The organism is Rhizobium sp. BK275, assembly GCF_014193555.1.
Taxonomy (GTDB): domain Bacteria; phylum Pseudomonadota; class Alphaproteobacteria; order Rhizobiales; family Rhizobiaceae; genus Rhizobium.
Window position 1 is genome coordinate 1 of the sequence record NZ_JACHZL010000008.1, and the last position, 114,928, is coordinate 114,928.

At 60.0% G+C, this 114,928-nt stretch carries 107 protein-coding genes, 1 tRNA gene, 1 other RNA gene and 1 riboswitch (1 of these 110 cut by a window edge); of the genes, 60 read left to right on the forward strand and 49 right to left on the reverse strand.

The genetic code is table 11. The features are described from left to right. Positions 1–416: 416 nt before the first annotated feature. From FHT82_RS23520 to FHT82_RS23600, 17 genes are all read left to right on the forward strand, one after another. Positions 417–755: a hypothetical protein gene (locus FHT82_RS23520; protein ID WP_183735112.1), complete on the forward strand. Its 339-nt coding sequence runs from the start codon at positions 417–419 to the stop codon at positions 753–755. 135 nt (positions 756–890) lie between these two features. Next, positions 891–1,097, forward strand: a complete 207-nt coding sequence (locus FHT82_RS23525; protein WP_183735113.1) for a hypothetical protein — start codon at positions 891–893, stop codon at positions 1,095–1,097. A gap of 165 nt (positions 1,098–1,262) precedes the next feature. Next, positions 1,263–2,069, forward strand: a complete 807-nt coding sequence (locus FHT82_RS23530) for a pseudouridine synthase (RefSeq protein ID WP_183735114.1) — start codon at positions 1,263–1,265, stop codon at positions 2,067–2,069. A gap of 11 nt (positions 2,070–2,080) precedes the next feature. After that, the gene (locus FHT82_RS23535; protein ID WP_183735458.1) at positions 2,081–2,764 is read left to right on the forward strand and encodes a phosphoribosyltransferase; all 684 of its coding nucleotides are present in this window, start codon (positions 2,081–2,083) and stop codon (positions 2,762–2,764) included. A gap of 108 nt (positions 2,765–2,872) precedes the next feature. Next, positions 2,873–4,615, forward strand: coding sequence for an SLC13 family permease (locus FHT82_RS23540; RefSeq protein ID WP_183735115.1), 1,743 nt, complete (start codon positions 2,873–2,875; stop codon positions 4,613–4,615). A gap of 78 nt (positions 4,616–4,693) precedes the next feature. Next, positions 4,694–5,638 carry a phosphoribosylaminoimidazolesuccinocarboxamide synthase gene (locus FHT82_RS23545; RefSeq protein ID WP_183735116.1) on the forward strand — a complete coding sequence of 315 codons (945 nt, stop codon included), beginning with the start codon at positions 4,694–4,696 and terminating at the stop codon, positions 5,636–5,638. Positions 5,639–5,832: 194 nt separating this feature from the next. Further along, the gene (locus tag FHT82_RS23550) at positions 5,833–6,435 is read left to right on the forward strand and encodes a TetR family transcriptional regulator (protein ID WP_183735117.1); all 603 of its coding nucleotides are present in this window, start codon (positions 5,833–5,835) and stop codon (positions 6,433–6,435) included. Between the two features lie 151 nt (positions 6,436–6,586). Next, positions 6,587–7,804 (forward strand): efflux RND transporter periplasmic adaptor subunit, encoded by a 1,218-nt coding sequence (locus tag FHT82_RS23555; protein WP_183735118.1) that lies wholly within the window; start codon positions 6,587–6,589, stop codon positions 7,802–7,804. A gap of 50 nt (positions 7,805–7,854) precedes the next feature. Next, on the forward strand, positions 7,855–10,950 hold the full coding sequence (locus tag FHT82_RS23560) for an efflux RND transporter permease subunit (protein ID WP_183735119.1): 3,096 nt from the start codon (positions 7,855–7,857) through the stop codon (positions 10,948–10,950). 166 nt (positions 10,951–11,116) lie between these two features. Next, positions 11,117–12,544 carry an efflux transporter outer membrane subunit gene (locus tag FHT82_RS23565; RefSeq protein ID WP_183735120.1) on the forward strand — a complete coding sequence of 476 codons (1,428 nt, stop codon included), beginning with the start codon at positions 11,117–11,119 and terminating at the stop codon, positions 12,542–12,544. A gap of 167 nt (positions 12,545–12,711) precedes the next feature. Continuing rightward, the gene (locus tag FHT82_RS23570) at positions 12,712–13,755 is read left to right on the forward strand and encodes a LacI family DNA-binding transcriptional regulator (RefSeq protein ID WP_183735121.1); all 1,044 of its coding nucleotides are present in this window, start codon (positions 12,712–12,714) and stop codon (positions 13,753–13,755) included. Position 13,756: 1 nt separating this feature from the next. Continuing rightward, positions 13,757–14,779, forward strand: a complete 1,023-nt coding sequence (locus FHT82_RS23575) for an ABC transporter substrate-binding protein (protein WP_183735122.1) — start codon at positions 13,757–13,759, stop codon at positions 14,777–14,779. A 65-nt stretch (positions 14,780–14,844) separates the two neighbouring features. Next, positions 14,845–15,672 carry an ABC transporter permease gene (locus tag FHT82_RS23580; protein WP_183735123.1) on the forward strand — a complete coding sequence of 276 codons (828 nt, stop codon included), beginning with the start codon at positions 14,845–14,847 and terminating at the stop codon, positions 15,670–15,672. Further along, entirely contained in the window at positions 15,669–16,448 is a 780-nt protein-coding gene (locus FHT82_RS23585) for an ABC transporter permease (RefSeq protein ID WP_183735124.1), read from the forward strand. Before FHT82_RS23580 ends, FHT82_RS23585 begins: the two co-directional genes overlap by 4 nt. Continuing rightward, complete coding sequence (locus FHT82_RS23590) at positions 16,441–17,466, forward strand: ABC transporter ATP-binding protein (protein WP_183735125.1); 1,026 nt, start codon at positions 16,441–16,443, stop codon at positions 17,464–17,466. Before FHT82_RS23585 ends, FHT82_RS23590 begins: the two co-directional genes overlap by 8 nt. Before the next feature lie 4 nt (positions 17,467–17,470). After that, complete coding sequence (locus FHT82_RS23595) at positions 17,471–18,391, forward strand: nucleoside hydrolase (RefSeq protein ID WP_183735126.1); 921 nt, start codon at positions 17,471–17,473, stop codon at positions 18,389–18,391. After that, the gene (locus tag FHT82_RS23600; protein WP_183735127.1) at positions 18,388–20,175 is read left to right on the forward strand and encodes an adenine deaminase; all 1,788 of its coding nucleotides are present in this window, start codon (positions 18,388–18,390) and stop codon (positions 20,173–20,175) included. The genes FHT82_RS23595 and FHT82_RS23600 overlap by 4 nt, the downstream gene beginning before the upstream one ends. Positions 20,176–20,181: 6 nt before the next feature. On the opposite strand, the gene FHT82_RS23605 is transcribed toward FHT82_RS23600, so the two are convergent. The 6 genes from FHT82_RS23605 to FHT82_RS23630 form a co-directional block, all read right to left on the reverse strand. Continuing rightward, positions 20,182–21,357 carry a M20 aminoacylase family protein gene (locus FHT82_RS23605; RefSeq protein WP_183735128.1) on the reverse strand — a complete coding sequence of 392 codons (1,176 nt, stop codon included), beginning with the start codon at positions 21,355–21,357 and terminating at the stop codon, positions 20,182–20,184. Between the two features lie 93 nt (positions 21,358–21,450). Next, on the reverse strand, positions 21,451–22,956 hold the full coding sequence (locus FHT82_RS23610) for a tripartite tricarboxylate transporter permease (RefSeq protein ID WP_183735129.1): 1,506 nt from the start codon (positions 22,954–22,956) through the stop codon (positions 21,451–21,453). Positions 22,957–22,965: 9 nt separating this feature from the next. Further along, positions 22,966–23,427, reverse strand: coding sequence for a tripartite tricarboxylate transporter TctB family protein (locus FHT82_RS23615; protein WP_183735130.1), 462 nt, complete (start codon positions 23,425–23,427; stop codon positions 22,966–22,968). Between the two features lie 97 nt (positions 23,428–23,524). Next, positions 23,525–24,508 (reverse strand): tripartite tricarboxylate transporter substrate-binding protein, encoded by a 984-nt coding sequence (locus FHT82_RS23620; protein WP_183735131.1) that lies wholly within the window; start codon positions 24,506–24,508, stop codon positions 23,525–23,527. A 353-nt stretch (positions 24,509–24,861) separates the two neighbouring features. Further along, complete coding sequence (locus FHT82_RS23625; RefSeq protein ID WP_183735132.1) at positions 24,862–26,217, reverse strand: sigma-54 dependent transcriptional regulator; 1,356 nt, start codon at positions 26,215–26,217, stop codon at positions 24,862–24,864. After that, complete coding sequence (locus FHT82_RS23630; protein ID WP_246698221.1) at positions 26,214–27,947, reverse strand: sensor histidine kinase; 1,734 nt, start codon at positions 27,945–27,947, stop codon at positions 26,214–26,216. Before FHT82_RS23630 ends, FHT82_RS23625 begins: the two co-directional genes overlap by 4 nt. A gap of 251 nt (positions 27,948–28,198) precedes the next feature. Between FHT82_RS23630 and FHT82_RS23635 the strand changes: the two genes are divergently transcribed. Beyond that, positions 28,199–28,861: a sulfite oxidase-like oxidoreductase gene (locus tag FHT82_RS23635; protein ID WP_183735133.1), complete on the forward strand. Its 663-nt coding sequence runs from the start codon at positions 28,199–28,201 to the stop codon at positions 28,859–28,861. On the opposite strand, the gene FHT82_RS23640 is transcribed toward FHT82_RS23635, so the two are convergent. The 3 genes from FHT82_RS23640 to FHT82_RS23650 all read right to left on the reverse strand — a co-directional run bounded on the left by FHT82_RS23640 (position 28,846) and on the right by FHT82_RS23650 (position 30,496). After that, entirely contained in the window at positions 28,846–29,451 is a 606-nt protein-coding gene (locus FHT82_RS23640) for a hypothetical protein (protein WP_183735134.1), read from the reverse strand. The two genes, FHT82_RS23635 and FHT82_RS23640, sit on opposite strands and share 16 nt — an antisense overlap. An 87-nt stretch (positions 29,452–29,538) precedes the next feature. Then, positions 29,539–30,273 carry a CbtA family protein gene (locus FHT82_RS23645; protein WP_183735135.1) on the reverse strand — a complete coding sequence of 245 codons (735 nt, stop codon included), beginning with the start codon at positions 30,271–30,273 and terminating at the stop codon, positions 29,539–29,541. Between the two features lie 13 nt (positions 30,274–30,286). Continuing rightward, positions 30,287–30,496: a CbtB-domain containing protein gene (locus FHT82_RS23650; protein WP_183735136.1), complete on the reverse strand. Its 210-nt coding sequence runs from the start codon at positions 30,494–30,496 to the stop codon at positions 30,287–30,289. A gap of 50 nt (positions 30,497–30,546) precedes the next feature. Next, positions 30,547–30,621: riboswitch (cobalamin riboswitch) on the reverse strand. Positions 30,622–30,726: 105 nt separating this feature from the next. On the opposite strand from FHT82_RS23650, the gene FHT82_RS23655 reads away from it, so the two are divergent. Next, positions 30,727–31,272 (forward strand): histidine phosphatase family protein, encoded by a 546-nt coding sequence (locus FHT82_RS23655; RefSeq protein ID WP_183735137.1) that lies wholly within the window; start codon positions 30,727–30,729, stop codon positions 31,270–31,272. Positions 31,273–31,609: 337 nt separating this feature from the next. Here FHT82_RS23655 and FHT82_RS23660 read toward each other — a convergent pair whose 3' ends face one another. After that, positions 31,610–31,963, reverse strand: a complete 354-nt coding sequence (locus FHT82_RS23660; protein WP_183735138.1) for a hypothetical protein — start codon at positions 31,961–31,963, stop codon at positions 31,610–31,612. A gap of 414 nt (positions 31,964–32,377) precedes the next feature. Here FHT82_RS23660 and FHT82_RS23665 point away from each other — a divergent pair, with 414 nt between their 5' ends. The 3 genes from FHT82_RS23665 (at position 32,378) to FHT82_RS23675 (ending at position 37,754) form a co-directional block, all read left to right on the forward strand. Continuing rightward, positions 32,378–33,949, forward strand: a complete 1,572-nt coding sequence (locus FHT82_RS23665) for a bifunctional diguanylate cyclase/phosphodiesterase (protein ID WP_183735139.1) — start codon at positions 32,378–32,380, stop codon at positions 33,947–33,949. Between the two features lie 169 nt (positions 33,950–34,118). Further along, a complete protein-coding gene (locus tag FHT82_RS23670) occupies positions 34,119–35,294 on the forward strand; it encodes an acetate/propionate family kinase (protein WP_183735140.1) in 1,176 nt (391 codons plus the stop codon). A 72-nt stretch (positions 35,295–35,366) separates the two neighbouring features. Next, entirely contained in the window at positions 35,367–37,754 is a 2,388-nt protein-coding gene (locus FHT82_RS23675) for a phosphoketolase family protein (RefSeq protein WP_183735141.1), read from the forward strand. Between the two features lie 77 nt (positions 37,755–37,831). Here FHT82_RS23675 and FHT82_RS23680 read toward each other — a convergent pair whose 3' ends face one another. Then, positions 37,832–38,224, reverse strand: coding sequence for a hypothetical protein (locus FHT82_RS23680; RefSeq protein WP_246698219.1), 393 nt, complete (start codon positions 38,222–38,224; stop codon positions 37,832–37,834). 339 nt (positions 38,225–38,563) lie between these two features. Between FHT82_RS23680 and FHT82_RS23685 the strand changes: the two genes are divergently transcribed. Next, complete coding sequence (locus tag FHT82_RS23685; RefSeq protein ID WP_183735477.1) at positions 38,564–38,752, forward strand: hypothetical protein; 189 nt, start codon at positions 38,564–38,566, stop codon at positions 38,750–38,752. A gap of 7 nt (positions 38,753–38,759) precedes the next feature. Here the strand turns inward: FHT82_RS23685 and FHT82_RS23690 are convergent, their stop codons facing one another. Continuing rightward, positions 38,760–39,197: a universal stress protein gene (locus tag FHT82_RS23690; RefSeq protein ID WP_183735142.1), complete on the reverse strand. Its 438-nt coding sequence runs from the start codon at positions 39,195–39,197 to the stop codon at positions 38,760–38,762. A gap of 120 nt (positions 39,198–39,317) precedes the next feature. After that, a complete protein-coding gene (locus FHT82_RS23695) occupies positions 39,318–39,569 on the reverse strand; it encodes a hypothetical protein (protein ID WP_183735143.1) in 252 nt (83 codons plus the stop codon). 205 nt (positions 39,570–39,774) lie between these two features. On the opposite strand from FHT82_RS23695, the gene FHT82_RS23700 reads away from it, so the two are divergent. Beyond that, positions 39,775–40,038 carry a DUF982 domain-containing protein gene (locus FHT82_RS23700; RefSeq protein WP_183735144.1) on the forward strand — a complete coding sequence of 88 codons (264 nt, stop codon included), beginning with the start codon at positions 39,775–39,777 and terminating at the stop codon, positions 40,036–40,038. A 968-nt stretch (positions 40,039–41,006) separates the two neighbouring features. On the opposite strand, the gene FHT82_RS23705 is transcribed toward FHT82_RS23700, so the two are convergent. Then, positions 41,007–42,074, reverse strand: a complete 1,068-nt coding sequence (locus FHT82_RS23705; protein WP_183735145.1) for a flagellin — start codon at positions 42,072–42,074, stop codon at positions 41,007–41,009. 231 nt (positions 42,075–42,305) lie between these two features. Between FHT82_RS23705 and FHT82_RS23710 the strand changes: the two genes are divergently transcribed. Next, entirely contained in the window at positions 42,306–42,530 is a 225-nt protein-coding gene (locus FHT82_RS23710; protein ID WP_183735146.1) for a hypothetical protein, read from the forward strand. 220 nt (positions 42,531–42,750) lie between these two features. Here FHT82_RS23710 and FHT82_RS23715 read toward each other — a convergent pair. Both FHT82_RS23715 and mnmA read right to left on the reverse strand, forming a co-directional pair. Further along, positions 42,751–42,827 (reverse strand) — tRNA-Met (locus FHT82_RS23715). A gap of 133 nt (positions 42,828–42,960) precedes the next feature. Then, on the reverse strand, positions 42,961–44,160 hold the full coding sequence (gene mnmA, locus FHT82_RS23720) for a tRNA 2-thiouridine(34) synthase MnmA (RefSeq protein ID WP_183735147.1): 1,200 nt from the start codon (positions 44,158–44,160) through the stop codon (positions 42,961–42,963). Positions 44,161–44,428: 268 nt separating this feature from the next. Between mnmA and FHT82_RS23725 the strand changes: the two genes are divergently transcribed. After that, on the forward strand, positions 44,429–45,385 hold the full coding sequence (locus FHT82_RS23725) for a DMT family transporter (protein WP_183735148.1): 957 nt from the start codon (positions 44,429–44,431) through the stop codon (positions 45,383–45,385). A 327-nt stretch (positions 45,386–45,712) separates the two neighbouring features. On the opposite strand, the gene FHT82_RS23730 is transcribed toward FHT82_RS23725, so the two are convergent. Continuing rightward, positions 45,713–46,837, reverse strand: a complete 1,125-nt coding sequence (locus tag FHT82_RS23730; RefSeq protein ID WP_183735149.1) for a TDT family transporter — start codon at positions 46,835–46,837, stop codon at positions 45,713–45,715. 107 nt (positions 46,838–46,944) lie between these two features. Between FHT82_RS23730 and FHT82_RS23735 the strand changes: the two genes are divergently transcribed. Both FHT82_RS23735 and FHT82_RS23740 read left to right on the forward strand, forming a co-directional pair. Then, a complete protein-coding gene (locus FHT82_RS23735) occupies positions 46,945–47,823 on the forward strand; it encodes a LysR family transcriptional regulator (protein WP_183735150.1) in 879 nt (292 codons plus the stop codon). 305 nt (positions 47,824–48,128) lie between these two features. Beyond that, on the forward strand, positions 48,129–49,127 hold the full coding sequence (locus FHT82_RS23740; RefSeq protein WP_183735151.1) for a 2-hydroxyacid dehydrogenase: 999 nt from the start codon (positions 48,129–48,131) through the stop codon (positions 49,125–49,127). Between the two features lie 135 nt (positions 49,128–49,262). On the opposite strand, the gene FHT82_RS23745 is transcribed toward FHT82_RS23740, so the two are convergent. Next, on the reverse strand, positions 49,263–51,344 hold the full coding sequence (locus FHT82_RS23745; RefSeq protein ID WP_183735152.1) for a bifunctional diguanylate cyclase/phosphodiesterase: 2,082 nt from the start codon (positions 51,342–51,344) through the stop codon (positions 49,263–49,265). 274 nt (positions 51,345–51,618) lie between these two features. On the opposite strand from FHT82_RS23745, the gene FHT82_RS23750 reads away from it, so the two are divergent. Further along, complete coding sequence (locus tag FHT82_RS23750) at positions 51,619–51,837, forward strand: hypothetical protein (protein ID WP_183735153.1); 219 nt, start codon at positions 51,619–51,621, stop codon at positions 51,835–51,837. Between the two features lie 92 nt (positions 51,838–51,929). Here the strand turns inward: FHT82_RS23750 and serA are convergent, their stop codons facing one another. The 3 genes from serA to FHT82_RS23765 form a co-directional block, all read right to left on the reverse strand. After that, positions 51,930–53,525 (reverse strand): phosphoglycerate dehydrogenase, encoded by a 1,596-nt coding sequence (serA, locus tag FHT82_RS23755; protein WP_183735154.1) that lies wholly within the window; start codon positions 53,523–53,525, stop codon positions 51,930–51,932. An 82-nt stretch (positions 53,526–53,607) separates the two neighbouring features. Then, entirely contained in the window at positions 53,608–54,786 is a 1,179-nt protein-coding gene (locus tag FHT82_RS23760) for a phosphoserine transaminase (protein WP_183735155.1), read from the reverse strand. 139 nt (positions 54,787–54,925) lie between these two features. Then, positions 54,926–55,546: an NAD(P)H-dependent oxidoreductase gene (locus FHT82_RS23765; RefSeq protein WP_183735156.1), complete on the reverse strand. Its 621-nt coding sequence runs from the start codon at positions 55,544–55,546 to the stop codon at positions 54,926–54,928. A gap of 93 nt (positions 55,547–55,639) precedes the next feature. Here FHT82_RS23765 and FHT82_RS23770 point away from each other — a divergent pair, with 93 nt between their 5' ends. Further along, a complete protein-coding gene (locus FHT82_RS23770) occupies positions 55,640–56,260 on the forward strand; it encodes a TetR/AcrR family transcriptional regulator (protein WP_183735157.1) in 621 nt (206 codons plus the stop codon). A 53-nt stretch (positions 56,261–56,313) separates the two neighbouring features. Here FHT82_RS23770 and FHT82_RS23775 read toward each other — a convergent pair whose 3' ends face one another. The 11 genes from FHT82_RS23775 to ybgC all read right to left on the reverse strand — a co-directional run bounded on the left by FHT82_RS23775 (position 56,314) and on the right by ybgC (position 69,459). Continuing rightward, positions 56,314–57,159: an outer membrane protein gene (locus tag FHT82_RS23775; RefSeq protein WP_183735158.1), complete on the reverse strand. Its 846-nt coding sequence runs from the start codon at positions 57,157–57,159 to the stop codon at positions 56,314–56,316. A gap of 366 nt (positions 57,160–57,525) precedes the next feature. Continuing rightward, positions 57,526–58,878 (reverse strand): phosphoglucosamine mutase, encoded by a 1,353-nt coding sequence (gene glmM / locus FHT82_RS23780; RefSeq protein WP_183735159.1) that lies wholly within the window; start codon positions 58,876–58,878, stop codon positions 57,526–57,528. Positions 58,879–59,120: 242 nt separating this feature from the next. After that, positions 59,121–61,052 carry an ATP-dependent zinc metalloprotease FtsH gene (ftsH, locus tag FHT82_RS23785; RefSeq protein WP_183735160.1) on the reverse strand — a complete coding sequence of 644 codons (1,932 nt, stop codon included), beginning with the start codon at positions 61,050–61,052 and terminating at the stop codon, positions 59,121–59,123. Between the two features lie 97 nt (positions 61,053–61,149). After that, entirely contained in the window at positions 61,150–62,616 is a 1,467-nt protein-coding gene (gene tilS / locus FHT82_RS23790; RefSeq protein WP_183735161.1) for a tRNA lysidine(34) synthetase TilS, read from the reverse strand. An 11-nt stretch (positions 62,617–62,627) separates the two neighbouring features. Then, positions 62,628–63,653: a tol-pal system protein YbgF gene (ybgF, locus tag FHT82_RS23795; RefSeq protein WP_183735162.1), complete on the reverse strand. Its 1,026-nt coding sequence runs from the start codon at positions 63,651–63,653 to the stop codon at positions 62,628–62,630. 161 nt (positions 63,654–63,814) lie between these two features. Further along, positions 63,815–64,345, reverse strand: a complete 531-nt coding sequence (gene pal, locus FHT82_RS23800; RefSeq protein WP_183735163.1) for a peptidoglycan-associated lipoprotein Pal — start codon at positions 64,343–64,345, stop codon at positions 63,815–63,817. Positions 64,346–64,503: 158 nt separating this feature from the next. Further along, complete coding sequence (gene tolB / locus FHT82_RS23805; RefSeq protein ID WP_027692926.1) at positions 64,504–65,814, reverse strand: Tol-Pal system beta propeller repeat protein TolB; 1,311 nt, start codon at positions 65,812–65,814, stop codon at positions 64,504–64,506. A 457-nt stretch (positions 65,815–66,271) separates the two neighbouring features. Continuing rightward, a complete protein-coding gene (locus FHT82_RS23810) occupies positions 66,272–67,411 on the reverse strand; it encodes a hypothetical protein (RefSeq protein ID WP_183735164.1) in 1,140 nt (379 codons plus the stop codon). A gap of 8 nt (positions 67,412–67,419) precedes the next feature. Further along, a complete protein-coding gene (gene tolR, locus FHT82_RS23815; protein ID WP_183735165.1) occupies positions 67,420–67,872 on the reverse strand; it encodes a protein TolR in 453 nt (150 codons plus the stop codon). Positions 67,873–67,886: 14 nt separating this feature from the next. Beyond that, entirely contained in the window at positions 67,887–68,606 is a 720-nt protein-coding gene (gene tolQ, locus FHT82_RS23820; RefSeq protein ID WP_029868707.1) for a protein TolQ, read from the reverse strand. Positions 68,607–69,009: 403 nt separating this feature from the next. After that, positions 69,010–69,459, reverse strand: coding sequence for a tol-pal system-associated acyl-CoA thioesterase (gene ybgC / locus FHT82_RS23825; RefSeq protein ID WP_183735166.1), 450 nt, complete (start codon positions 69,457–69,459; stop codon positions 69,010–69,012). Positions 69,460–69,577: 118 nt separating this feature from the next. On the opposite strand from ybgC, the gene FHT82_RS23830 reads away from it, so the two are divergent. From FHT82_RS23830 to FHT82_RS23845, 4 genes are all read left to right on the forward strand, one after another. Beyond that, positions 69,578–70,798: an NAD-dependent epimerase/dehydratase family protein gene (locus FHT82_RS23830; RefSeq protein WP_183735167.1), complete on the forward strand. Its 1,221-nt coding sequence runs from the start codon at positions 69,578–69,580 to the stop codon at positions 70,796–70,798. A gap of 67 nt (positions 70,799–70,865) precedes the next feature. Beyond that, positions 70,866–71,690 carry a glycosyltransferase gene (locus tag FHT82_RS23835; RefSeq protein ID WP_183735168.1) on the forward strand — a complete coding sequence of 275 codons (825 nt, stop codon included), beginning with the start codon at positions 70,866–70,868 and terminating at the stop codon, positions 71,688–71,690. Continuing rightward, positions 71,687–72,601: an NAD(P)-dependent oxidoreductase gene (locus FHT82_RS23840; protein WP_183735169.1), complete on the forward strand. Its 915-nt coding sequence runs from the start codon at positions 71,687–71,689 to the stop codon at positions 72,599–72,601. Before FHT82_RS23835 ends, FHT82_RS23840 begins: the two co-directional genes overlap by 4 nt. A 39-nt stretch (positions 72,602–72,640) precedes the next feature. Then, entirely contained in the window at positions 72,641–73,432 is a 792-nt protein-coding gene (locus FHT82_RS23845) for a hypothetical protein (protein WP_183735170.1), read from the forward strand. Here FHT82_RS23845 and FHT82_RS23850 read toward each other — a convergent pair. Then, positions 73,429–74,496, reverse strand: a complete 1,068-nt coding sequence (locus FHT82_RS23850) for an FUSC family protein (RefSeq protein ID WP_183735171.1) — start codon at positions 74,494–74,496, stop codon at positions 73,429–73,431. The genes FHT82_RS23845 and FHT82_RS23850 overlap by 4 nt on opposite strands. 58 nt (positions 74,497–74,554) lie before the next feature. Here FHT82_RS23850 and FHT82_RS23855 point away from each other — a divergent pair, with 58 nt between their 5' ends. From FHT82_RS23855 to FHT82_RS23870, 4 genes are all read left to right on the forward strand, one after another. After that, complete coding sequence (locus FHT82_RS23855; protein WP_183735172.1) at positions 74,555–75,016, forward strand: MarR family transcriptional regulator; 462 nt, start codon at positions 74,555–74,557, stop codon at positions 75,014–75,016. A gap of 67 nt (positions 75,017–75,083) precedes the next feature. After that, a complete protein-coding gene (locus FHT82_RS23860; RefSeq protein ID WP_183735173.1) occupies positions 75,084–75,671 on the forward strand; it encodes a 5-formyltetrahydrofolate cyclo-ligase in 588 nt (195 codons plus the stop codon). A 3-nt stretch (positions 75,672–75,674) separates the two neighbouring features. Further along, positions 75,675–76,499 (forward strand): YmdB family metallophosphoesterase, encoded by an 825-nt coding sequence (locus FHT82_RS23865; RefSeq protein WP_183735174.1) that lies wholly within the window; start codon positions 75,675–75,677, stop codon positions 76,497–76,499. Between the two features lie 85 nt (positions 76,500–76,584). Next, positions 76,585–77,430, forward strand: a complete 846-nt coding sequence (locus FHT82_RS23870; RefSeq protein ID WP_183735175.1) for an MBL fold metallo-hydrolase — start codon at positions 76,585–76,587, stop codon at positions 77,428–77,430. A gap of 28 nt (positions 77,431–77,458) precedes the next feature. Here the strand turns inward: FHT82_RS23870 and FHT82_RS23875 are convergent, their stop codons facing one another. After that, positions 77,459–77,962 (reverse strand): pyridoxamine 5'-phosphate oxidase family protein, encoded by a 504-nt coding sequence (locus FHT82_RS23875; protein ID WP_183735176.1) that lies wholly within the window; start codon positions 77,960–77,962, stop codon positions 77,459–77,461. 174 nt (positions 77,963–78,136) lie between these two features. On the opposite strand from FHT82_RS23875, the gene FHT82_RS23880 reads away from it, so the two are divergent. Beyond that, positions 78,137–78,883 (forward strand): YebC/PmpR family DNA-binding transcriptional regulator, encoded by a 747-nt coding sequence (locus FHT82_RS23880; RefSeq protein WP_183735177.1) that lies wholly within the window; start codon positions 78,137–78,139, stop codon positions 78,881–78,883. A 73-nt stretch (positions 78,884–78,956) separates the two neighbouring features. Here the strand turns inward: FHT82_RS23880 and FHT82_RS23885 are convergent, their stop codons facing one another. The 3 genes from FHT82_RS23885 to FHT82_RS23895 form a co-directional block, all read right to left on the reverse strand. After that, positions 78,957–79,958, reverse strand: coding sequence for an LLM class flavin-dependent oxidoreductase (locus FHT82_RS23885; protein WP_183735178.1), 1,002 nt, complete (start codon positions 79,956–79,958; stop codon positions 78,957–78,959). A gap of 100 nt (positions 79,959–80,058) precedes the next feature. Next, the gene (locus FHT82_RS23890; protein ID WP_183735179.1) at positions 80,059–80,553 is read right to left on the reverse strand and encodes an N-acetyltransferase; all 495 of its coding nucleotides are present in this window, start codon (positions 80,551–80,553) and stop codon (positions 80,059–80,061) included. A gap of 7 nt (positions 80,554–80,560) precedes the next feature. Then, positions 80,561–82,876 (reverse strand): methyl-accepting chemotaxis protein, encoded by a 2,316-nt coding sequence (locus tag FHT82_RS23895; RefSeq protein ID WP_183735180.1) that lies wholly within the window; start codon positions 82,874–82,876, stop codon positions 80,561–80,563. Between the two features lie 248 nt (positions 82,877–83,124). On the opposite strand from FHT82_RS23895, the gene ruvC reads away from it, so the two are divergent. From ruvC to FHT82_RS23925, 6 genes are all read left to right on the forward strand, one after another. Continuing rightward, the gene (ruvC, locus tag FHT82_RS23900) at positions 83,125–83,652 is read left to right on the forward strand and encodes a crossover junction endodeoxyribonuclease RuvC (RefSeq protein WP_183735181.1); all 528 of its coding nucleotides are present in this window, start codon (positions 83,125–83,127) and stop codon (positions 83,650–83,652) included. Between the two features lie 12 nt (positions 83,653–83,664). Continuing rightward, positions 83,665–84,279: a Holliday junction branch migration protein RuvA gene (gene ruvA / locus FHT82_RS23905; RefSeq protein ID WP_037103812.1), complete on the forward strand. Its 615-nt coding sequence runs from the start codon at positions 83,665–83,667 to the stop codon at positions 84,277–84,279. 70 nt (positions 84,280–84,349) lie between these two features. After that, entirely contained in the window at positions 84,350–85,387 is a 1,038-nt protein-coding gene (gene ruvB, locus FHT82_RS23910) for a Holliday junction branch migration DNA helicase RuvB (RefSeq protein ID WP_183735182.1), read from the forward strand. Further along, on the forward strand, positions 85,388–86,290 hold the full coding sequence (locus FHT82_RS23915) for a metallophosphoesterase (RefSeq protein ID WP_183735183.1): 903 nt from the start codon (positions 85,388–85,390) through the stop codon (positions 86,288–86,290). 4 nt (positions 86,291–86,294) lie between these two features. Next, the gene (locus FHT82_RS23920) at positions 86,295–86,807 is read left to right on the forward strand and encodes an NUDIX hydrolase (RefSeq protein WP_183735184.1); all 513 of its coding nucleotides are present in this window, start codon (positions 86,295–86,297) and stop codon (positions 86,805–86,807) included. A 115-nt stretch (positions 86,808–86,922) separates the two neighbouring features. Next, positions 86,923–87,486, forward strand: a complete 564-nt coding sequence (locus FHT82_RS23925; RefSeq protein WP_183735185.1) for a DinB family protein — start codon at positions 86,923–86,925, stop codon at positions 87,484–87,486. Here the strand turns inward: FHT82_RS23925 and FHT82_RS23930 are convergent. The 6 genes from FHT82_RS23930 to FHT82_RS23955 form a co-directional block, all read right to left on the reverse strand. Further along, positions 87,483–88,865: a virulence factor family protein gene (locus FHT82_RS23930; protein WP_183735186.1), complete on the reverse strand. Its 1,383-nt coding sequence runs from the start codon at positions 88,863–88,865 to the stop codon at positions 87,483–87,485. The two genes, FHT82_RS23925 and FHT82_RS23930, sit on opposite strands and share 4 nt — an antisense overlap. Beyond that, positions 88,862–91,468, reverse strand: a complete 2,607-nt coding sequence (gene mprF / locus FHT82_RS23935) for a bifunctional lysylphosphatidylglycerol flippase/synthetase MprF (protein ID WP_183735187.1) — start codon at positions 91,466–91,468, stop codon at positions 88,862–88,864. The genes FHT82_RS23930 and mprF overlap by 4 nt, the downstream gene beginning before the upstream one ends. Before the next feature lie 215 nt (positions 91,469–91,683). Then, positions 91,684–93,756 (reverse strand): mechanosensitive ion channel family protein, encoded by a 2,073-nt coding sequence (locus FHT82_RS23940; protein WP_183735188.1) that lies wholly within the window; start codon positions 93,754–93,756, stop codon positions 91,684–91,686. 146 nt (positions 93,757–93,902) lie between these two features. Continuing rightward, on the reverse strand, positions 93,903–94,928 hold the full coding sequence (gene gnd / locus FHT82_RS23945) for a phosphogluconate dehydrogenase (NAD(+)-dependent, decarboxylating) (RefSeq protein ID WP_183735189.1): 1,026 nt from the start codon (positions 94,926–94,928) through the stop codon (positions 93,903–93,905). Between the two features lie 251 nt (positions 94,929–95,179). Then, positions 95,180–95,533, reverse strand: coding sequence for a hypothetical protein (locus FHT82_RS23950; protein ID WP_183735190.1), 354 nt, complete (start codon positions 95,531–95,533; stop codon positions 95,180–95,182). A 10-nt stretch (positions 95,534–95,543) separates the two neighbouring features. Further along, entirely contained in the window at positions 95,544–96,026 is a 483-nt protein-coding gene (locus FHT82_RS23955; RefSeq protein ID WP_183735191.1) for an SRPBCC domain-containing protein, read from the reverse strand. A 56-nt stretch (positions 96,027–96,082) separates the two neighbouring features. Between FHT82_RS23955 and FHT82_RS23960 the strand changes: the two genes are divergently transcribed. The 3 genes from FHT82_RS23960 (at position 96,083) to FHT82_RS23970 (ending at position 98,086) form a co-directional block, all read left to right on the forward strand. After that, positions 96,083–96,415, forward strand: coding sequence for a metalloregulator ArsR/SmtB family transcription factor (locus tag FHT82_RS23960; RefSeq protein WP_183735192.1), 333 nt, complete (start codon positions 96,083–96,085; stop codon positions 96,413–96,415). Positions 96,416–96,467: 52 nt separating this feature from the next. Then, complete coding sequence (locus FHT82_RS23965; protein WP_183735193.1) at positions 96,468–97,001, forward strand: helix-turn-helix transcriptional regulator; 534 nt, start codon at positions 96,468–96,470, stop codon at positions 96,999–97,001. Between the two features lie 95 nt (positions 97,002–97,096). Further along, positions 97,097–98,086, forward strand: a complete 990-nt coding sequence (locus FHT82_RS23970) for an NAD(P)-dependent oxidoreductase (RefSeq protein WP_183735194.1) — start codon at positions 97,097–97,099, stop codon at positions 98,084–98,086. Positions 98,087–98,320: 234 nt separating this feature from the next. Here the strand turns inward: FHT82_RS23970 and FHT82_RS23975 are convergent, their stop codons facing one another. After that, the gene (locus FHT82_RS23975; RefSeq protein WP_183735195.1) at positions 98,321–99,514 is read right to left on the reverse strand and encodes an MFS transporter; all 1,194 of its coding nucleotides are present in this window, start codon (positions 99,512–99,514) and stop codon (positions 98,321–98,323) included. A 123-nt stretch (positions 99,515–99,637) separates the two neighbouring features. Between FHT82_RS23975 and FHT82_RS23980 the strand changes: the two genes are divergently transcribed. Beyond that, entirely contained in the window at positions 99,638–100,534 is an 897-nt protein-coding gene (locus FHT82_RS23980) for a LysR family transcriptional regulator (RefSeq protein ID WP_183735196.1), read from the forward strand. A gap of 224 nt (positions 100,535–100,758) precedes the next feature. Here FHT82_RS23980 and ssrS read toward each other — a convergent pair. From ssrS to FHT82_RS23995, 3 genes are all read right to left on the reverse strand, one after another. Continuing rightward, a non-coding RNA gene (gene ssrS / locus FHT82_RS23985) (6S RNA) lies at positions 100,759–100,918 on the reverse strand. Positions 100,919–100,977: 59 nt separating this feature from the next. Then, positions 100,978–101,355: a cell division protein ZapA gene (locus FHT82_RS23990; RefSeq protein WP_183735197.1), complete on the reverse strand. Its 378-nt coding sequence runs from the start codon at positions 101,353–101,355 to the stop codon at positions 100,978–100,980. Positions 101,356–101,370: 15 nt separating this feature from the next. Beyond that, positions 101,371–101,646, reverse strand: coding sequence for a DUF4164 domain-containing protein (locus tag FHT82_RS23995; protein WP_007826550.1), 276 nt, complete (start codon positions 101,644–101,646; stop codon positions 101,371–101,373). 332 nt (positions 101,647–101,978) lie between these two features. Between FHT82_RS23995 and tkt the strand changes: the two genes are divergently transcribed. The 7 genes from tkt to FHT82_RS24030 all read left to right on the forward strand — a co-directional run bounded on the left by tkt (position 101,979) and on the right by FHT82_RS24030 (position 111,370). Further along, the gene (gene tkt / locus FHT82_RS24000; RefSeq protein ID WP_183735198.1) at positions 101,979–103,952 is read left to right on the forward strand and encodes a transketolase; all 1,974 of its coding nucleotides are present in this window, start codon (positions 101,979–101,981) and stop codon (positions 103,950–103,952) included. A 66-nt stretch (positions 103,953–104,018) separates the two neighbouring features. Then, on the forward strand, positions 104,019–105,029 hold the full coding sequence (gene gap, locus FHT82_RS24005) for a type I glyceraldehyde-3-phosphate dehydrogenase (RefSeq protein WP_183735199.1): 1,011 nt from the start codon (positions 104,019–104,021) through the stop codon (positions 105,027–105,029). A gap of 106 nt (positions 105,030–105,135) precedes the next feature. Further along, positions 105,136–105,636 (forward strand): GNAT family N-acetyltransferase, encoded by a 501-nt coding sequence (locus tag FHT82_RS24010; protein ID WP_183735461.1) that lies wholly within the window; start codon positions 105,136–105,138, stop codon positions 105,634–105,636. Between the two features lie 277 nt (positions 105,637–105,913). Beyond that, on the forward strand, positions 105,914–107,764 hold the full coding sequence (locus FHT82_RS24015) for a potassium/proton antiporter (RefSeq protein WP_183735200.1): 1,851 nt from the start codon (positions 105,914–105,916) through the stop codon (positions 107,762–107,764). A gap of 81 nt (positions 107,765–107,845) precedes the next feature. Continuing rightward, entirely contained in the window at positions 107,846–109,042 is a 1,197-nt protein-coding gene (locus FHT82_RS24020; protein WP_183735201.1) for a phosphoglycerate kinase, read from the forward strand. Positions 109,043–109,263: 221 nt separating this feature from the next. Further along, positions 109,264–110,289 carry a class I fructose-bisphosphate aldolase gene (locus tag FHT82_RS24025; RefSeq protein WP_183735202.1) on the forward strand — a complete coding sequence of 342 codons (1,026 nt, stop codon included), beginning with the start codon at positions 109,264–109,266 and terminating at the stop codon, positions 110,287–110,289. Positions 110,290–110,449: 160 nt separating this feature from the next. Further along, positions 110,450–111,370 carry a PhzF family phenazine biosynthesis protein gene (locus FHT82_RS24030; protein WP_183735203.1) on the forward strand — a complete coding sequence of 307 codons (921 nt, stop codon included), beginning with the start codon at positions 110,450–110,452 and terminating at the stop codon, positions 111,368–111,370. A gap of 9 nt (positions 111,371–111,379) precedes the next feature. Here the strand turns inward: FHT82_RS24030 and FHT82_RS24035 are convergent, their stop codons facing one another. Continuing rightward, the gene (locus tag FHT82_RS24035) at positions 111,380–111,544 is read right to left on the reverse strand and encodes a hypothetical protein (RefSeq protein WP_183735204.1); all 165 of its coding nucleotides are present in this window, start codon (positions 111,542–111,544) and stop codon (positions 111,380–111,382) included. Positions 111,545–111,719: 175 nt separating this feature from the next. Between FHT82_RS24035 and FHT82_RS24040 the strand changes: the two genes are divergently transcribed. The 3 genes from FHT82_RS24040 to FHT82_RS24050 all read left to right on the forward strand — a co-directional run bounded on the left by FHT82_RS24040 (position 111,720) and on the right by FHT82_RS24050 (position 114,204). Beyond that, positions 111,720–113,000, forward strand: coding sequence for an MFS transporter (locus tag FHT82_RS24040; protein WP_183735205.1), 1,281 nt, complete (start codon positions 111,720–111,722; stop codon positions 112,998–113,000). Positions 113,001–113,123: 123 nt separating this feature from the next. Beyond that, a complete protein-coding gene (locus tag FHT82_RS24045; RefSeq protein ID WP_183735206.1) occupies positions 113,124–113,315 on the forward strand; it encodes a DUF1192 domain-containing protein in 192 nt (63 codons plus the stop codon). Between the two features lie 373 nt (positions 113,316–113,688). Continuing rightward, positions 113,689–114,204 (forward strand): DUF1465 family protein, encoded by a 516-nt coding sequence (locus FHT82_RS24050; protein WP_112545041.1) that lies wholly within the window; start codon positions 113,689–113,691, stop codon positions 114,202–114,204. A 169-nt stretch (positions 114,205–114,373) separates the two neighbouring features. Here the strand turns inward: FHT82_RS24050 and rpmE are convergent, their stop codons facing one another. After that, positions 114,374–114,595, reverse strand: coding sequence for a 50S ribosomal protein L31 (rpmE, locus tag FHT82_RS24055; protein WP_007826526.1), 222 nt, complete (start codon positions 114,593–114,595; stop codon positions 114,374–114,376). A 193-nt stretch (positions 114,596–114,788) separates the two neighbouring features. On the opposite strand from rpmE, the gene FHT82_RS24060 reads away from it, so the two are divergent. Beyond that, positions 114,789–114,928, forward strand: the beginning of a protein-coding gene (locus tag FHT82_RS24060) for an ABC transporter transmembrane domain-containing protein (RefSeq protein ID WP_183735207.1). It continues 1,663 nt past the right edge of the window; only the first 140 of its 1,803 coding nucleotides appear in the window; its start codon is at positions 114,789–114,791; its stop codon lies beyond the right edge, outside the window.

Below are 114,928 nucleotides of genomic sequence, written 5' to 3' on the forward strand. Positions count from 1 at the left end.
TTGATTTCTTCAGAACGAGGAACTTCGTCGCCAGCAGCGCCGCCGCCCTCGTCAGTGACTGGGCTTATAATCCCACCCCACCAAAACAGTCAACACATCCAATCCAACTTTTTTGACATTTTTGTAACAGGTTGATTCGACAAAGGATTTTCCAGTAAAAAGTTATCCACAGGCCGCCCTTTGGGACAAAATTCCCGAACAATCTTTTACCAGGCGATAAAAAATCATCAGGAACCCCTTCAAAAAACGAGGAAAGGTCGCGAAAAACAGTGCCTTGGCCAATTTTATGGTTAACGCAGAATAAACGCCGGCCCCATCACCACCGTCAAACAACCGTCATATCGGATTGTCGCGAAAGACTCGGAACCTAACGCGGTTTTTCGTGTTTCCCTCCCCATTGAAGGAAGGAGACAGACATGGCCGCCAATACCGATGATCTCAGAACATCCGTCAGCAAGGACATTGCCGCCCTCCAGCAGGAGGTGTCCCGCCTGCAGAAGATGATTTCCGCGCAAGGCGCCGAGGCCTATTACGAAGTGCGTGACCGCGCGGGCAAGGCTTACGACGACGCTCTTCCTCGCGCAAAAAACGCTGTTGCTCAGATCCGGGCGGAAGGTGCAGCGGTTGCCGGCACCGCTCGCGAGCACCCTGCAGCAACCACGACAGCACTTCTTGTCGCCGGAGCGATCGGCTTCCTCGCTGGCTATATGTTGTCAGGTACGTCGCAACCTGAGCCCCGTCACTGGTGGCGTTAAGCTCCCCGACCTCCCGCTCCAACATTTTTGCGCATCCAGCAGATCCGATTTTTGCAGGATGCGTAAATACTTATGTCTTAGAAAAACCAACTTTTAATGCGAGCGATAGGAACATAAAAATCAAGGGAGGACATCATGGACGACAAGAGAGAGAAGCTGATCGTCGAAGTGAGTGTCGATGGCGGCAACGGGCGTCACGCAGTCGGCATCATGAACATGCGCCAGGCCCTTGATCTGCCCGAAATGCCGAGCCTGGCCTATACACATCCGGACCCAGCGAAGGCTGCCGCCGGCGTCGTTATGAACCGGCAGGAACTCGCCGGCTTTATGGCTTGTTCTTGAGGCCACACAATATCGTCTCCTTCCCACTGCGCTTTGCCTGAAGCGTTGACTGTTTTTATCGGCATCCGAAAATCCCCTCCTCCCCAAAATTCAGCGCGCCATTGCTGGCATCAGCGCGCCGTTCATGCAAAGAACGGCTTTCGCAATCGCATCAGGATTGGCGCAGTGAAAGGGCGGCACCCCCCGCAGAAAACACGCGAACGCAACAGACCCGAGGCTGAGCCGACCGGCAAGCGGGTTACACTTCCACGTGCCCTTTCCAAGCTCGGCTATTGCTCCCGCACGCAGGCAGAGCGCCTGATTGCCGAAAGCCGTGTGGCCATCGGTGATCGTATCGTCACCGATCCATCGACATGGGTCGATCTTTCGACCACCATCATAAAGGTCGACGGCAGAAAAATCGCCGCCGAGGCGAGGATCTATCTGATGCTCAACAAGCCGCGCGGTCTCGTGACCACTCGTCACGATCCCGAGGGGCGGCCGACAGTCTATGATTGCCTGACCGATTTCGATGTTCCGCACCTCTCGCCCGTCGGTCGCCTTGATAAGGCAAGCGAAGGGCTTCTGCTCTTTACCAACGACACGGAGTTCGCGCAGGCACTGCTCGATCCGATCACTCATGTCCCCAAGTCCTACCACGTGCAAATCGACCGGATTGCCGACGACAACATGCTATCGGCCATGACATCAGGCCTTCGGCACGACGGTGAATTGCTGCGCGCCACATCTGCGCGAAAGCTGCGTGAGGGTGACCGCAACTCCTGGATCGAAGTGGAGTTGCAGGAAGGCCGCAACCGGCAAATCCGCCGGATGCTGGAAGCACTCGATATCGCCTGCCTGCGGCTCGTACGCGTGGCGATCGGCGGGCTGGAGCTCGGCGACCTGCCAAGGGGATCGGTCAGGGCGCTCAACGAGGCCGAACTGAAGGATCTTCGCCGGAAGGTCGGTGCCGGCAAGAAAATACGGGATTGAGAATGAACGAAATGATGCCGCATGATTTCTGGCAGCAAATCCATCCACCCGGCAGTTTCGAAACAGGTGGCGACGTCACATCCTTCTTCGTAGCGGAGCTGGAAGATGGCAGGCAATTGCGGCTGCCGATCCGCGTGCTCGCTGACGGCGAGCATGCATTGGCCTCGCTGATCATCAATCAGGCGAGCTTCGCGGTGCTGGATGCGCTCGCCGAAACCCTCGCAGCAAAGATAGAACCCTTCGGCATCGACGTGATCGCCGGCCTGCCGACACTCGGTCTGACACTTGCGGCGGCAGTGGCCCAGAAACTCGGCCATCACCGTTATGTGCCGCTCGGTACCTCCCGCAAGTTCTGGTATCGCGAAGAACTGTCGGTCGCCCTCTCATCGATCACCACACCGGAGCAAGAGAAGCGCCTGTATGTCGATCCGCGCATGCTGCCTCTTCTGGAAGGCCGCCGTGTCGCGCTGATCGACGACGTTATATCGAGCGGAACCTCTGTTGCCGCCGGGCTCGGTCTGCTGGCAGGCTGCGGCATAGAACCCGTCGTCGTCGGTGCGGCCATGCTGCAATCAGACCGTTGGCGCGCGAAACTCGACACCGCGGGACCTCAATGGCAGGCACGCACGAAAGGCGTTTTCGCAACGCCTATTCTCGAGCGGACAGCCGAAGGAAAATGGTGCAGACCGGCCTGACCAACGGCAGGACCGCGCATGAGCACCATTCATTCTTTCATCTGAACGGACTATACAGCATCGGACGAAAAGCTACATTCCGCGTGTGATCGAACACAGGAACCGCCGATGACGCCTGAGCAAGCAGCCCTCCTGATCCTGCTGGTGGCGATGCTCTTCCTGTTCTCCCTCGATCGCTTGCGCATCGAAGTTGTCGCGATCGGCGGATTGCTTGCGGGCTATGTGCTCGGTCTTTACCCCGCCGACGGCATCTTTGCCGGCTTCGCAAGCCCCGTCGTCATTACCGTCGTGGAAATCCTGCTGGTCGTCCAGGTCCTGGCGCGCACCAAACTCTTTGACAGTCTCGCCGAACGCTTCGTCGCATCGGGTCTTTCGCATTTCCGGGTCATAGCTGGTGTCTCCGCCCTCAGCGGTTTCATCTCGATCTTCATGAACAATATCGGCGCCTTCGCGATTACCCTGCCGCTGGCGCTGCGGCTGAGCGCCGTCATGGGCATTCCGCGTCGGCAGCTCGTGATGCCGGTCTCCTTCGCCGCTCTTCTCGGCGGTCTCGTTTCGCTGATCGGCACGCCTGCCAATCTTCTCGTCAGTGATGCGCTTGAAAAAGCCACGGGCAAAGGTTTCCGCTTCTTCGATTTCGCCTATGTCGGCCTGCCAGTCGCCATTCTAGGCATTCTCCTGATCACCCTGATCGCGCAGCGATTGTTTTCCGAGCCGGACGAACCCACGACAGCGCCCTCTCCTCCTGCCCGTCGCATCGTCGTCGAGCGCAGCATTCCCGAACATTCGCCACTCGTCGGCGCAACACTTGCTCAATGTCCGGAACGTTTCGGCATTCAGCCGCATGCCCTCATCCGCGACAGGGCCTTCGTCTTCGGCCCGCTCGAACACTCAGTCATCCAGCCGGGAGATGTTCTCCTGGCCCAAGGTGCGGATTCGATCTTCGCGAATCTGGCCACCTGCCAGGCGCTGGTGCCGGAAGCCCATCCGCATGGGTTGCAGCAGGATTTCGCCAGCATCGAAGCCGTCGTCATGCCGGAAAGCACCGTCGTCGGCTCGCGTATCGCATCGCTGGAGGTCTTCCGCAATCGCGGGATCACCGTCTCGGCACTGTCGATGCGCTCTCCCCGTATTGAAGGACGTTTCGCCGATCTGCAGCTTTCGATCGGCGATATCCTGGTGCTGGAAGGCCCGAAAGCGGCAATCGCGGAGGCGCTCGAGGAGTGCGAATGCCTGCCGCTTGCCTCCGCAGCGCCCTCCCCGACATCGTCGGCCTCGTGGCGACCCTTCGCGATCTTTGCCTGCGGCGTCGTTGCCTCCGCCTTCGGTCTTCGCCCCGATATCGCCCTCGCCTTCGTGGTGCTGGCGCTCGCTCTGCTCGGTTATCTCAACATTCGTCATGCGATGGCGGATCTCAACTGGCCGATCATCATCATGCTCGCGGCGATGATCCCGATCGGTCAGGCGGTGGTGACAACGGGCACGGCCGAGATCATTGCGGCATGGCTGAGCCTTGCCTTCCCGATCGGCCATCCCTTGTGGGGCATCGCGCTGGTTCTGTTCCTCGCCATGGCGCTGACGCCCTTCGTCAACAATGCGACGGTTGCGATCGTTCTGGCTCCGATAGCGCTGGAGTTCGCTCGCGTCGGCCAGCATGCGCCGCAGGCCTATCTAATTGCGGTGGCGGCTGGCGCGTCGCAGGATTTCCTGACACCCTTTGGCCATCACAACAATACGCTGTCGATGAGCATCGGCAGCTATCGCTTCGGTGATTTCCTGCGCGCCGGCTGGCCGCTGACGCTCGCCGGCTATATAGTCACACTCATTCTCATTGCCCTCTTCTGGCTTTGAATGAGCCTTTGCTTGACTTCCCCGGCAATGAAACTAGAGCAGAGACAATCTAAGCCGATAGAAGGACAGCCAAGCGCCGTGCGTATTCTCTCCGAAGCCCATTTCCCGGAACTGCCGAACTACTACCGTGGCAAGGTGCGCGAGAATTACGATCTTCCGGATGGGCGGCGCATCATCATCAGCACTGATCGGCTGAGCGCTTTCGATCGTATCCTGACCTGCATTCCCTACAAGGGACAGGTGCTGACGCAGACAGCCCGCTACTGGTTCGAGGCGACGAAGGACATCTGCCCCAATCACGTCCTCGATTATCCCGATCCGAACGTCGTCATTGGCAAACGGCTCGATATTCTTCCGGTCGAGATCGTCGTGCGCGGCTATCTCGCCGGCACGACCGGCACGTCGATTCTCACACTCTATAAGAAGGGCGAGCGCGAAATGTACGGCATGCGCCTGCCCGACGGCATGCGCGACAACCAGATCCTCCCCGAACCGGTCATCACGCCGACCAGCAAAGAATTTGACGGCGGTCACGACGAGCCGCTGACGCCGGCTGAAATCGTCAGCCGCGGGCTATTGACTGGAGAACAGTGGGAAACGCTTTCCAAGTATGCGCTGGCGCTTTTCGCTCGCGGCCAGGAAATAGCGGCAAAACGCGGCCTGATTCTCGTCGACACCAAATATGAATTCGGCACGGACGAGGACGGCAACATCATTCTCGCCGACGAGATCCATACGCCCGACAGCAGCCGCTACTGGGTCGCAGAAACCTATCCCGCTGCTTTCGCAGCGGGCAATCGCCCGGAAAGCTTCGACAAGGACTTCGTGCGCGCCTGGGTAGTCGAACGCTGCGATCCCTACAAGGATGCAATTCCGGAAATTCCGGTCGCGTTGATCGAGCAGACCTCGGCCGTCTATATCAAAGCCTATGAGTGGATCACCGGTGAACGCTTCGTACCCGACGACCGCGGCGAAACGCCCGCCGCGCGTGTTCGCACAAATCTCGCGCCCTATTTCCCCTGAACCGCGTGACTACAGCGCCGCGCGTCTTTTCAGACACGCAAAGGACGCTGTAGCACTTTGAATTACTGCATAATTCCCTAAATCGATCCCGATTTAGGGAATTATGCAGTAGGCTGCGAGTTGGCTTGCAGCCTTTCGGCCAAACGCGCTAGCATTGAAAAAAGGGGTGTCGGGCCAAGCCCGGCGGGGGACAAATGGCACGCAGGCCCAGACGCAAGGCCGAAGAGACCCGGGAGGATATCCTCTCGATGGCGGAGACGCTGTTTCGCCAGCGCGGCTTTGTGGCGGTTTCCATCGCCGATATCGCCGCCTCGCTGCACATGTCGCCGGCCAACGTCTTCAAGCATTTCCATTCGAAGGCGGTCCTCGTCGATGCGATTGCCGAGCGCCATCTCGGCAATGCTACGGAGCGCTTCGCCGCCGTCGACACAAGCCTGCCGCCGAAGGAGCAGTTGCTGAGCTTCGTTCTGCGCCTGCTCGACAGCCATCTGCAGGACATCCAGCAGAACCCCTACATCTTCGAAATGGTGATCTCTACTATCGATGCCAAGCTCGACGCGGGCCATCGCTATCGCGAGCGGATAGAGCAGAAACTGGGCGAGATCATCCGTGAAGGTGTAGCCGAAGGCAATTACCATTGCGACAATACGGACGCGGCAGCCCGCACCGTTGCAGACGTTCTCGCCTGTGTTCTGCATCCCATTCTCATTGCCAAGGACGACAAAAACACGCTTGTCCATCGTGCGGAAAAAATCGTGTGTTTCGTGGATGCCGCACTGCAAAATAACCCTTGCTAAGTGACGATTGCTGAATTACGTCACTTCATAAAGCTTTTCTTAATATCGGATAACGGCACCTGTTTCCGGGTCAATCATCACTCCTATATAGAGCGGCGCCTCCTAGGGCCGGCGATTGAACCGCTACTGCCAACCGCACAGGAAATTCAGCATGATCAGGCGCGCCCTCATCGTCTCCTCGGCCCTCCTGCTCGTTATGGGCCTCGCCGCCTGCAACGACAGCGGCAGCAAGCCCGCCGGCAATGCGGGCGCAGGCGGTGCCGCCCAGCAGGCCGCCCCGGTCGGTGTGGTCACGCTGAAGAAGGACACCTATCCGATCACCACGATCCTGCCCGGCCGCGCCGAAGCCTTCCAGGTGGCCGATATCCGCCCGCAGGTGAACGGTATCATCCGCGAGATCGCCTTTAAGGAAGGCGGTGAGGTCAAGAAGGGCGACCTGCTCTATCAGATCGACGATGCGGCCTATCGCGCCGCTGTCGAACAGGCCCAGGCGGCCATCTCCAAGGCTCAGGCAAGCGTGCCGAGCGCCCAGAGCAATTTCGACCGCTACCAGCGGCTTGTCGGCAGCGGCGCGACGCAGATCGAGTTTGAGACCGCCCGCACGGCGCTGGCCCAGGCAAATGCCGAAGTCGAAGCGGCTAAGGCTGCGCTGACATCAGCGCAGATCGACCTTGACCATACGAAGATCACCGCGCCCTTCGACGGCATTATCGATCAGACCGCCTATAATGTCGGCAACCTCGTTGCCGCCAACCAGTCGACCGCGCTGACCACCATCCGCCAGCTTGATCCGATCTATATTTCGCTGACGGAATCGAGCACCAACCTTTTGAAGCTGCGCGATGCGATCGCTGCCGGGGAGGTCAAGGGCGAGGACAACAATGTCGTGTTTCGCCTGATCCTCGAGGACGGCCGTGAATATAATCAGAAGGGCAAGCTCGACATGTCGAAGCAGGTCGTCAGCGAAACGACCGGCACCTTCATCATCCGCGTCGTCTTCCCGAATCCGGACCGCGTCGTGCTGCCGGGCATGTATGTGCGCGCCACGGTCGAGCTCGGTACCGAGACCGGATATTCCCTGCCGCAGCTTTCGACGACGCGCGATGCCAACGGCCGCCTGACCGCACAGTTCATCTCCGCCGAGGGCAAGGTCGAGACCCGCGTCTTCCAGAACGCTACGCCCTCCAACAATTCCTGGCTCGTAACCGACGGCGTGAAGGACGGCGATCAGCTGATCGTCAGCGGCCTCCAGTCGATTGTATCAGGCATGCCGGTGAAGCCGGTTCCAATGAAGATCAACGACAACGGCGTGGTTGTCCCTGCCGATCAGCCCGTGGCCGGAAGCGAACAAAAGCCCGCAGCAAAGTGATGCGCAGGCGCTTTCGTATCGTCACCGTCCCAGCCGTACAGGAATAACCGATGGCCAAGTTTTTCATCCGACGACCGATCTTCGCCTGGGTCATTGCGATCACCATCATGCTCGCCGGTCTGCTCGGCATCTTCACACTGTCGATATCCCAATATCCCGACATTGCGCCGACCACGGTCCGCATCAACGCCAGCTATCGCGGTGCCAGCGCCGAGACGGTCGAAAAATCAGTGACCACCCTCATCGAAGACGGCATGACCGGTCTCGATGACCTGACCTACATGACCTCGACCTCATCGACGGGCTCGGCCAGCATCTCGCTGACTTTCGGAACGAGCATCAATCCTGACATCGCGCAGGTGCAGGTGCAGAACAAGCTGCAGCTCGTCCAGTCGCAGCTGCCGGGCGACGTCATCGATGCCGGCATCAGCGTCACGCGCTCCACCTCGAGCATTCTTCTCGTCGGCTCGCTGGTCTCGACGGACGGCAAGCGCACTTCCGTCGACCTCGGCAATATCATGTCGACCTCGATCGAGGACCAGATCCAGCGTCTGGAAGGCGTGGGCAGCATCAATGTGTTCGGCTCCGGCTACGCCATGCGCGTCTGGCTGGATCCGTTCAAGCTGCAGAAATACCAGCTCACCCCCGGCGATGTGACCTCGGCCATCCAGGCACAGAACACCCAGGTTTCCGTTGGCTCGCTCGGCGCCCAGCCGGCCGTCCCGGGCCAGCAGATCAACGTCACTATCACTGCGCAAAGCCAGCTCACCACGGTTGCTGATTTCGAACACATCATCCTGAAGGTCGAAAAAGACGGTTCGACCGTCCGCCTCAGCGATGTCGCCCGCGTCGAGATCGGCCAAGAAAGCTATGGCGGCAGCTCTCGCTACAACGGCCTGCCATCGTCTGGTTTCGCCATCAACCTCGCAATCGGCGCGAACGCCATCGATACCGCCGCCCGTGTCCGCACCGCGCTCGAAACGATCGGCCGCGGCTTGCCGGAAGGCGTCGAGATCACCTATCCCTACGACACGACCCCCTTCGTCGAACTGTCGATCGAAAAGGTCGTGCATACGCTGATCGAGGCGATCGTGCTCGTCTTCGTGGTTCTGCTCATATTCCTGCAGAACCTGCGTGCGACATTGATCCCGACCATCGCCGTTCCCGTCGTACTTCTGGGCACGTTCGGCATCCTCGCGGTAACAGGCTACTCAATCAATACGCTGACCATGTTCGCCATGGTGCTGGCGATCGGCCTTCTCGTCGACGATGCCATCGTCGTCGTCGAAAACGTCGAACGCATCATGTCGGAGGAAAAGCTCTCGCCGCTGGAGGCGACCGAGAAGTCGATGGGCGAAATCACCGGCGCCATCGTCGGCATCGCTCTCGTGCTGACCGCCGTCTTCATCCCCATGGCCTTCTTCGGCGGCTCGACCGGCATCATCTATCGCCAGTTCTCCATCACGATCGTGTCGGCCATGCTGCTGTCTGCCCTCGTCGCCATCGTGCTGACGCCTGCGCTCTGCGCCACGATGTTGAAGCCGGTCAACGAGCACAAGAAACATCGCATCGGCGACTGGTTCAACCGGAACTTCACCCGCTCGACCAACGGCTACGTCCGCACCATCGGCTACCTCTTGAAGCGGCCGGTCCGTGTCATGCTGGTTTTCCTGCTGGTCGGCGTCGGCTGCGCGTATCTCTTCACCCGCCTGCCGAGCTCGTTCCTGCCTCAGGAAGACCAAGGCGTGCTCCTGACCATCGTCACCACGCCGCCTGGGTCCACCACGCAGCAGACGCAGGCCGTCGTTGAAAAGGTCGAAAAATACTACCGTGAAAACGAGAAGGATGCGGTGGAATCCGTCTTCGGCGCGCTCGGTTTCGGCTTCAACGGTTCGGGTCAGAACAGTGCCATCGTCTTCACCAAACTCAAGGACTTCTCGCTGCGCACTGATCCCAACCTCAGCGCGCAGTCGGTGGTCAGCCGGGCTCTCAAGAACTTCTTTGCGATCCGCGAGGCGCAGGTCTTTGCGCTGCTGCCGCCCGCGATCCAGGGTCTCGGCGTATCGAGCGGCTTCTCCATGTATCTGGTGGATACCGGCGGCCACGGCAATCAAGCCCTGACGGCCGCTTCCAAGCGGTTGATCCAGATGGCTGGCGCCACCGGCAAGGTCGTGGCACTTCGTTCGAACAACAAGGAAGTCGAGCCGCAAATGAAGATCCTGATTGATCAGGAGAAGATCGGCGCCATGGGTGTCGATCTTGCCTCGGTCAATTCCATGCTGTCGATCATCTTCACCGGCCGCGACGTCAACGATTTTACGCTGAATGGCGAGATCAAGCCGGTCTACGTGCAGGGCGACGGCCCCTTCCGCATGCAGCCGACCGATCTGAACCACTGGTATGCCCGCAACAACGCCGGCGAGATGGTGCCTTTCTCCGCCTTCACCACCACCCAATGGGTCGAGGGCGCGCCGTCTCTTGCCCGCTTCAACGCCGTCAGCGCCATTCCGCTGGATGGTGGCGCGGCACCAGGCGTCTCCTCAGGTGAAGCGATGAACGAGATGGAAGCCCTGACTGAACAGCTCGGCGGCGGCTATACGGTTGCCTGGCAGGGTATCTCCTATCAGGAACGCCTCTCGGGCTCGCAGGCGCCGATGCTCTACGCGATTTCGGTTCTCGTCGTCTTCCTCTGCCTGGCCGCGCTCTACGAAAGCTGGTCGATCCCGTTCTCGGTCATTATGGCAGTGCCGGTCGGCGTGCTCGGAGCGCTTATCGCGGCAACGCTCTTCGGGCAGGCGAACGACGTCTATTTCAAGGTGGGCTTGCTCACGACCATCGGCCTTGCGGCGAAGAACGCGATCCTGATCGTGGAATTCGCCAAAGACCGAATGGAAACAGGACTAGGCCTCTTCGAGGCGACGCTGGAGGCAGCAAGGCTGCGCCTGCGTCCCATCATCATGACCTCTCTGGCATTTATCCTCGGCGTCGTGCCGCTGGCGATCGCAACGGGCGCGGGTTCCGCTGCCCAGAACGCGATCGGCATCGGCGTCCTCGGGGGCATGCTTTCTGCGACGATGCTGGGCATTTTCTTCGTGCCGTCCTTCTTCGTCGTCATCCGCCGCATCTCTGCCACACGGAAAAAATGAGGCGGGAGTGTGATATAAATGCACTGTGAGAAACCTTTCCACATTGCTACATTGCGCGCGGGCTGCTTCGGCATGTGTTTGCGTAAGGAACGAAGCGCGTCGGGCCGATAGTGAAGCATGACGCTTCGGACAAGAATTGACTTGCTCGAGTTACAGGATGAAATGCATGGTATCTCTTCGTTATGCCACACCGGCGCTATTATTATTGTTGTCGGGCTGTGTAGTAGGCCCAGATCACGTACCTCCTGAAATGTCGCTTCCTGGAAAATTCAGCGAAGGCAGCCCAAAGAGCATCGGCGATGTCGCCACCGCCGCATGGTGGACGGCCTACAACGATAAGAAGCTCAACAGCCTTGTTCAGACCGGCCTCGATCAGAACCTCACGATTCAGCAGGCGATCGAACGCATCAATTCCGCCTCTGCCAACGTCACGATTGCCGGCGCCGGCGCCCTGCCTGCCCTCGATGTCGGCGCCTCCCAGACCGCCAGCGGCCAGACGGGCGAATTGCGCACCCAGTTCGATACCCGACACACCAGCGCCGGCCAGCTTTCGCTCTCCTGGCTGCTCGATCTGTTCGGCCTCTACAGGCGCAGCAAGGAAGCCGCCCTCGCTTCGCTTGACTCGGCTTACGCGGGTGCCGATGTTGCTAGGCTGTCCTACATCCAGGACATTGTCTCGACTTATATCGATCTGCGCTTCTTCCAGCAGCGTCTGGCACTTTCGAAAGCCAACCTGAAGTCTCGTCAGGAAACCTACGACCTCACCAAGTTCCAGCTGGATGCAGGTGCCGCCTCCCGCCTAGACGTTGTGCAGGCAGAAGGTCTCGTTCAATCGACGCTCGCAGAAATCCCTGGCCTTGAAACCAACATCCGCGTTTCGGCCCATCATATCGCCACCCTTGTCGGCCAGCCGGCCGGTTCGATGGTCGATGAACTGCTCCGTGGCTCCGGTCAGCCGACCTTCCGCGGCGGCATCAATTCGGGCATTCCTGCCGACTTGATCCGCAACCGTCCGGATATTCGCCAGGCAGAGCGTAACCTTGCGGCCGCCACCGCTCAGATCGGTGTCGCAGAGGCTCAGCTCTATCCGTCGATCTCGCTGTCCGGTTCGATCTCGCCGAGCTACATCAACCAGCGCGGCCTTCATGGCGCTCTCGGTGCATGGTCCTTCGGCCCAACCCTGAACCTGCCGATCCTCGACGGCGGCAGTCTGCGCGCCAATGTCAACGTTTCGAAGTCTGATGCAGCCGCATCCTATCTCGCTTGGAAGCAGACCGTCCTGACGGCTGTCGAGCAGGTCGAGAACGCCCTGTCCGCCGTCCGCCGTGACGCCGAGACGGTCAATGCGCTGCGCGCACAGGTCCGCACGACACAAGAAACCCTCGAACTTTCGACAGCGTCTTACAAGGACGGCGCCTCCTCGCTGCTCGACGTCCTCGACGCCCAGCGTCAGGTCTCCCTTGCTCAGGCAAGCCTTGCTGCTGCCGTTCAGCAGATGGCGAAGGATTATGCCGCGCTCAACATCGCAACTGGCGGCGGCTTTGCCCCCGGCGGCAAGACGACTGCACCTGTCAAGGTCGCCAAGGGCACGTGAAATCGTCGCCCATTGCTTGTTCAGGCCCCGCGGTTTTCCGCGGGGCTTTTTGTTTGCGCGAAAGCCGCCGGGACAGATATTCGCCCACTGAGTAAATTTGGATTCGACAAGCCCTAAGCGCTACGCTATGCAATTGCTTAAACGATTAAGCGCAGCACCTCGAAATCATGGCTTCACAACGCCCGGGTCCCAATCTCAGCAGGATAGCGACGTCACTCGGCGTCTCCGTTGCTACGGTCTCGAATGCGCTCTCCGGCAAGGGCCGAGTTTCCAATGCTCTGATCGAGAGAATTCGGACGCATGCTGCCGAACTCGGCTATGTGCCGAGCCAAGCCGGACGGGCGCTGCGCACGGGCCGCAGCGGCGTGCTAGGCCTCGTCCTGCCTGATATCGCCAATCCGCTCTTCCCGAAGATTGCGCAGGCCATCGAATTTGCCGCCTCCGCCGCCGGTTATGGGGTACTGATCGCAGACTCCCGCGGCGACATCACGGCGCAGACCGAGGCAATCAACCGGCTGGTGGAACGTGGTGTCGACGGCATGGTGGTCGTGCCTCGCCGTGCCACCCGCATTTCCGCCGCAAGCTGCCCGGTCGCGGTCATCGATACTGCCTCCACGCCCGGCAATACGGTCGCCGCCGACCATTGGCAGGGCGGCAGGGAGATCGCTGCCCATCTCGCCGGCCTCGGCCACAAGCAGATCCTGATCATCGGCAACAATCAGGAATCCAATGTCCAGAACGACCGAGCCGGCGGCATCAGGGCCGGCCTGCAGCCCGGCATGCGTTCCGAAATGCTGTGGATCGAACGCCTGGAGAACGAAACGGGCGCCGGCTGCCGGTTGGGCCTTGCGGAAAAGACGCGTCAGGGCTTCACCGCCTTTGCGGCCCTTTCCGACCTGCAGGCCCTGCGGGCGCTGACCGAACTACAGCAGGAGGGCATCAGCGTTCCGACCGATGTCAGTGTCACCGGCTTCGATGATCTCATCTGGTCGCCTGTCGTCACGCCGTCGCTGACGACGGTGAGGATGGACATGGACACCATCGCCGAAATCGCCATCTCCGCGCTGGTCGACAGAATAAACGAAAGCGGCACTCGGGAGGGCGTGCTGGTCACGGCGGAGACCGAACGCGTGCCCATGCAACTCGTCATCCGCCAGTCATCCGGGCTCGCGAACCCGGCACCAAAAACCTCAGAGATGGAGAACCTGTAGAATGAAGAAAGCCCTCATTGCATCGGTGGCGCTGGCCGCGCTTTTCCCCCTTGGCGTCGCGGCACAGGAACGGACGCTGACCATTTCCGTCTATGCCTTTGCGCAGGACGATTACAAGACGATCGTCTACGACCCCTTCGAAGCCAAGTGCGGCTGCAAGCTCGTTGTCGAAACCGGCAACAGCGTCGAGCGCCTCGCCAAGATGGAAGCCAACAAAGCCAATCCGGTGGTCGATCTTGCCGCCGTCTCCATGGCTGACGGCCTTGCCGCCACCCGCGCCGGCCTGATCGACAAGGTCGATACCTCCAAGCTCGAAAATTTTTCCAAGCTCTATGATATCGCCAAGGATCCGAACGCCGACGGCATGAGCGTCGGTTACACTTTCTACGCCACCTCGATAGCCTACCGTTCCGACAAGATGAAGATCGAGTCCTGGGCCGATCTCTTGAAGCCGGAATATGTCGGCCATGTTGCCTTCCCGAACGTCACGACCAATCAAGGCCCGCCGGCGCTCTATATGCTGGGCCTCGCGCTCGGCAAGGACGCGGCCGACCTCAAGGCACCGATCGAAGCGCTTGGCGAAAAGAAGGGCGAGATCGTCACCTTCTACGAAAAGTCTTCCCAGCTCGTGCAGCTCATGCAGCAGGAAGAAATCTGGGCCGCTCCGATCGGCCGCTTCTCCTGGGCAGGCTTCACCAAACTCAATGTTCCCGTCGCCTGGGCAACGCCGAAGGAGGGCCAGACCGGCGGCATGAACGTGCTGGTCATGACCAAGGGATCGAAGAACCAGGATCTCGCGCTGCAGTTCATGGATTTCTGGCTGTCGACCGAAGTCCAGACCAAGCTCGCCGAAAAACTGATCGACAGCCCGGCGAACAAGGAAGTGAAGGTCTCCGACGAGGTCGCCAACAACATCACCTATGGCGAAGATACCGCCAAGAGCCTGAAGCTCATCCCCGCCGCAGCCGCTCTCGACAATCGCAATGGCTGGCTGAAGCAATGGAACGAAAAGGTCGGCCAGTAAGCCGCTGCCGATAACGGTCCCGGCGCCGGCCGGGACCGACCCTTCCTCCGCTCGAAAGGCGTTTCATGTTCCAGAACCGCGCTGAAGCACTGGCACTTGCCCTGCCGGCAGCGATCTTCGCAGCCGTAGTCTTTCTGCTGCCTGTCGCGATCCTGCTCTCCGAAGGTTTTCGCAGCGGCGGCGCGTGGACGCTTACTGCCTATACCGATTTCTTCTCCGAAACGCTGAACCGCACCGTCTTCTTCCGCACCTTCCGGCTTGGCCTCGAGGTGACGGCGGTTTCAGCCATCATCGGCTACGCCGCCGCCTTTGCGATCGTCAATCTGCCGCCGAACGGCAAGGGCCGCATGATCGGCCTCGTCACCCTGCCGCTGATGATTTCGCCGGTTGCGCGTACCTACGCCTGGATCGTCATCCTTGGCCGCACCGGCATCGTCAATGAAGCCATCACAGGTCTCGGCTTGAGCGCGGAACCTTTGCGCCTGCTCTTTACCGAGACCGCCGTCTTCATCGGCCTGCTGCAGCTCTTCCTGCCACTGATGATACTGTCACTCATCAGCGCGCTCGAGAATATGCCGAAGGATGCCATTCCTGCCGCACGCGTCCTCGGCGCCAACTGGTTTCAGGTCTTCTGGAAGGTCATCCTGCCACTGACGAAGGAAGGTCTCGTCGTCGGCGGCACGTTGGTCTTCACCGGCTCGCTGACCGCCTATATCACGCCCGCCATCCTTGGCGGTTCCAAGGTGCTGATGCTGGAAACGCTGTTGTACCAGCAGGTGTCTGTCGCCAACAATTTCGTTTCGGCGAGCGTCATCGCCTTCATCCTGATCGTCATGAGCTTCGCCGCCAATATCTTGCTGAAACGGCTCGCAACCGCGAGGAACCGCCGATGAGCATCCGCCTCCTCTCACCGGTTGTGCTGTTCCTATTGCTGGTCTTCCTGATCGGCCCCTTTCTGATCATCATTGCCGCCTCGCTTTCGGCCGGAGATACGCTGGCCTTCCCGCCGCAGGGCCTGTCGCTGCGCTGGGTCGCCAAGGTCTTCACCATCGACAGCTTCCGCGACAGCTTCGCCATGTCGATGTTTCTTGCCGTCTTCGGCACACTGGCGGCGCTTGTCCTCGGCGTTCCCGCCGCCTATGCGCTGTCGCGCTATAGGCTTCCGGGTTCCGAAACGGTGAGAACCATCGTCTCGCTGCCGATCATCGTGCCCGGCATCATCGTCGGTCTGGCGCTGCTGCGTTACCTGGTGGTTCCCTTCGGCTTCAACATCACGCTGGCGCTCTTCTTTGCCCATACCGCGCTGGTACTGCCCTATGCCGTGCGTGTGGTGTCCGCGAGCCTCGGGAACCTGCGCTCCGATATCGAGGAAGCAGCGGTCTTGCTCGGTTCCTCGCGGTTCGGCGCCTTCTTCCGGGTCGTCATGCCGAATATCCGCGGCGGCATTCTCGCCGCCTTCATCCTCGGCTTCGTCACCAGCTTCAATCAGGTGCCGGTGTCGCTCTTCCTCTCCGGTCCAGGCGTGCGCACGCTGCCGATCGACATGCTGGGTTACATGGAAACCACCTACGATCCGTCCATTGCCGCGCTCTCGGCGCTGCTCGCCTTCCTTTCGATCGGCATCGTCTTCCTCGCTGAACGCTTCCTGGGATTCTCTCGCTATGTCTGACGCATACCTTCAACTCGACAAGCTGACGCTCGCCTATGGCGATACGGTTGCGGTGAAGGACCTTGACCTATCGATTGCCAAAGGCGAACTGGTGGCACTCCTCGGCCCCTCCGGCTGCGGCAAGACAACGACCATGCGCGCGATTGCCGGCCTGCTGAATCCGGTCTCCGGCCGCATCAATCTCGATGGTGCGGATATCACCCATGTGTCCGCCAACAAGCGCGCCGTCGGCCTTGTCTTCCAGTCCTATGCGCTTTTCCCGCATCTGAGCGTCTATGAGAACGTCGCCTTCGGTCTCCGCCTGAAGAGGCTGCGCGGCCAGGATCTCGACAACAAGGTCAATGCCGGCATCAAATCCGTCGGCCTCGCGAAATTCGCAGGCCGCAAGCCCGGCGAGCTCTCCGGCGGCCAGCAGCAACGTGTAGCACTGGCCCGCTCCATGGTCATGGAACCAAAGGTGCTGCTGCTCGACGAGCCACTCTCCAATCTCGACGCCCGACTGCGTCTGGAAATGCGTGCCGAGTTGCAACGCGTCCAGAAGGAAACGGGCGTGACGATGATCTTCGTCACCCACGACCAGGCGGAAGCCCTTGCCCTTGCCGATCGCATCATCGTCATGCTGAACGGCGGTATCGAGCAGATCGGCACACCTGAGGACATCTATAACAAGCCGGTTTCCTCCTTCGTCGCTGATTTCGTCGGCTTCGAGAATGTCTTTGCGCTGAGGGACAGAAAGCTTGCGATGCCGAACGGCCTAGTCGCGCTTTCCGCACCTGCCCCTGAAGATGCGGCGGGCCTGGCATGGCGACCCCGCGCGGTTGTCCTTGGTTCCGGCCCGTTCCAGGGTAGCGTGCGTGGCACGTCTTTTGCCGGCAACAGCCGCGAATACTTGCTGGACAGCGCGCTTGGCCCGATCAAGGCGGAAGTCGACGCTGCCCTGCCGCAGCACGAACTCGGCAGCACGATCGCCTTCGACCTGCCGGTTGCAGCCGCCGCAAGCCTCAAGCGTTTCGGGTGAGATCATGGGTGTTTGGATCGACACGGACATGGGTTTCGACGACATCGCCGCCATCATGGTGGTGATGAACGCCGAGCACGACATCGATGGCGTCTCGTTGGTCTTCGGCAATGCGCCGCTGCCGCAGGTACGCACCAATGCAGCGGGTGCTGCAAAGGCCTTCGGCTGGAAATTTCCGATTCATACCGGCCGGGATATGCCCGTGCTCGGCAAACTTGAGACCGCGCAGGCGATCCTCGGCGAAAGCGGTATTCCAACGACGGGAAAACACCTGCCGCCGACCCCGATCCTGCCAGACAGCGATGCCTTCCTTGCCCTCTGCCGCTGGCTGGAGCTGGAAGGCCCGCATCGCATCCTGGCGCTTGGTCCGCTGACGAATATCGCCGCGCTGGCGCTCGCCCGGCCCGATCTGGCAACCCGCATCACCGAACTCGTCTGGATGGGCGGCGGCGTCACCTCGGGCAACCACACGGCCTCTGCAGAATTCAATGCGCTCGCCGATCCGGAAGCGCTGGCGATCGTCATCGCCCACAAGCTGCCGCTACGCATGGTCGATCTCGATCTCTGCCGCAAGGTGCTTGCCAAGGCTGAGGATGCCGATCCAGTGCGCGCTGCCGGCGGCGCAAATGCCGAACTGATCGCCGACATGTTCGCTGGCTATATCAGGATCGGCACCAGCCGCGGTCGCCCCGCCATGGCGATCTACGACCCTTCGGCTGCCGTCGCCTTCGTCGCTCCGCAGGTGGTGAGCTTCCGCCCTGCCCGCATCGATGTGGAATTACAGGGACAGCACACGCGTGGGCGTACGATCGTTGAAACCCGTGCCACCCATGCAACGTTCAATGCACAGTTCGCTGCCGACATCGACGCCGATATGGCGCGTGTCATCATTCTCGCCGCCCTGGTCAACGAGGCCCGCAAATGACCGCCAACTTGCGCCAGGAACCCGCCGATCTCAACGAACCGGCCTTCCGCGCCCGCGCCGTCGCTGCGGCCCGCGGCGACAGCCCCTTCGATATGCTCGTTACCGGCGGCCGTATCCTCGATGCCGTGACCGGCCTGACCCGCGAGGCCGATATCGGCCTCGTCGGTGCTTTGATTGCGAGCGTGCACGCGCCAGCAAGCCGCACCGATGCCGCTGATGTAATCGACGCGACCGGTAGCATCATCTCTCCCGGCCTTATCGATACGCATATGCATATCGAAAGCTCGATGGTCACGCCGGCCGAATATGCTGAAGCCGTGTTGCCGCGCGGCGTCACGACGATCGTCTGGGACCCGCACGAGTTCGGCAATGTCCATGGCCTTGACGGCGTGCGCTGGGCGATCGAAGCTTCGCGCAATCTGCCGCTGCGCATGATCCTGCTTGCTCCCTCCTGCGTTCCCTCTGCCCCTGGGCTTGAACTGGCTGGCGCGGATTTCGATGCCAACCTCATCACCGAGCTGCTGCGCTCTCCGGTGATCGGCGGTGTCGCTGAGGTCATGAACATGCGAGGCGTCATCGACAGCGACCCGCGCATGACAGCAATCGTCAATGCCGGCCTAACCTCCGGCAAGCTCGTCTGCGGCCATGCCCGCGGGCTGGAGGGTGACGACCTCAATGCCTTCATGGCCGCTGGTGTCACCTCCGATCACGAACTTACCTCGGGCGCTGACCTCCTGCAGAAGCTCGCAGCCGGGATGACGATCGAGCTGCGTGGCTCTCATGATCATCTGCTGAAGGAATTCGTCGATGCGCTTGATGGCATCGGCCACCTTCCGCCGACCGTCACGCTGTGCACTGACGACGTCTTCCCCGATGAGCTCTACCAGAATGGCGGCCTTGACGATGTGGTGCGCCGCCTCGTGCGTTACGGCATGCGCCCGGAATGGGTGCTGCGTGCGGCAACCTTCAACGCCGCCCAGCGGCTGAAGCGCTCCGATCTTGGCCTGATCGCTCCTGGCCGCCGCGCCGATCTCGTGCTGTTCGAGGATATGAGCGAATTCAAAGCCCGCGCCGTCATCGCCAATGGCCGCCTGGTTGCCGAAGATGGCGCAGTGAAGGATCCGATCCAGCCACTCGATGCCGGTCCGCTGATGCAGTCGGTCAAGCTCGCACCGTTTGCCGACGATGATTTCCGCATTCCCGCGAAAGGAAGCAAGGTACGCCTCGCAACGATCGACCGCCCGCGCTTTACCCAGTGGGGCGAAGCCGAGGCAGATATTCGCGACGGTTTCGTCGTGCCGCCGACCGGCAGCGCCATGCTCGCGGTCGCACATCGCCACGGACTGGCAGATGGCAAGCCGCGTGTCGGCTTCCTGACCGGTTGGGGTGAATGGCACGGCGCCTTCTGCACGACCGTCTCGCATGACAGCCACAACCTCACCGTCTTCGGTGGAAATGCGCGAGACATGGCGTTTGCAGCAAACGCCGTCATCGAAGTCGGCGGCGGCATGGCCGTGGTAAAGGACGGCCGCGTCGAAGTCCTCTTGCCCCTGCCGCTCTCCGGCCTCGTAACCGATGCCTCCCTGCAGGAAACCGCCAACGGCTTCGCTGCCATCCGCAAGGCCATGGAGAAGGTCGTCGACTGGAAGCCGCCCTATTTGGTCTTCAAGGCCTGCTTCGGCGCGACGCTTGCCTGCAATATCGGCCCGCACCAGACCGACCGCGGCATTGCCGACGTCATCACGGGCAAGGTGCTGGAAAGCCCGATATTGGAGATCTTCTGAGGCAGCCTACGCCTCAGCCTTGAGTTCCCGCTCCACCAGCGACACCCAATAAGCCGCACCATATCCGAGCGCCTCGTCATTGAAGTCGTAGGCAGTGTTGTGATGCAGCGCTCCATCGACAGCCGGACCGTTGCCGAGCCAGACATAACAGCCTGGAGCATTCTGCCCGAAGAACGCGAAATCGTCGCCGGCGGTGGATGGCGGAAAGCTCGTACGCACCTTCTCGCCAAAGACCGCCTGCGCAGCACCGAGCGCCCGTGCAGTCGCATCCGCATCATTGACGACGGGCGGAATACGGCGTTCGAATTCATAGTCTACCGAAATACCGAACATCGCGGCCGTACCCTGCGCCAGGCGGCCAATTTCCGTTTCGAGCTGGTCCCGCACTTCGGGCGAATAGGCGCGCGCCGTTCCGCCGATCTCGACGATATCAGGAATGACGTTCAATGCCTTGGGATTACCGGCCTGTACCGAACAGGCGCTGACGACAGCCGGCTGAAGCGGATCGACGACACGGCCGACGATCGTCTGAAGAGACGACAGGAAAGTGCCGGCAGCCGTGATCGGATCGCGGCCGAGATGCGGCTTTGCGCCATGCGTGCCAGTGCCTCGGAAGGTGATCCGCCAGCTATCGGATGAGGCAAGCTGCGGCCCCCCGACGACAGCGATCTCATCAACGGCAAGCCCGGGCATATTGTGCAGCCCATAAACGGCATCGCAGGGAAACTGCTTGAACAGCCCCTCCTCCACCATACGCCTCGCCCCGCCGCGGCCCTCCTCGGCCGGCTGAAAGATGAAATGAACCGTGCCGGAAAACCCGCGCGTTTCGGCGAGATAGCGCGCCGCGCCGAGCAGCATCGTCGTATGCCCGTCATGACCACAAGCATGCATCTTGCCCGGCACTGTCGATTTATAAGGCCGCTCCGCTGTCTCCGGCATGGCGAGAGCGTCCATGTCTGCCCTCAGCCCGATCGTGCGCGTGCCATTGCCGATCTGCAGCGTGCCGACGACACCGGTACTGCCGAGGCCGCGATGCACCTTGATACCGGCCTCCTTCAGAAGCTTGGCGACGACATCGCTGGTGCGCTCCTCTTCGAAGCCGAGTTCGGGGTGGGCATGGAGGTCTCGGCGGAGGGAGGTCAGAAAGGGCAGATCGTTGCTGATCCGGGCGGGAATGCTCATGAGCCTGGATATCCTGTAAAACGAAAACGGGCGCCCGACGGCGCCCGCATCAGATCACTCTTTTTTCAACAAACGGGCCGTCAGCGCAAGCCCTCACGCCTCTTCGACGAAGACCTCTTCACGCTTGCGCTTGACGCTCGGCAGGAAGACGATGATCAGCACCGCCACGGCGATCGCCAGCAGAATGGCACTGATCGGCCGTGTGACGAAGGTCATCGCATCGCCGCGTGACAGGATCATGGCCCGTCGCAGGTTTTCCTCCAGCAGCGGCCCGAGTACGAAGCCGAGCAAGAGCGGCGCCGGCTCGCAGCGAAGCTTGGCGAGCACATAGCCGATGAGACCGAAGAAGGCTACGGCATAGAGGTCGTAAACGTTGGAATTGACGCTGTAGACCCCGATCGAGCAGAAGGCCATGATGACGGGGAATAGCACGTAATAGGGGACTGTCAGGAGTTTCACCCACAAGCCGATCAGCGGCAAGTTCAGGATGACGAGCATCAGGTTGCCGATCCACATGGAGGCAATGATGCCCCAGAAAAGTGCCGGCTGCTCCGTCGCCACGTTCGGTCCTGGCACGATGCCCTGAATGATCATTGCGCCGACCATCAGCGCCATGACCGGATTTGCCGGAATCCCGAGCGTCAGGAGTGGAATGAACGACGTCTGCGCACCGGCATTATTGGCCGATTCCGGCCCTGCAACGCCGGCGACCGCGCCGTGGCCGAACTCCTGCGGCCTCTTGGAGACACGCTTTTCCACCGTATAGGAGGCGAACGAGGCGAGGATCGCCCCGCCGCCCGGCAGGATGCCGAGCGCCGAGCCGATGACTGTGCCGCGAATGACCGGCGCGATCATCTCCTTGAACTCTTCCTTCGACGGCAGGAGCCCGGAGACTTTCGCCATCAGCACCGTACGGGTCTTCTCACCTTCCAGATTGCGCAGGATTTCCGCAATACCGAAGACGCCGACGGCAAGCGCCACGAAATTCAGGCCGTCGGCATATTCGCGTATGCCGAGCGTGAAACGCGGCGTACCGGTATAGATATCCGTGCCCACGAGGCCGAGCAGCAGTCCAAGCGCCACCATTGCCAGCGCCTTGACGACCGAGCCATGGGCCAGCGCGATCGAGGATACGAGACCGACGATCATCAGCGAGAAATATTCGGCCGAACCGAATTGCAGTGCAATCGCCGTCAGTGGCGGAGCAAAGACAGCCACGAGGAAGGTCGATACCGAGCCAGCGAAGAAGGAGCCGAGCGCGGCAATTGCAAGCGCCGCACCCGCCCTGCCCTTGCGCGCCATCTGATAGCCGTCGATGGCTGTCACTGCCGAGGAAGATTCACCGGGCATGTTGATGAGGATTGCCGTCGTCGAGCCGCCATATTGTGCGCCGTAATAGATGCCGGCGAGCATGATGAGCGAGGAGACCGGCTCGAGCTGGAAGGTGATCGGCAGCAGCATGGCGATCGTTGCCGTGGCGCCAATACCGGGCAGCACGCCGATCAGCGTGCCGAGCAGCACGCCGATCAGGCAGAAGAACAGGTTTTCCGGGCTTGCCGCGGTGTAGAAACCGAGAGCGAGATTGCTGAAGAGTTCCATACCCGCCTCCTAGAACCGGACCCAGGGGCCAAAACGTTCGAACGGCAGCCCGAGCGCATAGCTGAAGACCCCAACCGAAAAGACCGCCAGCAGCAGCGAAAGAACCAGCGCGAACAGCACGTTCATGCGACTGGATGCAAAGCAGGCGATGAAGGCCGTCAGGAAAATTGCCGGCGCAAAACCGAGCCCGCGAACTGTTAGTCCGAAAAAGACCGGCGCCGGCAGGATGAAGAGCATGCCGCGCCAGGCGAACGGCTCGATCGGCTCCCCCTGAACCCGCACCGCCTGCACGAGAATGATCAGGCCGAGCAGCACGAGGATGCCGGACAGGACGAGCGGGAAGTAGCCAGGTCCCATGCGCAGCGCTGTACCGATTTCGAGGTTCAGCGACTGATAGGCAAAGAAGGCACCGGTTGCGGCGAGCAAGGCGCCGCAGATGACATTGGTGGTGTCGAAACTGAGAGATTTCATGATGTCTCCTGGTGTTGGAGATGGAGCGTCGCGACGGACATCGAATTACGCAGACACCCTCCTCCCGATCGGGAGGAGGGTGTAGATGCGGTCGGGTTCAGTCCGCGTATTCGCCGGCAGCTTCGATGACGGGCTTCCAGCGGGCGATCTCGCTCTCAAGCTTCGCCTTGAGCGCTGCCGGCGTCGCATCGGCCTCTGAAGACGGAGCGGTGCCGAGCTCGGCAAAGCGGGCGGCGACGTTCTGGTCCTTCAGCGCGACCTGCAGCGCCTTCGACAAGCGCTCATTGATTTCGGCCGGCGTGCCCTTCGGCGTGTAAATGCCGTGCCAGATGCCAACCTCGAAGCCCGGCAGGCCGGCTTCGACGGCGGTCGGAATGTCCTTGAGCACATCGAGGCGGGCCGGCGATGTCACTGCATAGGCCTTGATCGTACCGCCCTTGATCTGCTTCGTCGTATTGGTCGTCTGGTCGCACATGATATCGACCTGGCCGCCGAGAAGGTCAGTCATGGCCGGGCCGGTTCCCTTGTAGGGAACGGTCGTGAGCGGTGTCTGGATGGCGCTCATGAACATCATGCCGCAAAGGTGGGATGCCGCACCGATACCGGCATTGGCGACGGTGACCTTGTCCTTGTTCGCCTTCACATAGTCGATCAGGCCCTTCAGATCGGCCGGTTCGAAATCCTTGCGGGCAACGATCGTCATCGGAACATCGGTGACGAGACCGACATAGTCGAAGGCGTTCAGCGTGTCATAGGCGAGCTTGCGGTAAAGCGTAGCGCTGGTCGCCATGCCGATATGGTGCAGCAGGATCGTGTAGCCGTCCGGATCGGCATCGGCGACTCGCCCAGCACCGAGCGTGCCGCCAGCCCCACCGACGTTTTCAACGACGATCTGTTGGCCGAGATCCTTCGACATGGATTCGGCAACGAGGCGCGCAACAGTATCGGTCGGTCCACCGGCGGAGAAAGGCACGACCATGGTGATGCTGCGTTCGGGATAGGTCTGCGCCGAAGCGGCGTGAGCGAGAAGCGAAACGGCAGCGGCGGCGGTCACGCCAAGCATGGCCTTCAGGATTTTCATCGTTTTCCTCCCTGATGAAAATGACTAGTCCCGCCGGCACATCCTCCGCACCGGCTCGGATGGCTCATTTGCACGCCTGCGACTGGCTGCCGCAATCGCGGCGCGAAGAAAGGAACGACGATTTTGCGACAGTGCGCCGCAGCATGGGTTGATTTGGAAACAATTGGTTAAAGCGATGGGTGGAAATCCACCCATCGTTGTCCTGACCGGTTGGGCGGCAGAACGACCTCGCCGGTTTCCAGCAGCGATTTGAGGTTGGAAAGAATTTGCGGTCACCGCCGGAGACGGCACCGATGAACTTGGAGCCCTAACACCCTGAAACAGGTGACCGCATTCAAAAAATCGGAATTGGATCAGAGCTCGCGGCGCGTCTCGCCGGTCATCTCATTGGCCAGCAGCTTCTTGTCGAGACCGTATTTCTGCATCTTCTCATAAAGCGTTTTGCGCGAAATGCCGAGCGATTCATAGACCGGCTTCAGGCTGCCGCCATGGGCGACAAGCGCAGTTGCAATCACGCCGCGCTCGAATTCGGCGACACGTTCGGCAAGCCCCGCAGCCTCGGCCTGCCTGCAGCCCCCGTCGAGGCCAAGTACGAAACGGTCAGCGGCATTGCGCAATTCACGGACATTGCCTGGCCACTCGCGCTGCCCGATGTCGGAAATCACATCCGGCGGCACGGCCATCTCATCCTTGCCGTAGCGTGCTGCCGCCTCCCTGACGAGTTGCATGAAAAGCAGTGGGATGTCTGCCCGGCGTTGCGAAAGCGACGGCACGTGAAGGGTCGCGACATTCAGGCGATAGAGAAGATCGGCGCGGAACCGTCCATCAGCGACCTCCGCTTCCAGATCGACCTTGCTTGTCGCGATGAATCGCACATCGAGCGGCACGATCTCGTTCGAACCGAGCCGCGAAATCACCCTCTCCTGCAGCACCCGCAGGAACTTCGCCTGCAGATCGACCGGCATGGAGCCGATCTCATCGAGAAGGATGGTGCCGCCGCGTCCATGTTCGAACTTGCCGTAACGAGGCCGCACCGCGCCCGGGAAGGCGCCGGCCTCGTGGCCGAAAAGCTCGCTTTCGATTAGGTTTGCCGGCAGTGCCGCACAATTGATGGCGATGAACGGTCGGCTCGCCCTTGCACTGATATCGTGCAGCGCACGCGCCACCACTTCCTTGCCGGCTCCTGTGTCACCGACAATAAGCGTGTCGGCATCGCTCGCCCCGATCGCACGGATGCGGTATCGCAGATCGACCATGATCTGGGTGCGTCCAGGCAGCCGCGCCTCGATATCATCGCGCTTGCCGGCAACTGCCTTCAGCAGCCGGTTTTCAAGCACGAGGCCGCGCCGCTCCATGGCGCGGCGGATGACGCCGGCAAGCATCTGCGGCGTAAACGGCTTCTCGATGAAGTCATAGGCACCCTCGCGCATCGCCTTGACGGCAAGCTGCACATCGCCATGGCCGGTGACGAGAATGACAGGCACTTCAGTATCGAGCTCCCGAATCTTCTGCATCAGCGTCATGCCGTCCATGCCGGGCATGCGAATATCGGTGACGACGACACCCGGAAAACTGTAGCCGATCAGCTCCAGCACATGATCCGCGTTCGAAAACGTCTCGACGCTGAAACCCGATAGTTCCAGCGCCTGCGCCGTCGAACGGCGCAGTTCCTCCTCGTCGTCGACGAGCAATATCTTCTGTTCGTTCATTCCGCCGCCTCCGGCACCATGCCTGCCGCCGCCGAAAGCTCGATCCGGAATACTGCCCCACCCTCCGGATGGTTGGAGACGGTCAGGCTGCCACCGAAATCCTTGATGATGTTGTAGGAGATGGAAAGCCCGAGCCCGAGCCCCTTGCCGACGCCTTTGGTGGTGAAGAAGGGATCGAAAATACGCTCCGTAATCGCCGGCGGCACGCCCGGCCCATGATCGCGTACGGTCAGGATCACCCTGCCCGCCTCTTCGGATGCCGAAACCTCGATACGCCGATCCTCCAACCCCTCGACCGCATCCGCCGCATTCGAGATCACATTGACCAGCACCTGCTGCAGACGCACCGAGCCGGCTTTGACCACCGGCGGCCGCGCCCCAAGATGCAGCCGGAGATCGGCATCAGCGGCCTTCAGCCGCCAGGCGATGATCTCCAACGTGTCGCGGATCGCCTCGTCGAGCGGTACCGGACCGAGCTTCTCATTGGGCTTGCGCGCAAAATTGCGCAGGTGCCGGCTGATCGAGGCCATGCGGTCGATCAGCCCGCCGATGCGCTGGATATTATCCTGCGCTTCGGCAGTGCGACCGCGCTCCAGCAGAACGGCGGCACTGTCCGTGTAAGTCTTGGCGGCGGCGAGCGGCTGGTTGAACTCATGCGAGAGCGCCGCCGACATCTGCCCAAGCCCGGCAAGCTTGCCCGCCTGGATGAGATCGGCCTGTGTCTGGCGCAGCTGCTGCTCTGTCAGACGCCGCTCGGCGATCTCCTCCTCGATGCGGCTGTTGACGCGAGCAAGGTCGGCCGTGCGCTCATCGACCCGCCGCTCCAACTCGTTCTGCGCCTCGGCCTGCAATTGCAGGCGCTCCGCAAGCCGCACGCGCCGCTGCCGCAGAATGGCGAATGTCAGCGCGGCAATGCATAGAACAAGAAAGACCACAACCAGCGCCGTGCGGGCCTGCGTCCGGATGGAACTCGTGTCCATCAGCACGTTCACCGTCCAGTCTTCGGCCGGCATGTAATGCGAAAGGACGAGATATTCGCTCTGCCTGCGATCGCCGGCGAGCGTCATCAGGTCATGATCCTCGAAGCGATGGCGGATGACCGGCAGCTCGACGAGCTTGGCATTGGCATAACGCCGCGATGCCTCGGTACGCGCCACGCGATCTGCACTCAGGGGCAGAATCGCCCCGTAAAGCCAGTCCGGACTGTCAGACATGAAGATGATGCCCTCGGGATCGGAGACGAAGATACGGTACTCACCGCCGCTCCAGGAGGATTCGATCACATCGATATCCACCTTGAAGACGATGACGCCGCGGATTTCCCCTTCGACCCAGATCGGCGAAGAGAAATAATAGCCGCGCTTCAGCGAGGTCGTGCCGAGTGCGTAGAAGCGTGCATGATGCCCGCCGATCGCCTCCTGGAAATACGGTCGGTAGCTGAAGTTTTCACCGATGAAACTGCCGGGGTTGTCAAAATTGCTGGCGGCGATCGTCTCACCATCCGGCCGCACGACATAGATGTCGGAGGATTTCAGGAGCCCGTTGATTTCCTTTAGGTAGAGATTGGCATTGTCGCGCAGCGACCGATCATCCGGCCGGGTGACGAGATCCTTGATATCGTCGTGATCGGCGATCAGCGCCGGCAAGGCCTCGTAGCGGCTGAGATGGCCGCTAAGTGCGGAAACCGCAAGCCTGAGCGCCGTACCCGCCTGCGCTGAGGCTTCACCCATATAGGCGCGCGTAGCGACCGCGCTCCCGTAATAGAAGAAAGCGAAAACAAGCAAGGGTGCAGCGCAGAGCGCCACAATGACACGATAGCGCGAAGACAGAGTCTCGCTCCTCCCTTTCCGCCTCCGCTCCTCGTGGAGGCACAACCCGACGCCTCCGAGTGTAATGAGCACGGTTAGGATTTCCAAGAGGCGCCGAAACTTGACACATGTCAGGCGCGGATGTCTGATTGCTGCACCGCAAGGAGACCCTCATGAGCGACGACCAGATCCCCGATGACAGCAAGCTCACGACGTCCAAGCGCCGCTGGGCGGCCGAGGGAAAATTTCTGACCGGTCGCATCAGCCGCCCGGAAACCGAGCGCCTGCCACCCGGCCAGCATCTGGTCAAAAACTGGCCGGTCCTCGACCTCGGCCAGCAACCGATCATTGCCATCGATAGCTGGCGCCTGGAGGTTGGTGGCCTCGTCGAGACACCGCTGGACCTGAATTGGGCGGCCTTTCAGGCACTGGAGCAGAGCGCGATGGTCAGTGACATCCACTGCGTCACCACTTGGTCGCGTTACGATAATAAATGGAAGGGTGTTTCGACCCGCGACCTGCTCGATCTCGCCATGCCGAAAGCGGAAGCCGGTTACGTCATGCTGACCAGCTATGATGGCTATACGACCAATCTGCCGCTTTCCGATTTCGCTGCCGAAGACGCCATTCTCGCCACCGCATGGGAGGGCTTGCCGCTGACCCGCGATCACGGCGGACCGATGCGCCTCGTCGTGCCGCACCTTTATTTCTGGAAAAGCGCCAAATGGCTGCGCCGCATCGATCTGCTGCCGGCCGACAAGGCCGGCTTCTGGGAAAAGAACGGCTACCATATGTATGGCGATCCGTGGCGCGAGCAGCGCTATTCGGAAGACTGAAGCCGAAGAGACCGCCTGACAGCAAAGGACCCTAAGGCGAGGATCGCTGCCAATCCGCTCAGCGAAGCCATGCTCGCCGGATGCAGCGGGATTTCACTCCAGCGCGGACCTACCACATCGGCGGTATTGAAACCTTCTCCACTGAAGCGGCAGGTTACCAGTGAAAGGCCGCGCCTGACCATGTCGGCATCGACGTCCGATGCAATCTCCCCTGCCGCAGCCGCCTCCTGCGGCATGTCGCGCAATGACATGAGCACCGCCTTTGTCGCGGCGAGATAGGCATGCGCGCATTCGTTGAACGGGCTTTCTTCATCTGTCACGCTGCCCGGTACCCCACCCCAGAGACAGTAGGAATACTGGATTTCGGCATAGTTCAGCACGCGCCGAAAAGGCTCGCTGGTATCCATTGCCCTTGAGGCGAGAGCCATAATGCGCGTGTGATAATCGGAAATGACCGCCATCTCGCCGTGAGAGATCTCAGGTACCGGCAGGCCGGCATGGCTGCCCTCGCCGCTGCGACTGTGCGCAGATGCAATGCCCGCGGTCAGCAGGGCAAGGCCGAAACAGATGGAATGCAACGCGATTTTCATAAGACGCCCCAACGTCTCGATACGGCTAACCGCGAGCCGACAGGCCCATGAGAAAAGAGGGAGCTGTCGAAACCCCTGCCTGCCATCCTATCGATAAGCCGAACGAAACCCGGTCCTCACCCCGAGGCGCCTCTCCGCCAGCGCGCCGAAGCCAAGGCCGAGCACCGACCAGAGGATCATGTGCATAGCGATCGTCGTCGTGCGAAAGCGCCACAGTAACATGGCCGAGAAATTCTCCGGCACTTCGTTGACCGGCGGCAGCAGATATTCCACGAGGCCTATGAAGACGATGAAGAGAACGCCGGCAATGATCGCCGCATTCCAGGCGCCGTAGTTCGACGTCAGCCGTCGCGCGAGAGCAATTGCTGCAACCATCGAGGCCACGGAAACGACGATCATCAGGAAGAACAGCTCGGTGCGAACGCTGATCGTATCCGAGTTGCCGACAGCCGGCGGGTTGGCTGGATATTTGATTGCCGGAACAATGTCGATAGCGACGAAAGCAGCGGCCGCGATGACGGCAGAAGTGCCGCGTGCCGAAAGGCTGCTGAAGCGGCCCTGCACGAAAGCGAAGACAAGCGCGAATAGCCCGCCAACGGCGACACTATAAGCTATGACACCGGTAAAGAGGCCAGGGCCTGCCTGTGTGGCACGGCTGACGATTTCTGGTTCGGCTGCCGCGCCGGCTGCCTGCGATGTAGCCTCTTCAAAGGCAATGGCCGCATCGACGAGCGGCTCCCCGAAAAAGCGCGCGAAGGCAAAAACCAAGATACCAGCAATCAGGCCCGCGACCATACCGCGGAGCAGAAGATTTCCAACCATGTGAGGACCTCCCTTAGTGGCAGGGGAAGCCGAGAAGATGGCGGGCGTCGTGCACGAATTCGTGCACATACATGCCGTTGAAGAGCGCCATTGCGCCCTCTTCAGTACCGACGAAATAGATGGCGATGAGCATCAGCAGGCCGCCGAAGATTGCCCAAGGCAGGATCTGGCCTACGGGGATCGGCGCGGGTGACGCGATGGGCGCGAAAGTGGTGTCAGACATATATTCCTCCTGGAATGACGCGTTCAGTCGAAAATCGTGTGTGCAGTAGGGTCTGACTTCCAACGCGAAGAATTTCGACACGCTGGTCACAGTGGCGCGACCGCGCCGGACTTTCACCGGCTTCCAAACCCGCAACGTCACGGTTATATCTTTTCGTCAAAGAGACTGTCAACGAAACTTCATATGCGGGCGGCGGCCATCCCGCCCTATCTCCGGAGGGCGCGCGTAATATGACCACCCGGCTCACATGGATAAACCACGGCGCCACGGCGGCAAATCGCACCGCCTCCTTTCCGGTCGATGAGCCACTGGAGGAAAAGACCCTGGGCGAGGCCGCGATGCCGACACCAGGAAGGGCAGACAGGGTTTTTACGAGCCCGGCGTTATGCGCCCGGCAGACGGCCGAGATGCTGGGTTTCGAAGCGACCGTTGCGCCGTCTCTGCGAGATTGCGACTACGGCCGCTGGGCCGGCAGGCCGCTCATGAGCCTTCACTCCGAAGAGCCCGAAAACCTTGCTCTCTGGATGTCGGATCCCGAAGCTGCTCCCCACGAGGGCGAGAGCCTGCAACAGCTTGGCAGGCGCGTCACCAGCTGGATGAATGAGGAAATGCCGCTCGGCGGCCGTGTCATCGCGGTTACCCATGCAGCCGTCATCCGCGCTGCGATCCTGAATGTGCTGAAGGCACCGCCGGCCGCCTTCTGGACGATCGATATCCAGCCGCTCGGCATGGCGCGCATGACGCACGACGGCCGCCGTTGGTCGCTGCGTTTCTGAACATTCCTCGTAAATTAGTCCAGCCTTACACAAGCAAACGCGGTCATACATATTGGACCCGGAATTCCGGGCTCTACGTCCTTCCCCGAGGAGACGAAAAATGACCTATGACTGGAGTGGGGAGCGTACGCGGCGTCTGCGCATCGTGCGTGTCACAACTGTTGTCGCCGTTCTCGTCGGCGTAATGATCAGCCTACCATTGCTGATCAACGTCGCCTGAAAGTCAGAGTACGTCAAAGGCGGGCGCGCTGCGGCCGCTCGCCTTTCTCTTTGCCGATCTTATTGCTGGACCTGAGTGACCGAGATGAACGGGCTGAGCCGGCGAGGGGCCGGCGGATCAGTGTTTGCTGCCCTTTGGTATTGCGGTGTGGGTGATCGAGACCGGATCGCTGGCGGGAAAAGTGCCTTCCAGTCCCTCGTCCAGTTGCTCTTCCATCTCCTCCTCGTCACCCCGCGAACGAGCGTTTCCTAACCCGGCTGGTCGCTCGTTATCGCCCTCGCGGATTGGCGCGGTGGCGAAGCGCCTCATAACCTCTCTCGCCTTTTCCACCGCATTCAGCCGGTTCAATTGCTGGCCGCGATCACTCTTGATCTGCACGGAGACGACTTCGCCACCGTCGCCCACGAATTCAACCGTAAAACCGCCTTTGCTGCCATAGGCGGGGATGACCTGGGTGCCGACAAGTTGCATGGGATCGTCCTCTCTCGTGAACAGTCCCGGAAAACGGCTTGAGCAGCGCATTGGTTCCGCTCAGGACGGCCGGGTGCAATCAACTTTCAGCTCCAGTTCGGCCGGCACGTGCTTTGCCCCTTCCACGGCCGCGAAAAGGTCGGGAAAATCGAACGGCAGATCGCCGGGAGCCGTGACATCCGGGTGCATCCGTTAGAAGGCATAAAGCGGCTAGCGGACAAAGGTTTGAAATTGCTGGAAAAATTCGATGTCTCTTGCGCCATGTCGAAGGCTGTACGGCACGAAAGGCGCGCTCGTTTTCGATGAGAGTGCGACCGAATGCGTAGCATGTTCTCCAACAATTCGCCTCCAGGTTTCAATAAACATTTCAGACTTTCATGATATTTCCGCCGCGGGATGGAGATGGAGAAGCTGATGCCAGAATTCTTCAGGACCAGGGCGGGAAGGCAATGTCTGACGATCATGGCGCTCGGTGCAGCGCTATGGATTTCAGGCGCCCTGCTGGATGTCGATAGCTGGCTCGTCAGCTTCATGAGCAACTTCGAGGACTACGGCGCCGACAAGTTTGTGCTCGCCCTCGGCATCGCCGGCGCGATGAGTTTCATCTATTCCGTGTTGCGCATTGCCGATCTTCGCAAGGAGATGCTGCTTCGCGATGCCGCCCAGGCCCGCGCCGACTGGATTGCCACCCACGACCATCTGACCAAGCTTCCGAACCGCTACGCCTTCGAACGCAAGATCCTGCCCAAGATTACCGACAAGGAAGGCAATATTCCCGACGAGGCAAGGAACAACGTCACGATCTTCTCCGTCGATCTCGATGGTTTCAAGAAAGTCAACGATCTCGTTGGCCACAAAGGCGGCGATGTCCTGCTGGTCGAAGTGGCCAAGCGCATCTGCGCGCTGGGTAATGCCGATTGCGTCTACCGCTTCGGTGGCGATGAATTCATCATCATCGCCCTCGGCATGACCGCGGCGCGGGAGGAATGGTTTGCCAAAGTGCTCATCCAGGCGGTCACACGCCCCATCCTGATCGACGGTTTTGCCGTCGAGGTCGGCGCCAGTGTAGGCTACGACCGCTGGAGCGAAGGCGCAGAGCCGCTGGAGGACGCTGCCCACCGCGCCGACCTTGCCATGTATGAGGCAAAATCGCGCGGCCCCAATCATCAACTGGTCTTCGAACCGTCCATGCAGGACAAAGTAGCGGAACGCGCATCGCTGGAGACCAAGCTGCGTGGCGCCATTCAGAACAAGGCGATCAAGACCCACTACCAGCCGCTGATCGATCTCAGAAGCGGCAGCGTCTGCGGCTTCGAGGCACTGGCACGATGGACCGACGAAGACGGCATGAATATTCCGCCTCCGGTCTTCATCGGCATCGCCGAAGAAACCGGCATGATCACCGAACTGTTCGAAAACCTCCTCACCCAAGCCTGCAGCGATGCGCTTGCCTGGCCTGATCACGTCAGGCTTTCGTTCAACGTGTCGCCTGTGCAGATGGAGGACAAACTGCTTGCCTCGCGCATCCTCAAGGTGCTCGCGGCAAGTCGCCTGCCTGCCAGACGGCTGGAGGTGGAAATCACCGAAAACGCGCTGATCCAGGATCCGGCGATCGCCGCCCATATTCTCGATGAACTGCATGAGGCGGGCGTACAGATCGCGCTCGATGATTTCGGCACGGGCTATTCGAGCCTTGCGCAGCTTGCCCGTTACCGTTTCGACAAGATCAAGATCGACAAGAGCTTCATCGCCACCTGCCGGGAAGACGAGAAGCAGGAAAAAATCGTCCGCGCCATGCTTGCTCTCGGAAAAAGTCTCAACATCAAGACGACGGCGGAAGGTGTCGAGGAACATGCCCAGCTAACCTATCTGCTGCAGCTTGGCTGCGACATCGGCCAGGGCTATCTCTTCGGCAAGGCGATGCCCGCCGCAGAAGCGGGCATCCTCATCGAAAGTCAAAATGCCAGCTTGGCCTCGACGGCCTGAGGAGAACGATTCCAGCAAGAGTGCGAAACGGTTCGTCACCCCTCGCCTGACGCCTTCCGGGGACTGAATCGACAACCAAAAATTGCTCGCCAGGACAGAAGAGGCTTCCCACCCGACGCGATAACGCTAAGTTCGTTCATCGTCACGATTGCCGGGAGCATCAAGCAACATGCCGTCGACCGATCTTCTCCTGACCTTCAATGCCGGTTCCTCAACGGTGAAGATCGGCATCTTTTCCATTGAGGATGGCAAGGTGCGGCGCATCGGCAAGGGCGTGATCGATTTCCGCGCCGAACCCTTCGCCTTCAGTCTGCAGGAAGGTCCGCAAACCTTCGACATGCCGCTGAAGGCCGAACTCACCGATGACCTGCATGCCGTCATCGACGAGACGTTCGAGCTGCTGTCGGAGCATTTCGAGGTCGGCACCGTGCGCGCTGCCGGCCACCGCGTCGTTCACGGCGGCGACCGCTTCACCGCAGCGACGCCGCTCGATGATGCCGCGATCGAAGCGATTGACGCGCTTACGCCGCTGGCACCCCTTCATCAACCGCAGGCGCTTCGCTTCATCCGCGCGCTGAAGCACCTGAAACCGCATCTTGCCCAAACGGCCTCGTTCGATACCGCCTTTCATGCCACGCAGATCGACCTCGTCCGCCGCTTCGCCATCCCGCGCGCGCTTCACGACGAAGGTATCAAGCGCTACGGATTTCACGGCCTCTCCTACAAATTCATCGCTGGCGAGGTCAGCCGCAGGCTATCGAATAAAGCGAAGATCGTCGCCGCCCATCTCGGCAGCGGCGCAAGCCTCTGCGCTCTGGAAAACGGTGTCAGCCGTGACTGCAGCATGGGTTTTTCTACGCTGGATGGCATACCCATGGCCACCCGGCCCGGCTGGCTCGATCCCGGCGTGATCCTGCATCTGCTGCAGCAAAAGAAGCAGTCCGTCGATCAGCTGGAAGACATGCTCTACTATCGCTCCGGCCTGCTTGGCGTCTCCGGCATCAACGCAGATACTCGCGACCTTCTTGAGGACGCAAGCCCGGAAGCGCGCGAGGCGCTGGACCTCTTCACGCTGCGCATCGCTGGCGAGATCGGCCGCATGTCGGTGACACTCGGCGGGCTCGACGCCATCGTCTTTACCGCCGGAATCGGCGAGCACCAGCCGCAGATCCGCTCGGCAGTCATCCGGCATCTCGGCTGGCTCGGCCTTACGGTCGACGAAAAGGCAAATGCAGCCAATGGCTTCACGATCACGACACCCTCGAGCCGCATAACGGCGCATGTCATTGCCACGGACGAGGAACAGATCATCGCGCAGGAGGCGCTCTCTATTCTTCGCTCCTGATGATCCAGATCAAGTGCGTGCCGACGCTGGCCGCTAGAATTGACGTTGAACAAGTTTAAACGGGAGAAATCCATGGAAAAGCATGTCTCGACTCCATCAGTTCTTTCAGACGCAGAACTCGCGCTCATCGACCGCTACTGGCGCGCCGCCAACTATCTCTCAGTCGGCCAAATTTATCTTCTTTCCAATCCTCTCCTGCGCCAGCCCCTGAAGCCCGAACATATCAAGCCCCGCCTGCTCGGCCACTGGGGCACGACACCTGGCCTCAACTTCATCTACGCGCATCTGAACCGTGTCATCCGCGCCCGCGATCTCGATATCATCTATATGTGCGGTCCCGGTCATGGTGGGCCGGGCATGGTCGCCAATACCTATCTGGAAGGCATCTATAGCGAGATCTATCCCGATATAACCGAGACGGAAGAGGGCATGCGCAAGCTTTTCCGCCAGTTCTCCTTCCCCGGTGGGATTCCGAGCCACGCGGCGCCGGAAACGCTCGGCTCCATCCATGAGGGCGGAGAGCTCGGCTATGCGCTCGTTCATGCCTATGGCGCGGCCTTCGACAATCCCGATCTGATCGTCGCCTGCGTCATCGGCGACGGCGAAGCCGAAACCGGCCCGCTGGCGGCAAGCTGGCATTCCAACAAGTTTCTGAACCCCGCCCACGACGGCGCCGTTCTGCCGATCCTGCATTTGAACGGCTATAAGATCGCCAACCCGACAGTTCTCGGTCGTGCCGGTGACGAGGATCTAATGCATCTCTTCGAAGGCTACGGCTACGAGCCTTTCTTCGTCGAAGGCCACGAACCGGCCAAAATGCATCAGCAGATGGCCGCGACCTTCGAGAAAGTCTTCGACCATATCCGCGCCATCCAGAAGGAAGCTCGCGACGGCAAGGCGCCGCAGGCCTGCCCGCGCTGGCCGATGATCGTGCTGCGCAGCCCCAAGGGTTGGACTGGCCCGAAGGAAGTGGACGGCAAGAAGGTCGAAGGCTTCTGGCGCGCCCATCAAGTGCCGGTCTCCAATTGCCGGGAGAATGACGGACACCGGAAAATTCTCGAAGACTGGATGCGCAGTTACGATCCTGAAGACCTCTTCGATGCCTCCGGCACGCTGAAGCCGGAACTGCGGGCACTTGCCCCGTCGGGCGAGCGCCGCATGGGCGCCAATCCACATGCCAATGGCGGCATTCTGCGCAAGGAATTGATCGCACCCGATATCCGCGCCTATGAGGTGAAGGTGGAAAAGCGCGGCGATGCTATGGTGCAATCCACCGAAATCCTCGGCCACTACCTGCGTGATACGCTGACGCTCAACAAGGCCAATGCGAACTTCCGCATTTTCGGCCCCGACGAAACGGAATCAAACCGCCTTGGCAGCGTCTTCGAGGTCACCGACCGCGTCTGGATGGAGGAGATCGAACCTTATGATGTCGGCCTCTCCCGCAATGGCCGCGTCATGGAGGTTCTGAGCGAGCATCTTTGCCAGGGATGGCTGGAAGGCTACCTGCTGACGGGCCGGCACGGTCTCTTTTCCTGCTACGAGGCCTTCATCCACATCATCGACTCGATGTTCAACCAGCATGCCAAATGGTTGAAGGTCACCCGGGAGCTGGAATGGAGGAAGCCGATCTCCTCGCTGAACTATCTGCTGACCTCGCATGTCTGGCGGCAGGACCACAACGGCTTCTCGCATCAGGACCCCGGCTTCGTCGATCTCGTCGCCAACAAGAAGGCCGATATCGTCCGCATCTACCTGCCGCCGGATGCCAACACCCTGCTCTGGGTCGGCGATCATTGCCTTAGGACTTATGACCGCATCAACGTCATCGTTGCCGGCAAACAGCCCGAACCGCAATGGCTGACCATGGATGAGGCGGTGAAGCATTGCGAAACCGGTATCGGCATCTGGGACTGGGCGAGCCATGAGGACGATACGGTGGCGCCCGATGTCGTCATGGCCTGTGCCGGCGACGTGCCGACCATGGAGACGCTCGCCGCCGTCGATCTTCTGCACCAGCATGTCCCGGAACTGAAGATCCGCACGGTGAATGTCGTCGACCTGCTTGCCCTGCAATCGAAGGACCAGCATCCGCACGGCCTAACGGACGAGGTCTTCGACGCGATCTTCACGTCGGACAGGCCTGTGATCTTCGCTTATCACGGCTATCCTTACCTCATCCACCGGCTGACCTATAAACGCACCAACCACCGCAATATCCATGTGCGCGGCTTCATAGAGGAGGGCACGACGACCACGCCCTTCGACATGACCGTGCTCAACGAGCTCGACCGCTTCCACCTCGCGATCGAGGCGATCGAGCGCGTTTCGGGCCTGAAGGGAAAAGTGCCGGAAGTGCTGGAAAGCCTGAGAGCCAAGCTCGTCGAGCATCATGCCTATGTCCGCGAATATGGTGAGGATATGCCCGACGTTCGCAACTGGAAATGGCCCGCGGCCTGAGAGGAAGTTAACCTACATGAAAAGGGCCGCACGGAAACCGCGCAGCCCTTCCCCAGCCGTGATGCAGGGTCACAATATTATTGTGCGTTCTGCGTGCCGCTCGGCGTGGTCACGCCCGTCGGACCACCACCGCTACCCTCAGGTGTCGGATCGCGGTCGGTGGCTTCCGGCGGCTTGATGGAGCCGGTTGCCGGATTATTGTCGAACGTGCCCTGGCCCGAGGGCTGTGCGTTGATCGGGTCCTGGGCCGTGGACGCGGTCGAAGCCGGTTCGTTGGTCGTGCCTGGCCAGATGGCAAAACTCGCCGCAGCGATCAGAATGACCAGAATTCCAGCTGCCAGCACACCCCAGAGCGAAACACTGCGCCGCTCATCGGCAAGCGTTTTTTCCTCTTCATAGGATGCCTGCCCGAGCGGCATGCCTGTATTCTCATCCACAATTCGGTTCTTGTCGTCACCATATTGGGTCATCGCTTGATCCTCCAATCTGTGCGAGAGAAACCAAATTGGCGGGAAGATGTTCCATCGAGCCCGCTCTACGCAGTCCATCCCTCCCGGCATCACATACCGGCCAAGGTCAACGCCTTTATCCAATTCTGCCTCGAACTCATCAGCGACTAAAGAAATTCCAGCAAAAGTTCTGCGTCCGGAATCACGTGAAAACAAAGAGATGGAGCGTTCCGTATTTCGGGGAAAATGGAAATGCTCATCGGTCTTCGAAAGTTGGTGACAACCTTTCAGCCCATGTTCCGAACCCACTGAAACGTAGGCTATGAAATTCCACAACTGGAAACACCGCCGAGGAAAGCCATGAAGGGTTTCGCCACCAGCCTCACTGCCTCCCGCCTGGAGGAAACGCTGGCCTTCTACATGACACCGGAGGCAGGCAGCCGCAACGAAGCCGACGACAACAGCGAGAAAAGCGGAGCGGTGTCCACCAAGACGGCAGATCACATCGCCGAGCGCACGACACCCCTCGCGGCGCTGACGGAAAACTGAGCCTTTTTTACTTTACGACCAGGACTGGAATACCCGCCTCGGAAAGAACCTCGGACGTCTGGCTACCGAGCATGAGCCGCGAGATTCCGCGGCGGCCGTGCGAAGAAATAACGATCAGGCCGCAACCCTGCTCCGCCGCCGTTTCGAGAATGGCCGTGGCCGGCGAAAGGTGCACCTTGCTGACGAAGTCGGCGACCACACCGACGCTCTTCGCCTTTTCCCCAATGATCTGCTTCAGATCCTCGATCTCTTTCCGACGACCCTCGTTGTAGCTGTCCATCGCTTCCGCCTGCACGATCCCCTGGAGCGCAAAACCGGTCAGCGGCACGATGACGCTCACGATTGTCACGGGAAGGTTGAGCGCCTTGGCAAGCGCAAGACCATGATCGACACCCCGAGCGGCGAGTTCCGAACCGTCGGTGGGCAGCAATATGCGATTGTACATAGGAGATCCGTTCTGCTGGCTGAAGTCAGATGAAGGGGAATTCAACCGCAATCGTAATCCCGCGCCTTGACGCAGGTCAACGCCGAGCCCCCGTTCAAGAGGACTCCAGGACATATCTTATCAATTCCAGAGGAAATCCTTGCTCGTGATCCGCGAAGCAAGCTTCAGCGTGCCGTCGGGCTGAACGACATAACGTTCGAATTCCCGATAACCGAACTCTCCGAGAAACGTGTGCTTGATGACAGTGCCGGGTTTATAAGGCGAATGGATAACCTTGCCGCCATAGGTCAAGCTGCCCGGGATCGGCTGGTCCTGCGTCGTCGTGCTGCAGCCGGGAGCCAGAAGAAGCATTGCGACAACGGCGTATTTCATTGCAGATCCCCGGTACAGTGCACCTGTCGGTCGAAATTATAGCGTCTGCGCCGCTACGGCGCACTTATTGTTTTGCTTTCGAGGACAAGTGGTAGCGGAGGTCCGTTGTGGTCATGACGGCGCCTGCCTCAAAATAAACCGTCGCTTGCACTGGTACGTCTCTTGCATCGTTAACAATACGCCATCCCATCAGGAGTATTGTGTAATGGAATGGGACACCTCGATCGAATTTGATCCGGTGATTCTTCTCTTTAAGGATCCCGACAGGATCTTTTCCGTCAGGACGGCCATGGGAGCCGCCAACGCGCTCATAAACGAGTTCCCCTGCAATGACGGAGAGGCGTTTCTTGCTGCGATTGAAATCTGTCTGGACGTCGTGAAGGGCAACGCTGGACCGGAGCAACTCAGAGCGGCGATAATTCGTGCCGCAAACGAGGCTGGCGTTACGGCTATCGATGTGCTGAACTGACTGTTCAGCACGACAGCGCTCGCTACCTTTGGGTGCGGGCCTCCGCCTCCCACCATATCTGCGTTGTGTGTTGCTTCCAACAATGTTTCGTACTCTAGCGTCTAGGCTCCGGCATCCCTCGTATTCCGGTGCCGGAGGTCGCTTTGAGGAAGGCTCTGATTGCCGGATCTGCTTCTCGTCGCGCTCACTGAGCCCTTATAAAAAACGGTGCGGTATCGGACTTTGGTCCGATTGTAGACCGCGGTCTGTCCGCTAGTTTCCACTCTGCTGTTCGTCCAGAGTCAGTACGAAGAGGGTGTCTCTCCCTGACCGGAGGCCACCCTTTTCAATTTCTTCTTGAGATTCCGCCAAATGCCCTTGGCAGCTTCTTCGCCCTCAGGCAGCGCCCCACTCATTTGATGATGGTGGCGATAGGGTCCATGCTCTCAATTTCGTCTTTTCTGATTACGGGAGACGAGGGACGATCCAATTGTCAATGTAGCGGTTGAGAGGATGAATACCTCTTGGCTAACCGCCCAATAGAGAGACGCCTGATGTTTGAGACCAGTAACCGGAATAACTGGGATTTTAGGGGTTAAGGGCTTTTGCGAAGGCGGGCGGTAAAAGCCGCGATGTAAGTCTTGACACGCCGCTGCGAGAATTCGAGCCGATCCGATGGCAAAATAGCGCACCTTCAAAAATAATCACAAACGGGCTTTGAAAAGCCTTTTAAAGCCGCTCAACCCGCCTTCAAATGATTGATTTCATTGGAGCCTGGATTTGAAGTGCTGGTTTCTGGCGGACCCCCAAGCACTACTGAAACGGACCCGAAATCCATATTGACGTTTGCCCTGCAGGGAAAACCTCGGACAGACCTCGTCTTTCGCCCGAAATCCGGGCCTTTCAGCGGCTCGACCTCTTCGACGAGGTTTGCCCGGCTGCCAATACCACCGCCCCATCAATCATCTGACATCATCGTTTGACAGGTACTACCCTCGGAAGAGCGTGAGAATATTTTTGGGCGCGTTGTTCGCGATCGATAGCGATTGAACGGCAAGTTGCTGCTGCGTCTGCAGCGCCGTCAGCTTTGAAGATTCCTCTTCCATATCTGCATCCACCAGCCGACCAATGCCCGTCGTCGTATCTTCCATCAGCCCTTTGGTGAACTCTTCCTGCATCTCGAGGCGTTTCTGCATCGAGCCGACCGAAGCGGCACCCGCTTGAACGGCCTGCATTCGCACTTCGAAATACTGGATCAGACTGTCGTATTCCTGCTGCCGTTCGAATACGCCCACATGAGCCATGTAGCTTTCCCCATCATGCAGAAAATAGTCGCTCTGCATTTCCTGCACTGTGCCGCTGATGCTGTCGTAATAGGTCAGCGAATTGTTGGCGTAGCCAAAGGGAAGCAGTTCATCCAGCAGCCCGAATTCTTCGTGGCCCACGGTCGTCCAGAAACCGTCGAGCTTGCGGTTGTAATTGACCATGACCGTGTCGCTCTTCGGCAGGCTCGCCGTCTGTACTTTGCCGCCGCTATAGCCGATGACGAATTCCGTTGTGCTTCCGGGCAGAGGATCGGTCGTGTCGTTTCTGAGAAGGTTCACGCCATTGTAGGATGAGGAGTTGATGATCGAGTTGACCTGGCGAAAGTGCTGGACAATTTCCGCGTCGACCTTGGCAACTGAAGATCCTTCGTAAAGAGGATCGGTTCCAGGTGAGTACCAGAATGTGGTGTTGCTCGTTGCCGGTGTCGGAAGGCTTTTGGCGGTGACCAGCAGCGCTTTGATCGAAGACATTTCTTCAATAATCTGGCTCATCCCAGTGTAGGTCGTGTCCAGGATGGCTTGTCCGAGGCCGATACTATCGTGCACGGCAGACGTCGCCTTGTTGTCCGATCTCATCGTGGTAGCGATCGACCAATAAGCGGCATTATCGGCCGCCTTGTCGACGCGATAGCCAGAAGACACGCGCTGCTGCGTATCCTGAAGGCTACTGTTAACGTTGCGGAGTGTCTGAAGTGCAGCAATGGCAGAGTTGTTCGTGAAGATGGACGACATTCGGAGTCTGCAAATATCTATAGTAGCAAGGAAGGCGCGCATTATGCATCTTTGAGATGTTCATTATCGGACGGGGTTGGTTAACAGTAGGTTACCACCGAGCAAGATATGTTGTGATTTCAATGAGATTGCAGCATGCGGTCAGATACGTTCCAACCTCTGAGGGGCAGGCAAAGGCCCAATCCCTCGTGCTGACCGGGCCTCTCCATTGCCGCCTCGTCAGGGTTGAGCGTGGCGGGCGATCAGGGATTCGCATTCCTCCAGCCGTCAACGCAGCAAGGCCAAAAAGAAGCCCGCCGAAGCGCGCCAATTCAAAAACTGGCCAAATGGGACTTCGAGTGGGCGGATAGCTGGTCGGAGCCAAAATTCAGCAAATACCGTTGGAAAGACCAGGAGCACGGAATAGTCACGATCATCGGCGACAAGCTGAAACTTCAAAACCGGTTTGGAGCTTAGAAGCACGTCACCTACACCTGCGATGTAGACCCCGTTTCTGAAGCGTCTTAGCGGTCGAGGTCTATTGATCCCCTACGGATCTTCAAACCGCCTTTAAACGCTCTTTAAAGGCGGTTTCACGAAATCGAAAAATTCCGATTTCTCGTGTCAAAATTCCGAAAAATCGCGTCCGGCTACAACGGATTGTTACCTATGTCTCCGGGTCGGACAATGAATTGACTGGTAGCGGAGGAGGGATTTGAACCCCCGACACAAGGATTATGATTCCTCTGCTCTGACCTACTGAGCTACTCCGCCACTGGTCAAACGATACCGTTCGCGAAGCGCTTCCGGTTCGTGGGATGTGCGGCTTATAAGGTGCGCTTCCGCTTTGTGTCAAGCACATGATGGAGAAAAACGGTGGCTTTCCGCAGCCCTGTTCTTAGCCGTTTCAGGCCATGGCATGATGGGAAAGCAGAGCCTTCAGAGAGGCTTCCGCAGCCGGCTCGCGCTCGGAACGCTCGATGAAGCCGCCGCCGAAGACGCGGGCGTCGTCGCCGGGCGCCGAATAAAGCGCACAGGCCTGTCCGGGCGCAATGCCAGCCTCGCCAACCGTCAGGTCGACATAGATGCCGCTCGCATCGATATGCAGCACGGCAGGCGCCGGCGCGCGGGTGGAGCGCACCTTGGCATAGCAGGCAAAGCCTTCGCCTGAGGCTGCGACCTGAAGCGTCTCGTCACCCAGCCAGTTGACGTCGCGCAGGTAGACGCGATGCGTTTCCAACGCTTCCTTGGGGCCGACGATGACGCGGCGCGAACGGGCATCGAGATAAACAACATAGAGCGGCTCGCCGGTGGCGACGCCGATGCCCCGGCGCTGGCCGATCGTATAATGCAGGATACCCTCGTGCTGGCCGAGGATACGGCCGTCCAGATGCACGATATCGCCTGCCAAGGCCGAATTCGGCTTCAGCTTGGTGATGATATCGGAATATTTGCCCTGCGGCACGAAACAGATGTCTTGGCTGTCGGCCTTCTTGGCGACGACGAGACCCATCTCTTCGGCCAGCCTGCGGGTTTCCGACTTCGGCAATCCACCCAGCGGAAAGCGCAGATAGTCGATCTGCTCCTGGGTCGTGGCGAAGAGGAAATAGCTCTGGTCACGATCGGCATCGGCCGGGCGATAGAGCGCGCGGCGGCCGGGATTGCAGGAAGAAGGGTTCCGGCGTGAGCGGATATAGTGGCCGGTTGCCAGCGCATCGGCACCAAGCTCCTTAGCAGTCGCCAGAAGATCGGCGAACTTGACCGTCTGGTTGCAGGCAACGCAAGGGATCGGCGTTTCGCCGGCGACATAGCTTTCCGCGAAGGGATTGATGACGGTCTCGCGAAAACGCTTCTCGTAATCGAGCACATAATGCGGAATGCCAAGCGTTTCGCAAACGCGGCGCGCATCGTCGATATCCTGACCTGCGCAGCAGGAACCGGCGCGGTGGACCGCTGCGCCATGATCGTAAAGCTGCAGCGTGATGCCCAACACATCATAGCCCTGGCGTTTGAGAAGCCCGGCCACGACGGAACTGTCAACGCCGCCGGACATGGCGACGACGACACGGGTGTCTTCCGGCTTCTTGTCAAAATCCAGTGTGTTCACGGGTGCTGCCAAATTCTATGCTGTTTCGATCCGCCTTTTCTCACGTCGGAATGTGGCGGATTTCCTGTATGTCCGGCGGGATCGGCCGCCAGCTTGCATGGGCGACGGATATAGAAACTATTGCGTCTCCGCGCAAGGGCCGGCTTTTCGGGGCCTTGCCGCCGGCGTCATGCGCGGGTCACGCATTGCAGCTATTCGCAATCGACCTTTGATCGGCCGCATTTCATCCCATAGATGAAATGACCCACCTTTTTGTAGATTCGGATAAATGACAGCCGCCTCCACCGCGCTTCGTGGCGTCCTTGTCGCATTTGCGGCCTATGCCGTCTTTGCCTTCAGCGATGCATCCATCAAGGCCCTGCACGGCACGGTTCCCTCCTTCCAGGTCGCCTTCACGGGTGCGATCCTCAGCCTTGCTGCGCTGCCTTTCATCAAAGGACGAGGAGATTCATGGCTCGACATTTTCAGGACGACGAACCGGCCGCTCTGGATGGTGCGCTTTGCGGCTGGCGCGACCGGTGCAATCGCCTCCATCATCACTTTCACCAAGCTGCCGATGGCGGAGGCTTTCTGCCTGCTGTTTCTGCTGCCGTCCTTCGTCACCATCCTCTCGGTCATCTTTTTGAAGGAAGATGTGCGCTGGCAGCGCTGGGCCGCCGTCATCGTCGGCTTCCTGGGTGTGCTCGTGGTTCTGAGGCCGGGTTTCCGCGAACTGTCCGTCGGCCATCTGGCGGCGACCATCGGCGCGATCGCCGCCGCCGTTGCCATCGTCATCCTTCGCAAACTCGGCCCGGCCGAAAAGCGCCTCTCGCTTTATGGCGCCTCGCTGCTCGGCACCCTTGTTGTCAGCGGCCTGCTCATGCTCTCGCAGGTGGTCGTGCCAAGCCCGCAGCAATGGCTGTTCCTTGCGAGCTACGGCCTGCTCGGCGCAGCCGGTAACGTGATGCTGATGACTGCCGCGCGGCTCGCCCCTGCAACGCTGGTCGCGACACCGCAATACAGCCAGATGATCTGGGCGATCGCCTTCGGTTATCTCTTCTTCAACGACAGCGTCGATCTGCCGATGGCTTTCGGCATCGTGCTCATCATCTGCTCGGGCCTGCTGACGCTGATCCGCGAACGCAAGCGCCAGGTCCCCTTGCCTGCAGCCGTTGCCTCCGGCGACGCGCAGTCGCCGATCGCAACGACGCCAGTGGAAGGCGACGAAGAAGCCCCGACGCGATAGGCCTATTTCACTGCCTCGCGCCTGATGCGCAGACCCAGTTGGGGCGCAGCGCAGCATGGGAACGGAAAAGGCATCAAAAAAGACGCAGCCGAAGCTGCGCCTTCAAGAAAGAGGTGGATATTACCGGCTCAGGTGCCGATCAATTTGTTGCAGGCAAGTGCGATGCCCGGGTTGGCGATGATGGCCGCCATGAGCGCCAGACCGATCATCGACAGTGTGTAGCGTTTCATGTGCATCCTCCTTTTCCAGCCCCGCAGAGAGTATGCAATGCTGACTGGCATTCTCAAAATAACGAATGATTGAGAAAGTTGTGTAGGCAATAGACCATCAGCCCTCCAGGCTGGGATCCACAAAGAGCGAACCATCATAGGCGCCGCAGCACGTGCGGAAGGCGACGACGATCCAGATTGCGGCAAGGGCTGCGACCAGAACTTCCCCGAAACCCGCAAGTGCCGGTAGCGGGAAAATGCTGGAAAGTCGCAGCGTCGCGACGGCATAGACACCGATCGGGAAAGTATACCCCCACCAGCCGAGATTGAAGGGCAAGCCCTGCCGCAGGTGGTTGATGGTGATCGCGACCGCCAAACCGAGCCACCAGAGGCCATAGCCCCATAACAGGACGGCACCCAGCAGAGCCGCACCCGAAATTGCCGGAGCCAATGCACCGAGCCCGCCCGCAGCGAGAGCTTGCTCACCATTGACGGAAAACAGTGCAAGACCAAGCGCACCGGTACCAACAGGGCCAAGCGCCAGGAAGCTCGTTGCCGCCATGCCGGCCGGCGGCAGCTTGTGCAGGGCCATACGCAGGAAGAGGATGATGAGAATGCCGAGAGCGAGTGGCACCGAGCAGGACCACAGCACGAAACTTGCAAAGAGCACAGAAAGCTGCGTGCCTTCGGCAAGGTGCGGCACCAATAATCCGCCGCTGGCGGCTGTGACCTCCGATGCGACGATCGGCAGAAGCCAGATGGCGCTCATATGCTCGATGGCGTGCTGCTGTCGCGTGAACATGACCAGCGGAATGGCAAGACCTGCCAGAACCGCCAGCCCCGCATCCGCCCACCACAGTTCCGATGCGATAGCAACGGCAGTGTCACCGACGAGAGCTGGCCCGAAGATCAGGAAGCCGTTGACGATGGTCGCAAGTCCCATCGGTATACAGCCAAAGAACATCGAGACCACCGGATGGTCGAAGGCCCTCAGTGCAGCGCCGGGATGCAGCAGCCACTTTCCCGCATATATGCAGCTCAGAACCGCAAACAGCCCAATATTCGCCAGCCACAACGCCTCACCCGCAGCATGGAGTGCCGGTGAACCAGGAAACTGGCCAAGACAGACGGCAAGGATACCGGTTCCCATCGTCGTCGCAAACCAGTTCGGCGTGAAGTGGCGCAGGACTCGCGCCCGATGACGAACAGCCGGGGCGGAGGGAGATAGATGAAGGACGGCCATGACGAATTCCTTTCGTTGACCGCTTTCCTATCGCCGTAAAATAATCGATTCCAACGATTTATTTTTATATATTTATTCGATAAAATCGAATAAATTCTGGAGGCGGCATGACACTGGAACAGCTTAGAATATTCATGGAAGTGGCAGCGCGTCAGCACATCACGAAGGCCGCCAATCATCTGAACATGACCCAATCGGCCGTCAGCGCCGCAATTGCTGCCCTGGAGACACGCCACGGCGTCACCCTGTTCGACCGCGTCGGCCGCTCGATCGCGCTGAATCGGACCGGGCAATTGTTCCTCAGGGAAGCACAGGCCGTTCTCGCCAGTGCAAAGGCGGCGGAAGCGGCCCTCATGGACCTTTCCGGGCTCATGCATGGCGAGCTCACCATCATGGCCAGCCAGACGATCGGCGGCTATTGGTTGTCGCCGCGGCTTGCCGAATTCCGGCGGGATTATCCGGGGATCGAACTGGCAATCCGCATCGGCAACACGGCTGAAGTGTCTGATGCCGTCGCCAATGGCGAGGTGGAAGTGGGCCTTATCGAGTGGCCGAGCGACAGGCGCGGCGTTTCGGCAAGACAGGTCGCCTTGGACGAGATGATCGTCGTCGTCGCCCCCGATCACCCCTGGGCGGACGGCAAACCGCATAGCCCGGCCGATTTTCCTCAGACGCAATGGGTCCTGCGCGAACAGGGGTCCGGCACCCGCCTCGCCTTCGAAAGCCTTCTGCAACAGGCTGGCCTTGATATCGATGCTCTTGATGTGGCGATGGTGCTGCCGGAAAACGAACCGCTCGTCGGCATCGTCGAAGCTGGCATCGGCGCCACACTGACGTCGCGCAGCGTCGTTGCCATGAAGCTGCGCAACGGTCTTCTCACCGAGGTGAATATGTCGCCTCTGCCCCGCCCCTTCTTCCTGCTGCGTCACGAAGAACGCTATCGCAGCAAGGCGGCCGATGCTTTCGATATGATGATCTCAAACTGATGCCCTTTCTGACCGCAAGCGCCGCCCACGCCGATAGAGACTACGCGATGCTACGGGCTTCATCATGTAATAGATGCTAGCGTCTAACCTGGAATACTTTTGCCTGGGCGATAGTTGGAGGGCCTCCATTTTACTTGGCGTCCCCTTATTTTCCTCCTTCTCACAAGCTGTAGAAATCCGATGGCCTCGGTATCCACTTGCTTGACAACGAAGACGCTGGTTGGGCCTACGCGCAAGCATTCTGGCAGTCCCACGCTTTTTCATTGAAGGCGGGCGCAGTCTCAAGCACGACGATAGGATTACCCATGAAAATAGCCGTTTTCAGCGCTCATACCTACGATAAGAACTTCCTGGACGAAGCAAATCGGCGTGAACCGGCGCCCTTCGACCTGATTTACCAGGAAGCCAGTCTGTCCTTGCAGACGGTAGCCTTTGCGCAGGGCTGTGATGCCATATGCGTCTTCGTCAACGATGTCGTGAATGCACCCGTCCTTGAGGCTTTACACAGGCTCGGTGTGAAGGGCGTTTTTCTCCGTTGCGCAGGTTTCAACAATGTCGATATCGATGCCGCCCAAAAGCTTGGTCTCCTCGTCGCGCGTGTGCCCGCCTACGCTCCGGAGGCCGTCGCGGAACACACGGTAGCGCTGATCATGACGCTTAATCGACACACACATCGCGCCTATAACCGCGTTCGGGAAGGCAATTTCATGCTCAACGGCCTGTTGGGTATGACCCTTCACGGAAAGACTGTCGGCATCATCGGCACAGGCAAGATCGGCCTCGCTGTCGCAAAAATCATGAACGGTTTTGGCTGCCGTATTCTGGGGTTCGATCCAACGCCCTCCCCGGAATTTACAGCCATAGGCGAAATGGTGGATCTGGATAGCCTGCTGGCACGGTCTGATATCGTCACGCTCCACTGCCCGCTCTTTGAACACAACCGACACATGATCAACAGAGAGAGACTGGGTTTAATGAAACCTAGCGCAATGCTGATCAATACGTCCCGCGGAGCACTCATCGATACGCGCGCGGTCATTCTGGCACTGAAGTCCCGTCGCTTGGGCGCTCTTGGTATTGATGTTTACGAAGAGGAGAGCACGCTTTTCTTTCATGATCGGTCGTCCGATATCATCGATGACGACGTCTTTCAGCGGCTGATGACTTTTCCCAATGTTCTGGTGACGGGGCATCAGGGCTTTTTTACCACCGAGGCCTTGCGCGAGATTGCAGACGTCACGTTTCAAAACCTGAATTGCCTGATCAGTGGGACAAGCTGTCCGAATGCCGTTCTGAAGGCATGAAGCCTCCTTCTGACACCAAACCTGAATTCGAACGAACCAGGAAGGGCCGATGTGAACAGCATTCTTGGTTTGCTGGCAAATAAGCTTTCAATATAAATCAGGACCGCGTACCGAGGCTGATCCCATGTCACGATCTCAGGCTGACGCTGTCTTCAACTGTCGGCCGTAGATCAATGCTTCAGCCTCATGCTGCGGCATGGGCTTGCCGAAAAGATAACCCTGCACCTCGCCGAAACCTTCGGCCCGCAGCTTCTGCAACTGCTCCTCGGTCTCGATGCCCTCGGCAAGAGTGACGGCATTGAAGCCGGAGCCAATGCCGGCCACGGCCCGCACGATGGCCAGATTGCCGGGATCCGTCTCGATGCCGGACACAAAACTGCGGTCGAGCTTGATCTTGTCGAAGGTGAAGGCGCGCAGATAGCTGAGTGACGAATAGCCCGTACCGAAATCATCGATCGCAATACGCACGCCGAGTTCTTTCAGCGCCCGAAGCAGCGGCAGGCTCTGCGCCACATCGGCCAGGAAGACGGATTCGGTGATCTCGATTTCCAGCCGCTCGGGACGCAGTCCCGCCTCATCGAGCGCACCGACGACGCCGGAAAGCAGGCTTGCATGGCGGAACTGGCTGACGGAAAGATTGACCGCGATCTTCAGATGTTCCGGCCACGAAGCTGCGACGCGGCAGGCCTCCCGCAAGACCCAGTCGCCGATCGGAATGATCAGTCCCGTCTCCTCCGCCAGCGGAATGAATTCCATCGGCGGCACAAGACCGCGCACCGGATGCCGCCAGCGGATCAGCGCCTCGAAACCGCCGATGCCATCATCCTCGAGCTGAACGATGGGCTGATAGTAAAGCTCGAACTGCCCGTGTTCCAGCGCATCACGCAATTCGCCGGTCAGATGATGCCGACGCTCGGCCTCGAGCCGCATCGCAGGCTCATAGAAACGATAGGTCGAGCGGCCGCTTTCCTTGGCGGCATAGAGCGCGAGATCGGCATGTCGCATCAGCACATCGGCCTCGCCGGCATCGACCGGCGCCAGTGCAATGCCGATGCTGCAGGTGACATGCTCCCGCGTGCCATCAAGATCAAAAGCCCTGGCAAGTGACTTGAGCAGCAGGTTGGCGAAACGCTCTGCTCGATCTGACTCGACAAGCTGCAGCACGACTGCGAATTCGTCCCCACCGAGACGAGCCACAAGGTCGCCTTCATCGGCGAGCGCCAACAGACGCTCCGCCACTTGGCAGAGAAGCGCATCACCTGCAGCATGGCCCTTGCTGTCATTGACCGTCTTGAAGTGGTCGACGTCGATGTAGAGCAGTGCCACCGGTTTTTCGATGGAAGCGGTAATGGCCTGCTTGCGGATATGCTTGGAGAAGGCGGCACGGTTCGGCAGGCGCGTCAGCGAGTCATGCATGGCAAGATGCGCAAGCCTTGCTTCCACTGCGCGCTCCTCCGTCACGTCGTGCGAGATGCCGAGCAGATAGCGTGGCTCCTTCCCTTCAGGCGCCGGCAGGGCGCGCTTGACGGTGCGAAGGATCCGCTGACCGCCGTCGGCCCGCTCCATTGTCTCCTCGAAGCTGATCGTCTCGCCGGCGGCGAATGCCTCATGATCCTGCTCATGAAAGATGGCGGTCTGCTCGGAGGGGAAAAAGTCCCGGTCCACATGTCCGATCACGTCGCCGGCACGAAAGCCCATGATCTCGCCGCACGCCTCGTTCAGCAGGATGTAGCGGCCATCCTCTTCCATATCCTTCACGAAGACGCCGATCGGCAGATTGTCGACAATGCTGTCCAGCAGCGAACGCGTATCGGTGATCTGGCGGCGGGCGGCGTTCACCTCAGTGCGGTCCTGCACGATCGCCAGGATCGCAGTCCTTCCTTCAAAGCGCACCTCCCGGCCGTAAGTCAGAACCTCGATGGTCTCACCATTGGCCTTCAGATGCGTCCAGCGCTCGGCCTTCTCCATGTCGGTACGATCATGAACGGCGCTAAGCATCCGCTCCCGTTCGGCAGCAGGGCGGATATCGAGCACGGTCATGCCCTGATAATCTTCTGCGCTGTAGCCATAAAGCATAAGCGCAGCATCATTGACGATCAGGAAGCGGAGCGTATCCGGATCGTAGACCCACATTGGAGAGGGATGCGTCGCAAACAGCGAACGAAAATCATCAACAAGAGCTTCGGACTGCTCGGATATCGTCTGAAACGAGGCCATTGAGAAATTCACGCGAAATTAGAACCAATATTGAACGTAGTATAACCAGGAAAGTTAAATAAAATCACAATCATAGGCGGCTCAAACTTTGAGCTAACGCCTGTTAAACAAGCAGTTAGAGCCTTCGACGCCACTCATATCGCGATTTGGTTGAAAGCTTCCGCCGCTCAAACCAACGTATGGTTTGGATGCGAACTCAATCCCGCAGATGGAACCAATCCATCCCGCAAAGAGTTACTTATGCTGAAATTGCAACCGCATCTGCAGGGAGGCGATGATGCGCGCATCGGCAATGACAGATCACGACAGAATCCGCGAATGGATCGAGGCACGCGGCGGCCATCCCGCCCGCATGAGAAGCGGTACGGTTCGCATCGATTTCGGCAAGCCGGCAAATGCTGTCGAAGATATTTCCTGGGACGAATTCTTCAGGGTTCTCGATGAGAGCCGGGACGCTTTCCTTCATCATGACAATGAAACCAGCCGCCACTGAACGTCATCAGTCGATAACGCACCCAGGGTCCTATATAAAAACCCGACGCGGAGACCGCGCCGGGTTTTGCACATCTTCCTTGGGAGGAAAACTCAGTCGACGTTGAAGGCCAGCAGCTTTGCCTGGCGGATCGCCGGATGCGCTGTCAACTTGTTCAGAACGGCATCGTCAACCGCAGCATCGACATAGAGCAGAGCGATGGCGTCGCCGCCCTGCTTGTCGCGGCCGAGCTGGAAGTTGGCAATGTTGACGTCGGCAGCACCCAGCGTCGTGCCGATGAAGCCGATCATGCCGGGAACGTCGGTATTGGCGATGTAGATCATATGGCTGCCGACATCGGCGTCGAGGTTGATGCCCTTGATCTGGATGAAGCGCGGCTTACCGTCGGAGAAGACCGTGCCGGCAATCGAGCGCGTCATGGATTCCGTCGTCACGGTCAGCTTGATATAGCCGTCGAAGACGCCCGACTTGTCGCGCTTTACCTCGGAAAGAATGATGCCCTTTTCCTTGATCATGATCGGCGCCGAAACCATGTTGACGTCGGCAACCTGCGAGCGGATCAGGCCTGCGAGAACCGCAGAGGTCAGCGCGCGGGTGTTCATGCTGGCCGTAACGCCGTCGTAGAGGATCTCGATTTCCTTGATCGGCTCTTCCGTAACCTGGCCGACAAAGGCGCCGAGAACATCGGCGAGCTTGATGAACGGCTTCAGGATCGGCGCTTCCTCGGCTGTTATCGAGGGCATGTTGATGGCGTTCGAAACCGCACCCTTGACGAGGTAGTCTGCCATCTGCTCGGCAACCTGCAGAGCGACGTTCTCCTGCGCTTCCGTGGTCGAAGCGCCGAGATGCGGCGTGCAGACGACGTTCGGCAGGCCGAAGAGCGGGCTTTCCTTGGCGGGTTCGACTTCGAAGACGTCGAAGGCAGCGCCGGCGACATGGCCGGACCTGATGGCATCGGCGAGCGCTGCCTCATCGACGAGACCGCCGCGGGCGCAGTTGATGATGCGAACGCCGGGCTTCGTCTTGGCAAGCGCTTCCTTGTTCAGGATCCCGCGCGTCTTGTCCGTCATCGGCACATGCAGCGTGATGAAATCTGCCTGGGCGAGCAGCTCGTCGAGCTCGACCTTGGTGACGCCCATTTCCTCGGCACGCTCCTTGGAGAGGAACGGGTCATAAGCGACGACGTGCATCTTGAGGCCGATGGCGCGGGCACAGACGATGGAGCCGATATTGCCGGCGCCGATGACGCCGAGTATCTTGCCGGTGATCTCGACCCCCATGAACTTCGACTTCTCCCACTTGCCGGCCTGCGTGGAGGTGTCGGCAGCCGGAAGCTGGCGGGCGACCGCAAACATCAGGGCGATTGCGTGTTCGGCAGTCGTGATCGAGTTGCCGAAGGGCGTGTTCATGACGATGATACCGCGGCGCGACGCAGCCGGGATATCGACATTGTCGACGCCGATACCGGCACGGCCGACGACCTTGAGGTTCTTGGCCGCTTCGATGATCTTCTCCGTCACCTTCGTGGCGGAACGGATGGCGAGACCATCATAATTGCCGATGACTTCGAACAGCTTGTCCTTGTCCTTGCCGAGCTGCGGCTGGAAATCGACTTCGACGCCGCGATCACGGAAGATCTGGACGGCGGTTTCCGACAGTTCGTCGGATACGAGAACGCGAGGTGCCATGAGGGCCTCCTTCAAAGAGTTCAGCGATGAATGAATTCGGAATGCGGGGCTCCGCCATCAGGCGGAGCCGGATGCGATCACGTCAGGCGGCAGCCTGGGAAAGCGCGGCTTTTTGGGTTTCAAAGGCCCAGGAGAGCCACGGCATCAGCTTCTGCATGTCGGCGGTTTCGATCGTAGCACCCGCCCAGATGCGCAGCCCGGACGGAGCGTCACGGTAAGCGCCGATGTCGTAAGCGACACCTTCCTTTTCGAGGAGAGCGACGAGGCCCTTGGCGAAATTTGCCTGGCCATCGGCATCGAGAGCAGCCACATCCTTGTCGACGATCTTCAGGCAGATCGAGGTATTGGATTCGATCTCCGGCTTGACGGCCAGATTGGCAATCCAGTCGTTTGCGGCGACGAAATCGGCGATGGTCTTAGCATTGGCGTCGGCGCGACCGATCAGAGCCTTGAGGCCGCCGAGCTGCTTGGCCCAGAGAAGCGCATCGATATAGTCCTCGACGCAGAGCATCGACGGCGTGTTGATCGTTTCGCCCTGGAAGATGCCTTCGATGAGCTTGCCGCCCGAGGTCAGGCGGAAGATCTTCGGCAGCGGCCATGCCGGCTGATAGGAGACGAGACGTTCGACGGCGCGCGGCGACAGGATGAGGATGCCATGCGCACCCTCGCCGCCCAGAACCTTCTGCCAGGAGAAGGTGACGACATCGAGCTTGGCGAAATCGAGGTTCTGCGCGAAAGCGGCAGACGTCGCATCGCAGATCGTCAGGCCCTTGCGGTCGGCAGGGATGAAATCGGCATTCGGAACGCGAACGCCCGAGGTTGTGCCGTTCCAGGTAAAGACCACGTCACGGTCGAAATCGACAGTGGAAAGGTCGGGAAGTTCGCCGTAACCGGCTTCGATCTTGCGAACGTCCTTCAGCTTCAGCTGCTTGACGACGTCGGTAACCCAGCCGGCACCGAAGCTTTCCCAGGCGACCATGTCGACGCCGCGTTCACCGAGCAGCGACCAGAGCGCCATCTCGACGGCGCCGGTATCGGAAGCAGGAACGATGCCGATGCGGTAATCCGCAGGCACTTCCAGAATTTCGCGGGTGAGATCGATGGCCTGCTTCAGCTTGGCCTTGCCGACTTTCGCGCGGTGCGAACGGCCAAGGGCCGCGTCGGAAAGAGCTTCGAGCGTCCAACCAGGACGTTTCGCGCAAGGGCCAGAAGAAAAATGAGTGTTTTGCGGACGCACGTCCGGCTTTGCGGTATTCGCCATATTGCTACCCTTCCAGATAGATGGCTCCTCGTTGGGGAGGAGTGTCCCGCCGCCGTGTTTATGGGCGAAGCCCGTCATAGTCAAGCGGCTGACGTCGTTTCTGGAGGATATTTTGCCGCAGTGGCGATCGTCTTTCCGGTTACGCCGCACTGCTTGCGGTACAGCGGCCCTGAAAATTGAAGATGTTGCGACCAATGCAAGACGCCGCCTCGATATGGGCAGCAGCATTTCCCGCATCCGAGTCGAGAAACAGTTCCGACATCACGACATGGGCGCCGCAGTAGTCGAAAATGCCATGGTCGATCTGCGTCCTCATGGCGTTGAGATAGCCGTGCCGCTCATAGGTGCTGACATCTGCACCACCGATACCGACGAGATGCACCCGCAGATGCCCGAGCTTCTTCACGACCTTGCTGCCGGGTACATCGTCATAAGCCCAGCCATTGGCAAAGACGCGATCGATCCAGCCTTTCATCAGGGCCGGCATCGACCACCAATAGACGGGATAGACCAATACAAGCGCATCAGCGCGATCGATTCTCGCCTGCTCGGCGGCGACATCGGCGGGGGGCGCAGCTTTGCGGCGATGGGCAGCAATATCGGCTTCGCTGAATCTGGGATCGAAAGCCTCATCCGTTAGATCCGCGATGTCGAAGGAGTTGGCGCCGTCGAACGCCAATATGCCCGCGGCAATTTGCACAGCAACGCCATGGCTGAGAGAACCAGAATCGGGATGAGCGAGAACGATGAGTGCATGCATGTCGAAACCTCCTGATCGACGCTTGCGAGCAAGGTCGCCGGCTTATATACTTTTCGTAATCTACCTTTGGTAAGTTACTTTTCGTAGGTTATGATGTCAAGCGTTGACAACCGACATAACGGCACCACCGCGCGCCCGCGCCGCCGGCTTTCGAGAGAGGAACGGCATCGACAGCTTCTGGACGTGTCGTGGCAGCTGATCCGGGAAGAAGGGACCGATGCGCTGACGCTTGGCCGGCTCGCCGAACAAGCGGGCGTGACGAAACCTGTCGTCTACGATCATTTCGGCACACGGCCAGGACTGCTTGCTGAACTTTACCGCGAATTTGACGATCGGCAGACGGCGCTGATGAATACTGCGCTTCGTGAAAGCGGACAGGCACTGATCGACAAGGCAAAGGTGATGGCCGCCTCCTATATCGATTGCGTTCTCACACAGGGGCGTGAAATTCCCGATGTGATCGCAGCTTTGGCGAGTTCCCCGGAATTGGAAAAGGTCAAGCATGAGTGTCAGGTAGTTTTCATGGACCAGTGCAGATCCGTGCTTGCCCCCTTCGTCGGTGCAGGGGCCATCGCTTCAGCCAGCCTCTGGGCAATGCTCGGCGCTGCCGAAACTCTCTCTTACGCCGCCGTAACGGGTGAAATCACGGCCAGACAGGCTGAGAGCGAACTTTTTGAAATCATTCTGGCAATGGTCTCCAGAAACACTCGCTGAAACGAAAAAGCCGCCCCTCCGGGCGGCTTTCGATAATCTCTGAAGCTCTGGTCCTACTTATAGACCGGCTGCTGCAGCGGAATTTCTGGCGGTTCGTAGGCAACCGGCTGGGCGCAGCCGTCGAAGAGGTAACGGGCGCCGACGCGGGCTTCGTGGACGTTGATGCCGCGGTCGCGGCCCGGGCCGCCGTTTTCGTTATAGCCGAACATGTCGCCGCCGTTGATATGCAGATAGCGGTAGCCGACATCGGCCTTGACGTTGCAGGTCACGTCGATCGAGGCACCGGCCATGAGAGCGTAGCTGAAACGCCAGCCGCTGCGGCCGCCGTGAATGACTCCGTCATCGCAACCGCTGCCGTCGTCGGCGCAGGCAACGTTCTGGAGATCGTCCCACTTGACATAGGAACCACCGATACCGGCACCGACATAGGGCGTGAAGTAGGCGTAGGTGCCGAGGTCGACGTAAACGTTGGCGAGCAATGTATAGGCCGTCATCGACGATACATCTGTCGAAGTACATGCCACAGCGCAGGCACCGAAGGCCGCGCCGCCGCCAGTCGTCGAGCCGTGGAAGTCAGCGTTGGTGAGGTAGTCGAAGGTGAGGTCGGTGCGCAGATAGTTGTTGATCTGGTAACCGACACCGCCGCCTATCATCCAGCTATCGTCTAGATCGGCATCGTCGAAATCGGCTTCCAGAGCATTGCTCCCCTGGAAGAACTTCGCGCCGCGTAGATCAGTGAAGGCGTAACCGATATCACCGCGCAGGTACCAGCCGGTCGATTCGGTAACGGCGACTTCCGGCAGCTGTTCCGGCACGGGCTCGACCGGAGCAAGATCGGCAGAATAGGCGTTCGACGCGATCAACAGCGCGGCGAAGATACCGGACAAGGTTCGTTTCATGGATTCACTCCAGTCGGTTGCGTCGGCGTGCTGCCGCCAAAACGGTTACGCTTTTTATGGATAATGAATCGGAAACGTTAAAAGCTGCTTAACCATAAGAAGTAATTCGAATATTCACGGCAGAACATGTTTCGAAAAAGTAAATACGGGCCATCTGCCTGTTTCGACTTCTGGAATCTGCAAGACGACAAATAAAAACTGCTCCTCAGTCCGGATGAATATCGCGCCCTGCTCACCGAACACGGCCTCACAGTCGTCGCCCACAAGGTCGAAGACCCCGCCTGCGGCAGCCACACGGTCTGGCTCGCGCAACGCCAATAAAAAAGCCGGCACGAAGGCCGGCTTTCAATCCTTTTTGCGGCGCTTTCAGGCGGCGCTGCGTACGCTCGAAATCGTGCCGATGAGATCGTTGACGATGCGCTCGATCTGCGCCCGGTCGTCGCCTTCCGCCATGACGCGGATCAGCGGCTCGGTGCCGGACGGGCGGATGACGAGACGGCCATTCTTGGAAAGCTCGGCTTCCGCATCGGCAATCGCCTTGACCACCTGCAGGTCCTCCAGCGGCTTGCCGCCGGCAATGCGGACATTGCGCAGAAGCTGCGGCACAGGCTCGAAGCGGCGGCAGATTTCGCTGACCGTCTTGCCGGTACGCTTGACGGCCGCCAGAATCTGCAGCGCGGCAACGAGACCGTCGCCGGTCGTGCCGTAATCCGAAAGCACGATATGGCCGGATTGCTCGCCGCCGACATTGTAATTATGCTGGCGCATATGCTCGACGACATAGCGGTCGCCGACCTTCGTGCGGGCAAGGCCGAGCCCCTTGTCCTCAAGGAAACGCTCGAGGCCAAGATTGGACATGACGGTCGCAACGATACCGTTGCCGCGCAGCTGCTGGCTCTCGGCCCAGCTTTCGGCAATGACGGCCATCAGCTGATCGCCGTCGACGATCGAGCCGTTCTCATCGACGATGATGACGCGATCCGCATCGCCGTCGAGCGCAATGCCGATATCGGCACGCACTTCGTCGACTTTCTTCTGCAGGGCGACCGGGCTGGTGGAGCCGCAATTCAGGTTGATGTTCGTGCCGTTTGGATCGTTGCCGATCGTTACCACGTCGGCGCCGAGCTCCCAGAGGACGGCAGGCGCCACCTTGTAGGCCGCACCGTTGGCGCAGTCGACCGCGACGCGCAGGCCCTGCAAGGTCACGTCGCGCGGCAACGTGCGTTTGACGTGCTCGAGATAGCGATAGATATCGCCATCGACACGCTTGGCTCGGCCGATTTCCTCAGCCTTGGCAAGCTGTCCCGATAGATCCTTGTCGAGCAGGTCCTCGATCTGTGCTTCGATGTCATCGGAGAGTTTGTAACCATCAGGACCGAAAAGCTTGATACCGTTATCCTGGAACGGATTGTGCGAGGCCGAAATCATCACGCCGATATCGCATCGCAGCGAGCGCGTCAGCATGGCAACCGCAGGTGTGGGAATAGGACCGAGCAGGAACACGTCCAGTCCCGCCGCGGTAAAGCCGGCCACGAGGGCATTCTCCAGCATATATCCCGACAAGCGCGTATCCTTGCCGATCACCACACGATGGCGGTGGGCGCCGTTACGGAAAATTGTTCCTGCCGCGATGCCGACCCGCATCGCAAGGTCCGGCGTCATGGGGAAGATATTGGCTTGGCCTCGGATGCCGTCCGTCCCAAAATAGCGTCTTTTCATATGCACTCCTGCGCTTTCCGCGCGCCGTAGAAGCTTACGCATTCCTCAAGCAAGAATCCGGCTTCAAAGATTGGTGCTGCGCCCAAAACCTTGATCAGACTTGTCTTTAATCAGCGGAATGCCACAAAACCGCGTAACCGGCACGTAAATTACCAAGAAAACCGATTATATCCTGTTACTAATATTAAAAGGGCCGGATTCCCTGTGGAAATCCGGCCCTTTAAGCAAATTCCTGTTCAATTTCAGTGAGGCTGAGGTTCCAGCCCGCCCTCGGGTTCATCACCCTTGGAAGCTGGGCGCACACCGGCCTTCGGCACGGCCGAGCCGCGGCTCGGAGGCGAATCATCGCCAAGATCGCGCGCAGGCTTTTCGCCACGGATCAGCGCTTTGATCTCTTCGCCGGTCAGCGTCTCGTATTCGAGCAGCCCTTCGGCGAGCGCGACGAATTCGTCGTGTTTTTCCGTCAGGATCGTGCGGGCTTGGGTATAGGCCTCGTCGATCAGGCGGCGCACTTCATTGTCAATCTTTTGCGCGGTCGCTTCAGAGACATTCTTCGACTGCGAGACGGAATGACCGAGGAAGACCTCCTGCTGGTTCTCGCCATAAGCAACCTGGCCGAGCTCATCGGAGAAGCCCCACTGGGTGACCATCGCACGGGCAAGCTTGGTCGCCTGCTCGATGTCGGAGGAAGCACCCGAAGTGATGTTCTCCTTGCCGAAGGTCAGCTCTTCGGCGACGCGACCGCCCATCATGATGCAAAGGCGCGAGATCATCCATTTGTAGCTCATCGAGTAGCGGTCGCCCTCGGGAAGCTGCATGACCATGCCAAGCGCACGGCCGCGCGGAATGATCGTTGCCTTGTGCAACGGATCGGCGACCGCGACGTTGAGCGCAGTGATGGCGTGACCGGCCTCGTGATAAGCGGTGAGCTTCTTTTCCGCCTCGGTCATGGCCGAAGAGCGGCGCTCCGCACCCATCATGATCTTGTCCTTAGCGTCTTCGAATTCCTGCATGGTCACGACGCGCTTGTTGCGGCGGGCGGCCATGAGAGCAGCTTCGTTGACGAGGTTCATCAGGTCGGCACCTGAGAAGCCGGGCGTACCGCGGGCCAGAACCTTGAGATCGACATTCGGTGCCAGCGGAACGTTGCGGGCATGAACTTTCAGGATACGCTCACGGCCGACGATGTCAGGGTTCGGAACAACGACCTGGCGGTCGAAACGACCCGGACGCAGCAGCGCCGGATCGAGAACGTCGGGACGGTTGGTCGCGGCGATCAGGATGATGCCTTCATTGGCTTCGAAGCCGTCCATCTCGACGAGAAGCTGGTTCAGCGTCTGCTCGCGTTCATCGTTACCGCCGCCGAGACCGGCGCCGCGATGGCGGCCGACGGCGTCGATTTCGTCGATGAAGATGATGCAGGGCGCATTCTTCTTGGCCTGTTCGAACATGTCGCGGACGCGGCTTGCACCGACACCGACGAACATTTCAACAAAGTCAGAACCGGAAATGGTGAAGAACGGAACGTTGGCTTCGCCGGCAACCGAGCGGGCAAGCAGCGTCTTACCGGTACCCGGAGGGCCGACGAGCAGCACGCCGCGCGGAATCTTGCCGCCGAGGCGCTGGAACTTCTGCGGGTCACGCAGGAACTCGACGATTTCTTCCAGGTCCTGCTTTGCCTCATCCACACCAGCAACGTCATCAAAGGTCACACGGCCATGCGCCTCGGTCAGAAGCTTGGCCTTGGATTTGCCGAAGCCCATCGCGCCACGCGAACCACCCTGCATCTGGCGCATGAAGAACAGCCAGACACCGAGGATCAAGAGCATGGGCAGCAGCGTCCCGAGATAGCTCAGGAAGCCGGAAGAACCATCGGTTTCCGGGCGCGCAGTGACGGCGACATTCTTGCCCTGCAGGCGCTCGAGCAGATTGTCGTCGATGACGGGCGAATAGGTCTGGAAGGTATTGTTGTTTTCCAGATATGTCCCGGTCAGCCTGTTACCGGTGACCACGACATCCTTCACCCGGCCCGCATCAACCTCACGCAGGAACTGCGAATAAGGGATTTCGCGGGAACCCGTCTGCGCCGGAGCCGTCTGGAACATACTGAAGAGGGCAATCAGCAGCAACGCTATGATCGCCCACAATGCGAAATTACGTAAGTTAGGGTTCATCGAACTCCCCAGCACTGGACAGTCGCCTCATGGCGGCCGTCATATTTGGTCTCTAACATAGGGTTGCGCCAAGCCATTGCCAAGGCGATCCACTCTGTCAGATCGTTTTTCCGTCAATACTTCTTAAAGGCGGCTCCGCATAGGGCGCTCTTGAGAAAACTGCCGAAAGCCTGTCGGCAAAGGTGAAATCAAATCGTGTCAAAAAGCGGTCGAAGGGGGCAAAATAGGGCGCCAAATCGATGGATCGGACGGATTCTGAAGCTAAATAAGCTCCTTCCGCGGACAAGGCCGGCGCCGAGGCGATTGCGCGCTTCCATGCTGCTTTGGGAAGGTGCCCCAAATGATGCTCCCTCGTTCCTGTGCTTGTCATAGGAATCCAGCCACCGCGCGTCCGCGCGGTGAATGACTCCATATGCAGCGAAAGAGAGTCTTCCGTGCCCAAGGACTTGGGCACGCTGGATTCCTGTGACAAGCACAGGAATGAGGGGGAGTGTGTGGCCGCGGCTTCGATTGCGATCGAGGCCACCGATCCATTGCGTGCCGCGAACCGTCCATCCCAAACCCCGGCCTCTCCCGGCCGAAGCACCAGAGGCAGGATTCCACGGCTCTCACGCGCCAGATATAGCCCATCACGCCGCAGATCGAATACCACCCTGCCGACAGTCATTCGCCCCGGCTTGCCGCCAACAGTAAACGCAAGAAGCCGCTCCATCTGCACCCTCCCCGGCACAAACGACTGCCCGCCGAAAACGGCAGCCAGGCGGCCGAGCGCATAATCGAGGACGGCGTGATCCTGCTTCAGACCGTCAGGCATCACTTGCCCGAGCAGGCCGCCATGAAGCCTGAAATATCGATCCAGCCATTCGGCTCCCTCGGACGCAAGAGCCAGCCGCTCCTGCCCGGCCCCGCGCATATCTCTCTCTGCACCGGCTTCGGCCGATAGCTGCCGGCGCATCCGCACGCGTTCGTATTTCATATCCTCGTTGCTGGGATCGTCGATCCACGACACGTCTCGTGCGCTCAGGAAAGCGCGAATATCGGCACGGGTGGAGAAAAGCAGCGGCCGCAGGATCCAGAAGCGCCGGTCGAAGAGCACCGCATCGGCAATGCCGGTCGAAATCTGCTCCGCCCGCATCCCCCGCATCCGTAACGTCTCACGCTGATCGTCGGCCGTATGCCCGGTGACGATAAGGTTGGCTTCAAACGCTTCCGCCCCCTCGGCGAGAAGACCGTAACGCGCCTCACGCGCGGCAGCCATGATGCCGGTTTTCGGCTTCGCGCCCTGCCAGATTATCGTCCGGTGCGGAATGCCGAGCGATGTGCAGAGGGCTGCGACCTGACGCGCCTCGTCTGCAGATTCGGGGCGCAGCGCGTGGTCGATGGTCGCGGCGCAAAGGGAAATGGAAAGATTGGGAGCGGCCTTCAGCGCTTCGGAAAGCAGGAGGAGCAGGCCGGTGGAATCGCTTCCGCCCGAGATCGCGACCAGAATGCGCACAGGCGTCTTCAGCGAGGTGAGGAAACGGTCGACTGCCGCCTCAGGGGAAATGGGATCCTCCGGAAACAAACCGGAAGACCTCAGCAGGCGAGACGCTTCTGTTCGCTCGCGACCTTATTTATGACGGCGCGGGAAGCCTTCGGATAGCGCTTCGAAACTTCGCGCAGCGTCGCACAGGCAGTCTCGGTATTGTCGAGCGCGGCAAGCGACATGCCCAGCTTCAGCAGCATCTCCGGCGCCTTTTCGGAGGTGGCATATTTCTGATGGGCGTTCAGGAAAGTCTTCGCCGCCTCATTGAATTTGCCTTGGGAATAAAGTGCTTCACCGAGCCAGAAATTCGCGTCCGGAGTCCGTGCGCTGTTCGGATAGCGGCCGATGTACTGCGTGAATTCCTGCTCGGCAATGTTGTAATCGCCGGAAAGCACGTGACCATAGGCGGCCTTGTATTGATCGGATTCGCTGCCGAGCGAAGCTGTCTGCTGCGGTGCGGTTACGCCTGGAAGACTATTTCCCTTCGGCGCAGCATCCGGAAGCGGCGCGGAACCGACCGTTGCACCTTGATTCACCGAACCGCCGATCTGATTACCATTCTGATCGAAATCCATGGAGCCCAGCTCGCGCGGCGGCTGGCCGAGGCCGCCATCGGCCGGCATGTTGGTGGAGGGAGCCGTTTCGGCTCCCTGCGGGGCTTGGATGACCTTGGCGATATCGTCGCCACCGCCTGAAGCCGGCGGAGCGACATCTGCCTCGCTCTTCTTCACCGGTGCCTTGGCACCGCCGCCACCGCTCGCGCCGCCCGTCTTTTCGAGTTGCTGGAAGCGGAATTCGTTGTCTTCCTGCTGCTTGCGGATCGTCTCCTGCATCTGGAGGAGCTGATAGCTCATTTCCTCGATACGACCGTTCAACTGCCGCATCTGGTCTTCCATCTGCTGGATACGGACTTCCGCGCCGCTGTTCTGCACGTTGACGACGGGTGCTGCCGGCTGGCTCTGTTGCGCGGATTGGCCGCCAATGTGCAAGCCGAAGAACGAAGCGGAATAAGCCGCTCGCTCGCTCCCGGTCACGGCCGCAAGGCACAGCATGCCTGCCACGACTAGTTTCTTCATTTTTGTATCGTCCTGTCCCAGTGATTCTTCGCGCCTCGATGGCACGAACAGGAGATTTTTCCAATTGCTCTCAAAAAGCAACGGAGTCTGGCCAAAGTGTGGTCAAAAAGAAAGGCGGCCCGCAAAGGACCGCCTTCTCAAATTCCGGGTTTTGCCGGAAATTACATGCCTGCGCCGCCGAGAACAGTGACGGCACGGCGGTTCTGCGACCAGCACGAAATATCGTCGCAGACGGCGACCGGACGTTCCTTGCCGTAGGAGATCGTCTTCATGCGCTGGGCGGGGACGCCGCGCGAAGCGAGATAATCCTTGGCCGCTGCCGCGCGGCGAGCGCCGAGAGCAAGGTTGTATTCGCGCGTGCCGCGCTCGTCGGCATGGCCTTCGACGGTGATTGCATAGTTCGGGTAGCGACCGAGCCACTGAGCCTGACGGTCGAGCGTCTGGGCGGCATCGGCGCGGATCGACGTGGAGTCGGTGTCGAAGAAGATGCGGTCACCGACATTGACCGTGAAGTCCTGGGCAGAGCCCGGCGTTGCCGCACCGGCACCGAGGCCGAGATCACCGGCGCTGTTCGGCACGTTCTTCTTGTTGGCGCAGCCCGCAAGAGCGAGACCGGCGACAAGCGCGATCATGACGGGGTTGCGGGCGAAATTCTGCAGACGGCTCATTGCCGGGGTGTGAATTCGGCTCATGGCCGGGTCTCCTTGCGACTTCAATCAGGGTTTCCGGACAGTAACCGCACTCGGTTAACCGGCCATCAAAGATTATGGTTAACGATTCGTTGATTTGTCCCTGCATCGCCCATTTTCAGGACTTTGCGGCGACATGAAGGCGAATTTCCGCTCGTCCACTACTCAAGAAGCGGCGACCAGGCCGGGTCCGAACCATAGGCCGGCGTCTTGATCGCCTGCTCATTGTAGCCCGTCAGATCGATCGAATAGAGCTGCGGGCCGCCCGCACCTGCCGCCTGGCGGAAGAACATGATGACGCGGCCATTCGGCGCCCAGGTCGGACCTTCGTTGTGGAAACCCGTGGTTAGGATACGTTCACCCGAACCATCCGGCTTCATGACGCCGATCGAGAATTTGCCGCCCGACTGCTTGGTGAAAGCGATCAGATCGCCGCGTGGCGACCAGACCGGCGTCGAGTACCTGCCGTCACCGAAGGAGATTCGGGTCTGGCCCGAACCATCGGCATTCATGACGTAGATCTGCGACTGTCCGCCGCGGTCGCTTTCGAAGGCGATGCGATTGCCGTCGGGCGAATAGGAGGGCGAAGTGTCGATCGCGGCCGTTGATGTCAGGCGGGTCGTCGTACGCGAACGCAGATCCATCGTGTAGATGTTCGAGTTGCCTTCCTGCTGCAGGCTCATGATGACCTTCTGGCCATCGGGAGAGAAGCGCGGCGAGAAGGTCATGCCCGGGAAGTTGCCGACCACTTCGCGCTGCCCGGTTTCGAGCTGCAGCAGATAGACGCGCGGCTGCTGGTTTGCGAAGGACATGTAGGTCACTTCCTGCCGGCTCGGCGAGAAGCGCGGCGTCAGAACGAGGTCGCTGCCGTCAGTCAGCATGCGCACGTTGAAGCCATCCTGGTCCATGATGGCAAGCTGACGCTTGCGCTGTTGCTTGGTGCCGGATTCGGACACGAAGACGACGCGGGTGTCGAAATAGCCCTCTTCGCCGGTGATCTGCTTATAAATCGCATCAGCGATAATGTGCGCGACACGGCGCCAGTTCTCCGGCTGCGTGTAGAACTGTTGGCCGGTCATCTGCTGACCGGCGAACGTGTCCCACAGACGGAACTCGGCGCGAAGACGGCCATCCGCCTCCTGGGTGACGCGGCCTGTGACCAGTGCCTGAGCGTTGATGACCTTCCAATCCTCGAAGCGCGGCGAGGCGTCCGGATTGGAAATCTTCTCGATGAAGGCTGTCTTGTTGATCGGCGCAAACAGTCCAGACCGCTGCAGGTCGGCCGCGATGACCTGTGAAACCTGCGCACCCATGTTGCCCTGCAGGAAGTCCGTTACCGCGATCGGCAGCGGCTGGACGTTACCCTTATTGATGTTGATCTCAACAAGTGCGTTGGCCGGCGTCGCGAAGGCAGCGGCGGTCATCAGACCGGCAGCGACCATGATGGCGCGGAAGAAGGAACACTTTGTCATACCAAACAGCCTTTCAGCATTTATGGGTTCAGGTCGCTGGCATCGAAGTTAAAGATAACTTCCTTCCAGCCATCGTATTTATCTTTTGGGAGCATCGTGAAAGGAGCCGCGCGGACGATCGCACGAAACGCAGCGTCCTAATGGTTTTACGCGTGGCCTCGCTACCACCGCTGGCGTCAGCCTCAGGGGTTCCCAAGATCTTGCCGTCTTTGCCGAGCTTCACACGAAATTGCAGTTTGACGCTGCCGGCATCCTTGAGGTTACCAGGGAGTATGAAACGGTCAGCGACCGAGCGTTTCATTGCGTCCATGGTCGCTCGGCTTATCATCGGCACATTCGTACCGCTTTCTTTGCGGACGACAGTCTCAGCACGCGCATTAGGAGAAAGCGTGCAAGCAATCGCCAATATCGCCATGGTCCCGAAAGACTTCGCAAAATGGAATCGCCGGTGCAGCATCTAGATTCCCAGATCGCTCGGATCAAAGTTGACGACGACTTCGTTCCAGGCGTCGTATTTGTCTTTCGGCAGACTTGAGAAAGGCGCTGATTTCATGATGGCGCGATAGGCACCGCCGGCCAGAGCCCGGCGGGTGGAATCATTGTCGCCACCGGTAGCTTCGACTTCCGGCTCGCCAATGATATTGCCGTCCTGATCAAGCTTCATATGAACCTTGATGCGCACGTCAGCCATGCCTTCCATGCCGGGAATGACCGACCAGTTGCCGGCGATCGCGCTTTTCAGCGCATCCATTTCACTAAGCGACAGTTTCGAGGCGCCGTTCGTGGCCTTCTTCGCGCCCAGCGATGCTTCCTGCGTCGAACGCTTCGTGCCTCCGGCAGACGGATCCGTCTTGTTCAACAGTGCGGAAATCTCATCCGCGTTGAAGTCACTCTTCATCGACGAAGCGGATTTCGCCACTTCCTGCTTTTTGTCAGCCTTCTTCTTGTCCGTCGGCACTTCCGCAGCCTTCGGCTGATCCGGGGTCTTCTCCGGTGGTTTTTCGGCCGGTTTCTGCTCCGGCGGCTTTACCTGCGGCTTGACGACCGGGGTCGGCACCTTGTCCGGCAGTGCTTCCGCATCCGGCTTCGGCGGCTCCTCAGGCTTGGCCTGCTCTTCCGGCGGCTTTTCCTCAGGCTTCGGCGGCGGCGTTATTTCTGCCGGCTTGGTCTGGGGAATGGAAGCGACTTGCTTTGGCTGCTCGACCTCGGTCTCTTCCTTGTTGACTTCCTTGACGTCGTTCGGCTTCGGGTCGATCTGCGACTGGGGCTTGTCGCTCGAATTGGCAGCGGCCGCGTCGCTGTTGCTCGGCTTGGCGTTCGGAACCGGCGGCGTCTTCAGATCGACCTTATTATCACCGGCGTTTTCCGACGGCTCCGGGATTGGCGGCCGCGTCGTGGGCACAGGCGCAGAGGTCTCCTTCATTGGAGCCTTCTTATCGCCCTGCTGCATCTGCGTGATGGATTCCACCGGCACGAGATCGACCGGCATTGCCTCGAAATCCTCCACCTTGAAAGATTCCGGAGCGCCCAGCGACACCAGCGCCCAGGTAAGCACCAGCCCGTGCAGAACCGCAGATGTGACGACGCTGGTCTTCATCTTGAGCGTTACTGGTCCTTCTTCTGCTGCGTCACGAGGCCGATATTCTTGAAACCCGCGCCCTGGATACGGGCCATGACGTCAGCAATCACGCCGTAAGGCGCAGTCGCATCGCCGCGCACGAAGATGCGCTCGTTGTAACCGGTGGTGGCGATCGCCTCGAGCTTTGCAGCAATTTCCTCAGCCGGGATCGGCGTTTCCTGCAGATAGACTTCGCCGTTGTTCTTGACCGAGATCGTGATCGGCTGCGTCTCGGAATTCAGCGCCTTGGCCTGCGTTTCCGGCAGATCGATCGGAACACCGACCGTCATCATCGGGGCCGCCACCATGAAGATGATGAGCAGCACGAGCATGACGTCGACGAGCGGCGTCACGTTGATTTCGGAGATAACCCCCTTGTTGCGGCCGCGGCGGCGGCGTCCGCCGCCTCCTCCGCTATTGCCGCCTACAGCCATACCCATGGTCGTCTACTCCGTTACTGCGCGGCCTGGCGCGGCTGCAGCTTCTCGTCGATCTGGCGCGAAAGGATGGCGGAGAATTCATCCGCAAAGCCTTCCATGCGACCCGAGAGCTTGCCGGCATCGGCGGAGAACTTGTTGTAGGCGATAACCGCCGGGATAGCGGCGACGAGACCGATGGCGGTCGCGAGCAGCGCTTCCGCGATACCGGGCGCCACAACCGCAAGGTTGGTCGACTTCGAACCGGCGATTGCCTGGAACGAGGTCATGATACCGACGACCGTGCCGAACAGACCGATAAACGGACCGGCCGAACCGATCGTCGCAAGCGAGCCGAGACGGGCCGAGAGATATTCGGATTCACGGGCGAGTGTGACGTCCATGGCGCGGTCAATACGCATTTGCAGACCGATCGGCGAACGCGCACCACGCTCGAAGGACTTCTTCCATTCGCGCATCGCCGCGACGAAGATCGCCGCAAGGCCCGTATTGTTGCGCTCGGAAAGCGTCCGATAGAGTTCTTCCAGCGACTGGCCCGACCAGAAGACCTGCTCGAACTTGTCGAACTGGCGACGGGCGCGTCCGTAGGCCAGATATTTGTCGATGACGATCGCCCAGGTCCACACCGAAGCGGCGATAAGGCCGAGCATGACCAGCTTGACGACGATGCCGGCCTGCATGAAAAGCGACCAGAGGCTGACGTCGGTCGTGGCTGCTGCCAATCCTACTTGTTCCATAGATCCAAAATCCCCGAATCCAAACGCCCGGCGCTTGACCGGGCGGCACGAAGTGATCACGCAAGAATGTCTGGCGGCCGCCGCCCAAAGCCCTGGTCAAGCTTCCAAGCTCTTCTTCCGCCTTCTTGCCGTCAAATTTGGTCAAAGGAAGGCGTGCGTCGCACAAACTCCGACTCCGCGAGTAAGACACCATTATGGTTAATAGATCGTTAGTGCCAGACTATGACAGCAGGAATGTCGCGAGAGATTTTGTTCCTGGATAACTTGACCGGAGCATCGCCCGGTTGCTGAACACAGCGCTCATCTTGCAGCGCGGCAATTCCTTCACATAAAATTCAAGTTTTTACAAGCCCTCGATTCCGGCAGTTTGACGCGGGAAACGCAGGCATTGTCCCGGCTATTTTCAGGTCTCTGGAATAAGCATTTGCCTTGCGAGCGCCTCCGGCAGCCGGCGCGGCCTGCCCTTGGCATTGATCACGGCGATGATCACCTTCGCGGCGATTAGCAGAGTATCGGCGCGGCGGATTTCCTGGTTGAGCACCATCTTCGCGCCACCGGCCTTTTCCGTGTGTGTGATCACGGTCAAAATATCGTCCATGCGGGCCGGGCTTTTAAAGTCGATCTCCATGCGATGAACAACGAAAACGAGTCCTTCCTCGTCCGCATTCACAAGCTCTCGCTGCTCGACACCGAGACAGCGCAGGTAGTCGGTGCGGCCCCGTTCGAGGAAATGCAGATAGCGTGCGTGATAGACCAGACCGGAGAAATCGGTATCTTCGTAATAGACCCGCTGGACGAGTCGATGACCCACCTCGGTGAGCTCGCCGGAAATAGAAAAACCGTGTTCCGCCATAATTTTCTCCAAACTTTCCGGCCCTCTTTGGCGCAACACGTCTCGACACGCAAGCATTGAACAATTGTCATATTTCCTAACTATTCCCGTTAGGACGCAACCATGAGGAGCCAGTGGCATGAAGATTGCAGTGATGGGCGGAGACGGGTTCATCGGTTGGCCAACCTCGCTACATCTCTCCGATGCCGGGCATGACATCCACATCCTCGACAATCTCTCCCGTCGCTGGATCGATACCGAGCTCGGCGTCCAGTCGCTGACGCCGATGGACTCCATTCAGGAGCGCACTCGTATCTGGCATGACGAAACCGGCCGCCGCATCCATTTCAATCTGATCGACCTCGCTCGGGACTACGAGCTCCTGAAGAAGTGGCTCGCGGAAAACCGGCCGGATGCGATCATCCATTTCGCCGAACAGCGCGCCGCGCCCTATTCGATGAAGAGCGACCGGCACAAGAACTACACTGTTAACAACAATGTCAGTGCCACGCATAATCTCTTGAATGCGCTGGTCGAGCTGCAGCTCGATGCGCATGTGGTCCACCTCGGCACGATGGGCGTCTATGGCTATTCGACGGTCGGCGCCGCCATTCCGGAAGGTTATCTGCCTGTCGGTATCGAGACGATGGATGGCGAAACTGCCTCCCAGGAGATTCTCTATCCATCCAATCCCGGCTCCATTTACCACATGACCAAGTGCCTGGATCAGCTGCTCTTCCAGTTCTATGCCAAGAATGACAGCCTTAGGATCACTGATCTGCATCAAGGCATCGTGTGGGGCACGCATACTGAACAGACGCGCCGCCATCCGCAGCTTATCAACCGCTTCGATTATGACGGCGACTACGGCACGGTGCTGAACCGCTTCCTCATCCAGGCCGCCATCGGCTATCCACTGACCGTCCATGGCACCGGCGGACAGACGCGCGCCTTCATCCACATCCAGGATTCCGTTCGCTGCATCGAACTGGCGCTCCAGAATCCCCCCGCTCGCGGCTCACGGGTCGAGATCTTCAACCAGATGACGGAAACCCACCGCGTGCGCGATCTTGCGGAGATGATCGCCAAGATGGCCGGTTCCGAAGTCGTCTGGCTGCCCAATCCGCGCAAGGAAGCCGCCGAAAACGATCTGGTCGTCAGGAACGACAAGTTCCTCGGCCTTGGCCTCGATCCGATTACCCTGAAAGCCGGCCTGCTCGACGAAATCGTCGAAGTCGCCAGGAAATTCGCTTACCGTGTCGACCGCTCCCGCGTCCCGGCCGTCTCCGCCTGGACGAAGGATATCGCCGCGACAATTAATCACGACCCGGAGGGCAAGCGGCTGAAGTCCGTATCATGAGTGGTGCTATCTTCTCGAAGCAACGGCCGTGCCGGAGCGAGGCCGCTCAGGAAAGTACCTCGCATCCATGACCTCAGTCCCGCAGTTCGCCTACGTCACCCTGGTCACCAATGCCGATTACGCTATGGGCGCGACGGCACTAGCCAACTCGCTGCGCCGCACTGGTACGGATGCCGCCATCGTCATCCTGCATACCGGCGGTGTTGACGCGGCCACCCTCGCCCCACTGGACGCTCTCGGCTGCCGGCTGGTTGAAGTTGAGCATCTGCCTTTGTCTGATGCTTTCAACGAGCGGCATGCGCGCGGCAACCTCCATTCCGAGGCACCTTTCACCAAGGGCCGCAAGCCGGCTTTTCACTCGCCGCTCGACAATTTCTGCAAGCTCCGCCTCTGGCAGCTTGTCGAATATGAGCGCTGCGTTTTCATCGATGCCGATGCGATCGCCTTGAAGAACGTCGACAAGCTCTTCGCCTATCCGGAATTCTCCGCGGCGCCGAATGTCTATGAAAGTCTTGTTGACTTCCGCCGCATGAACTCCGGGGTCTTCGTCGCCCGCCCTTCGCAAGAGACCTTCCGGAAGATGCTTGCGGTTCTGGATCAGCCCGACATCTTCTGGCGGCGTACAGACCAGACCTTCCTTGAGACGTTCTTCCCTGACTGGCACGGCCTGCCGGTCTATTTCAACATGCTGCAATATGTCTGGTTCACCATGCCGGCCCTGTGGGATTGGGAGAGCATTTCTATTCTGCACTATCAATATGAAAAACCTTGGGAAAAAGATCATCCCAAGGCCGCGAGGCTACAACCTTTGATCGATTTGTGGCATTGTTTCCATATTGGCGGCCATGTGCCGGAGATTGCATCTCTGGCCAATCCGGATGAGGCGGCATGAAAGTACTGGTATCAGGCGGAACGGGCCTCGTCGGACGTTATATCGTCGAAGAGCTGCTTTCTGCCGGATATCAGGTGATTGTCGGCGGACGGCGTGCGCCGCTCCCCCGGTCCTTCTCTCGCCCGGTCGATTTCGTCCCACTTTCGCTCGATCCGGATGAGGACGATATCGGCGCCTTCGATGACGCCTATTTCTTCGTGCATGCTGCCTTCAGCCACATCGAAGGAAAATACCGCGGCGGCGAAGGCGATGACCCAAAGGCGTTTCACCGCCTGAACCTCGATGGCACAGTGAAACTCTTCGAGGAAGCAAAGCGCGCAGGCACCCGCCGTTGCATCTTCATGTCCAGTCGCGCCGTCTATGGCGAGCACGCACCGGGCACCGAGCTTTTCGAAACCATGCCCGCCACGCCGGAAACTCTCTACGGACAGGTCAAGCTCGATGCGGAACGCACGCTCGCCCATCTTTCCGGACCGGGCTTTGCGGGAGCAAGCCTGCGGGCAACAGGCGTTTACGGTGACCGTTATCCAAGCAAATGGGATCGATTGATCGATGACTATCTGAGCGGCCGGCCTGTTTCCCCGCGCGCGGGAACCGAGGTACACGGTCGCGATCTCGGCCGTGCCGTGCGGCTGATGTTGGAAACAGAAAGCGCCCGAATCTCCGGCGAGGTCTTCAACGTTTCGGATATCGCCGTCGATGCGAGAGATATCCTTTCGCCGATCCGGCATCACGCCGACTGTCCCTTCCCGCTGCCCGAAGCAGCGGACAAGTCAAAGCTTTGCGCTATGGACACGGGTAAGATCCGCGCGCTCGGCTGGAAGCCCGGCGGCATGGCCCTTTGCGAGCAAACGATGCGGCAATTGGCCGAGAGACAAATGGTTCCGCGGCCCAGTTCCACGCAAGTCTGATCTGGCAGAGTGCGCCCCAAATGTAATCGGGGGTATATTATGCAGCTCGCAACCGTTTCGGCGTCCACCCTTCTGCGCGGCACCCAGCCGGCACAATCCGGCGTTTCGTCCACGAGCGATGAGCCCGACACCGGCGTATTGAAGATCCAGCGGCAGTCGCTGGCGCTGGAGCAGGTGCGCAATTCGCTGGCTAGCTCCGCCGACGATGCGAAGAGCCGCGCCCAGCGCAAGCTCGAAGAAGCCAAGCAGGAGCTTCAGGCGCTGAAAACGGCGGGCTTCCCGCCTGAAGTGATTGCGCGTCTTGCCGCGGAACTCGCGCGCAAGGTCGGCGCCGCAGCCTCCGAATTCGCCTCCGCCGTTGCAACCGGTGGCTCTTCCGACGCAAGTACTGCGGCCGGCGCAGCATCCACGTCAGCTTCCACCACCACGACGACCGATGCCACCACGAGTGCTGCAGCCGACGTTGTCGCAAGCGATGCTACGACTTCCACCGAGGCAACGCAGAATACCGAGACGACAACGGAAGCCGCCGAGGACGGCACGAACACTGCGGAAACGGATGGCGCGGCTCATGCGCGCAAGGCCTATCAGGAAATCATCGAAGACGGTCCGAAATCGTCGGCAATTTCCGCCGATGACCGCAAGACGATGGAAGAGTTCAAATCCGTGGTCCGCGAACTGAAGCAAATACTCGAAAAGGCCATGCGCGACCTGCGCGAGAAAAACAGCGACGTTGCCCGCGAAGGTGCGATTGGGGCAGCACAATCAGCCGTGACCGGCCTGTCGGCTGCCGTGCCGACAGCGACCATCCCTTCGAGCATCGTCGTCTAAGCCTTAGGCTCTGCCGTCTGCGGCAGAAAATGGATGGTTGCCTGGTTGACGAGCAGCACAAGGCAGGCGGCAAAGACAGTTGCAAACAGCCTATCCAGTAGCGCGGAAGCCGGCAGGGCATGATCGGCGGTTCCCATGGCCATCATCATCAGCGGCGTCATCACGATCGAATAGGCGAGATAATTTCTGGCCCTCAGAAAGGGCCTGATACCACCGAGCACGGCGACAACAAGCACATCGGCCCAGGCCGGCAAGGTAAGAAACGAGAGCAATCCCGCACAACAGACCCCGAAGAGAACGCCGATCACCCTTTGCGTCGTCTTGAGCGGCAAGCGTTCCGGCCGCCGCTCGATCAGCAGCACCAGCGCCAGCGCCGCCCAGTGAATATCGTGATCGGGAAAGAACAGGTGGATGAGCGAGACGGCACCCAGACAGGAAACCAGCCGGACAGGATATTGCCAGCCTGCCGGCTCCATCAGGGAACGCCGCAGCCTGTTGAATTTCTGTCTGGCGGTCGGCTTGCGTTCATCCTCAACCGGCTCTGCCGCATGACGGCGGATATGCGCGACGACCGCTGCCATCGAGATGTGGAGAACGACAGCGAAAAGCGCGCCACCGATGATAATGGCGAAGATCAGCAGCGGATTTGCGGTGGTGGTGGAGACGATGCCGCCGACCATGACGAGATAGAAGATGAAGCGCATGGAAGCGGCAACCATCGCGCGATCGAAACCGCCGACGATACCGGCAACGCCGGCAATCACCAGCAGCCCCGTCTGCCAAGACCCGCCAAGCCGGGCGAGTGCACAGGCAAGCCCCGCCGCAGATATCAGAACCAGCAATGCGGCCCCTGCGCTCGCAGCTTGCGTCCTCGGTCTGCCATGCGCTACCGTCCCGCTCATTGCCATGCCGCCGATCAGGCCAAGCCCTGTATGATGGCCCTTCGCCGCAAGCAGTGCCGGAACAGCCATGGCAGCCGCCGATACGGCGATTTCGATCGCCGTCACCTCCTTTTCAGTCGACCAGCGAAAGGCTCCGGCTACGTGATTGAGTGTCTTTTCCATCGACGGCCTCTCAGACTCGGGATTGGGCTTTGGCAAAATAATACGCAGTGCGTACTATATGTCCAGTAACAAAGATACAGCCGCGACGCTCATTCTGCGCTCCGTCCTGCTGCTCGGCCGTCGCTTGCGGGCCGCGCGCCCCGAAGGTCCGCACAGTCTCTCCACCATCGCGATTCTCGCGACACTTCACCGTCTAGGGCCTATGCCCGCCTGGCGGCTCGCCCTGGAGGAGCATCTGCAGCCGCAGTCGGTCACCCGCATCATTGCAGCTCTTGAGCGCGACGGGCTGATCAGCCGTACGCGTAGCGAGGCCGACCGCCGCGAGATCGAGCTGTCGATCACTACTCACGGCCGCACGGTGTTGTCCGATGACATAGGCGCCCGTCGCGCCTGGCTGGAAAAGGCGATGAATGACCGGCTGACGCCGGAGGAGCGCAAGACATTGATGGAAGCGTCGGAAATTATGCTGAAGCTCTCCCATGCCCACATTGAGAATGAGGCGCAATCAGGCGAGGAATAGACCCTTTTCACCTGTCGCCACCAGCCGCAAGCGGTTATGTTCGCTGGGCAACGATACTGGATTTGAGATGACGCCCAAGGAATTGAAGGCTCAATTGCGCACCGAACGTCTGGCGGCTCGCGACGCCATCCCGACGGATCTGCGCGCAGCCAAAAGCCTCGACATGGCGGCCCATGCCGGCGATACGATTGCTTTTGCGCCCGACACCATCATCTCAGGTTTTCTGCCGATCCGTTCGGAAGCTGATCTGCAGCCGCTGATGGCGCGGTGGCGCGGCCGCGGCGCCCGCCTCTGCGTGCCCGCAATCATCGACAAGCAGACCATCGTCTTCCGTGAGCTTGTCCACGGCGTGGCACTCATCGGCACCGGCTTCGGCACGGTCGGCCCAGGCGAAGACGCTGCTATCCTCGACCCGGAAATCATGCTCGTGCCGCTGTCGGCCTTCGATCCCAGAGGCCACCGCATCGGCTACGGCGCCGGCCACTATGACCGTGCAATCGGCCGTCTCCGGCAAAAAGGCCTGTCTCCGAAGCTGATCGGCATTGCATTTGACTGCCAGGAAGTGGCAGAGGTACCCGCTGAGCCGCATGACATAAGCCTGGATGCCATCCTGACGGAAAGCGGCCTGCGCCATTTTACCTCACGGATTGGATAGGGAATGCGACTGCTATTTCTGGGTGACATGGTCGGCAAGACGGGACGCACCGCGGTCTGGGACCGCCTGCCCGGTCTGGTTTCCGACCTGAAGCTCGACTTCGTCATCGTCAATGGCGAGAACGCCGCCGGCGGCTTCGGCATCACCGAAGACATCTTTCTCGAGACGATCAATGTCGGCGCCGACGTGGTGACGACAGGCAATCACGTCTGGGACCAGAAGGATGCCGTCGCCTTCGCCGGCCGCCACGACCAGTTCCTGCGACCGGCAAACTATCCGCAGGGAACGCCTGGCCGCGGCTCCGGCCTCTTCTATGCGCGCAATGGCGCGCGCATTCTCGTCGCCAACATCATGGGCCGCGTCTTCATGCATCCCGAGCTCGACGACCCCTTCAAGGCCGCCGAGACGATCCTCGCCGCCTGCCCTCTGAAGGAACAGGCCGATGCGATCATCTTCGATTTCCACGCGGAAGCGACGAGTGAGAAGCAATGCTTCGGCCATTTCGTCGACGGCCGCGCCAGCTTCGTCGTCGGCACCCACACCCACGTGCCGACCGCCGATGCGCAGATCCTGAATGGCGGCACCGCCTACATGTCGGATGCCGGCATGTGCGGCGATTACGACTCCTCGCTCGGCATGGACAAGGAAGAGCCGCTCAACCGCTTCATCTCCAAGATGCCGAAAGGCCGCATGGAAGCCGCGACCGGCCCCGCTACCATCTGCGGCGTCGGCGTGGAAATCTCCGATGCGACAGGTCTGGCGGAAAAGATCGCTCCGCTGCGGCTTGGTCCAAGACTTGCCGAAACGATCCCGGAGTTCTGGCGTTAACACACAATTGTGAGCATGCTCCGTCTGGACCGCTGCGACGGCATGCCGCATCCTTTCCGCTTCGTGAAAGCGCCGGAGGGGTGGCATGAAGCCGCATTGTCTTGTCCTCGCTATCGCATGCCTTGCGGTTTTCACCGCGCCGAACCTTGCCAAAGCCCAGGAAGAACGAGAACCTGTCAGTCAGTGCCAGGCCATCGCCCAGAATATCCCCAAGGCTATCTTCGCGAGTTTCTCCAGTGTAGCGCCGATCGTCCCTGCGGTTTCCGAGGATGAGGACGTCAAATTTACCTATCTCGGCCATTCGACGTTCGAAATAGAGACTCCCGGCGGCATCGTCATCGCCACCGATTATAATGGCTGGTACAGGCCGGCCATTACGCCCGATGTCGTCACCATGAACAAGGCGCACTCGACGCATTACACGCTGACCCCGGATCCCGGCATCAAACACGTGCTGCATGGGTGGAGCGACATCCCGGGCGAAAAGGCCAGGATCAATCTCGTCGTGGGCGACGCCTATATCCACAATGTGACGACGGATATCCGTTTCAGCTATGGGCTGGGCGGCTCGCAACTGGACGGCAATTCAATCTTCATCTTCGAAATCGCCGGCCTCTGCATCGGCCATCTCGGCCATCTGCATTACGAGCTGACCGATACCCATTACACGGAAATCGGCCGGCTCGACGTGGTCATGGTGCCGGTCGATGGCGGTCTGACCATGGGTGCCGACAGCATGAGCCGCGTTATCAAGCGGCTGCGCTCGTCGCTGATCCTGCCGATGCATCGCCGCGGTCCGCCGGTCAACGCCTTCATCTCGATGTTCGGCAATGGGTTCGACGTCAGTTATGCACCGGACAACAGCATCACCGTTTCGCTGCGCACGCTGCCGAAAAAGCCGCTAATCTACGTGATGAAGGATGTGCAGTAGAAGGCCCGAACTGTGCCGGGCCTTTGGCTTATGCAAATTGCAGATGTCGCTTGATGCCGACGTCAGGCATCTTCTCCTCGTCGAAATTGGCCTTCGCAATTTCCCAGCCGAATTTCAGCTTGCTGCCGGTCGAAACCCAGATCTCGGCATCATCGACATGCATGGCAAGCATCGTCAGCTTCGGATCCTTCTTGCCACCTTCGTACCAGGCGGCAACGACGGAGTTCCAGAACTCCTCGATTTTCGCGGGATCCGGACGCACCTCGATAACCCCGGACAGGCAGGCATGATAATCATGGTTCTTGCCGATGACGCAGAAATGCGCACGGCTGCCGGGTTTGATCTTTTGTACGAGTTCGGCATCCGTCTTGGTATAGAACCAGATCGTATTGGTGGTCGGATCGACATTGGGGGCCATCGGCTGCATATGCATATCGACGCCTGAAAGGCCGAGCATGCCGGCGTGGATGTCGTTGATCTGATCCCAGAGTTGACGCGCCGGTTGTTCACGGGCTTCGCTGAAGCTTGCCATAGCCGTTCCTTTCCTGCTGGTGCTGTCCGGTTGAAAACGTCGCCTCTCAGGCTTTGTTCCGCCACCTATCAAGCCATGATGGCAAGACCGAATGGCCGCTTTTTCCTTGAATATCGCCCTTTCCGATCTTATAAGGCGGCCCATTCCGAACAATGAGACGTGAACAGGGGTGCCATGGCTGGCCATTCACAGTTTAAAAACATCATGCACCGCAAGGGCCGTCAGGATTCCGTGCGGTCGAAAATGTTCTCCAAGCTCGCGCGCGAAATCACCGTTGCCGCCAAAGCTGGTCTTCCCGACCCGACAATGAACGCCCGACTGCGCCTGGCGATCCAGAACGCCAAAGCCCAGTCGATGCCGAAAGACAATATCGACCGCGCCATCAAGAAGGCCTCCGGCGCCGACACCGAGAACTATGACGAAGTCCGCTACGAAGGCTACGGCCCGGGCGGCACGGCGATCATCGTCGAGGCCTTGACCGACAACCGCAACCGCACCGCCTCCAACGTCCGCTCGATCTTCACCAAGGCCGGCGGCGCACTCGGCGAAACCGGGTCGGTGTCCTTCTCCTTCGATCATGTCGGCGAAATCACCTACAAGCTGTCTGCCGGCGATGCCGACAAGATCATGGAAGCCGCCATCGAAGCAGGCGCCGACGATGTCGAGACCGATGAAGAGGGTCACTACATCACGACCGCTTTCGAAGCTCTCGGCGACGTCGCCAAGGCTCTCGAATCGTCCCTCGGCGAAGCCGAAACCGTAAAAGCCGTCTGGCGCGCTCAGAACAACGTGCCGGTCGATGAGGAAAGAGCCCAGTCGCTGCTGAAGCTCATCGACTCACTGGAAGACGATGATGACGTGCAGAACGTCTATTCGAACTTCGAAGTCTCGGAAGAGGTTCTGGCCAAGCTCTCGGCTTGAGACCTCTCCAATACGAAACAGAAAAACCCGGCTGCGCTCAGCCGGGTTTTTTCTTTGTCTGGTATTCTTGTGATCAGGCTGCAGCCCGCATGAAATTGCCGAGCCCGGCAAAGAGCTCCACCGATTTCAGCCGCGCCTCGATGTCATGGATCGGCATCGAAATGATGACCTCATCCGCCTGCGTTTCCTTGAGGAAATCGTTGAGCTGGGTTTCGGCCGTGGCCGGCGAGCCGACGACGGCGTAGCGCAGCGTATGCTCGACATTCATCTTTTCCATCGGCGACCAGAAGGCATCCATATCCTTGACGGGCCGCGGGAAAGGTCCGCGCACATTGCGCCGGAGGTTGACGAACTGCTGCTGGGCTGAGGTAAAGTGATACTGCGCCTCCTCGTCCGTCTCCGAAACCGCCCCCATAACGCCGACCATCACATAGGGTTTGTCGAGTTCGGCCGAAGGCTGGAAACGGTCGCGATAGATCGCGATAGCATCGAGCAACATGTCAGGCGCAAAATGCGAGGCGAAGGCAAAGGGAAGGCCGAGCATGGCCGCAAGCTGGGCGCTGTAGAGGCTGGAGCCGAGCAACCAGATCGGGATGTGCGAATTGTTGCCGGGCACGGCAAGGATTGCCTGGTCTTCGATCGGCGTATCGAGGAGCTGCTGCAGTTCCACCACATCGTTGGGGAAGCTGTTTGCGCCGGCATCAAGGTTACGCCTCAGCGCCTGCGCCGTGCGCATATCCGTTCCCGGCGCGCGGCCGAGGCCGAGATCGACGCGGCCGGGAAACAGAGCTTCCAGCGTGCCGAACTGTTCGGCAATGACGAGCGGCGCATGGTTCGGCAGCATGACGCCACCCGAACCGATGCGGATGGTCTTCGTCACCGCCCCGATCTGCCCAAGGATGACCGAAGTCGCCGCACTCGCGACACCGGGCATGCCGTGATGCTCCGCCATCCAGAAACGCGTATAGCCGAATTCCTCCGCCTTCTGCGCCATGCGCTTCGACGCCGCAAAGGATTGGCTGATGGTCGTGCCGTCTGCCACGGGAGAAAGATCGAGAATGGAAAAGGGAACCATGGAAACCTGCCGCGCAAGAATGGGAGTGCGGTCTATGTAGGTTCGCTATGGCGCTATTCCAAATCGCGACGCAAACAAAAGCTGCCGCGGAAAATAACCGTCATTCGTCGAAAGCCGGGGAGAATTTCAATGCGCCTGATGGTGGCGATCCCTTGAAGACGATCCGCTGGACATATCGCGTATCGAGATCGCCATAAGTCAGCTTTCCATCGCTTTCGAAGCCTGCGCCGCGATAAACCGCGGGATCGCCGATCAGCGCGCAGCCGCTCGCACCACGTTCTATCAGCAGATCGAGCCCTTTCAGGATCAACGCTCTGCCAATCCCCTGCCGCTGCCGCTCCGGCTTTACCGAAATCGGCCCGAGCCCATACCACCCATCCTTGATGTCACCGATTGTGATCGGCGAGAAGGCGATATGGCCGATGATCTGCCCGCCTTCTTCGGCGACGAGCGATAGCGTTAGATTACCTGACGCGCGAAGATCCCTGACAATCCGCGCTTCGGTATTGTTGCTGTAAGGCATCGGTTCGAACGCCACCCACGTCAGCGCGTGAATGGCATCCGCGTCCTCAGGCCTTTCGAACCGGATCAGCATGATGCGATCAGGCCCGCCTGCGCAGCTGATGCACGTCGGCGCTGTGCTGCTGATATCCTTCGGCAAGGGTGAAGTTGCCAAGCTGGCGGTCCATCTCCACAGCTTCCGTTGCCAGGCGATGGATCGCGGCCGTCGTCTCCTCGACCATCGCCGCATTCTGCTGCGTCATGGAATCAAGCTCGGCGACCGCGCTGTTGATCTGCCGCAGCGTATCGGCCTCCTCGCGAGTCGATTCCATGATCTCATTGATCTGACCGTTGATAGCTTCGACATGGCCGCCGATGCCGGTGAGCGCCAGCCCTGCCCGTTCGACCAGCGCCACGCCGCTTTCGACCTCATGCGTGGATTTCTGCAGCAGGCTGGAGATTTCCTTGGCCGCACTCGAAGAGCGTTGCGCCAGTTCGCGCACTTCCATGGCGACGACCGCAAAACCCTTGCCGCTTTCGCCGGCGCGTGCCGCCTCGACGCCGGCGTTCAGCGCCAGTAGATTGGTCTGGAAGGCGATATCGTCGATAACAGAGATAATGGTGTTGATCTGGCGCGAAGACGCCTGGATCGCTTCCATCGCCGCGATCGTCTCGCGCATGATCTGGCTGGAGCCGACCGTCTCCTTCTTGGCGTCACGGGCAATGCGCTCGGCCTGTTCGGCCCGTTCGATCTGCACGCGCACCGACTGGGTGATGGCGCTGATGGCATTGGCCGTCTCGGTGATCGAACTTGCCTGCCGTTCGGTGCGGCCGGCCAGCTCATCCGCCCCCGTGCGCATCTCCTCGGAGCCTGCCCGGACGGCCATGGAGTTGCCGCCGATCGCCGTCATCGTTTCGTTGAGCGTCGCCAGCGCCTCATTGAAGTTCACGCGCAGACTTTCGAGCTCGCTCGGGAAATGGGTTTCGATCTGGTAGGCCAGATCGCCGCTCGCCAGATGATGAAGCCCCTCGTCGAGCGCACTGACGACGTCCTGCAGGCTGCGGGCTTCTGCCTCGCGCTGTGCAAGGTTCTGCTGGCGCTCGCTTTCGGCATGTGCACGCGTCTGCTCGCTCGCGGCTTCGAGTTGACGGCCTTCGATCAGCGACTGCTTGAAACGAGCGAGCGCCTTCGCCATCGTGCCGATCTCGTCCTTGCGATTCTGGCTGCCGATCTCGACTTCTAGCCTGCCGTCAGCGACTTCGCGCGTTACGCCCGCAAGGCGGGCGAGCGGCGAGAACAGAAAGTTGGTGATGAGCCCCGTGGCAACAGCCATGATGACGAGAACGCCGATGCCGATCCAGGTCAACAGCGTGGCGATCTCGATGGAGCCGGCATTCAATTCGCTGAGCAGTACGCTTTCGACGACGAGGAACCGGTCACCGCGATAATCGATGCCGCGCACATAAGCGCGTGCCGCACCATCGGCGCGATCGAAATCCGCAACGGTCATCGCCGAGCTCGCTAGCGCATCCTTGATGAAGGTGAACGGCGCAGTATCGAGCGTCGCAAGCTGGCCGGATGCATTGAGACCGACGGCCGAGCCGTCACCTGAAATGATCGCAGCCTGCGCCGTGCTGCCGGACACGATACCCTTCGCTAGAATGCTGGTGACGACATCGTCGCGCACCTTGAATAGCATCAGACCCTTCGCCTGGCCGAGCTTGACGATCGGCACGGCGTAGAAGATCGCCGACTTGCCGCTTCCGGCATCGACACGCAGGCCGGAGAAGGCCGTCGGCGCGGAATCGTCCGTCGCCTTGGCGGTGTTTTCGATTGCCTTGGCATAGGCGATGCCCGCGCCGGTTGATTTCCAGGCGTCCGATTTCAGATTTTCCGCGAAGTCTTCATTCTTCCTGTAGGAATAGAGCACGGTGCCATCGAGATCGACGATCAGGAGGTCGCTGAAGGCGGTATCGGCGAGGTCGCGGGCCACTTCGCCCTGCGTCTTCTCATGGCTCGAATAGTAGAACCCGCTCGGCCCCTCGGGTTTGATGAGCTTTTCGCGCTGGTCTGCCGGGTTCGGGTTGTCGGCGATGAAGACCCTCCTCAGCTCGCCTCGCGCGTCGCCGGAGCTTTTCTCCATCGTTTTCCAGCCGCTCTTCAGATTGGTGATCGACATTTGCAGCGCTTCGATGCGCGCAATCGAGGTCGCCTGGTTTTCGAGCTGTTCGAGCTGATCCTGCAGCATGTCGCCGCGGAAGATCAGCACGCTCTCCTTCGCCTTCAGTGCCTGCTCGTCGGAAACGCGGCTGCTGGCGAAATAGGCAAGGATATTGATCACCGCGACCGAAAGCGTGGTCAGCAGGATGAAGGTGGCTATCACCTTGAAGGACAGGGACTGAAATCTCTGAGCCATGAAAAACGAACCCTTCCGGAACGGCGCCGCCGACGGGTGGGATCACGGAGACATCACCCAGCGGTTGAACTGTAAACAGACCATTGGAAGCCTTAAGCTTTGCGAAAGCCGGCTCCTCTCACATTTGATGGATTAGAATTCAGGCATTCGGCTTAATTCGCGGTAAATGCGGCCGCGCAAAACACGGCATGTTTTTGTTTTGTTCACATATCGGTGGCACTTATTTCGCCATCGCTATAGGGTGAGCCATGCAAAACACGATTCGTATTATCGGCATCGATCCCGGCCTTCGCCGTACCGGATGGGGCATCATCGATACGCTCGGCAATTCGCTGCGCTTCGTTGCCTCGGGAACCGTTACCTCGGATGGTGACATGGACCTCGCCTCACGCCTCTGCCAGTTGCATGACGGCCTTGCCGATGTGGTCCATTCCTACAAGCCGGAGGAAGCCGCCGTCGAACAGACCTTCGTCAACAAGGATGCGGTAGCCACGCTGAAACTCGGCCAGGCCCGCGGCATCGCCATGCTCGTGCCAGCCCGTGCCGGTTTGCCGGTATCGGAATATGCGCCAAACGCCGTGAAGAAGACCGTCATCGGCGTCGGCCACGGCGAAAAGCAGCAGATTCACATGATGCTGAAAATTCTGATGCCAAAGGCGGAGTTCAAGGGCAACGACGCCGCCGACGCCTTGGCGATCGCCATCTGCCATGCTCATCACCGTGGCGCAAACCGCATGCGGCAGGCAATCGCCGGCGCTCCCCAAACCCATCCCTGACGGAACAAGATCATGATCGGCAAGCTGAAAGGCACCATAGACGAGATCGGCGACGACTATGTGCTCGTGGATGTGCACGGCGTCTGCTACGTCGCTTTTTGCTCGGCGCGCACACTCTCAAAGCTCGGTTCCGTCGGAGAGGCCTGCGTGCTCTTTATCGAGACCTATGTGCGTGAGGACCAGCTGAAGCTCTTCGGCTTCCAGACACAGCTCGAACGCGAATGGTTCAACCTGCTGCAGAGCGTGCAGGGCGTTGGCGCGAAAGTGGCACTCGCCGTGCTTTCGACGCTCACACCGCCCGAGCTTGCCAATGCCATCGCCCTGCAGGACAAGACCGCCGTTTCGCGCGCTCAGGGCGTCGGTCCCAAGGTCGCGATCCGTATCGTCACCGAGCTCAAGAACAAGGCGCCCGCCTTTGCCGGCGAGGCGATCAATATCGGCCTCAAGCAGGAGATCGGCGAAGGCGTGGCCGCAGCCCCCGTTGCCGACGCCGTTTCGGCCTTGACCAATCTCGGCTATTCGCGTGATCAGGCGGCCAATGCGGTTGCCGCCGCCATGAAGACGGCCGGCGAAGATGCGGATAGCGCGAAGCTGATCCGTCTCGGCCTGCGGGAACTCTCACGCTGATGGCCCCACAGGGTGTCAATGCAGGCCGCTTGGTGTATGGACTTGAGCAAGCTTCTAACGGAAATACTCAATGACTGATGCCCGCCTGATAACGCCGGAAAAGCGTGGCGAAGACTTCGACACCACGCTGCGCCCGCAGTCTCTGGACGAGTTCACCGGCCAGGCGGAGGCGCGCGCCAATCTCAAGATCTTCATCGAAGCGGCCAAAAACCGCGGCGAGGCACTGGACCACGTTCTCTTCGTTGGCCCGCCCGGCCTTGGCAAGACGACATTGGCGCAGATCATGGCAAAGGAGCTCGGCGTCAATTTCCGCTCAACCTCCGGCCCCGTTATCGCAAAGGCTGGCGATCTGGCCGCTCTGCTGACCAATCTCGAAGAGCGCGACGTTCTCTTCATCGACGAAATCCATCGCCTCAACCCGGCAGTCGAGGAAATCCTCTATCCAGCCATGGAGGATTTCCAGCTCGACCTCATCATCGGCGAGGGTCCTGCCGCCCGCTCGGTGAAGATCGACCTGTCGAAATTCACGCTCGTCGCCGCCACCACCCGCCTCGGCCTGCTGACCACGCCGCTGCGCGACCGTTTCGGCATTCCGGTGCGCCTCTCCTTCTATACGGTGGAGGAACTGGAGCTGATCGTTCGCCGCGGCGCCCGCCTGATGGGCCTTGGCATGACCGATGACGGCGCCCGCGAGATCGCGCGGCGCGCCCGCGGAACGCCGCGTATCGCCGGCCGCCTGCTGCGCCGCGTGCGCGATTTTGCCGAAGTCGCAAGGGCCGAAGCCGTCACCCGTGAGATCGCCGACGAGGCACTAACCCGCCTGCTGGTCGATAATATGGGCCTCGACCAGCTCGACAAACGCTACCTGAACATGATCGCCGTCAATTTCGGCGGCGGCCCGGTCGGCATCGAAACCATTGCCGCCGGTCTCTCCGAGCCGCGCGACGCGATTGAGGACATTATCGAGCCTTACATGATCCAGCAGGGCTTCATCCAGCGCACACCGCGTGGCCGCGTTCTGACCGCAATCGCGTGGAAACATCTCGGCATGCAGCCGCCGAAGGATATGGAGGCTGCGCAGTTCGGGCTGTTCCGGGAGGACGATTGATTGATCAGCCGGCGCGGCTTTCTCAAGCTCATGGGCGGCAGCTTTGCCGGCCTCATGGCACTCGGCGGATATGCCTTCGCCTATGAACCGCTGGCCCGGCTGGCAATTTCCCGTTATACGCTGACCCCGCCGGGATGGACGCCCGGCCTGAAGCTGCGCCTTGTCGCATTGGCCGATTTCCACGCCTGCGAACCCTGGATGTCCAAAGACCGCATCGCTTCGATCTGTGCCCGCGCCAACGAGCTGGAAGGTGATATCATACTCCTGCTCGGCGACTACGCCGCCGGCATGAACATGGTAACGCGTTACGTTCACTCCAGCGAATGGTCGAAAGCGCTCGCGACGCTCAAAGCCCCGCTCGGTGTCCACGCGATCATGGGCAACCATGATTGGTGGGAGGATAGGACTGCGCAGAAGAATGGCGGAGGCGATACGTTCGGACATAGGGCTTTGGCCGAAGCCGGCATCCCCGTCTACAGCAATCGCGCCGTCCGGTTGGAAAAGGACGGGCATCGCTTTTGGCTGGCAGGTCTGGAAGATCAGCTAGCACTCCTGCCGGGCAGGAAATGGGGCCGCAGCCGGATGCAGGGTCTCGATGATCTCGGCGGAACGCTTGCGCAGGTTTCCGACGACGCGCCCGTCATCCTGCTTGCCCACGAGCCCGACATATTTCCGCGCGTGCCCGAACGTGTATCGCTTACTCTGTCTGGCCACACGCATGGAGGACAGATCCGTCTTCTCGGGTATTCGCCGATCGTGCCCTCGCGCTATGGCGATCGCTATGCCTATGGTCATATTGTAGAAAACGGCCGAAACATCATCGTTTCCGGCGGGCTCGGCTGCTCCATCGCGCCCGTGCGCTTCGGCATTCCGCCGGAGATAGTGGTCATCGATCTCGGATAATATCATGCCCAAGAGAACCGTCGTTCGCCTCAATGCAGGCAGCCAGCGCTTCAACTACCGCATCGCCGGGCTCGGATTTCGCGACGGACACGTGCTTGTCCATCGCGCCGTTCACGAACCTTTCTGGACCTTCCCCGGCGGCCGTGCCGAGATCGGCGAAACCTCTGAGGAGACGCTGAAGCGAGAGATGATGGAGGAGCTCGGTGTCGAAGTGACCGTCGGCCGTCTGCTCTGGTCCGTCGAGAATTTCTTCCATTACGAGGGGCGCGACTGGCACGAACTCGGCTTCTACTATCTCATGGAAATCCCCCAGGAATTTCCGTTCCGCACACATGAGATCATTCATCGGGTGGAGGATGGCGATAACCATCTGGAATTCAAATGGGTACCCGCAACATTTCAGGCTCTGACGGCACTCGATATTCCGCCCTATTTCCTTGCCGGTGAGATCGAAAACCTGCCCGCCTCACCCCGTCACCTGGTGTGGCGCGACGGTGATCTCGATGACAAGGATTAGAGCTATTCTGGCAAAAGTGCGAAGCGGTTTGCGTCCAGAATGGCGTGAAAACAAAGAGATAAAGCATTTTCGTGTTTCGAGGAAAAAAACGGAAATGCTCCAAGGAGGAGACGCGATGCCGAGTTTCGATCCCTGCCGCATGTTCCGAAAGCTCGCCTATAACAATGCCCTGGCGAACAACCGGCTTCTTGCCGCCTGTGCAGCCCTAAACCCCGGTGAATTCGAGGCCACGCGCACAAGCTTTTTCCCGTCGATCAAATCGACGTTGAACCACATCCTCACGGTCGACTGGTTCTATGTCGATGGCCTCGAAGGCGGCACCCTCGGCCTTCGCGCCTTCGACGTCGAAGAACCCTTCGATGACCTGCCATCGCTCTCCGCAGAGCAAGCGAAGGTCGATCAGCGCCTTGTTGCCATCTGCGAAACGCTGGCGCCCGAGAAGCTGGTCTCCATCATTGAGCTTCAGCGCAACGGCCGCGTCCAGCGGGAGCGCATGGAGGATGTGTTGAGCCACCTCTTCCAGCATCAGACGCACCATCGCGGGCAGGTGCATGCCATGCTCTCGGGCAGCAGCGTTGCTCCGCCGCAACTCGACGAATTCATCGTCGATGACGATGCGAGGTTCCGGGGCGGCGAGATCGCCGCTCTCGGCTGGAGCGAGGAGATGCTGATGCGCTAACCCTTGAGGCGCGCCTTCAGGCCATCGATGATCGTCTTGGTCAAAAGATCATAATTCTCGTCGAAGTGATGATCGCCCGGCAGTTCGATAACCTCGCCGCCGACATCTTTGACGGCGGGACAGGCCACATCGTCATCATCGTCCTTACCGTATATGCACTGGACGAGCTTCGGATCGGCATCTTTGAGATCCTTGACGGGATCGCCGCCAGCACCTTCAGTCTTCTGGCCGAGCCAGCCCATGACGGAGATGACGTAATCGACCTGATGCGACATCGACAGAAGCGAAATCTGCGCCACCGCCGTCTTCTCAGCCGGTTTCAGCAACTGATAGGTGGCTGGCAGGATATCCGCGCCGAAAGAGTAGCCGATCAGCAGGACATGTTTCACCTTCCACTGCTTGCGGTAAAACTCGATGATGCGCGAAAGATCGTCGGCCGTTTCCTGCGGCTTCCGCTCCGTCCAGAAATAGCGCAACGAGTCGATACCGACGACCGGAATGCCTTCCTTCTGCAGCATGCCGCCCACTTCCTTATCGATGTCGCGCCAGCCACCGTCGCCGGAATAGATCACCGCCATCGTATCGAGGTTCGGCGTGGCGTCGAGAACGGCAAGCGGCAGGCCGAGCGGATTGTCGAAGGCGCCCGAAGCCGTCACCAGGTCATCGAGCGTGTCGGCAAACACGGTCTGCGCATCATCGGACGAGTCGCGGATGTCGATCGCATCGTGGACCTTCTTCAGATTCTCGACATGGGCGCGGCCATCCTTGTCCGCCTGAGGCGTGAAGGTAGCGATAACAGGGTCCGGAAGAGTGCCGTCAGTGAGCCCATAGACGCTACGATCACCGACCACCTGCCTTGCTGCGGGCGTGCAAAGCATCTTGGCAAGCGGAATACCCGCACGCGGATCGACGGCAAATGTCTGGCCGATCGTCGCATCAGGCGTCTGCGCGGCAATGGCCAAAGCCAGAGCGCCGCCCTCGCCGATGCCGGCAATGATGGGCAGGTGATAGGGGCTGTTGCCGGCGGCGCGCTGCACCTGCTGGCTCAGCGATTCAATATCGGAAACCGTATAGATGCAGCCGTCGTTGAGGCTGACGTCGTAGCGATTGAGCGCTTCCATATAGGACGGAAAGTCGACGCCGATGACGATGGAGCCCTGCGAAACCAGGCGGTCGGCCTCGGTCTTTTCGTAGTCACCCCAGCCGGCCGCATCGGAAATCAGGAAGACGGCGCCCTTCACTTCGCCCTGCGGCAGGAAGATGTGCGGCGAAGGGATCAGGCCCGTTTCGAAACTTTGGGTGGTTTCATCGGCAGCATAAGACGGCACGGCCGCAAGCATGCTGACGCATGCAGCAGCAAACAGTATGTTTTTCATCATTTTCTCACTACCCCTTTCAATCCGCCCCCGATCAGAAATGTCGCATCCATCAATGCGATCATCGGATTGCCTCCTCCGGAAACCGCAAGATAGCGCGGTTGCCAGTGCGGATGAAACTTGGATTTGAAGGCACGAAGCCCCTTGAAATTGTAGAAGCGCTCGCCGTGTTCGAAGACGGTCCCGCCGATACGATCCCAGACGGGCGCCACCTCGCGTTTCGACATGCCGGAGAGGGGCGCCATGCCGAGGTTGAAATGCTTAAAGCCCTGGGCGCGCAGATATTCCATGATCTGCACGAACAGGAAGTCCATGGCCCCCTTCGGCGCGTCGGGCGAGAAACGCATGAGGTCAATCGTCCCCTCCTCTTTCGCCGCTGTGACGAGGATATTGGCAAAGGCAACGATCCGGCCGTCCTTCTTGAGAACGCCGACCGGCTGCGACGTCACATAGTCCGGATCGAAGGCGCCGAGCGAGAAGCCCTTCTCCTTGGCGTTGTGATGCTCGAGCCAGGCATTGGAAACGCCCGAGAGCTCGCCGATGATCTCGGGGATATCGGCAGGTTCGACAACGGCGAATTCCAGGCCGTCGCGTTGCGCGCGGCTTGCGGTCTGACGCAGGTTCGCCCATTTGCCGCCCTTCATCTCGAAAGTGCGCAGATCGGCCACCGCCAGTTCGCCGAGCTTGAAAGCGCGCAGGCCAGCATCGGCGCAGTGCGAAAGCAGCGCCGGCGAAATCTGGTAGAAGACTGCACGGCAGCCAGCGGCGCGCGCCGCTTCCACGAAGCGCCAGACCAGCTCCTGCACGGCATGATGCTCGCCGATCGGATCGAACAGCGCGATCCACGACCGGCCCTGCCGGCCATACATGATGAAGGCGTCGCCCTTTTCCGAGAACATGATGGACTTGTCGCCCATGCGCACGAGGTTGGCGTCCGCACTGTCCTGCTTCTCGACGATCGCGACAGCGCGGCGGATCGCCTCCTCGTCCGCCGGCTCCGGCTTGAAGGTCGCTGGCCTCAGCAGGCTGAAGATGGCGATCGCCGAGGAAATGATGGTGATGCCGAGTACAGCACGCAGGCCGCGCGGCGCTTCCGCCGCGAATTCAAACTGCCACCAGAGTTGGTTGCTGTATTCCACGTCGCGATAGACGAAGAGCAGGATGACAACCGCACCGACGACGATCACCGCAATCGCCATCAGCCAGGATGCCGTCATCGCCTGATTGAGAAGTGAAGCATGGCGGGTAAAGAGCCGGCGGCTGACGAACAGGCCGAAGACCAGGAAGGCGAGGAAGGCCGCCTCGACAAGGGCGATCGCCTTCAGCAGCGAGAGCGTCAGGGCAGCGACGGCGGAAAACACCGCCACCCACCAGGCTCCATCGAGCCGCTGGCCGAGTCCACGGGCGGCAACGACCAGCGCAAGACCGAGCAGACTGGAGAGGAAATGCGCGCCTTCTACCATCGGCAACGGCAGATAGTTGGAGAGGAATTCGAGGTTCTGATCGGGCGTCGGCGTCACGCTCGAAAAGATCAGCATGACCCCCAGGAGCAGCGCCAGCGCCGAAAGAAGCTGCGGCATCAGCCGCCCGCCGATGCGCCGGACGCTAGACGCGGCCGGATGATCCACGAAGCGGCGTAGTTCGGTGGCGGAGACCGCAAGGATGGCGATCAGCAGCGGCAGCACATGATAAATCAGGCGGTAGAGCACCAGCGAACCGAGCACGGCATCGATATTCACCGCACTGCCGAGCGAGGCGATGATGACGGTCTCGAAGACGCCGAGCCCCGCCGGAACATGGCTCAGCACGCCAAGCCCAACGGCGATCGCATAAACCGCCAGAAACACCGGCCAACCGATCGCCGTCTGCGGCAGGAGCACGTAGAGCACCGAGGCTGAGGCTGCGATATCGAAGGCGGTGACCAGGAACTGACGCGACCATGTGCGCGAATCCGGCAGGCGCAACGCAATCGACCCGATTTCGATTACCCGGCCTTCGCGCCCAAGCACCATGAGGGAACCAAGGATCGCCAGGATCGCCGCTGCCATGATACGAAGCCAAAGGCTGCTGACGCTGATCAGCGGCGCAATTTCATCGGCGATGATAAGCAGCGCAATCGCCGCCACGGCAGCAAGACCGAGGCCGAAGGACAGCGTCACGAAGGCGATGATGCGACCGATATCTTCAGGCGAAAGTCCAAGCCGCGTATAGGCGCGGTAACGGATCGCCCCACCCGACAGCGCGCCGAAACCGGCGGTGTTGCCGACCGCATAGGCGCTGAACGCCGTGAGCGCGACATGCGGAAAAGGCAGCCGCTTGCCGATATAATCGATGGCGTTGAGATCGTAGAAGACGAGTGCCAGAAAGCTCAGCGCCGTGAAAAACAGAGCGAGCAGAATCGAACTCAGCCGAGTTTCGGCCAGTGCCTCCACCACGTCATCGTAGCGCACCTCGTCCGTCAGCTGCATGATCGCGTAGCCGACGAGGCAAAAAATAAGAAGCGTGGCGAAAGCCGTCAGCGGCGTCCTATAGCGTCGGAAAAGTACTCCTGGCGAAAAGCCCTCTTCCGTCTCCGAATTCTCTTCCAACTCGCCGTGACCCGACATCTCATACCTGCCGCAATTGCCAGTTTCGCGGGAAACTCTTTCGAAAGACGTAACATAAGCAACATGCAAGCTCTATGAACCCTGTTGCGGCTACCCGTACCCGCGCACTTGCCGCCTCCTTTATCCCCAATTGGGGCAAATTTGCGCAGCACGCAGGCCTGAATGCATTGCATTTTCGTAAGCCTCTCCTCACCCTCGATACATATCCGAAAAGATCAGGCCGCTGGCTCATCGCGTGCCCGTGAGTGCGCCGCATAGCGAGCGGCGGCGGCATCCACATCGAGTTCCCGCTCGCCGGAAACCTGCACCGTCGGCACCGCGAACTGGATGCCGTTTTCCTTGAAGGCATTGCGGATCATCGCCAGTGCGTTACGGCGGATGACGAACTGCTCGCCGGGCTTCGTCATCATCGACAACCGGATCTCGATGGCGAATTCACCGAACTGTTCCACGCCCTTCATCTTCAACGTTTCGATGATATTCGGACCCCACTCAGGGTTATCGAGAAGCTGCTGACCGATCTGCTTGATGATCTTCTTCGTTTTCACGAGATCGGTGTCGTAGGTCACGTTCAGGCTGATCTTGTCGATCGTCCAGTCGCGGTTGAGGTTCTTGACTGCCCCAAGTTCGCCGAAAGGCACCGTCGTCAGCGGTCCGCGGTGATGGCGGAGTTTGACGGAACGCAGGCTGAAAGCTTCGACCACGCCCTTGTGGCTGCCGCTTTCGATATATTCGCCAACGCGGAAAGCATCGTCCCACAGATAAAACATGCCACTGATGACATCCTTGACGATGGTCTGCGCGCCGAAGCCGACAGCAACGCCGACGACGCCGGCGCCGGCAATCAGCGGTCCGATCTCGATACCGAGGCCCGAAAGCACCATCAGGACGGCAATCACGACAATGACGACCGCGAGGATATTGCGGAAGATCGGCAGCAGCGTCTGCAGACGGGCGCGCTTGACCTTCCCTTCGTCGCTGACCGTGCCATCGACGGGTGAATCCAGAAGCTTGCCGTCGATATAGGCCCTGACGAGATGCCAGAGCAGATCGGCCGCAAGGAGAATGACGATACCGCCGATGATGCCGCGCGCCACCCGATCTATCATCGTTTCATTCGACGTCATCATCGTGGCGGTTTCGACGCCGAGCATGCGCCCGAGCCAGATCGCCGCAAAGGCGATGATCAGAGCCCGCACGCCGCGGTCGAGCAACACGGTCGCAATCCGGCGCTTGGCGAGAAAACCCGCTTCGGCATTGTGGAATGATTTGACCGCAAGCGTCGAGACGGCAAGCACTCTCGGCAGCAGGAGCACATAGATGCAGACCCAGAGCAGCCAATCGAAGCTCAGCACCCAGATGCCCCAGAGCAGTAGGAAATAGAGGATCAACAGCCAGGTAACCGCATGGCTGCGCCTCGTCTCATTGCCCGGCCGCGACCAGACCGCCTCCGTGGCAATCAAAAAGAGGCCAATGCCGAGCACATAGCCGACCAGATAACGCGCGGCCATCGAATAGCCGAGCGGCACCATCGACTGGAGAATGGCCCAACCGAAGACGAAGTAGATGACGAATAGCGTACAGCGCCGAAACCAGAATTGCGCGACGGCCGGATCGACCGCGACCGTCTCACCCTCGCCACGCGGCAGTGTGACGAGATCGACCACGACACCGCCGATGGAAACGGCGAAGCGCTGCACGACGACAGCAATGGCGACGGCGATCGCGATATTCTGGCTGACTGGCGGCCAGTTGAAGCTGATCAATGCAAGCCCGGTCGCGAGGCCGAAGACGATGGCAGGAACGATGCGCGCGGCCAACCGGGTGCCGGTCATCTGTGCCGCCCGCTCCCGCCGTTCGCGTACCGCCCTCCGCACCAGGATTTCAACGACGAAGCCGGTGACCAGGATGGCAAGAAATTGTGCGGCCATGCGCAGCGGACCAGCAACACTCAGCTCGCCGAGGAAGAGCGATGAAGCCCGTGCGATTTCGGATGGCAGCGTCATGGCTGCGCCGGAGACCATAGCGATGTGCCGGCGGGCATGCTGAAGGCGGCCGGACAATATCGACATTTCCTCGTTATTGCCGTTCGAGGCTGCTGGCGCCGCCATTTGCGTCGCCATCCATTGCTTGACCTCCGGCGTCTGCATCAGCTCCATCATCTGCCGCACTTGGGCAGGCGGTGGCGCAACATCAGTGGAAGCTGACGGCGTCTGCGCGTAAACGGCACTGAAAAGAGAAAGCAACAGCAGCATGCCGCAGATGCCGATCGCAGAAATTCGCCCCATACCCGCCTCCGGTTTTGTACGTCAGGCATTTATGCAAGCGCCGCAGCGGAAATGCCAGCCGAACAAATGGTCTAGCTGAATACCGGCAAAAAGAAAGCCGCCGGACCTTCCGGCCGGCGGCTGATATAAGCATCAATGTGCTTCGCTTATTTGTGCGGCTTTTCGGCATGACCGCCGAAGCCGGCGCGCATGGCCGAAAGCACCTTGTTTGCGAACTCGTCCTGGTCGCGAGAAGAGAAGCGGCCGTGCAGCGCGGCGCTGAGCACCGGCGTTGGAACGCTTTCATCGATGGCGGCCATGATCGTCCAGCGGCCTTCGCCGGAATCCGAAACGCGGCCGGCATATTGGGTAAGGACCGGATCCTTGTGCAGCGCATCCGCCGTCAGGTCGAGCAGCCAGGAGGTGATGACACTGCCGCGGCGCCAGACTTCGGCAATTTCCGGCAGATTGAAATCGTACTGGTAGAATTCCGGATGAGAGAGCGGCGCCGTCTCGGCGTCGGCCTCATGCGTCAGAGCACCGACATTGGCGTGCTTCAGGATGTTGAGGCCCTCGGCATAGGCAGCCATCAGGCCATATTCGATGCCGTTATGAACCATCTTAACGAAATGGCCGGCGCCATGCGGGCCGCAATGCAGGAAGCCCTGCTCCGCAGTGCTGAGAGCCGCAGCTTCCGGCGTGCGGTTCGGCGAGTTTTCCGTAGTGCCCGTACCCGGCGCCAGCGTTGCGAAGATCGGTGAAAGATGCTGAACGATACCTTTTTCGCCGCCGATCATCAGGCAGTAGCCGCGCTCGAGGCCGAAGACGCCGCCGCTGGTGCCGACGTCCACATAGTGAATGCCCTTGGTGATGAGTTCCGCGCCACGGCGAATGTCATCGTGATAATAGGAGTTGCCGCCGTCGATCAGGATATCGCCGTCATGCAGCAGCGGAAGAAGTGCGGCAATCACCTTGTCGGTGATCGCAGCCGGCAGCATCAGCCAAACAGCGCGCGGGCGGGCGAGCTTCGAGACGAATTCTTCAAGAGAGGCGCTGCCCTCTGCGCCGAGGCCGACAAGCTCGGTGACACTTTCCGGCTTGGCATCATAGACCACGCATTCGTGGCCGCCCCGCATCAAGCGCTGGACCATGTAATTGCCCATACGGCCCAAACCAACCATGCCAAGCTGCATATGAATCTCCTGGGATTTAATCGATATGATTCCGGAAACTAGCACCGGCATCGTGACAGGCAAGCGAAGTCTCCGTCACAAAGGCGAATGCCTCTATTGTACGGCTGTATCTTCCGCGCTTAACAATCTGCCGTCTTTGGAGCGTAATTCCAAGCTTCCAACACGTATATAGCCGCCTCGTCGGCGGCTATATGATCGTCTGCCTGCTCGGTGCGGCATCGGCACCATCGCGATGGCCCTCCGGATTGCAGTTAGCCGCGGCTCTCCCGCACCAGATGCACGATGCCAGCCGGATTGAGGATCCAGCCACCGCGGAGGCTGGAGGGCAGCGGCTCGATGGGATCGCAGCGCGGAACGCCGGCTTTCTCCAGATGCTCCGCGGCGCGGTCGAAATCCGGCGTCATGAATTCCAGCCAGAGCTCAGCCTGGCTCATGGTCGGCACCTTGTCGATCCAGAGCCGGATCGGCCCCAGTTCGAAGGAGACATCGTCCCCTTCGATTTCCTTCAGCTGCACCACGTCGCGGTAGAAAGCGACAGTTGCCTCATACCGATGTGGCGGAACCTTCATCGCGACGTCAATGCCGCCATAGATAAGATCGGACATGGCTTCCCCCTCAGCCTTCCGGCGCTCTTGCCTGTTCGCCGCGCATCTCGCTGAGGAACATGCCCTCTCGCAGATTGATGCCGTATTCGACGAAGGCCTTCATGCAGCAGAACATCTGCGTCCAGCCTTCGAGATTCTGATATGTTCCGCGCCGCCCCGGCTCATCCTCGCGCCAGCCGTCTTCGGCAATGGTCACCATGGTACCTCCGTCATCCAGCGGTTTGAAATTCATCTCTACGAGGGTTTTGTACGGCTTTTTCTCTTCGTCCGTGGCCCCGTCCCAGCGCAGCACGATCTTGCTGTCAGGCACGAGTTCGACCACCTCGACAGGCACATCTTTCCACCAGGTTACTGTCGTGCCCTGCACCAGCGGCGCGCTGGCACCGCCCACCGTGGTGAAATAGCTCGACAGCTTCTTCGGATTAACGACTGCATCGAAGACATCAGCCACCGGGCGGCCGATGCGGCCCGAAACGCGAATATTGAGGGACATGCGACTTCCTCCTCTTCTCCATTGTATCTGATGCAATTATGTTATAAAAACATAACATGTCAAGCGAATCGGATGACGACCCCATTTTCAAGGCGCTGGCACATCGCCGCCGCCGCGACATTCTCGACCTTCTGAAGGAAGAGCCGCGCACGACGGGCGCGCTCTGCGAGGCCTTTCCCGAGATGGACCGCTGCACCGTCATGCAGCATCTGAGGGTGCTTGAAGAAGCCGATCTCGTGATTGCCAGGAAGGAAGGCCGGGAGCGCTGGAACCATCTGAACAGCCTGCCGATCAAACAGATCCACGACCGTTGGATCAGTGCCTATGCCGGGCATGCGCTCTCTATTCTCGACCGGCTGAAGAGGGACGTCGAGGCTCCGCCGCACTAGCTTGCAGCGATACGGGCCGCTACTTTACGATAACGGGGCAAGGAAAAGAGCCATGCCGATATCAGGACCGACAATCCGCCGTATGCGCCGGCTGCGCAACATGAAGCAGGAGCATCTGGCCGAATTGCTCGCTGTCAACCAGGCGACCGTCTCCCGCTGGGAGCGCGGCATTTTGCCGGTCACAGCCGTTCAGGCAAGGCGGCTGGAAACCGTCTTCGCTTCCCCGTCCTCCTCAGCAGATGCCGCACTGAGACGGCTGGTCGAAGATTCCCGGAGCAAGGTTCACCTTATCTGCGACCGCACCCACCGACTTTTTGCCGCTTCCAGTGCGCGGCAAAGCGAATGGCGCCTGCCGCTCTCCGATTTCCTGGGAAGGCCGCTGTTTTCCTATGCTTCGGAGGAAATCATCAAGTCGGAACGAGAACTGGTGGATCTCGGCTGGCATGAGGGCGAAATGAATTCGCTGATGCTGAAAACAGGCGCAAACGGCAATCCGCACCTGCCCATCGCCGCCGGGCATGTGCTGTGGGAGCGCATCCTTCTCGCTGACGGCAGTGCGGCACGGCTGGTCACGACGGTCGGCTGAGCTGCAGAATTCCTGCATCCTGCTGCATAAATTATGCGTTGCTCCGCCGAAGCGACCCTTGTTAGCGTCCGTCGCCATCTGACTGGAGACATGGAATGACGATACTGGTGACGGGAAGCGCCGGCCATCTCGGCGAAGCACTGATGCGGACATTGAGCGATCAAGGCCGTCAGGCGCGCGGCATCGATATCAAGCCCTCGCCTTTTACCGATATGACCGGCTCGATCACCGATGCCGATTTCATCCGCCGTGCGCTGACGGGCGTCACCGCCGTTATCCATGCAGCAACGCTGCACAAGCCGCATGTCGGAACGCACGGCAATCAGGATTTCGTCGACACGAATGTCTCGGGCACGCTGAACCTTCTCGAACAGGCAGTCGCCACCGGCGTGAAGAGCTTCGTCTTCACCAGCACCACCAGCGCTTTCGGAGCGGCCCTGCGCCCAGCCGCAGGCGAACCAGCCGCTTGGATCACCGAAGATGTGCTGCCAGTCGCCCGCAATATCTACGGTGTCACGAAGATATCAGCCGAAGGCGTCTGCGAGCTCTTCGCACGCACCATGTCTCTGCCCGTCATCATTCTCAGAACCTCGCGCTTCTTCCCCGAAAATGACGACGATCCCGATATCCGCAACCGCTACTCTGCCGAAAACGCCCAGGCCAACGAACTGCTCCATCGCCGCGTCGATATCGAGGACGTGGTCGACGCCCATCTGCTGGCACTCGACAAGGCACAATCCATCGGTTTCGGCCGCTATATCATCTCTGCGACTGCGCCCTTTACGAGGGCTGATCTCGCCGACCTGCGCCGTGACGCGGCCGCGACGGTGGAACGCCTGTTCCCGGGCATGACCGCACTGTATGCCGCGCGGGGCTGGAGCATGTTCCAGCAGTTCGATCGTGTTTATGTCAATACGCTCGCCCGACGAGAGCTCGGCTGGAACCCAAAATACGACTTTGCCCACGTACTTGATTGCCTGCGTGATGGTAAGGAATGGAGGAGCCCGCTCGCGCTCATCGTCGGGTCCAAGGGCTATCACGACCGGATCTTCGAGGATGGTCCTTACCCGCTCCACCGCCGCTGATCCGGTACGGTAAAACGGGCGCCGAAGCGCCCGTTTCCTTAAGCAGCCTTGTCTCAGACCGGCGCCGAAGATCGCCGCATTTTCCTTCGCCCGCTCTTCGGAGACAGTCTTGGATACGAAACCATGCGTTCTGCATCAGGACCCGGCACGCGAAACGTGCCGAAGCCGAGGGCGGGGATGGAGGCGCCATTGGCGCTGACGATTTTCATGCTGTTTCCTTTCAATGCGCAGAGATCAGGCGGCGCTGCGGGCAACAGCCGCGGCAGGCGTGAAGCGGCGGTCGAGTGCCCCGCTCCTGATGGTGAGACCAAGGGCGACAGCAACAAGCGCTGCGGCGACAAAGGGCGTGGCACCCAGCCCGAAGCGGGATTCGACGACCAGGCCACCGATCCAGGCGCCCATGGCAATGCCGAGATTGAAGGCGGCAATGTTGAGCGCCGAGGCGACATCGACTGCATTCGGCCGAAGCTCACGTGCGAGCTGCACGACATAGAGCTGCAGGCCCGGCACGTTGGCGAAAGACAGGAAGCCGAGGATTGCGAGCGTCGGGATCGTCAGCCAGGGTGAAATCGCGGTGAAGCCGAAGAGCACCAGCACGAGCGCCTGGGCGATGAAGAGGAAGGTCAGCGCCTTGACGGGATCGCGGTTGGAGATGCGTCCGCCGACGACATTGCCGATGGCAATCGCCACACCATAGAGCATCAGGATCAAGGCAACGGCCGAGGAGGCAAAGCCGGTGATCTGTTCGAGGATGGGCGCGAGGAAGGTGAAGGCAACGAACGTGCCGCCATAGCCGAGCGCGGTCATTGCATAGACGAGCAGCAAGCGACCGGTGGCAAGCACGCGGATCTGTTCGCCGATGCTGGCCGGCGGAGCCTTCTTGAGGTTCGACGGCAGGAGAATAGCAATGCCGGCGAAGGCAACGACACCGAGACCGGCAACGACAGCAAAGGTGGTACGCCAGCCGAAGGTCTGGCCGATAAAGGTGCCGAGCGGAACGCCGGTCACGATGGCGACCGTCAATCCCATGAACATCATGGCGATGGCCGATGCCCGGCGATTTTCCGGTACCAGATCGGCAGCGATCGTCGAGCCGACCGAGAAGAACACGCCATGCGCGAAAGCCGAGACGACGCGGGCAACCAGCAACACCTCATAACCGGGGCTGAGCGCGGCAATGATGTGGCCGATAATAAAGAGCGCCATCAGCCCAAGCAGGAGCGGCTTGCGCTCGATCCGCCCGGTCAGCGCCGTCAGGATGGGTGCGCCGAAGGTAACGCCCAGCGCATAGACGCTGACGATGAGGCCGGCGAGCGGCAGGGTAATATGGAGATCATTGGCAACCGTCGGCAACAGGCCGACGATGACGAATTCCGTCGTACCGATCGCATAGGCCGCGATCGTCAATGCAAAGAGTGCAAGTGGCATGAGAGTGACCCGATGAATTTGCGGTTCTTGTTCGGACCGGGAATATGGGCGTGGCGCACTTGCTCGATAATTGCCTATAATGGCTCAACAGTTGTGAATTGAATTCAAGATAGGACGCGGCGGATGGATAACCGCATCGGCGAGATGGATGTCTTCGTGCAGGCGGCTGAGCTGCAGAGCTTTTCGGCAGCCGGCCGCAAGCTCAGGCTTTCCCCCTCTGCCGTCAGCAAGCTCGTCACACGGCTGGAAGATCGTCTCGGCACGCGTCTTCTGGTGCGCACCACCCGCGCCCTGCAGCTGACACCGGAAGGCGAAATCTATCTCGAACGCTCTCGCCGCATCCTCTCGGACATAGAGGAGACGGAGCGCGCCGTCTCGGCCGGCGGCACGACGATGGCGCGCGGCCGCCTGCGCGTAAGCACGTCAGTCGCCTTTGGCGTTCGCTACATCGTGCCGCTGGTCCCGAGTTTCCTGAAGCTCTATCCGGAAGTCGATCTCGACCTCGCGCTCAACGATGGCATTATCGACATCGTCGGCGAGCGTGCCGACATCGCCATCCGCTCCGGCGCCCTGCGCGACTCCTCGCTGAAGGCGCGCAAGCTGCTCGAAAGCCGCCGCGTCATCGTCGCCTCACCCGACTATCTGAAACGAGAAGGCATGCCGGAAAGCCCCGAGGATCTCGACCGCCACAATTGCCTGACCTTCAGCTTTCGCTCGACCTCGCAAGAATGGCCATTCCGCAATCCTGAGAATGGCGACCGTTTCTCAAGACCCGTTTTCGGCAATCTCGAAACCAATAACGGGCCGACCGCACGCAGCCTTTGCCTCGCCGGTCTTGGCCTCGCCCGCGTCGGTCAGTTCCATGTGCAGCCGGATATCGACGCGGGAACATTGGTGCCCGTGTTGGAAGCCTATAACCCCGAGGATATCGAACTCATCCACGCCGTCTATCCCGGTCACGAACATCTTGCGGCCCGCATCCGCGCCTTCATCGATTTCCTGGTCAAGAACATCCGCTAGATAGGACATAACAGAAAGACCTCCGTCATCGCCCTGTCACAGGCCAGCGATAGCGAGCCCCGACGCCTATTACGATATCAAGGACCCGGTCTTCGATATCATCATGGAAGGCGCCTACGACTGAGCGAAGCTCACCGGCTGGACAGAACCGCAGGGCGACTGAAAGTAGGACTTGTCGGAGATATCGACATGGCTCCGGACGAACCCGCCGGAAAGAGATTAAAGTGCGATCCACACAGCCGGTGGAAACTTTCGATCCTGGGCGCCTACTGAAGTAGGTGGGCGCCGTGTGTCCAGACCCACGAGCCCGGACAGGGACAGCTCCCTAAGGATCGGGTAAGGCCCCGAGGATTCATTTGTTCCTGTCGAGAAGCACAGACCGCATTGCGGAATATAAGTGCATTTATGTCGCCGCACCAGTGGGGCGGCGGTGCTGTCCCAAATTAATTGAGTTCAGCGGGTGTGCGGCCGTTGAGCTTGTCAGTAATGCCCTGAATATGGCTCGTCACTTCCGAAAGGGCAGCCGCAATGCCTTCTTCTGTTCGGGCGGTGGCAGCAAGCACGGTATCCCGGTTGCTGCGCAGCGTCTCCAGTTCGGATTCCAGCCCGGCGACGCGCCGCGTCAGCTCGGAAATCTCGTCCATCACCATGATCCCGGCCATGACTGTGATCCTGAGATCACCGATTTCGCCGAACTGCCCTTTGAGATGGCCCACGTAACGGTCGAAACGGGTCGCAAGATCGCTCAGGTGCTCTTCCTGCCCTTCTTCGCAGGCCATGCGATAGGCCTTGCCGTCGATCGTTACCGTTACCTGCGCCATGTCTTCCAAGTCCTCTTAGCGGTCAAGAACCGCGCGGATCGTTTCCATCGCCGTCACCAGCCGCCGCGAAACCTCGCGGTTGACCTCCTCCAACCGATTGGCGCGGAATTCGGCCTGGTCGAGCTCCTGGGCAAGACGCGAGCGATCGGCATGCACGCGACGAACCTCGCCTTCGATCTCGCCCTGCTCGCGCTGGCGCTCGATACGCATGTCCACCGCATTCTCGAGGCCCGAGATTGCCTGTTTCAGCTCCGTAAGCGCCGCTTCGATGGTTTTGCCGTTAGGCGTCATGTCTTTTCCGGTTCCCCGCACAAGACCCGCGAATCGGCTCCTGCCGCCGACCCTGTATTTTCAAGAGGATATGCAGCTAGGCTGGAGCGCGTCAATAAAGCCTGGCTGATCGTGCCCGCCCTATTCTGTGGATGAGTGATTTACACAAGCTTGTCACACAAAATTCGTCTTTTGTAAAACTTGACGGTCAAATGTCAAAAATCGTCGCACCCGGCCTCCAAACGGCTTCCAATTTGTTGACTTGCCTGTTCCAACTGCTATGTCTCGACCGCTCTCTTTGATGGTCTTGGCAGGCTCGAGGCCATCCCCAACCTGGAACCAGCGGAAAAGCCATGACCTCACGCGAACAAAACGATCGGATGGCGAATGCGATCCGATTCCTCTCCATGGATGCTGTCGAAAAGGCGAATTCCGGCCACCCGGGCATGCCGATGGGCATGGCTGATGTGGCAACGGTCCTCTTCACCAAATATCTCCGCTTCGATCCCAAGAAGCCGCATTGGCCGAACCGCGACCGCTTTGTGCTGTCTGCCGGCCATGGCTCGATGCTGCTCTACTCGCTACTCTATTTGACCGGCTATCCGGACATGTCGGTCGAGGACCTGAAGCAGTTCCGTCAGCTCGGCTCCAAGACCGCCGGCCATCCGGAATACGGTCATGCCACCGGCATCGAAACCACCACCGGCCCGCTCGGCCAGGGCATTGCCAATGCCGTCGGCATGGCGATCGCCGAGCGCAAGCTGCGCGACGAATTCGGTCCGGAATTGCAGGATCACTATACCTACGTCATCAACGGCGACGGCTGCCTGATGGAAGGCATCAGCCATGAGGCGATTGCCCTTGCCGGCCATCTCAAGCTGAACAAGCTGATCCTCTTCTGGGACAACAACTCGATCACCATCGACGGCGCCGTCTCGCTGTCGGACTCGACCGACCAGATCGCCCGCTTCAAGGCCGTTCACTGGAACACGATCGAGATCGACGGTCACGACCAGGCCGCCATTGCCGACGCGATCGAAGCCGCCCACAAGTCCGACCGGCCGACCTTCATCGCCTGCAAGACCGTCATCGGCTTCGGCGCTCCGAACAAGCAGGGCACCCACAAGGTTCACGGCAACCCGCTCGGCGCCGATGAAATCGCCGCCACCCGCAAGGCGCTGAACTGGGAATACGAGCCTTTCGTCATCCCCTCCGATATCCTCGACGCATGGCGCACTGCCGGCACCCGCTCCGACAATATCGTCAAGGCATGGGAAGAGACGCTTTCCAAGTCGCCGTCCAAGGCCGAGTTCACCCGCCGTTTTGCCGGAGACCTGCCTGAAGGCTTTGACAAAGCCATCGACGACTACAAGAAGAAGCTTGCCGAAACCAAGCCGACGATAGCCTCCCGCAAGGCATCGGAAGACGCGCTTGAAGTCATCAACGGCTTCGTGCCGGAAACGCTTGGCGGTTCTGCCGACCTGACTCCGTCGAACAACACCAAGACCAGCCAGATGCATTCGATCACGCCGACGGATTTTGCCGGACGCTATATGCACTGGGGCATCCGCGAACACGGCATGGCATCTGCCATGAACGGTATCGCGCTCCATGGCGGCCTCATTCCTTACGGTGGCGGCTTTATGATCTTCTCGGATTATTGCCGCCCGCCGATCCGCCTCGCGGCCCTCATGGGCATCCGTGTTATCCACGTGCTCACGCATGACTCGATCGGCGTCGGCGAGGATGGCCCGACCCACCAGCCGGTCGAGCAGATCGCTGGCCTGCGCGCCGTTCCGAACCTGCGGGTCTTCCGTCCGGCAGACGCCGTCGAAACGGCCGAATGCTGGCAGATCGCCATGAAGAGCAAGGATCATCCGTCTGCGCTGGCTCTCACCCGCCAGAACCTGACGACCGTCCGCACCGAGTATAACCAGAAGAACCTCTGCGAACTCGGCGCCTATACGCTCGCCGGCAATGCCGACGCCAAGGTCACGATCTTCGCCTCGGGCTCGGAAGTGGAACTGGCCGTTGCCGCTCGCGCAACGCTGGAAGGCAAGGGTGTCAGCACCCGCGTCGTTTCCGTTCCCTGCACGGAACTCTTCTTCGAGCAGCCGGATGCCTACCGCAAGGACGTCATCGGCAACTCGCCGGTCAAGATCGCCGTCGAAGCCGCCGTCCGCGAAGGCTGGGATGCCTTCATCGGTCCGGAAGGATCGTTCATCGGCATGAAGGGCTTCGGCGCTTCCGGTCCGGCAAAGAAGGTCTTCGAACATTTCGGCATCACGGCTGACGCCGTCGTTGCAGCTGCAGAAGCGAAGCTTTAATAGAAGTACCTTCGGGTACTTCCTCATCTACTATCAGCAAGCCCCACCTCTAGGGAGTGAATGCACATGACAGTCAAGGTTGCCATCAATGGTTTCGGACGTATCGGCCGCAACGTTCTTCGCGCCATCGTCGAGTCCGGCCGCACCGACATCGAAGTCGTCGCCATCAACGACCTCGGCCCGGTCGAGACCAACGCCCACCTGCTCCGTTACGACTCCATCCACGGCAAGTTCCCGGCCGAAGTGAAGGTCGAAGGCGATACGATCACCGTCGGCGGCGGTAAGCCGATCAAGGTCACCGCGATCAAGGATCCGGCAACCCTTCCCCATAGGGAACTGGGTGTCGACATCGCGATGGAATGCACGGGCATCTTCACCGCCCGCGACAAGGCTGCGGCCCACCTGACGGCCGGCGCCAAGCGCGTCATCGTTTCGGCTCCTGCCGACGGCGCTGACCTGACGGTCGTCTTCGGCGTCAACCACGACCAGCTCACCAAGGAGCATCTGGTCATCTCCAATGCCTCCTGCACCACGAACTGCCTGGTGCCGGTCGTCAAGGTTCTCGATGACGCCGTCGGCATCGATCACGGCTTCATGACGACCATCCACTCTTACACCGGCGACCAGCCGACACTCGACACGATGCACAAGGACCTGTATCGCGCCCGCGCTGCTGCCCTCTCGATGATCCCGACCTCGACGGGCGCCGCAAAGGCCGTCGGCCTCGTTCTGCCGCACCTCAAGGGCAAGCTCGACGGCACGTCGATCCGCGTTCCGACCCCGAACGTCTCGGTCGTCGACTTCAAGTTCGTTTCCAAGAAGGCCACCACGGTCGGCGAAATCAACGAAGCGATCAAGGCTGCTGCAAACGGCAAGCTGAAGGGCATCCTCGGCTACACCGACGAGCCGCTGGTCTCCCGCGACTTCAACCATGACAGCCACTCCTCGATCTTCGCGACAGATCAGACGAAGGTCATGGAAGGCAACTTCGTGCGCGTCCTGTCCTGGTACGACAACGAGTGGGGCTTCTCCAGCCGCATGTCCGACACGGCTGTGGCCTTCGCCAAGCTCATCTGAGCTTGACGGCAGATTGAAAAACGGCCCGGGAAACCGGGCCGTTTTGTTTTGAGGAACGGTGTGCAATCTTCGCTTGATTGGGTCGAAAGGACGGGAAATGGTGCATCTGAATATTCGAAAGGCTCATCCGGCCGACGCCCGCGAACTCTCCGAAATTCTCAACGAGATCATCGCAATCGGTGGCACAACCGCAATCGAGACCCCTCTTGCACCGGAGGAACTGGCCGATTGGTTCATAACAGGCGAATGGCCTCTGACATGCCATGTCGCCGAGAGCAGTTCTGGTCTCGCCGGTTTTCAGTCCCTGAGCCTCTACGGAAACCCGCCGAAAGGCTGGGCCGATATCGCGACCTTTGCGCGGCAAAACCCAAAGATACCAGGCGTCGGAACCGCACTCTTCGCGGCAACTCTTGCCGTTGCCAAGGAGCGCAACATCGAGTTCATCAACGCAACCATCCGCGCCGATAATGCCGGCGGTCTCGCCTATTACGAAAAGATGGGCTTTCGCACCTATAACACGATTGAGAAAGTGCCGCTTAAGGATGGTACGCTGGTGGACAAAATTCAGAAGCAATATGAGGTGCAGAAGGGTCGGAGCGGCCTCTAGGCGCGCCGCCAACAAAAAATGCGGCCCTCCGCCTATCTGCCCTGCTCTCGCCTGATTTGCTTATACATTCTTTATACAGACTTTTTCCCGTAGCATCCTTCACTGTCCCTCCTCCCAAGGGTCGTCCAGCAGCATGATGCAGCAATGCAGCCGAGGTTAAGCCGCAAGGCCTACCCTTCTGTCGTATTTTGCCGTTTACTAATGGATCGTGCTGGACGCGGAGGGTAAGGGACAGGCTGGGCGACTTTGGGATGGCGATGAGGCGAAAGGGGTAGGCATGGAAGCGTTTTACATCGTGGTGCTGGTCGCAACCGCACTCGTGCTTCTTGCTGCCTTTTCGAGCTTGCTCGCCTTCCGCTTCGGCGCTCCCCTGCTGCTGCTCTTTCTGATGATCGGGCTTGCCGCCGGTGTCGATGGTCTCGGCATCGAATTCAGCAATAACTACCTCGCCTATGTTCTGGGCTCGGTTGCCCTTGCCATCATCCTCTTCGATTCCGGCTTCGGCACGCCGATGCAGGCCTTCCGCATCGCGGCGATGCCGTCGCTGACGCTCGCCTCCGTCGGCGTGCTCCTGACTGCCGCGCTCTTTGCCTTCGCCGCCCGCTGGCTACTCAATTTCACCTGGCTGGAGGGCATGCTGCTCGGCTCCATCGTTGCCTCCACCGATGCCGCCGCCGTCTTCTTCCTGCTGCGCATCGGCGGCATCAACATCCGCGACAAGGTGCGTTCCACTTTGGAAGTCGAATCCGGCACCAATGACCCGATGGCGATCTTCCTGACCATCGCGCTGGTTGAGGTTCTCGCCAGCGGCGAACGTTACGCCGGCATCAATATCGGCATGCTCGCCATGTTCATCCAGCAGATGGGCCTCGGCGTCATCCTCGGTCTGCTCGGCGGCATGATGATCGTGTTGATCGCCGGCCGGCTGGAAACGGATCGCGGCCTCACGCCGATCTTCGTGCTGGCGCTTGCCTTGCTGGTCTTCTCCTTCACCGGTGCTGTCGGCGGCAGCGGCTTCCTTGCCGTCTATGTCGCCGGTATCTATGCCGGAAACCGCAGGATGCAGGCGATTGGCACCATCAGGCGCTTTCAGGACGGCATGACCTGGCTTGCCCAGATCATCATGTTCCTTGTGCTCGGCCTGCTGGCGACGCCCTCGCAGTTTCCCATCATCATCGTGCCGGCGATCCTGCTCGCGCTCTTCCTGATCTTCGTCGCCCGGCCGCTCGCCGTCTGGTTGTCGCTGCTGCCCTTCGATTATACCCAACAGGAAATCGGCTTCGTCGCCTGGGTCGGCCTGCGCGGCGCCGTTTCCATCCTTCTCGCCATCATGCCGATCCTCGGCGGGCTGCAGCACAGTCAGATCTATTTCAACACCGCCTTCATCATCGTGCTCGTCTCGCTGCTCGTACAGGGCTGGACGATCAAGCCGGTCGCCAAGCGCCTGGGCCTCATCATTCCGCCGCGCATCGGCGCGGTCGACAAGGTAGAGGTCGATCTGCCGGGTGCCGCCAACCACGAGCTGCTGTCCTATCGCGTCGTCAAGGATAGCCCGGTGCTTCGCGGCGAGCGCATCCCGCGCTGGGCAGCCCCCTCGCTCGTGATCCGCGACGGCAAGTCGATGCGTTATCAATACGCCGGCCGCCTCCGGGAAAACGATCTCGTCTACCTCTTCATCGCGCCCAGCTACTCGCGCCTGCTCGACCGGCTCTTCGCCAGCCGCGCACCTGTTGATGAGGACGATGCGGAATTCTTCGGCGCCTTCGCGCTGTCACCGGCCCGTCCCGCCGCCGATCTCGACGCCGCTTACGGTCCCGGCCTTCTCAACGAATCCGAAAAGGGGCTGACGATCGCCGAACTGATGAAACAGCGCCTCGGCGGCAAGGCGGACTATGCCGATCGCGTCCGTCTGGGCTCGCTCATCCTCATCGTGCGCGACCTCGACGACCAGGATCATATTACCTCTGTCGGCATGTCGCTGGAAGCTGTCGAGCCGGCCACCACGCTGCCGATCTTCATCAATCTGCGTGATATTATCCAGCGCATCCGCGACCGTATGAAAGGCCGCCAGAAACATGAGGCAGCCACGACGGAAGGTGCTGTGGGACGTGAGGAAAACCCGCGCTGAAACGGCGACCCACTGCCTTGCGTCTCCCCCGATCCTTGCTATGGTCGGCGCAACTTTCGCCAACCACGAACGGATCCTCCCATGGCAGCTTTCAAGACTCTCGACGACCTCAACGACATCGCCGGCAAGCGCGTTCTCGTCCGCGTCGACCTCAACGTCCCTGTCAAGGACGGCAAGGTCACGGACACGACCCGCATCGAGCGCGTTGCGCCGACAATCCTTGAACTGTCGAAAAAGGGCGCCAAGGTTATCCTGCTCGCCCATTTCGGTCGCCCGAAGGATGGTCCTTCGGCGGAATTCTCGCTTTCGCTGGTTGCCCCCTCCGTCGAGCAAGTGCTTGACCATGCGGTGCTGACGGCAGCCGACTGCATCGGCGAGGCAGCTGCTTCCGCCGTCACGAAGATGAACAATGGCGATATCCTGCTGCTCGAAAACACCCGCTTCCACAAGGGCGAGGAAAAGAACGATCCGGATTTCACAAAGGCGCTCGCCGCAAACGGCGATATCTATGTGAACGATGCCTTCTCGGCCGCGCACCGCGCCCACGCCTCCACCGAAGGTCTCGCCCATCACCTGCCGGCCTACGCGGGGCGCACCATGCAGGCCGAACTCGAAGCATTGGAAAAGGGCCTCGGCAACCCCGTCCGTCCGGTCGTCGCGATCGTCGGCGGCGCCAAGGTCTCGACCAAGATCGACCTCTTGATGAACCTCGTGAAGAGGGTTGATGCGCTCGTCATCGGCGGCGGCATGGCCAATACCTTCATCGCCGCCCGCGGCACCAATGTCGGCAAGTCGCTCTGCGAGCATGATCTTGCCGATACCGCCAAGCAGATCATGATTGAAGCCGCCACTGCCGGTTGCGCGATCGTCCTGCCGGAAGACGGAGTCGTCGCCCGAGAATTCAAGGCGGGTGCTGCCAACGAGACCGTCTCGATCGACACCATCCCTGATGATGCCATGGTCCTCGACGTCGGCCCGAAGTCGATCGACGCCGTCAAGGCATGGATCGAGCGCGCCACCACGCTCGTCTGGAATGGCCCGCTCGGGGCCTTCGAAATCGAGCCCTTCGATGCAGCGACCGTCGCCGCCGCAAAATATGCCGCCGAACGCACCAAGGACGGCAAACTTACCTCCGTTGCAGGCGGCGGTGACACGGTCTCCGCTCTCAATCATGCCGGCGTTGCCGAAGACTTTACCTATGTTTCGACCGCAGGCGGCGCCTTCCTTGAATGGATGGAAGGAAAGGAACTACCGGGCGTGGCCGTTCTCTCCCGTTAATCGATAAGGCGATTAGCCAGATATTCCAGCAGGATAGACCGCGGAGGCTAGCGCTTCCGCGGTCTTTTGCTCAAAAAGAGAAAAAATTCCCGAACTTTCAAACGATTGAAATCATTTCAATCGTTTCAATGACTTAGCACTCCCTTTTTTCTCCCTATAAACTTCTGTTATCCGGGTTCTATATTATCAATTCTGCCGGGTTTCATTGTGGAGAGAACGAGATGAGCGAACGACTGGAAGACATTGCAGTTAAGATGGTTGCCGGTGGTCGGGGCCTGCTGGCAGCCGATGAATCGACCGCCACCATCAAGAAGCGTTTCGACGCGATCAATCTTGAATCGACCGAAACCAGCCGGCGCGATTATCGCGAGATGCTCTTCCGCTCCGACGAAGCGATGAAGAAGTACATCTCCGGCGTCATCCTTTATGAGGAAACCCTTTTCCAGAAAGCCGCCGACGGCACGCCTTTCGTCGACATCATCAAGGCTGCAGACAGCATTCCGGGCATCAAGGTCGATATCGGCGCCAAGCCGATGGCCAAGTTCCCCGGCGAAACCATCACCGAAGGCCTCGACGGCCTCGCAGACCGCCTCGCCAAATATTACGAAGCCGGTGCTCGTTTCGCCAAGTGGCGTGGCGTCATCGCCATCTCGCAGACCCTGCCGAGCCGCGGCTCCGTGCGCGCCAATGCCCAGGCGCTGGCGCGCTATGCAGCGCTCTGCCAGGAAGCCAGGATCGTGCCGATCGTCGAGCCGGAATGCCTGATGGACGGCAAACCGGGCGACCACAATATCGACCGCTGCGCAGAAGTGACTGAATCTACGCTGCGCATCGTATTCGAGGAACTGGCCGATGCCCGCGTCAGCCTCGAAGGCATGATCCTGAAGCCGAACATGGTCATCGACGGCAAGAATGCCCGCAAGGCTTCCGTCGCCGAGGTTGCCGAACGCACCGTGCAGGTTCTGAAGCGGACGGTTCCGTCAGCCGTTCCTGGCATCGCCTTCCTCTCCGGCGGCCAGACAACGGAAGAAGCGACCGCCCATCTCTCCGCGATCAATTCAGGTTACGATCTGCCCTGGTTCGTCACCTTCTCCTATGGCCGCGCCCTGCAGGACAGCGCGCTCAAGACCTGGAACGGCAAGCAGGAAAACATCGCTGCCGGCCAGCGCGAATTTGCGCACCGCGCCGAAATGAACAGCCTCGCCGCCAAAGGCAACTGGAAGGCCGAACTCGAAAAGGCCGCCTGAGCCTTTTGACGATTGAAAGACGACACAGGCGGCGAACATCTTCGCCGCCTGTTTTATTTGCACGTGCGTATCGCGATGGCGATTTGTCATGGCGACAAGATAATCCTTCGCCACAACCGCGGGCCTCGCTAATCATGGCGCCTCAACCATCGGAGCCGCCATGAACAGCCTGTCCTACACCACCGTCGACGTTTTCACGTCCACCCGCTTCGAAGGCAACCCGCTCGCGGTCATGGCCGACGCAAGGGGCTTCAGCGACGCGGCAATGCAGAAGATCGCCGCCGAATTCGGCTATTCCGAAGTCACCTTCGTGTTGCCGCCGGAGAACCTCGAAAACACGGCAAGGGTGCGCATCTTCACGCCGACAATGGAAGTGCCGTTCGCCGGGCATCCCAATGTCGGCACCGCCTATGTGCTCGGCCAGCAGAGCGAAATCTTCGGCCGCCCCGTCGGCGACAAGCTGCGGTTCGAGGAGAAGGCCGGCCTAGTAGAAGTCGCCCTGCGGCGCCGCGAAGGCCGTGTCACCGCAGCGACGATCCGTGCGCCGCAACCGCTTGAAGTAGGAGACACGATACCCGAAGCGGTCATTGCCAGCTGCATCTCCATCGATCCGGCCTCAATCTGCAAAAGCACCCATGCCCCGGTCTTTGCATCGGTCGGTCTGAACTTTGCCGTCGCAGAACTCGAAAGCCTTGACGCTCTCGCTGCGGCAAGCCCGAATCTCAATGGCTTCCAGGCGGCGGCCAAGACCACAGCCGGCAGCCATGACTTCTCCCTGTTCCTCTACGTCCGCCCCGCCGCTACGCCCTGGAAGATCCGCGCCCGCATGTTCGCGCCACTGGACAACGTCATCGAGGATCCGGCGACCGGCAGCGCATCGGCAGCCCTTTCCGCCTATCTCGTCTCATTGCAGCCGGAGGCTGACATCAGCCAGCACGTAACGATCGAACAGGGCGTTGAAATGGGCCGGCGCAGCGTTATCGAGCTCGATGTCGTCAAGAAGGCCGGCACAGTGACCGACGTGACGATCTCAGGAAGCTGCGTACCCGTCATGAAAGGCGAGATCATCCTGCAGGACTGAACCTGCGGCCTACATCACAAAATCGCGCGCCAGCAGCGCCACCGCCCAGACGGCAAAGGCAATCAGCGCGATCTTCCAGAAATCCATCCGACGGCGCAGACCTGGATAGCCGAGCGGCTTGATGATCTGGATTGCCATGGCAAGGATGAGCAGCAACGCTATCAGCTTTGTCATGGCTTTATTTTTTCCATTTATCAGAATGTCACAGGACGGACATTTTTTCACGCGAACAGAGAATATCTACTCGCCGTAAAGGCATTCCGGGACACAATCAACATTCTTATGGACTGGGCAGATGCAGGTCTCGCCTTACGTCCTTTTTCAAAGCGAACACGCCGAGTCTGGGGATATGACAAGAAATCTTCTGTCCGTCGCTGCGCTGCTCTTTGGCACGCTCTTCCTTTTCATGGGCAACGGATTGCAGGGCATTCTGCTTCCCGTACGCGGAAATCTCGAAGGTTATGCCACGACGACGCTCGGCCTGCTCGGCACGTCCTGGGCGGCAGGCTTCGTCATCGGCTGCCTTGTCGCCCCGAAATTGGTGCGCCGTGTCGGCCATGTGCGCGCCTTCTCCGGCTTCATCGCCATCATCGCCATCATCGCGCTCGTGAGCGGCATCATCATCGACCCGATCTGGTGGGTCGTTCTGCGCGCCGTCACCGGCTTCTCAACCGCCGGCACCTCGATGATCATTGAAAGCTGGCTGAACGAGCGGGCGAACAATGAAAGCCGCGGCGCGATCTTCTCGCTCTATATCGGCATCACCCTGCTCGGCGTCGTGGGAGGCCAGTTGATGATCCCGTTGGAAGACGTGCGCACGCCGGTGCTCTTCATGGTCTGCGGCATTTTCTACTGCATCGCCATGTTGCCGACGACGCTGTCGACCGCCGCCTCGCCGCAGCCGCTGAAGGCCGTAAAACTCGATCTGCCGGCGCTCTACCGCAATTCGCCCGTCTCCTGCCTTGGCATCTTGCTCGTCGGCATCGCCAACGGCGCCTATGGTACGCTCGGCGCCGTCTTCGGTGCGGGTGCTGGCCTCTCCGACACTGCGATTGCTGTCATGATGAGTGCGACCATCTTTGCCGGCGCCATAATGCAGCTTCCGGCCGGGCGGCTCTCCGACCGTATCGACCGTCGTTATGTATTGGCCGCCATGTCGGCCATCGCAGCCCTTGCCGGCCTGCTGATCTTCCTGCTGCACCCCTCCTCCCCTGCTTTCCTGATCGGCCTCGTCATCCTCTACGGCGCCGTCGCCAACACGCTCTACCCGATCGCGGTCGCCCATGCGAACGACTTCGCCGCATCCGAGGATTTCGTGAAGGTCTCAGGCGGCCTGCTCCTGCTTTACGGCATCGGCACCGTCATCGGCCCGACGATCGGCGGCCCGGTCATGTCCATCATCAGCCCGCACGCGCTCTTCCTTGTGACCGCGCTTGCCCATCTTCTGATCACCGCTTACGCCATCATCAGAAGCCGAATCCGCGCCGCCGTTCCCGCAAGCGACCGTGACGCCTATACCACGATCCCGACGGCGACAGCGCCGACCCTCACGCCCGAAAGCATGTCGCTTGCCAATCGCAGCGCCGGCAAGTCTCCCGAAAGCGGCGATCCTGCTGTAAAGTTCGGCTGACGAACTGAAGCATGTCACGCAAAACTGCGCAGCGGTTTTGCGAGAACGACATGCATGAAACAAAAACTTAAAGCGTGAAAGCGAATCCTGGAGATCGCGACACGCCTTAAAGGAGGAGTGACGATGAGCTTCATGGATGACGACAGGCCACAGAAGAAGACTGCACACGAGATCGGCTCCGATCTCTCCATGCTTTCGGTGGACGAGCTGAAAGCGCGCGTGGAACTCTTGAAAACCGAGATCGCGCGGCTCGAAGCAGAGGCCGCCAAGAAGGCGTCCGGCCGGGTTGCAGCCGAAGGCCTTTTCCGATCATAAGACTGCAAACACGCAAATATTGCTTCAAAATTACTTGCTGCAAGTCTTAAATTGGGACGATATTAATAAAAAATTAAGCTTTATAAGATATTACTCATACCGTTCAGATCTTTCTGGACCTCAGACAGTTTTCCAAGCGGTGAATTGGTCTGATTTTTCTCCCTGTTTTACCTTGAGAGCCGCTTTTGCGGCTCTTCTTTTTGCGCTGCCCTACTCCTTTCCACGAAACTGTGGAGATTAACCTTTTCTTAAGAAACGGCTTGCGCATTTAGGCTAAAGATACCATCTTGAAATCATAAAGACCGGCGTGGGAAACTTTTCCACGGAAACCGGCGTTACCTGATAGTAGATGCGTGCAACAGGGATTCTTTAGATGTCGGAACTTGGATTGAACACAATCAGTTTTGCGGGCCGCGCTGCCGCATCCTCGCAGTTCAAGACGCTGTATGCCGAGGGCATGTCGCTCGTCGAAGAAACCGCATCCTACCTCGACGGCCAGGGCCGCGCTGCCTCCAAGGTGCTGCCGCGCATGGCCTCGGTCCTTTACGCGGCTGAATCGATGCGCCTGACCACCCGCCTCATGCAGATGGCTTCCTGGCTGCTGCTGCAGCGCGCCGTCAACAATGGCGAAATGTCCCGCGATCAGGTTCTGGCCGAGAAGAACAAGGTTCGCCTCGACGGCTTCAACGTCGACCGCAACGCTCCGGGCTGGGGCGACCTGCCGGAATCCTTCCGCGATCTCGTCGAACGTTCGCTCCGCCTGCAGAACCGCATCGCCCTGCTCGACCGCGAGATCTATCGCCCGGCCGAAGCTGCGATCGTTCCGGACAATCAGAACAGCGTCCAGGCCCAGCTTTCCCTGCTGCAGACGGCTTTCGGCAACAACTGATCTGGCATCAAGAATTCGATGAAACCGGCTGCGGCAACGCGGCCGGTTTTTTGTTTGTTCACGCCGCCTGCCTCACTCCTATACGCGCAGGAATGAGGAGTGCAAACACAGAAAGCAAAAAGCCCGGCTTGAAGCCGGGCTTTTGCAAATTCCGTCGACCGCAAGCGGATTAGAGGCCGAGGCCGCCGAAACGCTTGTTGAACTTCGAAACACGGCCGCCGCGATCCATGAGCTGCTGGTTGCCGCCAGTCCAGGCCGGGTGCGACTTGGAGTCGATTTCGAGATTCATGACAGCACCTTCCGAACCCCAGGTCGAGCGGGTTTCGTACTCGGTGCCATCGGTCATGACTACCTTGATGACGTGGTAGTCGGGATGGATGCCTTCCTTCATGACAATCTTCCTGCGATGCCGGGGTTCAATTTGCCGCAGACAGTTGCGGCGAAAGAACCGATTGAATAAATGAAGCCGCAGTCGTTAAGGCTACGGCTTCCCATTAGGATGCGGTGCCTATACATGAAGGGCGCCGGGATAACAAGGGCCAAGGAGCCGCAATACGCGGTCTTTGAAGGCGATCGGAGACGAATTGGCAGAACAGGCAGAGCTTGGGGAGAAGAAGTCGCGTTCGCTAAGACCGCTCGGCAGATTGGCCCCCTATGTGGCACGCTATCGCGGCATGGTCGCGGGCGCCCTGATTGCGCTGGCTCTTGCCGCCATCACCTCGCT

Coding starts and splice junctions, on each gene's coding strand:
- FHT82_RS23600 (WP_183735127.1), top strand. CDS start 18,388: ATGACCGCCAACTTGCGCCAGGAACCCGCCGATCTCAACGAACCGGCC.
- FHT82_RS23580 (WP_183735123.1), top strand. CDS start 14,845: ATGTTCCAGAACCGCGCTGAAGCACTGGCACTTGCCCTGCCGGCAGCG.
- glmM (WP_183735159.1), bottom strand. CDS start 58,878: ATGAAAAGACGCTATTTTGGGACGGACGGCATCCGAGGCCAAGCCAAT.
- FHT82_RS24050 (WP_112545041.1), top strand. CDS start 113,689: ATGTCGGAACTTGGATTGAACACAATCAGTTTTGCGGGCCGCGCTGCC.
- FHT82_RS23970 (WP_183735194.1), top strand. CDS start 97,097: ATGACGATACTGGTGACGGGAAGCGCCGGCCATCTCGGCGAAGCACTG.
- FHT82_RS23835 (WP_183735168.1), top strand. CDS start 70,866: ATGACCTCAGTCCCGCAGTTCGCCTACGTCACCCTGGTCACCAATGCC.
- FHT82_RS23840 (WP_183735169.1), top strand. CDS start 71,687: ATGAAAGTACTGGTATCAGGCGGAACGGGCCTCGTCGGACGTTATATC.
- FHT82_RS23845 (WP_183735170.1), top strand. CDS start 72,641: ATGCAGCTCGCAACCGTTTCGGCGTCCACCCTTCTGCGCGGCACCCAG.
- FHT82_RS23670 (WP_183735140.1), top strand. CDS start 34,119: ATGCCGTCGACCGATCTTCTCCTGACCTTCAATGCCGGTTCCTCAACG.
- serA (WP_183735154.1), bottom strand. CDS start 53,525: ATGGCACCTCGCGTTCTCGTATCCGACGAACTGTCGGAAACCGCCGTC.
- FHT82_RS23730 (WP_183735149.1), bottom strand. CDS start 46,837: ATGGCCGTCCTTCATCTATCTCCCTCCGCCCCGGCTGTTCGTCATCGG.
- FHT82_RS23690 (WP_183735142.1), bottom strand. CDS start 39,197: ATGTACAATCGCATATTGCTGCCCACCGACGGTTCGGAACTCGCCGCT.
- gap (WP_183735199.1), top strand. CDS start 104,019: ATGACAGTCAAGGTTGCCATCAATGGTTTCGGACGTATCGGCCGCAAC.
- FHT82_RS23560 (WP_183735119.1), top strand. CDS start 7,855: ATGGCCAAGTTTTTCATCCGACGACCGATCTTCGCCTGGGTCATTGCG.
- FHT82_RS23540 (WP_183735115.1), top strand. CDS start 2,873: ATGACGCCTGAGCAAGCAGCCCTCCTGATCCTGCTGGTGGCGATGCTC.
- FHT82_RS23850 (WP_183735171.1), bottom strand. CDS start 74,496: ATGGAAAAGACACTCAATCACGTAGCCGGAGCCTTTCGCTGGTCGACT.
- FHT82_RS23680 (WP_246698219.1), bottom strand. CDS start 38,224: ATGACCCAATATGGTGACGACAAGAACCGAATTGTGGATGAGAATACA.
- FHT82_RS24045 (WP_183735206.1), top strand. CDS start 113,124: ATGAGCTTCATGGATGACGACAGGCCACAGAAGAAGACTGCACACGAG.
- FHT82_RS23740 (WP_183735151.1), top strand. CDS start 48,129: ATGAAAATAGCCGTTTTCAGCGCTCATACCTACGATAAGAACTTCCTG.
- FHT82_RS23595 (WP_183735126.1), top strand. CDS start 17,471: ATGGGTGTTTGGATCGACACGGACATGGGTTTCGACGACATCGCCGCC.
- pal (WP_183735163.1), bottom strand. CDS start 64,345: ATGAGCCGAATTCACACCCCGGCAATGAGCCGTCTGCAGAATTTCGCC.
- tolQ (WP_029868707.1), bottom strand. CDS start 68,606: ATGGAACAAGTAGGATTGGCAGCAGCCACGACCGACGTCAGCCTCTGG.
- FHT82_RS23525 (WP_183735113.1), top strand. CDS start 891: ATGGACGACAAGAGAGAGAAGCTGATCGTCGAAGTGAGTGTCGATGGC.
- ruvA (WP_037103812.1), top strand. CDS start 83,665: ATGATCGGCAAGCTGAAAGGCACCATAGACGAGATCGGCGACGACTAT.
- FHT82_RS23865 (WP_183735174.1), top strand. CDS start 75,675: ATGCGACTGCTATTTCTGGGTGACATGGTCGGCAAGACGGGACGCACC.
- ftsH (WP_183735160.1), bottom strand. CDS start 61,052: ATGAACCCTAACTTACGTAATTTCGCATTGTGGGCGATCATAGCGTTG.
- FHT82_RS23895 (WP_183735180.1), bottom strand. CDS start 82,876: ATGGCTCAGAGATTTCAGTCCCTGTCCTTCAAGGTGATAGCCACCTTC.
- FHT82_RS23695 (WP_183735143.1), bottom strand. CDS start 39,569: ATGAAATACGCCGTTGTCGCAATGCTTCTTCTGGCTCCCGGCTGCAGC.
- ruvC (WP_183735181.1), top strand. CDS start 83,125: ATGCAAAACACGATTCGTATTATCGGCATCGATCCCGGCCTTCGCCGT.
- FHT82_RS23860 (WP_183735173.1), top strand. CDS start 75,084: ATGACGCCCAAGGAATTGAAGGCTCAATTGCGCACCGAACGTCTGGCG.
- FHT82_RS23555 (WP_183735118.1), top strand. CDS start 6,587: ATGATCAGGCGCGCCCTCATCGTCTCCTCGGCCCTCCTGCTCGTTATG.
- FHT82_RS23630 (WP_246698221.1), bottom strand. CDS start 27,947: ATGGGTGAAGCCTCAGCGCAGGCGGGTACGGCGCTCAGGCTTGCGGTT.
- FHT82_RS23745 (WP_183735152.1), bottom strand. CDS start 51,344: ATGGCCTCGTTTCAGACGATATCCGAGCAGTCCGAAGCTCTTGTTGAT.
- FHT82_RS23875 (WP_183735176.1), bottom strand. CDS start 77,962: ATGGCAAGCTTCAGCGAAGCCCGTGAACAACCGGCGCGTCAACTCTGG.
- FHT82_RS23645 (WP_183735135.1), bottom strand. CDS start 30,273: ATGGTTGGAAATCTTCTGCTCCGCGGTATGGTCGCGGGCCTGATTGCT.
- FHT82_RS23940 (WP_183735188.1), bottom strand. CDS start 93,756: ATGGGGCGAATTTCTGCGATCGGCATCTGCGGCATGCTGCTGTTGCTT.
- FHT82_RS23650 (WP_183735136.1), bottom strand. CDS start 30,496: ATGTCTGACACCACTTTCGCGCCCATCGCGTCACCCGCGCCGATCCCC.
- FHT82_RS23950 (WP_183735190.1), bottom strand. CDS start 95,533: ATGTCCGATCTTATCTATGGCGGCATTGACGTCGCGATGAAGGTTCCG.
- FHT82_RS23605 (WP_183735128.1), bottom strand. CDS start 21,357: ATGAGCATTCCCGCCCGGATCAGCAACGATCTGCCCTTTCTGACCTCC.
- FHT82_RS23725 (WP_183735148.1), top strand. CDS start 44,429: ATGACAGCCGCCTCCACCGCGCTTCGTGGCGTCCTTGTCGCATTTGCG.
- FHT82_RS23870 (WP_183735175.1), top strand. CDS start 76,585: ATGAAGCCGCATTGTCTTGTCCTCGCTATCGCATGCCTTGCGGTTTTC.
- FHT82_RS23520 (WP_183735112.1), top strand. CDS start 417: ATGGCCGCCAATACCGATGATCTCAGAACATCCGTCAGCAAGGACATT.
- FHT82_RS23775 (WP_183735158.1), bottom strand. CDS start 57,159: ATGAAACGAACCTTGTCCGGTATCTTCGCCGCGCTGTTGATCGCGTCG.
- FHT82_RS23655 (WP_183735137.1), top strand. CDS start 30,727: ATGACCACCCGGCTCACATGGATAAACCACGGCGCCACGGCGGCAAAT.
- FHT82_RS23550 (WP_183735117.1), top strand. CDS start 5,833: ATGGCACGCAGGCCCAGACGCAAGGCCGAAGAGACCCGGGAGGATATC.
- FHT82_RS23610 (WP_183735129.1), bottom strand. CDS start 22,956: ATGGAACTCTTCAGCAATCTCGCTCTCGGTTTCTACACCGCGGCAAGC.
- mprF (WP_183735187.1), bottom strand. CDS start 91,468: ATGTCGGGTCACGGCGAGTTGGAAGAGAATTCGGAGACGGAAGAGGGC.
- FHT82_RS23960 (WP_183735192.1), top strand. CDS start 96,083: ATGTCAAGCGAATCGGATGACGACCCCATTTTCAAGGCGCTGGCACAT.
- FHT82_RS23930 (WP_183735186.1), bottom strand. CDS start 88,865: ATGATGAAAAACATACTGTTTGCTGCTGCATGCGTCAGCATGCTTGCG.
- ybgF (WP_183735162.1), bottom strand. CDS start 63,653: ATGAAGAAACTAGTCGTGGCAGGCATGCTGTGCCTTGCGGCCGTGACC.
- FHT82_RS23735 (WP_183735150.1), top strand. CDS start 46,945: ATGACACTGGAACAGCTTAGAATATTCATGGAAGTGGCAGCGCGTCAG.
- FHT82_RS23620 (WP_183735131.1), bottom strand. CDS start 24,508: ATGAAAATCCTGAAGGCCATGCTTGGCGTGACCGCCGCCGCTGCCGTT.
- FHT82_RS23885 (WP_183735178.1), bottom strand. CDS start 79,958: ATGGTTCCCTTTTCCATTCTCGATCTTTCTCCCGTGGCAGACGGCACG.
- FHT82_RS23920 (WP_183735184.1), top strand. CDS start 86,295: ATGCCCAAGAGAACCGTCGTTCGCCTCAATGCAGGCAGCCAGCGCTTC.
- FHT82_RS23980 (WP_183735196.1), top strand. CDS start 99,638: ATGGATAACCGCATCGGCGAGATGGATGTCTTCGTGCAGGCGGCTGAG.
- tkt (WP_183735198.1), top strand. CDS start 101,979: ATGACCTCACGCGAACAAAACGATCGGATGGCGAATGCGATCCGATTC.
- FHT82_RS23955 (WP_183735191.1), bottom strand. CDS start 96,026: ATGTCCCTCAATATTCGCGTTTCGGGCCGCATCGGCCGCCCGGTGGCT.
- FHT82_RS23890 (WP_183735179.1), bottom strand. CDS start 80,553: ATGCTGATCCGGTTCGAAAGGCCTGAGGACGCGGATGCCATTCACGCG.
- FHT82_RS24040 (WP_183735205.1), top strand. CDS start 111,720: ATGACAAGAAATCTTCTGTCCGTCGCTGCGCTGCTCTTTGGCACGCTC.
- FHT82_RS23575 (WP_183735122.1), top strand. CDS start 13,757: ATGAAGAAAGCCCTCATTGCATCGGTGGCGCTGGCCGCGCTTTTCCCC.
- FHT82_RS23615 (WP_183735130.1), bottom strand. CDS start 23,427: ATGAAATCTCTCAGTTTCGACACCACCAATGTCATCTGCGGCGCCTTG.
- tolR (WP_183735165.1), bottom strand. CDS start 67,872: ATGGGTATGGCTGTAGGCGGCAATAGCGGAGGAGGCGGCGGACGCCGC.
- FHT82_RS23855 (WP_183735172.1), top strand. CDS start 74,555: ATGTCCAGTAACAAAGATACAGCCGCGACGCTCATTCTGCGCTCCGTC.
- gnd (WP_183735189.1), bottom strand. CDS start 94,928: ATGCAGCTTGGCATGGTTGGTTTGGGCCGTATGGGCAATTACATGGTC.
- FHT82_RS23705 (WP_183735145.1), bottom strand. CDS start 42,074: ATGTCGTCCATCTTCACGAACAACTCTGCCATTGCTGCACTTCAGACA.
- FHT82_RS24030 (WP_183735203.1), top strand. CDS start 110,450: ATGAACAGCCTGTCCTACACCACCGTCGACGTTTTCACGTCCACCCGC.
- rpmE (WP_007826526.1), bottom strand. CDS start 114,595: ATGAAGGAAGGCATCCATCCCGACTACCACGTCATCAAGGTAGTCATG.
- FHT82_RS23585 (WP_183735124.1), top strand. CDS start 15,669: ATGAGCATCCGCCTCCTCTCACCGGTTGTGCTGTTCCTATTGCTGGTC.
- FHT82_RS23700 (WP_183735144.1), top strand. CDS start 39,775: ATGGAATGGGACACCTCGATCGAATTTGATCCGGTGATTCTTCTCTTT.
- FHT82_RS23770 (WP_183735157.1), top strand. CDS start 55,640: ATGTCAAGCGTTGACAACCGACATAACGGCACCACCGCGCGCCCGCGC.
- FHT82_RS24035 (WP_183735204.1), bottom strand. CDS start 111,544: ATGACAAAGCTGATAGCGTTGCTGCTCATCCTTGCCATGGCAATCCAG.
- FHT82_RS23965 (WP_183735193.1), top strand. CDS start 96,468: ATGCCGATATCAGGACCGACAATCCGCCGTATGCGCCGGCTGCGCAAC.
- FHT82_RS23995 (WP_007826550.1), bottom strand. CDS start 101,646: ATGACGCCTAACGGCAAAACCATCGAAGCGGCGCTTACGGAGCTGAAA.
- FHT82_RS23925 (WP_183735185.1), top strand. CDS start 86,923: ATGCCGAGTTTCGATCCCTGCCGCATGTTCCGAAAGCTCGCCTATAAC.
- FHT82_RS23810 (WP_183735164.1), bottom strand. CDS start 67,411: ATGAAGACCAGCGTCGTCACATCTGCGGTTCTGCACGGGCTGGTGCTT.
- ruvB (WP_183735182.1), top strand. CDS start 84,350: ATGACTGATGCCCGCCTGATAACGCCGGAAAAGCGTGGCGAAGACTTC.
- FHT82_RS23665 (WP_183735139.1), top strand. CDS start 32,378: ATGCCAGAATTCTTCAGGACCAGGGCGGGAAGGCAATGTCTGACGATC.
- FHT82_RS23570 (WP_183735121.1), top strand. CDS start 12,712: ATGGCTTCACAACGCCCGGGTCCCAATCTCAGCAGGATAGCGACGTCA.
- FHT82_RS23535 (WP_183735458.1), top strand. CDS start 2,081: ATGATGCCGCATGATTTCTGGCAGCAAATCCATCCACCCGGCAGTTTC.
- FHT82_RS23635 (WP_183735133.1), top strand. CDS start 28,199: ATGAGCGACGACCAGATCCCCGATGACAGCAAGCTCACGACGTCCAAG.
- FHT82_RS23590 (WP_183735125.1), top strand. CDS start 16,441: ATGTCTGACGCATACCTTCAACTCGACAAGCTGACGCTCGCCTATGGC.
- FHT82_RS23685 (WP_183735477.1), top strand. CDS start 38,564: ATGAAGGGTTTCGCCACCAGCCTCACTGCCTCCCGCCTGGAGGAAACG.
- FHT82_RS23675 (WP_183735141.1), top strand. CDS start 35,367: ATGGAAAAGCATGTCTCGACTCCATCAGTTCTTTCAGACGCAGAACTC.
- FHT82_RS23975 (WP_183735195.1), bottom strand. CDS start 99,514: ATGCCACTTGCACTCTTTGCATTGACGATCGCGGCCTATGCGATCGGT.
- FHT82_RS23830 (WP_183735167.1), top strand. CDS start 69,578: ATGAAGATTGCAGTGATGGGCGGAGACGGGTTCATCGGTTGGCCAACC.
- FHT82_RS23880 (WP_183735177.1), top strand. CDS start 78,137: ATGGCTGGCCATTCACAGTTTAAAAACATCATGCACCGCAAGGGCCGT.
- FHT82_RS23990 (WP_183735197.1), bottom strand. CDS start 101,355: ATGGCGCAGGTAACGGTAACGATCGACGGCAAGGCCTATCGCATGGCC.
- ybgC (WP_183735166.1), bottom strand. CDS start 69,459: ATGGCGGAACACGGTTTTTCTATTTCCGGCGAGCTCACCGAGGTGGGT.
- FHT82_RS23765 (WP_183735156.1), bottom strand. CDS start 55,546: ATGCATGCACTCATCGTTCTCGCTCATCCCGATTCTGGTTCTCTCAGC.
- FHT82_RS23660 (WP_183735138.1), bottom strand. CDS start 31,963: ATGCAACTTGTCGGCACCCAGGTCATCCCCGCCTATGGCAGCAAAGGC.
- FHT82_RS24020 (WP_183735201.1), top strand. CDS start 107,846: ATGGCAGCTTTCAAGACTCTCGACGACCTCAACGACATCGCCGGCAAG.
- FHT82_RS24015 (WP_183735200.1), top strand. CDS start 105,914: ATGGAAGCGTTTTACATCGTGGTGCTGGTCGCAACCGCACTCGTGCTT.
- tolB (WP_027692926.1), bottom strand. CDS start 65,814: ATGACAAAGTGTTCCTTCTTCCGCGCCATCATGGTCGCTGCCGGTCTG.
- FHT82_RS23565 (WP_183735120.1), top strand. CDS start 11,117: ATGGTATCTCTTCGTTATGCCACACCGGCGCTATTATTATTGTTGTCG.
- FHT82_RS23640 (WP_183735134.1), bottom strand. CDS start 29,451: ATGAAAATCGCGTTGCATTCCATCTGTTTCGGCCTTGCCCTGCTGACC.
- FHT82_RS24025 (WP_183735202.1), top strand. CDS start 109,264: ATGAGCGAACGACTGGAAGACATTGCAGTTAAGATGGTTGCCGGTGGT.
- FHT82_RS23750 (WP_183735153.1), top strand. CDS start 51,619: ATGATGCGCGCATCGGCAATGACAGATCACGACAGAATCCGCGAATGG.
- FHT82_RS23760 (WP_183735155.1), bottom strand. CDS start 54,786: ATGGCGAATACCGCAAAGCCGGACGTGCGTCCGCAAAACACTCATTTT.
- FHT82_RS23625 (WP_183735132.1), bottom strand. CDS start 26,217: ATGAACGAACAGAAGATATTGCTCGTCGACGACGAGGAGGAACTGCGC.